This window comes from Neisseria subflava, from assembly GCF_003044645.1.
Lineage (GTDB): Bacteria > Pseudomonadota > Gammaproteobacteria > Burkholderiales > Neisseriaceae > Neisseria > Neisseria subflava_B.
Genome location: NZ_POXL01000003.1, coordinates 1 through 114,266 on the forward strand (window position 1 = coordinate 1; position 114,266 = coordinate 114,266).

At 49.3% G+C, this 114,266-nt stretch carries 104 protein-coding genes and 4 tRNA genes (1 of these 108 running past the window's edge); 57 read left to right on the forward strand and 51 right to left on the reverse strand.

All coding sequences use genetic code 11. From position 1 onward, the window contains the following. From DBY97_RS03675 to DBY97_RS03705, 7 genes are all read left to right on the forward strand, one after another. Positions 1-770 (forward strand): DUF2345 domain-containing protein (locus DBY97_RS03675; RefSeq protein WP_159069475.1); only part of this gene is annotated, 770 nt, incomplete at its 5' end. Between the two features lie 3 nt (positions 771-773). Next, positions 774-1,526 (forward strand): zinc protease, encoded by a 753-nt coding sequence (locus DBY97_RS03680; protein WP_107857476.1) that lies wholly within the window; start codon positions 774-776, stop codon positions 1,524-1,526. Between the two features lie 30 nt (positions 1,527-1,556). Continuing rightward, positions 1,557-2,093, forward strand: a complete 537-nt coding sequence (locus tag DBY97_RS03685; protein ID WP_107857477.1) for an NF045616 family extracytoplasmic (lipo)protein — start codon at positions 1,557-1,559, stop codon at positions 2,091-2,093. A 111-nt stretch (positions 2,094-2,204) separates the two neighbouring features. Then, complete coding sequence (locus DBY97_RS03690) at positions 2,205-2,648, forward strand: hypothetical protein (protein ID WP_107857478.1); 444 nt, start codon at positions 2,205-2,207, stop codon at positions 2,646-2,648. A gap of 10 nt (positions 2,649-2,658) precedes the next feature. Then, positions 2,659-3,231: a hypothetical protein gene (locus DBY97_RS03695; protein ID WP_107857479.1), complete on the forward strand. Its 573-nt coding sequence runs from the start codon at positions 2,659-2,661 to the stop codon at positions 3,229-3,231. A 473-nt stretch (positions 3,232-3,704) separates the two neighbouring features. Next, entirely contained in the window at positions 3,705-4,637 is a 933-nt protein-coding gene (locus tag DBY97_RS03700; protein ID WP_107857480.1) for an ABC transporter ATP-binding protein, read from the forward strand. Beyond that, complete coding sequence (locus tag DBY97_RS03705) at positions 4,634-5,764, forward strand: hypothetical protein (RefSeq protein WP_107857481.1); 1,131 nt, start codon at positions 4,634-4,636, stop codon at positions 5,762-5,764. The genes DBY97_RS03700 and DBY97_RS03705 overlap by 4 nt, the downstream gene beginning before the upstream one ends. Positions 5,765-5,896: 132 nt before the next feature. Here the strand turns inward: DBY97_RS03705 and pgmB are convergent, their stop codons facing one another. From pgmB to DBY97_RS03720, 3 genes are all read right to left on the reverse strand, one after another. Then, positions 5,897-6,562: a beta-phosphoglucomutase gene (pgmB, locus tag DBY97_RS03710; RefSeq protein WP_107857482.1), complete on the reverse strand. Its 666-nt coding sequence runs from the start codon at positions 6,560-6,562 to the stop codon at positions 5,897-5,899. Between the two features lie 12 nt (positions 6,563-6,574). Next, positions 6,575-8,833 carry a glycoside hydrolase family 65 protein gene (locus tag DBY97_RS03715; protein WP_107857483.1) on the reverse strand — a complete coding sequence of 753 codons (2,259 nt, stop codon included), beginning with the start codon at positions 8,831-8,833 and terminating at the stop codon, positions 6,575-6,577. Between the two features lie 74 nt (positions 8,834-8,907). Next, on the reverse strand, positions 8,908-10,260 hold the full coding sequence (locus tag DBY97_RS03720) for an SLC45 family MFS transporter (RefSeq protein ID WP_107857484.1): 1,353 nt from the start codon (positions 10,258-10,260) through the stop codon (positions 8,908-8,910). Positions 10,261-10,601: 341 nt separating this feature from the next. Between DBY97_RS03720 and ettA the strand changes: the two genes are divergently transcribed. Further along, positions 10,602-12,278, forward strand: a complete 1,677-nt coding sequence (gene ettA / locus DBY97_RS03725; protein ID WP_107857485.1) for an energy-dependent translational throttle protein EttA — start codon at positions 10,602-10,604, stop codon at positions 12,276-12,278. A 65-nt stretch (positions 12,279-12,343) separates the two neighbouring features. On the opposite strand, the gene DBY97_RS03730 is transcribed toward ettA, so the two are convergent. Next, positions 12,344-12,979 carry a TetR family transcriptional regulator gene (locus DBY97_RS03730; RefSeq protein WP_107857486.1) on the reverse strand — a complete coding sequence of 212 codons (636 nt, stop codon included), beginning with the start codon at positions 12,977-12,979 and terminating at the stop codon, positions 12,344-12,346. A gap of 226 nt (positions 12,980-13,205) precedes the next feature. Between DBY97_RS03730 and DBY97_RS03735 the strand changes: the two genes are divergently transcribed. Genes DBY97_RS03735 through DBY97_RS03745 form a run of 3 tightly spaced genes read left to right on the forward strand, consistent with a single transcriptional unit; the run spans position 13,206 to position 19,159 of the window. Beyond that, positions 13,206-14,474: an efflux RND transporter periplasmic adaptor subunit gene (locus DBY97_RS03735; protein ID WP_107857487.1), complete on the forward strand. Its 1,269-nt coding sequence runs from the start codon at positions 13,206-13,208 to the stop codon at positions 14,472-14,474. A gap of 11 nt (positions 14,475-14,485) precedes the next feature. Further along, a complete protein-coding gene (locus DBY97_RS03740; RefSeq protein ID WP_107857488.1) occupies positions 14,486-17,698 on the forward strand; it encodes an efflux RND transporter permease subunit in 3,213 nt (1,070 codons plus the stop codon). Between the two features lie 54 nt (positions 17,699-17,752). Next, complete coding sequence (locus DBY97_RS03745) at positions 17,753-19,159, forward strand: efflux transporter outer membrane subunit (protein ID WP_107857489.1); 1,407 nt, start codon at positions 17,753-17,755, stop codon at positions 19,157-19,159. 70 nt (positions 19,160-19,229) lie between these two features. On the opposite strand, the gene DBY97_RS03750 is transcribed toward DBY97_RS03745, so the two are convergent. Both DBY97_RS03750 and DBY97_RS03755 read right to left on the reverse strand, forming a co-directional pair. Beyond that, positions 19,230-20,567: a GTPase/DUF3482 domain-containing protein gene (locus tag DBY97_RS03750; protein ID WP_107857490.1), complete on the reverse strand. Its 1,338-nt coding sequence runs from the start codon at positions 20,565-20,567 to the stop codon at positions 19,230-19,232. A gap of 573 nt (positions 20,568-21,140) precedes the next feature. Continuing rightward, positions 21,141-21,602, reverse strand: a complete 462-nt coding sequence (locus tag DBY97_RS03755) for a winged helix-turn-helix transcriptional regulator (RefSeq protein WP_079453694.1) — start codon at positions 21,600-21,602, stop codon at positions 21,141-21,143. Between the two features lie 216 nt (positions 21,603-21,818). Between DBY97_RS03755 and alr the strand changes: the two genes are divergently transcribed. Further along, entirely contained in the window at positions 21,819-22,877 is a 1,059-nt protein-coding gene (alr, locus tag DBY97_RS03760) for an alanine racemase (RefSeq protein ID WP_107857491.1), read from the forward strand. 59 nt (positions 22,878-22,936) lie between these two features. Here the strand turns inward: alr and DBY97_RS03765 are convergent, their stop codons facing one another. Beyond that, a complete protein-coding gene (locus DBY97_RS03765) occupies positions 22,937-23,680 on the reverse strand; it encodes a pseudouridine synthase (protein WP_107857492.1) in 744 nt (247 codons plus the stop codon). A 330-nt stretch (positions 23,681-24,010) separates the two neighbouring features. On the opposite strand from DBY97_RS03765, the gene DBY97_RS03770 reads away from it, so the two are divergent. After that, positions 24,011-26,092, forward strand: a complete 2,082-nt coding sequence (locus DBY97_RS03770) for a carbon starvation CstA family protein (RefSeq protein ID WP_107857493.1) — start codon at positions 24,011-24,013, stop codon at positions 26,090-26,092. Continuing rightward, a complete protein-coding gene (locus DBY97_RS03775; RefSeq protein ID WP_049343946.1) occupies positions 26,082-26,276 on the forward strand; it encodes a YbdD/YjiX family protein in 195 nt (64 codons plus the stop codon). The genes DBY97_RS03770 and DBY97_RS03775 overlap by 11 nt, the downstream gene beginning before the upstream one ends. A gap of 117 nt (positions 26,277-26,393) precedes the next feature. Here the strand turns inward: DBY97_RS03775 and DBY97_RS03780 are convergent, their stop codons facing one another. From DBY97_RS03780 to ppsA, 5 genes are all read right to left on the reverse strand, one after another. Continuing rightward, positions 26,394-26,684: a chaperone modulator CbpM gene (locus DBY97_RS03780; RefSeq protein WP_003747441.1), complete on the reverse strand. Its 291-nt coding sequence runs from the start codon at positions 26,682-26,684 to the stop codon at positions 26,394-26,396. 15 nt (positions 26,685-26,699) lie between these two features. Continuing rightward, the gene (locus tag DBY97_RS03785) at positions 26,700-27,659 is read right to left on the reverse strand and encodes a DnaJ C-terminal domain-containing protein (RefSeq protein WP_107857494.1); all 960 of its coding nucleotides are present in this window, start codon (positions 27,657-27,659) and stop codon (positions 26,700-26,702) included. 205 nt (positions 27,660-27,864) lie between these two features. Continuing rightward, positions 27,865-28,347 (reverse strand): hypothetical protein, encoded by a 483-nt coding sequence (locus tag DBY97_RS03790; RefSeq protein ID WP_107857495.1) that lies wholly within the window; start codon positions 28,345-28,347, stop codon positions 27,865-27,867. 170 nt (positions 28,348-28,517) lie between these two features. Beyond that, positions 28,518-29,222, reverse strand: a complete 705-nt coding sequence (locus DBY97_RS03795) for a peptidoglycan DD-metalloendopeptidase family protein (protein WP_107857496.1) — start codon at positions 29,220-29,222, stop codon at positions 28,518-28,520. Between the two features lie 270 nt (positions 29,223-29,492). Beyond that, positions 29,493-31,877: a phosphoenolpyruvate synthase gene (ppsA, locus tag DBY97_RS03800; RefSeq protein WP_107857497.1), complete on the reverse strand. Its 2,385-nt coding sequence runs from the start codon at positions 31,875-31,877 to the stop codon at positions 29,493-29,495. A 417-nt stretch (positions 31,878-32,294) separates the two neighbouring features. On the opposite strand from ppsA, the gene ppsR reads away from it, so the two are divergent. Next, on the forward strand, positions 32,295-33,116 hold the full coding sequence (gene ppsR, locus DBY97_RS03805) for a posphoenolpyruvate synthetase regulatory kinase/phosphorylase PpsR (protein WP_004520520.1): 822 nt from the start codon (positions 32,295-32,297) through the stop codon (positions 33,114-33,116). 55 nt (positions 33,117-33,171) lie between these two features. On the opposite strand, the gene dcd is transcribed toward ppsR, so the two are convergent. The 4 genes from dcd to DBY97_RS03825 all read right to left on the reverse strand — a co-directional run bounded on the left by dcd (position 33,172) and on the right by DBY97_RS03825 (position 36,081). Further along, positions 33,172-33,738, reverse strand: a complete 567-nt coding sequence (gene dcd / locus DBY97_RS03810; RefSeq protein ID WP_003680541.1) for a dCTP deaminase — start codon at positions 33,736-33,738, stop codon at positions 33,172-33,174. Between the two features lie 126 nt (positions 33,739-33,864). After that, positions 33,865-34,296: a hypothetical protein gene (locus DBY97_RS03815; RefSeq protein WP_107857498.1), complete on the reverse strand. Its 432-nt coding sequence runs from the start codon at positions 34,294-34,296 to the stop codon at positions 33,865-33,867. Positions 34,297-34,320: 24 nt separating this feature from the next. Continuing rightward, complete coding sequence (locus DBY97_RS03820; RefSeq protein ID WP_107857499.1) at positions 34,321-35,103, reverse strand: ADP-ribosylglycohydrolase family protein; 783 nt, start codon at positions 35,101-35,103, stop codon at positions 34,321-34,323. 78 nt (positions 35,104-35,181) lie between these two features. Continuing rightward, positions 35,182-36,081, reverse strand: a complete 900-nt coding sequence (locus tag DBY97_RS03825; RefSeq protein ID WP_107857500.1) for a recombination-associated protein RdgC — start codon at positions 36,079-36,081, stop codon at positions 35,182-35,184. Positions 36,082-36,214: 133 nt separating this feature from the next. On the opposite strand from DBY97_RS03825, the gene DBY97_RS03830 reads away from it, so the two are divergent. Then, a tRNA-Glu gene (locus DBY97_RS03830) sits at positions 36,215-36,290 on the forward strand. Positions 36,291-36,415: 125 nt separating this feature from the next. Continuing rightward, entirely contained in the window at positions 36,416-37,711 is a 1,296-nt protein-coding gene (gene serS, locus DBY97_RS03835; RefSeq protein WP_107857501.1) for a serine--tRNA ligase, read from the forward strand. 65 nt (positions 37,712-37,776) lie between these two features. Here the strand turns inward: serS and DBY97_RS03840 are convergent, their stop codons facing one another. The 3 genes from DBY97_RS03840 to DBY97_RS03850 form a co-directional block, all read right to left on the reverse strand. Further along, positions 37,777-38,016: a putative hemolysin gene (locus DBY97_RS03840; RefSeq protein WP_107857502.1), complete on the reverse strand. Its 240-nt coding sequence runs from the start codon at positions 38,014-38,016 to the stop codon at positions 37,777-37,779. A gap of 130 nt (positions 38,017-38,146) precedes the next feature. Then, positions 38,147-38,950: a basic amino acid ABC transporter substrate-binding protein gene (locus DBY97_RS03845; protein WP_049347925.1), complete on the reverse strand. Its 804-nt coding sequence runs from the start codon at positions 38,948-38,950 to the stop codon at positions 38,147-38,149. Positions 38,951-39,026: 76 nt separating this feature from the next. Next, a complete protein-coding gene (locus DBY97_RS03850; RefSeq protein ID WP_070588139.1) occupies positions 39,027-39,278 on the reverse strand; it encodes an NGO1151 family protein in 252 nt (83 codons plus the stop codon). A 165-nt stretch (positions 39,279-39,443) separates the two neighbouring features. Between DBY97_RS03850 and DBY97_RS03855 the strand changes: the two genes are divergently transcribed. From DBY97_RS03855 to DBY97_RS03870, 4 genes are all read left to right on the forward strand, one after another. Then, a complete protein-coding gene (locus DBY97_RS03855) occupies positions 39,444-40,250 on the forward strand; it encodes a hypothetical protein (RefSeq protein ID WP_107857503.1) in 807 nt (268 codons plus the stop codon). A 121-nt stretch (positions 40,251-40,371) separates the two neighbouring features. After that, positions 40,372-40,932: a DUF3465 domain-containing protein gene (locus DBY97_RS03860; RefSeq protein ID WP_003747405.1), complete on the forward strand. Its 561-nt coding sequence runs from the start codon at positions 40,372-40,374 to the stop codon at positions 40,930-40,932. A gap of 144 nt (positions 40,933-41,076) precedes the next feature. Continuing rightward, a complete protein-coding gene (metZ, locus tag DBY97_RS03865; protein WP_107857504.1) occupies positions 41,077-42,246 on the forward strand; it encodes an O-succinylhomoserine sulfhydrylase in 1,170 nt (389 codons plus the stop codon). A gap of 89 nt (positions 42,247-42,335) precedes the next feature. Continuing rightward, positions 42,336-42,542: a DUF2788 domain-containing protein gene (locus tag DBY97_RS03870; protein ID WP_003680520.1), complete on the forward strand. Its 207-nt coding sequence runs from the start codon at positions 42,336-42,338 to the stop codon at positions 42,540-42,542. 67 nt (positions 42,543-42,609) lie between these two features. Here the strand turns inward: DBY97_RS03870 and DBY97_RS03875 are convergent, their stop codons facing one another. Beyond that, positions 42,610-43,401 carry a Cof-type HAD-IIB family hydrolase gene (locus DBY97_RS03875; RefSeq protein WP_107857505.1) on the reverse strand — a complete coding sequence of 264 codons (792 nt, stop codon included), beginning with the start codon at positions 43,399-43,401 and terminating at the stop codon, positions 42,610-42,612. A gap of 198 nt (positions 43,402-43,599) precedes the next feature. Next, on the reverse strand, positions 43,600-44,991 hold the full coding sequence (locus tag DBY97_RS03880) for a 3'-5' exonuclease family protein (protein ID WP_107857506.1): 1,392 nt from the start codon (positions 44,989-44,991) through the stop codon (positions 43,600-43,602). A gap of 115 nt (positions 44,992-45,106) precedes the next feature. On the opposite strand from DBY97_RS03880, the gene DBY97_RS03885 reads away from it, so the two are divergent. The 18 genes from DBY97_RS03885 to ylqF all read left to right on the forward strand — a co-directional run bounded on the left by DBY97_RS03885 (position 45,107) and on the right by ylqF (position 62,685). Beyond that, a tRNA-Arg gene (locus DBY97_RS03885) sits at positions 45,107-45,183 on the forward strand. A 12-nt stretch (positions 45,184-45,195) separates the two neighbouring features. Further along, positions 45,196-45,270: transfer RNA gene (locus DBY97_RS03890), tRNA-Glu, on the forward strand. Between the two features lie 169 nt (positions 45,271-45,439). After that, positions 45,440-47,668, forward strand: coding sequence for a DNA internalization-related competence protein ComEC/Rec2 (locus tag DBY97_RS03895; protein ID WP_107857507.1), 2,229 nt, complete (start codon positions 45,440-45,442; stop codon positions 47,666-47,668). Between the two features lie 315 nt (positions 47,669-47,983). Further along, entirely contained in the window at positions 47,984-51,103 is a 3,120-nt protein-coding gene (locus DBY97_RS11460) for an Mbeg1-like protein (protein WP_234394517.1), read from the forward strand. 102 nt (positions 51,104-51,205) lie between these two features. Continuing rightward, positions 51,206-51,826 carry a phosphoribosylanthranilate isomerase gene (locus DBY97_RS03915; RefSeq protein WP_107857508.1) on the forward strand — a complete coding sequence of 207 codons (621 nt, stop codon included), beginning with the start codon at positions 51,206-51,208 and terminating at the stop codon, positions 51,824-51,826. Positions 51,827-51,862: 36 nt separating this feature from the next. Continuing rightward, positions 51,863-52,459, forward strand: coding sequence for a uracil-DNA glycosylase family protein (locus tag DBY97_RS03920; RefSeq protein ID WP_049322927.1), 597 nt, complete (start codon positions 51,863-51,865; stop codon positions 52,457-52,459). Between the two features lie 10 nt (positions 52,460-52,469). Beyond that, on the forward strand, positions 52,470-52,883 hold the full coding sequence (locus DBY97_RS03925; protein WP_107857509.1) for a hypothetical protein: 414 nt from the start codon (positions 52,470-52,472) through the stop codon (positions 52,881-52,883). Between the two features lie 111 nt (positions 52,884-52,994). Further along, positions 52,995-54,197 carry a tryptophan synthase subunit beta gene (gene trpB, locus DBY97_RS03930; protein WP_107857510.1) on the forward strand — a complete coding sequence of 401 codons (1,203 nt, stop codon included), beginning with the start codon at positions 52,995-52,997 and terminating at the stop codon, positions 54,195-54,197. A 196-nt stretch (positions 54,198-54,393) separates the two neighbouring features. Beyond that, positions 54,394-55,299, forward strand: a complete 906-nt coding sequence (locus DBY97_RS03935; protein WP_107857511.1) for a DMT family transporter — start codon at positions 54,394-54,396, stop codon at positions 55,297-55,299. A gap of 52 nt (positions 55,300-55,351) precedes the next feature. Next, entirely contained in the window at positions 55,352-56,641 is a 1,290-nt protein-coding gene (gene bioA, locus DBY97_RS03940) for an adenosylmethionine--8-amino-7-oxononanoate transaminase (RefSeq protein ID WP_107857696.1), read from the forward strand. Further along, positions 56,638-57,294 carry a dethiobiotin synthase gene (bioD, locus tag DBY97_RS03945; protein WP_107857512.1) on the forward strand — a complete coding sequence of 219 codons (657 nt, stop codon included), beginning with the start codon at positions 56,638-56,640 and terminating at the stop codon, positions 57,292-57,294. Before bioA ends, bioD begins: the two co-directional genes overlap by 4 nt. Beyond that, positions 57,284-57,778 (forward strand): chorismate--pyruvate lyase family protein, encoded by a 495-nt coding sequence (locus tag DBY97_RS03950; protein WP_107857513.1) that lies wholly within the window; start codon positions 57,284-57,286, stop codon positions 57,776-57,778. Before bioD ends, DBY97_RS03950 begins: the two co-directional genes overlap by 11 nt. 173 nt (positions 57,779-57,951) lie before the next feature. Beyond that, positions 57,952-58,872 carry a 4-hydroxybenzoate octaprenyltransferase gene (gene ubiA / locus DBY97_RS03955; protein ID WP_107857514.1) on the forward strand — a complete coding sequence of 307 codons (921 nt, stop codon included), beginning with the start codon at positions 57,952-57,954 and terminating at the stop codon, positions 58,870-58,872. 269 nt (positions 58,873-59,141) lie between these two features. Then, positions 59,142-59,591: a PTS IIA-like nitrogen regulatory protein PtsN gene (gene ptsN, locus DBY97_RS03960; protein ID WP_003747374.1), complete on the forward strand. Its 450-nt coding sequence runs from the start codon at positions 59,142-59,144 to the stop codon at positions 59,589-59,591. A gap of 3 nt (positions 59,592-59,594) precedes the next feature. Further along, positions 59,595-60,557: an HPr(Ser) kinase/phosphatase gene (gene hprK / locus DBY97_RS03965; protein WP_003747372.1), complete on the forward strand. Its 963-nt coding sequence runs from the start codon at positions 59,595-59,597 to the stop codon at positions 60,555-60,557. Beyond that, positions 60,538-61,392: an RNase adapter RapZ gene (gene rapZ, locus DBY97_RS03970; protein WP_107857515.1), complete on the forward strand. Its 855-nt coding sequence runs from the start codon at positions 60,538-60,540 to the stop codon at positions 61,390-61,392. The genes hprK and rapZ overlap by 20 nt, the downstream gene beginning before the upstream one ends. A gap of 34 nt (positions 61,393-61,426) precedes the next feature. Continuing rightward, positions 61,427-61,651 carry a protocatechuate 3,4-dioxygenase gene (locus DBY97_RS03975; protein ID WP_039862229.1) on the forward strand — a complete coding sequence of 75 codons (225 nt, stop codon included), beginning with the start codon at positions 61,427-61,429 and terminating at the stop codon, positions 61,649-61,651. A gap of 92 nt (positions 61,652-61,743) precedes the next feature. Next, positions 61,744-62,685: a ribosome biogenesis GTPase YlqF gene (ylqF, locus tag DBY97_RS03980; protein WP_107857516.1), complete on the forward strand. Its 942-nt coding sequence runs from the start codon at positions 61,744-61,746 to the stop codon at positions 62,683-62,685. 55 nt (positions 62,686-62,740) lie between these two features. On the opposite strand, the gene DBY97_RS03985 is transcribed toward ylqF, so the two are convergent. The 8 genes from DBY97_RS03985 to DBY97_RS04020 form a co-directional block, all read right to left on the reverse strand. Beyond that, positions 62,741-63,334, reverse strand: a complete 594-nt coding sequence (locus DBY97_RS03985; RefSeq protein ID WP_003747363.1) for a LolA family protein — start codon at positions 63,332-63,334, stop codon at positions 62,741-62,743. Between the two features lie 58 nt (positions 63,335-63,392). Next, on the reverse strand, positions 63,393-65,615 hold the full coding sequence (locus DBY97_RS03990) for an NADP-dependent isocitrate dehydrogenase (protein WP_107857517.1): 2,223 nt from the start codon (positions 65,613-65,615) through the stop codon (positions 63,393-63,395). A 172-nt stretch (positions 65,616-65,787) separates the two neighbouring features. Beyond that, a complete protein-coding gene (locus DBY97_RS03995) occupies positions 65,788-66,990 on the reverse strand; it encodes a beta-ketoacyl-ACP synthase (protein ID WP_107857518.1) in 1,203 nt (400 codons plus the stop codon). 3 nt (positions 66,991-66,993) lie between these two features. Next, positions 66,994-67,512, reverse strand: a complete 519-nt coding sequence (locus tag DBY97_RS04000) for a hypothetical protein (RefSeq protein WP_107857519.1) — start codon at positions 67,510-67,512, stop codon at positions 66,994-66,996. A gap of 97 nt (positions 67,513-67,609) precedes the next feature. Further along, positions 67,610-68,848, reverse strand: coding sequence for an NAD(P)/FAD-dependent oxidoreductase (locus DBY97_RS04005; RefSeq protein ID WP_107857520.1), 1,239 nt, complete (start codon positions 68,846-68,848; stop codon positions 67,610-67,612). Between the two features lie 134 nt (positions 68,849-68,982). After that, the gene (locus tag DBY97_RS04010; RefSeq protein WP_107857521.1) at positions 68,983-71,301 is read right to left on the reverse strand and encodes an MMPL family transporter; all 2,319 of its coding nucleotides are present in this window, start codon (positions 71,299-71,301) and stop codon (positions 68,983-68,985) included. Between the two features lie 93 nt (positions 71,302-71,394). Next, positions 71,395-72,012 (reverse strand): 4'-phosphopantetheinyl transferase family protein, encoded by a 618-nt coding sequence (locus tag DBY97_RS04015; RefSeq protein ID WP_107857522.1) that lies wholly within the window; start codon positions 72,010-72,012, stop codon positions 71,395-71,397. 52 nt (positions 72,013-72,064) lie between these two features. Then, positions 72,065-72,577 (reverse strand): hypothetical protein, encoded by a 513-nt coding sequence (locus DBY97_RS04020; protein ID WP_223168965.1) that lies wholly within the window; start codon positions 72,575-72,577, stop codon positions 72,065-72,067. A 199-nt stretch (positions 72,578-72,776) separates the two neighbouring features. Here DBY97_RS04020 and DBY97_RS04025 point away from each other — a divergent pair. Further along, positions 72,777-72,869: transfer RNA gene (locus DBY97_RS04025), tRNA-Ser, on the forward strand. A gap of 80 nt (positions 72,870-72,949) precedes the next feature. Beyond that, a complete protein-coding gene (locus DBY97_RS04030; protein WP_107857523.1) occupies positions 72,950-73,510 on the forward strand; it encodes a pseudouridine synthase in 561 nt (186 codons plus the stop codon). A gap of 55 nt (positions 73,511-73,565) precedes the next feature. Here DBY97_RS04030 and DBY97_RS04035 read toward each other — a convergent pair whose 3' ends face one another. From DBY97_RS04035 to DBY97_RS04050, 4 genes are all read right to left on the reverse strand, one after another. After that, positions 73,566-74,372: a DUF4198 domain-containing protein gene (locus DBY97_RS04035; RefSeq protein WP_003685136.1), complete on the reverse strand. Its 807-nt coding sequence runs from the start codon at positions 74,370-74,372 to the stop codon at positions 73,566-73,568. A gap of 151 nt (positions 74,373-74,523) precedes the next feature. After that, on the reverse strand, positions 74,524-75,900 hold the full coding sequence (gene radA, locus DBY97_RS04040) for a DNA repair protein RadA (protein WP_049322871.1): 1,377 nt from the start codon (positions 75,898-75,900) through the stop codon (positions 74,524-74,526). Between the two features lie 95 nt (positions 75,901-75,995). Further along, positions 75,996-77,468 carry a S41 family peptidase gene (locus tag DBY97_RS04045; RefSeq protein WP_107857524.1) on the reverse strand — a complete coding sequence of 491 codons (1,473 nt, stop codon included), beginning with the start codon at positions 77,466-77,468 and terminating at the stop codon, positions 75,996-75,998. Between the two features lie 214 nt (positions 77,469-77,682). Then, positions 77,683-79,602, reverse strand: coding sequence for a murein hydrolase activator EnvC family protein (locus DBY97_RS04050; protein WP_107857525.1), 1,920 nt, complete (start codon positions 79,600-79,602; stop codon positions 77,683-77,685). A gap of 173 nt (positions 79,603-79,775) precedes the next feature. Here DBY97_RS04050 and DBY97_RS04055 point away from each other — a divergent pair, with 173 nt between their 5' ends. The 7 genes from DBY97_RS04055 to DBY97_RS04085 all read left to right on the forward strand — a co-directional run bounded on the left by DBY97_RS04055 (position 79,776) and on the right by DBY97_RS04085 (position 84,104). After that, complete coding sequence (locus DBY97_RS04055; RefSeq protein WP_070608127.1) at positions 79,776-80,321, forward strand: CreA family protein; 546 nt, start codon at positions 79,776-79,778, stop codon at positions 80,319-80,321. 30 nt (positions 80,322-80,351) lie between these two features. Next, positions 80,352-80,900, forward strand: coding sequence for a YqgE/AlgH family protein (locus DBY97_RS04060; RefSeq protein WP_107857526.1), 549 nt, complete (start codon positions 80,352-80,354; stop codon positions 80,898-80,900). Then, positions 80,893-81,348, forward strand: a complete 456-nt coding sequence (ruvX, locus tag DBY97_RS04065) for a Holliday junction resolvase RuvX (RefSeq protein WP_070850680.1) — start codon at positions 80,893-80,895, stop codon at positions 81,346-81,348. The genes DBY97_RS04060 and ruvX overlap by 8 nt, the downstream gene beginning before the upstream one ends. A 164-nt stretch (positions 81,349-81,512) precedes the next feature. Continuing rightward, positions 81,513-81,935, forward strand: coding sequence for a YidB family protein (locus DBY97_RS04070; RefSeq protein ID WP_004520088.1), 423 nt, complete (start codon positions 81,513-81,515; stop codon positions 81,933-81,935). 149 nt (positions 81,936-82,084) lie between these two features. Further along, positions 82,085-82,633: a carboxymuconolactone decarboxylase family protein gene (locus DBY97_RS04075; RefSeq protein WP_107857527.1), complete on the forward strand. Its 549-nt coding sequence runs from the start codon at positions 82,085-82,087 to the stop codon at positions 82,631-82,633. A 124-nt stretch (positions 82,634-82,757) separates the two neighbouring features. Further along, a complete protein-coding gene (locus tag DBY97_RS04080) occupies positions 82,758-83,849 on the forward strand; it encodes an acyl-CoA dehydrogenase family protein (protein ID WP_107857528.1) in 1,092 nt (363 codons plus the stop codon). Positions 83,850-83,933: 84 nt separating this feature from the next. After that, positions 83,934-84,104 carry a rubredoxin gene (locus DBY97_RS04085; RefSeq protein WP_003747315.1) on the forward strand — a complete coding sequence of 57 codons (171 nt, stop codon included), beginning with the start codon at positions 83,934-83,936 and terminating at the stop codon, positions 84,102-84,104. Between the two features lie 63 nt (positions 84,105-84,167). On the opposite strand, the gene dapC is transcribed toward DBY97_RS04085, so the two are convergent. The 4 genes from dapC to DBY97_RS04105 all read right to left on the reverse strand — a co-directional run bounded on the left by dapC (position 84,168) and on the right by DBY97_RS04105 (position 88,764). Beyond that, positions 84,168-85,355 (reverse strand): succinyldiaminopimelate transaminase, encoded by a 1,188-nt coding sequence (dapC, locus tag DBY97_RS04090; RefSeq protein ID WP_107857529.1) that lies wholly within the window; start codon positions 85,353-85,355, stop codon positions 84,168-84,170. A 122-nt stretch (positions 85,356-85,477) separates the two neighbouring features. Next, positions 85,478-86,650, reverse strand: a complete 1,173-nt coding sequence (locus DBY97_RS04095; protein ID WP_107857530.1) for an NAD(P)H-dependent flavin oxidoreductase — start codon at positions 86,648-86,650, stop codon at positions 85,478-85,480. A 340-nt stretch (positions 86,651-86,990) separates the two neighbouring features. Further along, on the reverse strand, positions 86,991-87,671 hold the full coding sequence (locus DBY97_RS04100) for an OmpA family protein (RefSeq protein ID WP_107857531.1): 681 nt from the start codon (positions 87,669-87,671) through the stop codon (positions 86,991-86,993). A gap of 217 nt (positions 87,672-87,888) precedes the next feature. Further along, positions 87,889-88,764: a YoaK family protein gene (locus tag DBY97_RS04105; protein ID WP_107857532.1), complete on the reverse strand. Its 876-nt coding sequence runs from the start codon at positions 88,762-88,764 to the stop codon at positions 87,889-87,891. Between the two features lie 160 nt (positions 88,765-88,924). Here DBY97_RS04105 and DBY97_RS04110 point away from each other — a divergent pair, with 160 nt between their 5' ends. From DBY97_RS04110 to DBY97_RS04125, 4 genes are all read left to right on the forward strand, one after another. Next, positions 88,925-89,314: a hypothetical protein gene (locus DBY97_RS04110; protein ID WP_049331430.1), complete on the forward strand. Its 390-nt coding sequence runs from the start codon at positions 88,925-88,927 to the stop codon at positions 89,312-89,314. 123 nt (positions 89,315-89,437) lie between these two features. Continuing rightward, the gene (gene ribF, locus DBY97_RS04115; protein WP_107857533.1) at positions 89,438-90,364 is read left to right on the forward strand and encodes a bifunctional riboflavin kinase/FAD synthetase; all 927 of its coding nucleotides are present in this window, start codon (positions 89,438-89,440) and stop codon (positions 90,362-90,364) included. 138 nt (positions 90,365-90,502) lie between these two features. After that, positions 90,503-93,295: an isoleucine--tRNA ligase gene (ileS, locus tag DBY97_RS04120; RefSeq protein WP_107857534.1), complete on the forward strand. Its 2,793-nt coding sequence runs from the start codon at positions 90,503-90,505 to the stop codon at positions 93,293-93,295. A 305-nt stretch (positions 93,296-93,600) separates the two neighbouring features. Next, on the forward strand, positions 93,601-93,975 hold the full coding sequence (locus tag DBY97_RS04125; protein WP_107857535.1) for a DUF5071 domain-containing protein: 375 nt from the start codon (positions 93,601-93,603) through the stop codon (positions 93,973-93,975). A gap of 217 nt (positions 93,976-94,192) precedes the next feature. Here the strand turns inward: DBY97_RS04125 and DBY97_RS04130 are convergent, their stop codons facing one another. The 3 genes from DBY97_RS04130 to DBY97_RS04140 form a co-directional block, all read right to left on the reverse strand. Further along, positions 94,193-94,600, reverse strand: a complete 408-nt coding sequence (locus tag DBY97_RS04130) for an MliC family protein (protein WP_107857536.1) — start codon at positions 94,598-94,600, stop codon at positions 94,193-94,195. 241 nt (positions 94,601-94,841) lie between these two features. Continuing rightward, on the reverse strand, positions 94,842-94,967 hold the full coding sequence (ykgO, locus tag DBY97_RS04135; RefSeq protein WP_003685279.1) for a type B 50S ribosomal protein L36: 126 nt from the start codon (positions 94,965-94,967) through the stop codon (positions 94,842-94,844). Further along, positions 94,967-95,242 carry a type B 50S ribosomal protein L31 gene (locus tag DBY97_RS04140; RefSeq protein WP_107857537.1) on the reverse strand — a complete coding sequence of 92 codons (276 nt, stop codon included), beginning with the start codon at positions 95,240-95,242 and terminating at the stop codon, positions 94,967-94,969. The genes ykgO and DBY97_RS04140 overlap by 1 nt, the downstream gene beginning before the upstream one ends. A 173-nt stretch (positions 95,243-95,415) precedes the next feature. On the opposite strand from DBY97_RS04140, the gene DBY97_RS04145 reads away from it, so the two are divergent. Further along, a complete protein-coding gene (locus DBY97_RS04145) occupies positions 95,416-96,912 on the forward strand; it encodes a TrkH family potassium uptake protein (protein WP_107857538.1) in 1,497 nt (498 codons plus the stop codon). A 54-nt stretch (positions 96,913-96,966) separates the two neighbouring features. On the opposite strand, the gene galU is transcribed toward DBY97_RS04145, so the two are convergent. From galU to ampD, 4 genes are all read right to left on the reverse strand, one after another. Beyond that, positions 96,967-97,830 carry a UTP--glucose-1-phosphate uridylyltransferase GalU gene (galU, locus tag DBY97_RS04150; RefSeq protein WP_107857539.1) on the reverse strand — a complete coding sequence of 288 codons (864 nt, stop codon included), beginning with the start codon at positions 97,828-97,830 and terminating at the stop codon, positions 96,967-96,969. A 127-nt stretch (positions 97,831-97,957) separates the two neighbouring features. Continuing rightward, positions 97,958-100,426 carry an NAD-dependent DNA ligase LigA gene (gene ligA / locus DBY97_RS04155; protein WP_107857540.1) on the reverse strand — a complete coding sequence of 823 codons (2,469 nt, stop codon included), beginning with the start codon at positions 100,424-100,426 and terminating at the stop codon, positions 97,958-97,960. Between the two features lie 139 nt (positions 100,427-100,565). After that, positions 100,566-101,834: a cell division protein ZipA C-terminal FtsZ-binding domain-containing protein gene (locus DBY97_RS04160; RefSeq protein ID WP_107857541.1), complete on the reverse strand. Its 1,269-nt coding sequence runs from the start codon at positions 101,832-101,834 to the stop codon at positions 100,566-100,568. Positions 101,835-102,011: 177 nt separating this feature from the next. Further along, a complete protein-coding gene (gene ampD / locus DBY97_RS04165) occupies positions 102,012-102,578 on the reverse strand; it encodes a 1,6-anhydro-N-acetylmuramyl-L-alanine amidase AmpD (RefSeq protein WP_107857542.1) in 567 nt (188 codons plus the stop codon). Positions 102,579-102,693: 115 nt separating this feature from the next. Between ampD and mltG the strand changes: the two genes are divergently transcribed. The 3 genes from mltG to DBY97_RS04180 all read left to right on the forward strand — a co-directional run bounded on the left by mltG (position 102,694) and on the right by DBY97_RS04180 (position 105,927). Next, positions 102,694-103,689, forward strand: a complete 996-nt coding sequence (gene mltG / locus DBY97_RS04170) for an endolytic transglycosylase MltG (RefSeq protein WP_107857543.1) — start codon at positions 102,694-102,696, stop codon at positions 103,687-103,689. A gap of 67 nt (positions 103,690-103,756) precedes the next feature. Continuing rightward, positions 103,757-104,383: a dTMP kinase gene (gene tmk / locus DBY97_RS04175; RefSeq protein ID WP_107857544.1), complete on the forward strand. Its 627-nt coding sequence runs from the start codon at positions 103,757-103,759 to the stop codon at positions 104,381-104,383. Positions 104,384-104,646: 263 nt separating this feature from the next. Beyond that, entirely contained in the window at positions 104,647-105,927 is a 1,281-nt protein-coding gene (locus DBY97_RS04180; RefSeq protein ID WP_083314053.1) for a malic enzyme-like NAD(P)-binding protein, read from the forward strand. A 299-nt stretch (positions 105,928-106,226) separates the two neighbouring features. Here DBY97_RS04180 and DBY97_RS04185 read toward each other — a convergent pair whose 3' ends face one another. From DBY97_RS04185 to DBY97_RS04215, 7 genes are all read right to left on the reverse strand, one after another. After that, positions 106,227-107,570: an aldehyde dehydrogenase family protein gene (locus DBY97_RS04185; RefSeq protein WP_107857545.1), complete on the reverse strand. Its 1,344-nt coding sequence runs from the start codon at positions 107,568-107,570 to the stop codon at positions 106,227-106,229. 79 nt (positions 107,571-107,649) lie between these two features. After that, the gene (locus DBY97_RS04190) at positions 107,650-108,309 is read right to left on the reverse strand and encodes a MarC family protein (protein WP_063068826.1); all 660 of its coding nucleotides are present in this window, start codon (positions 108,307-108,309) and stop codon (positions 107,650-107,652) included. 1 nt (position 108,310) lies between these two features. Beyond that, on the reverse strand, positions 108,311-109,462 hold the full coding sequence (gene rodA / locus DBY97_RS04195; protein ID WP_107857546.1) for a rod shape-determining protein RodA: 1,152 nt from the start codon (positions 109,460-109,462) through the stop codon (positions 108,311-108,313). Beyond that, positions 109,455-111,503, reverse strand: coding sequence for a penicillin-binding protein 2 (gene mrdA / locus DBY97_RS04200; protein ID WP_107857547.1), 2,049 nt, complete (start codon positions 111,501-111,503; stop codon positions 109,455-109,457). The genes rodA and mrdA overlap by 8 nt, the downstream gene beginning before the upstream one ends. A 4-nt stretch (positions 111,504-111,507) precedes the next feature. Continuing rightward, positions 111,508-112,008, reverse strand: coding sequence for a rod shape-determining protein MreD (mreD, locus tag DBY97_RS04205; protein WP_107857548.1), 501 nt, complete (start codon positions 112,006-112,008; stop codon positions 111,508-111,510). Positions 112,009-112,012: 4 nt separating this feature from the next. Next, entirely contained in the window at positions 112,013-112,855 is an 843-nt protein-coding gene (gene mreC / locus DBY97_RS04210) for a rod shape-determining protein MreC (protein WP_107857549.1), read from the reverse strand. 11 nt (positions 112,856-112,866) lie between these two features. Next, the gene (locus DBY97_RS04215) at positions 112,867-113,904 is read right to left on the reverse strand and encodes a rod shape-determining protein (protein WP_107857550.1); all 1,038 of its coding nucleotides are present in this window, start codon (positions 113,902-113,904) and stop codon (positions 112,867-112,869) included. 224 nt (positions 113,905-114,128) lie between these two features. Between DBY97_RS04215 and gatC the strand changes: the two genes are divergently transcribed. Continuing rightward, positions 114,129-114,266, forward strand: partial view of an Asp-tRNA(Asn)/Glu-tRNA(Gln) amidotransferase subunit GatC gene (gatC, locus tag DBY97_RS04220; RefSeq protein WP_107857551.1) — the 5' portion only. Its footprint extends 153 nt past the window's final position; the window shows 138 of its 291 coding nt (coding positions 1-138); it begins with the start codon at positions 114,129-114,131; the stop codon falls past the right edge of the window.

Below are 114,266 nucleotides of genomic sequence, written 5' to 3' on the forward strand. Positions count from 1 at the left end.
AACTCGAACAAGCACTCTCCCTGGCCAAAAGCCTGAACAAAGCCGCCCAAACGGCCAACAACCACCACACCGATGAAGAAACCCAAAGGGGCCGTCTGAAAGACGCCCTTAAAGACCTGAAAGAGGCAGGTTTGATCCAAACTGCCCCGGCCGGCATCGCTACCGCGACACAGCAAAGCCAACTTCACACCGCCAATGAAAACATCCACCTGGTCAGCGGGGCAAATACCGACATTACCGTAGGACAAAGCCTGACCGCCCATGCGGCAGAGAGCCTCAACCTGTTTGCGCAAAGCAGCGGTATTAAGATGCAGGCCAATCAAGGCGCAGTCACCGTACAGGCACAGAATGACGAGTTGCAGCTGAATGCTTTGAAGGATGCAACGTTAACCAGCAGCACAGGAAAAATCACCATAGCGGCGAAGGAAGAGATTCTGATTACCTGCAAAGGGGCATATATCAAACTGAGCAACGGGGAAGTTGAGATCGGGAGTCCGAAGGTGGTGCGGGTAAGGGCGCCGTTGGTGGTGAATGGGCCGAATAGCATATTAAATAAAGTGTTTCTTCCTGCTTCTCCTCTTCATAGATATGGCCGGCAATTTGTATTGCAAGATGAATTGACGGGGGAGGTTTTAACAAATGTATTATATAAAATTTATCAGGATGATAGACTTGTAATAAAAGGAAGGACAGACCAAAATGGGCTAACTCATTACGTAACCACAACAAATCCGGAAAATATCCGCATTGAAATTGATACAAAGGAGTAAATTATGGCTAACGTTAAACAGCAAAGTGCGACAACCGAGTTGTTAAACACTACCAATACAGGAAGCCCGATCATCGTTCCACTGGCTCCTGAATCCAGAAAGCTGACTGTGGGAGAAATTTCTTTGGCAAAATTGATTTTTAAGGACTCAATACCTTATCAAAAAGTAAGGATAGTGAGAGGGGAGTTGTTGGGTATGCCAGATCACTCTGATAATGCAATGACACCGTTTGGAGAAATACACTTGCCAAGTAAGAAATATGATGAGATCAAAGATTTCTCTAGTGGAATAGAAGAGGAAAAGCGTTGGTTTATCCATGAAATGGCTCATGTCTGGCAGTATTTTGCCATGGATATCTGCGTTGCTTGCAGAGGTGTAAGTATCTCTACAAAAGGCGGTTACTCGCAGAAGCATCCTTCAGGTAGATTGATGGCATATTTTTACGATTTGCTAGGGGTAGATGCAAAAAAGGAGTTTAAGGATTTCAATATAGAGCAGCAGGCTGATATTATTTGCCATTATTTTTTAGTTAAATATCATAAAAATTATGCAGTAAAACTAAGTAATCTTCCTACGTTGCTAGCTGAGCAATCAAGAAGAGAATATGTTTTAAGAGATTTTTTAAAAAATCCACTCGATAAAAAATTAAAATCTGTTGCATGGGGATGGGGAGAGAATAACAAGAACAAGAATATTTCAAGAAGAGCAATAAATAAGGGCTTTTATCGGAAAGGAAAAGATTTTTATTCTTTTTGAGTTTTATTAATTTTTTAAGAGGATGAAGATATGAGTAGAAACATATTTTATTTTATTATCTTAATGATAAGTATTAAAGTATATGGAATTTCACCATCTCCATATTCTGATAATGATGTAGATATAAACATAAAAAACAATATGTTGTGCATTTATACTAATAAGAAAAATCTTTCAGGTAATTATTTGCTAGGCGTAGGTTTTTTTGATTCAGACTTAGGAGAATATAGATCTTGGTATTATGAAAATTCATTTGATAAAAACTATCCAAATAAAGAAAATTGTATTGTTATAGATAATAATAATTTTGATGGTATAGTATTAAAAAGTAATGAAGTCTATGATATCACGCTTCAGCCAAATACGTATGGATATGCTGATTTCATTGGTATGAAAAATTATTATTGCATAATAGAGGAAGATGGAAAGGTTAAAGTAGGTTCTATTGACTCATCCTCTAGAAAATGTAGAAATAAAACTGATTTCCTTGAAAATAATACAATGATAGGAATACAAGAAAGTTGGTTTGATTCATTAATTAAATGGTTTAAAAATTTATGGAAATGATGAAAAAATGGACTGATTTCTACATGCTATTATGCTATGGAGAGATAATTAGTTTTCCCAGTTCCTATTTCTCAAAATCGTATGCCAGATAGCCAATATCACCATTATTATATGGATGATTTTACTCTACGAAGTAAAGGTGGAAAAATTCCGGCTAATCTATCACTTTTAGTGCATGAGGTAACCCATGCGTGGCAATATCAGTATGCAGGAATAATCTTTAGTGTAATAGCATTAGAATGTCAAGCATTAAAATTTGCATATAATCCGTATAATTATTCATTATCTGATAAGATGAAACCTAGACAACAAGTTTTAAGATCATTAAAGATCAAAGGAAAACTACCAGATGCGTTGTTCATGGATGTTACACCATACAATCCAGAAGCGTTGGCTTCTATAGTGGAAGATTATTATTATCGATTTTTAAGACACGATCAGAATGGAAATAAGATGCCAGATATGGGAACAAGGTTTACCCATAACAAACAGGGAAATGCAAATAAGAATATAAATGATTATATTATGGTATTGAGTGGGTATGTTATGGCATAAGGATTTATGAATGAGAGACGCTAAATTAGGGTTAGCAAAATTTATTTATATGCTAATCCCAAAAATTGTAATTGGTTTGATTGCTATTACCATTATATTCCCTTTTTATATTTATTTTTCAGCTCTTTATGAAAAACGAACAGTAAAGTTAGATGCTATTTTAGATTCACAAAAGAATGTAGTTGTTTTTTCACCTGAACTTGAGGAGGATGACTACATTTGGGAATTTATTCTAGGAATTTTTAAAAATGGGGAATATCTTCATGAATATGATGTTAATATTCATTGCCAATATCAAGAATGGGATAAATTTAAAGAAGAGTGCATAAAGAAATCTATAGAACAGCAACCTAAAAATAAAGAAAAGGTTATTCTTGCTGGACAAAATACAGTTATTATTCCTAGAGCACTATTAGATAAAGGAACATTTTCTGTGGCTGTTCGAACAGGAAAATATGAAAGAGAGTCTTCAGTATTATGGTTTTGCTTCACGAATGGAGAGTTAGTTGTAGAAAATAGCCTTACTGAAACAAACTCGAGGTTTACAGAACTTTGCAGATCTAACTTCGATAAATCTGAGTGATATTAAAATATGAAATTTATATAAATATGTTAAGCCAATAGTCACCTCAGATTGCTATGTAATCTTTTATTGGAAAAGTTTACTAAATAGAGTTTTTAAATACACTGTCTATAAAGAAAAACTCTATCTCAATGGTATCTTGGTACTGAAAATGATTAAATAGGAAGATAGTAAATACCTACCGGTAGTAGGAGTCCGCGCATTATAATGTAGTTTGGCGCTGACAAGAAAGACGGTACGAAACTCAGCGAAGATGAAGTACTGGCTATTTGGGATATCATACTGTCTTACTTTAAAACCAATTAAGTAAATTTGATAAGGAAGGCCGTCTGAAAAATACCATGTTTTTTCAGACGGCCTTTTTATAATTTTGATGTTATCTAGAAAATCTTTTTGGTGGTATTTAATGTTATGATGATGCATTATTGAATATGTCAGCGGCTATAAGGCCGTCTGAAATATAAGGACAACTGATGATAAATATTGAAAATCTGTATTTTCATTACGATGAACAGCAAGTGCTGCATGATATTTCGGTACAGCTTCCTCAAGGAAGCATTACAGGGCTGATTGGGCCGAATGGAGCAGGCAAATCGACGCTGATGCGATGTATGGCTGGTTTGGAGAATCCAAGTAGTGGGAAGGTTCTTTTAGATGGGCAGCCTGTTTTAGAAAACCCTCGCGAGAGTTATGCTAAATTAGGCTATTTGCCTGATATTTTTGGATTGCCGCAGAATCTTACTGTTTTGGAATGTTTGACTTATGCTGCCAGTTCGCGCGGGGTTTCAGAGAAAAATTTACCTGAAATTTTGAGTGAAACTGTTCAACTTTTGGGTTTAGAAGATAAACTTGGTAGTTTTATCAGTGAACTTTCGCGGGGCCAAAAGCAACGCGTAGGTATTGGACAGGTCATTATTCACAAGCCGAAATTTTTATTGTTGGATGAACCTGCTAGCGGCCTGGATCCTGAAGTACGGCATGAGTTGTCGTTGTTGCTGCTTAAATTGCAGAAGGAAGGTATGACGATATTGGTATCCAGTCACATTTTGTCTGAATTGGACGAATATTGCAGCCATATGCTTGTTATTAAGCAAGGGAGAATTCAGGCGTTCCAGGCGTTGCAGGATGAAAATACTGATCGTCAAACTGTGCGCTTGTGTTTTGCAACTGAGGAAATCAGTGTTGCGGCAGGTGTATTGCAAGGATTGGATTACGTTTATGATGTAAAAGTAGATGATTCTGCATTGTTGGTATTAATTGATTCAGGCGATGAGGCACGTGTACGGCTTATCCGTGATGTTGTGTTGAGGGATTTGGCGTTAAGTGGGGCAGATATTGTGAAAACTACTTTGCTGCAAAGTTATCAAAACAGTTTGCAGGTCAAAAAACAGGGAGAGGCTGCATGAATCGTATCAAACCGCCAAAAATTATGGTAAACGCGGAGTTTCAGCGATTGCTATGGTTGAATTTAAACTGGGGTATGGTTGCCGGTATATTTATTTTGTATGGGCTGTTTGCTATCACTAAACGGGAAGGTGCTGAATGGTCAGACCATTTGATTATGGTAGGTGGGTTTGGTTTGGCTCTGTCAGCTTTGGCAGGTTATATTTTAATAGAAAGGAGTTTTAAACAAGACATATCTTCCAATACATTTGACCAGTTACGAATGTCTTCTTTATCGCCGTGGCAGATGGCTTATTCACGAGTTTTGGCTGCGCCAGTTTTGGCATGGGTGGGGTTTGTTATAGGCTGGTTGGTATTGGGTTTGGGAGTGCTACTTGATAATGGAGAAACTCCTCAATTACTGTATTTCTTTGCAACTATCCCATTTACTGCATGGACGGTTGCCTGTTTGATCGTTGTCAACGCGTTACAGTTTGGGCGCGGTCCACGGCAATATACAGGCTCAATACTGCAGCTAATCCTACTGTATATCGTATGCATGGTTTTCTTCTCTAATTTTTCAAGCGCAGCATCAGAGGCTTTTTACTCTGAGGAGAATGGTAGTGCATTTCGCAGGACTCTTATTAATTATGATATTACAAACATGCCTTTGGAACTTTTAATTTCAGCAGGCATAGGTGCAGTTTTCTCAGCGATAGCAGTATATGCCGCTATGGCATGGAAACTTTACTTGCAATCTCCAAGGCGCGTGTTCTTGATTTTGACAGTATTATCGCCTATTTTATATTGGTGGGCTTTAGCAGATAAAAATGTATTTTGGTGGATGGCATCCGTCAATTATTCAGGTTTGGCTTTAGTTTCTTTGGTTGTACAGGATTTTCGGTTTCAATCGCTAAGTAAGAAAGCTCGATGGTATGACATCCCTGCCTGGTGGGTATTGTTGCCCCTGGCGATCATATCCTCGTTTATGTTGGCTGGTGGTGTACTGTTGATACCGTTTATACAAATCGGTTGTTTGGTTTGTATACTATTAATTTGCTGCAATATGAGAGCAACTCGCTTTAATAGTATTACACTGGGGTTATCTGTGTTTTTGTTGGCCCGTTCGCTGTGGGCACTTGCATTTTAGAAATACCGACAAGAGCTTTGCAAAATTCTCTAAGTATCTTGGTAGAAGTTTAGGGGATTTTTTAGAAAGATCTTAGGCCGTCTGAAAACCTAAAATTTGGTTTTCAGACGGCCTTTCTACTTCCTGAGTATTTTATCTGCCCGACTGTTCCCACACGTTTTGCAAGTAGGCGTAGGTCAGCTCGGCGGTGTCGGACACCAGCGCGATGTCGCTGCCTAAGTCTTCGGCTTTGCCCACGCCGATAGGCAAGGCGCCGGCGGCTTTGATGGCGGCGACGCCGGCAGCGGCGTCTTCAATGCCGATGCATTGGTGGATGTCTGCGCCCACGCCCTCGGCTGCGGCGAGGAAGATGTCGGGGGCGGGTTTGGAATGTGCGACGGCGGCAGGGTCGGCAATGGCGTCGAAGAAGTGGGTCAGCCCCATGCGTTCGAGCAGGAACGGGCCGTTTTTACTGGCGGACGCGAGGGCGATTTTTTTGCCGTTTGCCCTCAATGCTTCCAGCAGCGGCAAAATGCCGGGGTACACGTCTTCGGGTTTGACTGCCTGAATCATCTCGACGTAGTTGTCGTTTTTGCGGCGGGTCAGTTCGGCGAACTCGGCTTCGCCGACGGTTTTGCCGCCGTGCGCGAGGATGCGTTTGAGCGAATCGTCGCGCGATACGCCTTTGAGCTGCTCGTTAAACTTGCGGTCGATGCCGATGCCCAGTTCTTCGGCGAGCTTTTTCCACGCGCGGTAGTGGTATTCGGCGGTATCGGTAATCACGCCGTCGAGATCGAAGAGGACTGCGGTAAACGTCATTTTTCGCCCTCCTTATTTGTTTAACGCGGCGGTGTGGCTGCCGTCGAGCGTGATGTCTTTGCCGTACACCTGCAAATCAAGCGGTTCGCCTTTGAGCAGGGTGAAGACGACATTTTCTTTGCCGACGGCGACTTTAATCAGACGGCCTCGGTAGTTGATGTGGAAGGCGTAGCCTGTCCACGCGCCCGGCAGGAACGGTGCGAAGCTGAGTTTGCCGCCCCAGGTTTTCATTTGGGCGAAACCTTGGACGATGGCGAGCCACGAGCCGGTCATGGAGGTGATGTGCAGACCGTCTTCGGTGTCGTTGTTGTAGTTGTCCAAGTCCAGGCGGGCGGTGCGCCGGTACATTTCCACAGCTTTTTCTTCTTTGCCCAGTTCGGCGGCGAGGATGGCGTGGATACAAGGCGACAACGAGCTTTCGTGCACGGTCATCGGCTCGTAGAAGTCGAAGTTGCGGCGTTTTTCGTCGATATTGAAATGGTCGCCGAAGAAGTAGATGCCTTGCAATACGTCCGCCTGTTTGATGAAGGGCGAACGCAGGATTTTGTCCCACGACCATTTCTGGTTGAGCGGCAAATCGTCGGGCGAAAGCGCGGACACGGGGCGGATGTCTTTGTCGAGGAATCCGTCATGTTGGACGAATACGCCGAGTTCTTCGTCATACGGACGGTACATATTCTCGCTGATGTCCGCCCATTTTTCCAACTCGGCGGCACGCACGTTCAAATCCGGACGCGGGTATTTCGCCAAGGCTTCGCGGGTGTAGTCCAATACCCATGCGGCGAGGGTGTTGGTGTACCAGTTGTTGTTGATGTTGTTTTCGTATTCGTTCGGGCCGGTTACGCCGTGAATCATGTATTTGCCGTTGCGTTTGGAGAAGTGGACGCGGTCCGCCCAAAAGCGGGACACTTCGACCAAGACTTCCAAGCCTTCTTTGGCAAGATAGCCCTCGTCGCCGGTGTAGTTGGTGTAGTTGTAGATGGCGTAAGGAATCGCGCCGTTGCGGTGGATTTCCTCGAAGGTGATTTCCCATTCGTTGTGGCACTCGACGCCTGTAAACGTTACCATCGGATAGAGTGCACCCGCCAAACCCTGTTCGCGCGCGTTGTGTTGCGCCTGCGGCAGTTGGTTGCGGCGGTATTGCAGCAGGTTGCGGGTAACTTCGGGTTCAGCCAGTGCGAGATAGAGCGGCACGGCGTAGGCTTCGGTGTCCCAATAGGTCGCACCGCCGTATTTTTCGCCGGTAAAGCCTTTTGGACCGATGTTCAGGCGCGCGTCTTCGCCGTAGTAGGTGGAGAACAGTTGGAACAGGTTGAAGCGGATGCCTTGTTGCGCTTCGTCGCTGCCTTCAATGACCACGTCGGCGATTTCCCAACGGTGCAGCCAGCCTGCTTTGTGTGCGTCCAGCAAGGTTTCAAACGCAACGCCTGCGATTTTTTCCGATAAGGCGCGACCGGCGGCTTTCACTGCTTCCAAGCCCTGATAATCGCGGCTGGTGGTAACAATCACGCGTTTTTCAAAGGTTTCGGGCGTGCCGCCGACTTCGGCTTCAAAAGAATTGGAGACTTGCCAGTCAGTTTGGCTGCCGCCGAGAGCTTTGAAGCTGCCGGCGAAGGTTTGCTCTGCATTGACGATGAATTGTTCCACGCCGAAGGGGTTGGCGACGGTTTGGGTGGCAATGTAGGAGCGGTCGTCTGAAACGCCTTTGTCCAATACCTGCCAGAATTTTTCTTCGTAGTTGGAGTCTTCGTTTTTCACGTCGGCGTCGATGATGGAATCGATGCGGACTTGGTGGGTTTTGCCGTCGACGGATACGGCTTCCCAGCGGATGAGAGCCAGCTCTTTTTGCGCGACGGACAGGAATTTGCATACATCGAAACGCACGCCGAATACGGTGAACGAGCGGCGCAATACGCCGTGCTTCATATCGAGTTCGACGGAGAAGTCGGCAACGTCGTTTTTCGCCAAGTCCACTTCCTGCCCATCGACAAAGATTTTGACTTTGCTGAAATTAAGCGCGTTGATGGCTTTGCCGAAATATTTTGGATAGCCGTTTTTCCACCAGCCGACGCGGGTTTTGTCGGGAAACCAAACGCCGGCGATGTAGGTGCCTAAGTGGCTGTCGGCGGAGTAGGTTTCTTCAAAGTTGCCGCGCATACCCATATAGCCGTTGCCCAAGCTGGTCAGGCTCTCTTGCAGCCGTTTGTGTTCTTTTTCCAGTTTTGCCGAACGCAGCGTCCAAGGGCTGATTTCCATGATTCTTGTATACATTTATGAAGCTCCTGTTATTAAAATTGTAAGTTCGGCAAAGGTTTCAGACGGCCTTTGCCGATGGTATTGATGGATTATTCGCCGTGGGTCTCTTTAATCAGACATACTGAGAAGGCTCCCAGCAGCAAGACCGCGCCTGCAACCAAGAACATGGTTGCCTGATGGCTGCCCAGCATAGGGAAGAGAATAAAGCTCAGCAGAGAGGCGACGATTTGAGGCATACAGATAGAGCCGTTGAACAGACCCAAATAAGTACCCATGTGTTTGCCGGAGAGGGCATTGGTTACAATCGTCAAAGGATAGGTAATAATACCGGCCCACGCAATACCGATTAAGGTATAAGACAACACCAGCGCGTATTGATTGCTGATGAAGAAAACGGAGAAGAAACCGAGTGCACCCAAAGCCAAGCAACCGAAATAACCGGTTTTATGGTATTGATTCGGTACTTTTGCCAGAATAAATGAGCAGATAACGGCAGCAATGGATTGTACCGCCGCCAAAACGCCGTACCAGTTGCCCGCTTCTTGGTAGCCTACGGAAGAGGCATCGGTTGTCTGCCAAACGTTTTCTGCAATCGCGCCTGCTGAGTAAGTCCACATATATTGGAAGGCGAACCAGCAGAAGAATTGCACCAAAGTCACCGTCCAAAACGCTTTAGGTGCGGTTTTTAAGAGTTCGAACCAGTTGGCTTTTTCCTGATTCGCAGCCACGTCGATGCCGTGGTAGCGGGCGTAGGTTTCCGGATCATACTCTTTGACTTTGAAGATGGTGAACGCACTGGTAATAATCAGTAAGGCTGCGCCCACATAGAATGCTACGACCACGGTCTGCGGCACGACGCCTTTTTCGGCCGTGTTCGCCAAACCGATATACGCGAACACAAACGGCAGAATCGCCGCCACAACCGCGCCCGTATTCGCTAAGAAACTTTGAATCCCGTAGGCGTAGCTTTTCTGCTCCTCGTTGACCATGTCGCCGACCATCATCTTAAACGGCTGCATCGCCATATTCGACGACACGTCCAACAGCGCAATCATCAGCGCGCCGAACGACAAAGCCGCCAAAGAAGCGTAGCCAAAACCGAAGCTACCCGAGTTCGGCATCAGAATCATCACGATGACCGCAATCAGCGTGCCGTAAAGCAGATAGGGCAGGCGACGGCCTCCCAGGCGCGGCATCCAAGTGCGGTCTGAGTAGTAGCCCACAATCGGCTGAACCAGCATACCGGCCAGCGGCGGCAGGATGAAAAACCAGCCTAAATTGTGCGGGTCAGCGCCTAGCGTTTGAAAAATTCGGCTCATTTGCGAGCTTTGAAGGGTAAAGGCCGTCTGAACGCCGAGATAGCCGAAGCTCAGCATCCAAATCGTACTTTTTGCCAGTGACGGCAAACCTTGTTTTGCTGTTTTTTGCGTATTTTCCGACATGAGGTAAATCCTTTTTTTAAAAAGTATTTTTATTGAGAAATCTGAAAGGTTCCTTGGTGTGGTGTTCTCTGTCGTTATTGTTTGTGTGCGTACTTTCAAGGATATTAGGTGCATTTTATGAAGCGCGCCGGATATTGGCAATGCCAGTTCAAGGATAAACTGGCTTAAATCAAATTTTCTGCGGTTTGGCATTGATACCGTCGGGCAATGAGGGTATCGGTTCGGCTCGGTGTATATTTTGATGCTTATTTCTATTTTCAGACGGCATTTGAACAAGCAAGTATTGGGGCAATAGGTTAAAATGGGCCGTCTGAAATTTGTTTGACGGAAACGAGAAAACTATGTCCCAACAATACGTCTATTCTATGCTGCGCGTGAGCAAGGTTGTGCCGCCGCAGAAAACCATCATTAAAGATATTTCCCTTTCCTTCTTCCCCGGCGCGAAAATCGGCCTGCTCGGTTTGAACGGCGCGGGCAAGTCTACCGTGCTGCGGATTATGGCGGGCGTGGATAAAGAATTTGAGGGCGAAGCCGTGCCGATGGGCGGCATTAAAATCGGCTACCTGCCGCAAGAGCCTGAGCTTGATCCTGAGAAAACCGTGCGCGAGGAAGTGGAAAGCGGTTTGGGCGAAGTGGCTGCGGCGCAGAAACGTTTGGAAGAAGTGTATGCCGAGTACGCCAATCCTGATGCGGATTTTGATGCGCTGGCGGAAGAACAGGGCCGCTTGGAAGCAATTATCGCGGCGGGTTCGTCCACGGGCGGCGGTGCGGAACACGAATTGGAAATCGCCGCCGATGCGCTGCGCCTGCCGGAATGGGATGCCAAAATCGGCAATCTGTCCGGCGGTGAAAAACGCCGTGTGGCTTTGTGCAAACTCTTGTTGAGTAAACCTGATATGCTTTTGCTGGACGAGCCGACCAACCACTTGGACGCGGAATCGGTGGAATGGCTGGAGCAATTCTTGGTGCGCTTCCCCGGTACAGTCGTTGCGGTAACGCACGACCGCTACTTCTTGGACAACGCCGCCGAATGGATTTTGGAACTCGACCGCGGACACGGTATCCCGTGGAAAGGTAATTACTCGTCTTGGCTGGAGCAGAAAGAAAAACGCTTGGAAAACGAGGCGAAATCCGAAGCCGCGCGCGTGAAAGCGATGAAGCAGGAATTGGAATGGGTACGCCAGAATGCCAAAGGCCGCCAAGCCAAGTCCAAAGCGCGTTTGGCGCGTTTTGAAGAAATGAGCAACTACGAATACCAAAAACGCAATGAAACGCAGGAAATCTTCATTCCTGTCGCCGAGCGTTTGGGTAACGAAGTGATTGAATTTGTGAATGTTTCCAAATCGTTTGGCGACAAAGTGCTGATTGACGATTTGAGCTTCAAAGTGCCTGCGGGCGCGATTGTCGGCATCATCGGCCCGAACGGCGCAGGTAAATCGACGCTGTTCAAAATGATTGCGGGCAAAGAGCAGCCCGATTCCGGCGAAGTGAAAATCGGCCAAACCGTGAAAATGAGCCTGATCGATCAAAGCCGCGAAGGTTTGCAAAACGACAAAACCGTGTTCGACAACATTGCCGAAGGCCGCGACATTTTGCAGGTCGGACAGTTTGAAATTCCCGCCCGCCAATATTTGGGTCGTTTCAACTTCAAAGGCAGCGACCAAAGCAAAATCGCAGGTCAATTGTCAGGCGGCGAACGCGGACGTTTGCACTTGGCAAAAACCTTGTTGAGCGGCGGCAATATGTTGCTGTTGGACGAACCGTCCAACGACCTTGACGTGGAAACCCTGCGCGCGTTGGAAGATGCATTGCTGGAATTTGCCGGCAGCGTGATGGTGATTTCGCACGACCGCTGGTTCCTCGACCGCATCGCTACGCATATCTTGGCTTGCGAAGGCGATTCAAAATGGGTGTTCTTTGACGGCAACTATCAGGAATACGAAGCCGACAAGAAACGCCGTTTGGGCGAAGAGGGCGCGAAACCGAAACGTATCCGTTACAAACCGGTAACACGTTAATTAGATTTGAACCAAAAGGCCGTCTGAAACTTTTAATGTTTCAGACGGCCTTTTATTTTTGATGTTTATGATTGTTTTCTTAATTGCGGATGGTTTTCCAGTGTATTAATGATGATTTCAATCATGCGTGGAGCAGTTTGCGCCAAATCGAAGCCTTGACCTGAGGAAAGCCAGCGCCAAATCAAGCCGTCTAATGAAGACTTGATGAAGATGACCGCCATGTCGATGTCTAAGTTATCCGCCAGGGCTTTTTGTTGTACCGCATCGGTCAGTACCGCAACGAATTTTTCACGCCATAAGGATTGGTGTTTTTTAGCGATGGCAATGACTGCCTCGTTTTGCTCGGTGTGTTCGCATTTTAAGAACAAAATGCTGTGGAATTTATAATGAAGATCGTTGTGTTGCAGGCGCTCGAAAAAGCGGGTCAGGGTCAGTCGGAAGCTTGGCCAGGCCTGTTCGTTATTGTTGTTCGAGTCTTCTTTCATGCAGCTTTCGATGTCGTCGCAAATCCGTTGGAACAAGGCGTCAAACAAATCTTCTTTGTTTTTGAAATGCCAATACAGCGCGCCGCGCGTTACGCCTGCGGCTTGGGCGATTTCGTTGAGCGAGGTGCGGGCAATGCCTTTCTGATAAAACGTATCCAATGCGGCAAGCATGAGATATTCTTTGGTTTTTAAGGCTTCGGTTTTGGTTCTTCTCATAGTTGTTTTGTAGGAAATGTAAATTTATGGTTCGGATTATAAAAAATTACTTCTGAACATGCAAGAATGTATGTATAATTCAATTCAATACTTGATAGTGTTTCTCAACACTATATAATCAGCCTGTTTTTCACAAAAGCAGGCAATTTCTGTTTGCGAAATATGAGATTAAAGTAATCAATTTTTAATTAGTCAAACCCTTATTTATCATAGAGATAGGAAAATTATGGCTCTTTATGCTTCTAAAATGATGCGTGTCGCGGCAATTGCAGCAGCTACTGCGTTGGCGCTTTCCGCTTGCGGCAAAGGCGATGAAAAAGCAGCCGGCCAGCAGGCGCAAGGCAGTCAGCAACAGCAAAAACAACCTGCACCTGAAGTCCGTGTGGTTACTGTGCATCCAGAAACCGTTGCATTGACAACTGAATTGCCAGGCCGTCTGGAATCATTGCGTACTGCCGAAGTTCGCGCCCAAGTCGGCGGTATTCTGCAAAAACGTCTGTTTCAAGAGGGCAGCTATGTTAAAGCCGGTCAGCCTTTGTACCAAATCGACAGCTCGACTTATGAAGCAAACTTAGAAAGCGCACACGCCCAGTTGGCGAGTGCGCAAGCTACTTTGGCCAAAGCGAATGCCGACCTGGCCCGCTACAAACCGCTGGTTGCTGCCGATGCCATCAGCCAACAAGAATATGATGCGGCCGTAACGGCCAAGCGTTCAGCAGAGGCAGGCGTCAAATCCGCTCAAGCAGCCATCAAATCTGCCGGTATCAGTCTGAACCGTTCCCGCATTACTGCGCCGATTTCCGGCTTTATCGGTCAATCTAAAGTTTCTGAAGGTACGCTGCTGAATTCCGGCGATACCACCGTTTTAGCCACCATCCAACAAACCAATCCGATGTATGTCAACGTTACCCAGTCTGCGAGTGAGGTCATGAAACTGCGTCAACAGGTTGCCGAAGGCAAATTGTTGGCGGCAAACGGCGCGATTGCAGTGGATATCAAATTTGATGACGGTACGGTTTACCCTGAAAAAGGCCGTCTGCTGTTTGCAGATCCGACTGTTAACGAAACGACCGGTCAAATTACCTTGCGCGCTGCCATTCCTAATGACAGAAATATCTTGATGCCGGGCTTGTATGTGCGCGTGTTGATGGAACAAGTGGCAGTGGATAATGCATTTGTGGTGCCGCAACAAGCAGTTACCCGCGGTTCGCAAGATACGGTGATGGTGGTGAATGACAAGAGCGAAATGGAAGCGCGTGTCGTGACCGTAGCCCAACAGCAAGGTACCAATTGGGTTATTACAGACGGCCTGAAAGACGGCGACAAAGTGATTGTTGAAGGCATCAGCATTGCTGGTATTTCGGGTGCTAAAAAAGTAACGCCGAAAGAATGGACGCCGCCCGCAAACGCTGCGGCAGCAACACCGGCAGTTTCGGACGGCCAAGCTGCATCCGAGGCCAAGCCTGAAGCTAAAGCTGCATCTGAAGCCAAATAAGGAACGCGTGAATGTCTAAGTTTTTTATTGACCGCCCCATCTTTGCATGGGTTATTGCGATTTTTATCATCGCAGCGGGTATTTTCGGCATTCAAAAACTGCCGATTTCCCAATATCCGTCCGTTGCTGCACCGACCATTACTTTGCGCGCTACTTATCCGGGCGCTTCTGCTCAGGTAATGGAAGACAGCGTGCTGGCCGTTATCGAACGAAATATGAACGGTGTGGAAGGTTTGGACTATATGACCACCTCCGCCGATTCCAGCGGCAGCGGCAGCGTGAATTTGACGTTTACGCCTGAAACCAATGAAGATTTGGCGCAGGTAGAGGTGCAGAATAAACTTTCCGAAGTATTGAGCAACCTGCCTGCCACCGTGCAGCAATACGGCGTTACTGTATCCAAGGCGCGTGAAAACTTCCTGATGATTGTGATGCTCTCGTCAGACATACAATCCACCGAGGAAATGAACGACTACGCGCAGCGCAACGTCGTGCCTGAATTGCAGCGTGTCGACGGTGTAGGTAAGGTGCAGTTGTTTGGTGCGCAACGTGCCATGCGTGTTTGGGTTGACCCGAAAAAACTGCAAAACTACAACTTGTCTTTTGCTACGGTAACCAATGCGCTTGCGACACAAAACATTCAAATCTCAGCAGGCTCCATCGGTTCTCTCCCTGCTGTTGAAGGTCAGACCATTTCGGCGACCGTTACTGCGGAAGGACAATTAAGAACGGCTGAAGAGTTCGGCAACATCATTTTGGTATCCAATACCGACGGCTCTAATGTCTATCTGAAAGATGTGGCAAAAGTCGGCTTGGGTATGGAAGACTATTCCTCTTCCACCCGCTTGAACGGTGTGAACACTACTGGTATGGCAGTGATGCTGTCCAACAGCGGTAACGCTTTGGCAACCGCCACTGCAGTGAAGGAAAAATTGGCGACACTGCAAAAATATTTTCCGGAAGGAATGAGCTGGAAAACACCTTACGATACTTCCAAATTTGTGGAAATTTCGATTGAGAAAGTGATCCATACACTTTTGGAAGCCATCGTATTGGTATTCTTGGTGATGTATCTCTTCCTGCAAAACATCCGCTATACGTTGATTCCGACCATTGTTGTGCCGATTTCCCTGTTGGGCGGTTTTGCCTTTATCTCATACATGGGTATGTCGATTAACGTATTGACCATGTTTGCGATGGTATTGGTGATCGGTATTGTGGTCGATGACGCGATTGTGGTCGTTGAAAACGTTGAGCGTATTATGGCGAGCGAAGGTCTGTCGCCTAAGGCTGCAACCAAAAAAGCGATGGGTCAGATTTCCGGTGCGGTGATCGGTATTACTGCCGTGTTGATGTCCGTATTTGTGCCGCTGGCAATGTTTAGCGGTGCAACCGGTAACATTTACAAACAGTTTGCCTTGACCATGGCGGCATCGATCGGCTTCTCCGCATTCCTTGCTTTGACGCTGACTCCGGCATTGTGTGCCACCATGCTCAAACCGATTCAGAAGGGGCATCACGAAGAGAAAAAAGGTTTCTTCGGTTGGTTTAACAAGAAATTCGACAACTGGACGTACGGCTACGAAGGCTGGGTTGCCAAAGTCTTGCGCAAGACTTTGCGCATGATGGTTGTCTATATTGGTTTGACTGTTGTGGGCGTATTCTTGTTTATGCGCCTGCCGACTTCCTTCTTGCCGACCGAAGACCAAGGCTTCGTCATGGTCAGCGTGCAACTTCCAACGGGTGCGACCAAAGAGCGTACTGATGCGACGCTGGCTCAAGTTACCCAATTGGCAAAAAAAATTCCTGAAATTGAAAATATTCTTACTGTTTCCGGTTTCAGCTTTTCGGGTAGCGGTCAAAATATGGCTATGGGTTTTGCCGTGCTTAAAGACTGGAGCGAGCGTAAAGCGCCGGGCAGCGATGCGACTTCCGTTGCAGGCAAACTGACCGGCATGATGATGGGGACGCTGAAAGACGGTTTTGGCATCGCCATCGTTCCACCTCCGATTATGGAGTTGGGCAATGATTCCGGTTTGACCATCAACCTGCAAGACCGCAACAATACCGGTCATGCCGCATTGTTGGCCAAACGCAATGAGCTGATTGACAAAATGCGCAAAAGCGGTTTGTTTGACCCAAGTACCGTTCGTGCGAGCGGTTTGGAAGATGCGCCGCAGTTGAAAATCGATATCAATCGTTCCGCAGCAGCCGCACAAGGTATTTCGTTCTCTGATATCCGTACTGCTTTGGCTTCTGCTTTGGGTTCGTCTTATGTAAACGACTTCCCGAATCAAGGCCGTCTGCAACGCGTGATGGTACAAGCTGATGCGAGTGCCCGTATGCAGCCTGCCGATATTCTGAACCTGACTGTACCGAACAAATCCGGCGTGGCCGTACCGCTTTCTACCATTGCTACTGTTTCTTGGGAAAACGGTATGGAACAAAGCGTCCGCTTCAATGGTTATCCGGCAATGGAGCTTTCCGGCTCGCCTGTTAATGGCGTATCTTCCGGTCAGGCCATGGCTGCGGTGCAGCAAATGGTTGATGAAATGGGCGGCGGTTACAGTCTGGAATGGGGCGGTCAGTCTCGTGAAGAGGCTAAAGGCGGCTCACAAACTGTCGTGTTGTACGCATTGGCCGCTGCCGCTGTATTCTTGGTATTGGCTGCTTTGTACGAAAGCTGGTCTATCCCGTTGGCGGTTATCCTTGTGATTCCGTTGGGTTTGATTGGCGCGGCATTGGGCGTGACCGGCCGTAACATGTTTGAAGCGCTGCTGGGCAGCATTCCGGCATACGCTAACGATATCTACTTCCAAGTCGGTTTCGTTACGGTGATGGGTTTGAGTGCGAAAAACGCGATTTTGATTATCGAGTTCGCCAAGGACCTGCAAGCGCAAGGTAAGAGCGCGCTTGAAGCTGCGCTTGCCGCCGCACACCTGCGTTTCCGTCCGATTATCATGACTTCGTTCGCCTTCATCTTGGGCGTGGTACCACTCTATGTTGCCAGCGGTGCCAGCTCCGCCAGCCAACGTGCGATTGGTACGACCGTGTTCTGGGGTATGTTGATCGGTACGATTCTGTCCGTGTTCCTTGTGCCTTTGTTCTATGTGGTTGTGCGTAAATTCTTTAAAGAAACTGCACACGAGCATGAGATGGCCGCCAAACACGCCGCTGAAGCCGGCATGATTGAAGACGGTAAACACGATTCAGACAAGCACTAAAGCAAAGGCCGTCTGAAACTTTTCAGACGGCCTCAAATGCTAAAGGATTCTAAAATGAAGAAGATTACATTCAAATCTGTACTGACTGCCGTTGCCGCCGCTGTGGCTTTGTCGGCCTGTACCATGATGCCAAAATATGAGCAGCCCCAAGTTGCCGTGGCCGATACGTTTAAATACGACACTGTTGACGACGGTATCCGTGTCGCCGAATTGGGTTGGCAAGATTACTTTGCCGATCCGCGTCTTCACCGTCTAATCGACATCGCATTGGAACGTAATACCGATTTGCGTACAGCCGCACTGAATGCGGAAATCTACCGCAAGCAATATATGATTGCGCGTAATAATTTGTTGCCAACCGTCAATGCCAGCGGTACAGGTTCGCGTCAAGGCAGTTTGAGCGGCGGCAGCGTCAGCAGCCAATACAGCGTGGGTTTGGGCGCAGCCTCTTATGAACTCGACCTTTTCGGCCGTATCCGCAGTACTAGCGAAGCCGCGTTGCAAGGTTATTTCAATGTGGCCGCCAACCGTGATGCAGCGCATCTAACCCTGATTTCTACCGTTGCCAAAGCCTACTTTAACGAACGCTACGCCGAAGAAACCATGGCATTGGCACAACGCGTATTGCAAACCCGTGAAGCGACTTACAAGCTCTCGCAATTACGCCATAAGGCCGGTGTGATTTCCGCCGTTGATTTGCGCCAACAGGAAGCCCTGATTGAATCGGCCAAAGCCGATTACGCATCCGCGGTGAAAAATCGCGAGCAAGCGCGCAATTCCTTGGCTATGTTGATTAATCAACCTTTGCCCGAAGACCTGCCTGCCGGTTTGTCTTTGAGCAAACAGTTCAAAATGACCAAACTGCCTGCCGGTTTGAGTTCGGACGTGTTGCTCAACCGTCCGGATATCCGTGCGGCCGAACACGCGCTCAAACAAGCCAATGCCAATATCGGTGCGGCACGTGCGGCGTTTTTCCCACGCATCAGCCTGACCGGTTCGGTCGGTACAGCTTCCGGAGAGTTGAGCGGCCTGTTTAAGAGCGGCACGGGTATTTGGGCTTTTGCACCATCCATTACTCTGCCTATCTTTGACTGGGGCACAAACAAAGCCAATCTTGACGTAGCCAAACTGCGCCAACAGGCACAAATCGTTGCTTATGAAGCCGCTGTTCAATCCGCATTCAAAGACGTTTCCAATGCTTTGGTTGCACGCGAGCAGCTGGATAAAAGCTATGCCGCTTTGAGCAAACAAAGCCGTGCTTACAACGACAGCCTGCGCCTCATCAGCCTGCGCTACAAACATGGCGTATCCAGTGCATTGGATTTGCTGGATGCCGAGCGCAGCAGTTACGGCGCAGAAACTGCTCTTTTGGCTAATCAGCTGACCCGTTTGGAAAACCTTGCCGACTTGTATAAAGCACTTGGCGGCGGTTTGAAACGCGAAACCAAAGCTGCTGAATAAGTATTTGCTAAGATTAAAAGGCCGTCTGAAACATTTAGGTTTCAGACGGCCTTTTTGTTATGCGACAATTCTAAGCTTTCAATTTCTCGCTTAAAGTGGCGGCATAGGCTGCGCGTTCGTTGCGGCTGGCTTCGGGCTGGTGTGTGTTGAGCGAAGACCATTTGCGGTTGCTGCGCGCTTTGTTGAGTTCGCTTGGCAATTTGGCTGCATTCCATGGCGCTTTGCGTTCGTTTAACTCGATATGCGATTGGGCAGCGTGGCCGCGCGTTTGCAAGACGTGCAACAAATCCAGTGCGCGTGCGGCGAGCAGGGTAAGGGTTTCCGGATCGGTATGCAGGGTTTGTCGGCCGTTGATTTTGTCGGTGATGTCTTGGGCATTGGGCAAAATGCCGCCCAACAGTCCGCCGATGGCTGTGCCCAAACCAAGCGAGCCGCCAAGCGTGGCAATGTCCAAACCCAGGCCGATGAGAGCGCCTGCGGTTGCGCCGGTACCGGTACGGATGCCGTAATGTTTGAGCAACTCGCTGTCAAACGGATCTTGTTTGAAGGCTTTGGGCATCCATGTGCTGTCGCTGCCGACTTCGTCGTGATAGAAGCGGTAAAGTGTGAACAGGCGTTGTTGCATTTGCCGCTCAAGTTGGCGGATTTCCGATTGCATGACTTCCAAAGTCGGGGCAGGGTCGTCGTTTTCGGCAATTTCTTGGGTGAATGCGGCGGCATCCAGTAGAAAATCAGCAATTTCACGGCGCGCTTCCGTATCCAGCCGTTGCCACTCGCGACGGCGCATATTGATGAGGCGGTCTAGGATGTCGCGCTTAGGTAACATGGTGGCAAGGTTGTCCCACAATCGGATTTCGCCTTCAAAGTCGAAGGCAACGGTATCGAAACCGGCGTAAACATGCAGGTTTCTGCGGGCGAGCATATTGGTCCAAGCGGTCAGGTCTTGATTTTGGGTGAAGTTGAACACGGGCATGATGGGCTTGGCGCACCAAGACAAAATGGTCAGCTCGTCTTTGTATTTGTTAAGGACGGGCTCCCGCGCATCGATAACATACATGGCCATGTCGCTTTGCATGACTTGGCGCAGCACTTTGGCCTCTTGGTTGAATTCGTGATGCGCTTCATGGTTGTTGAGGAATTGCTGGATGCGCTCGATGCCGTCATCGCGTGCGGATGTGTGGGTTTCCAGCCAGTCCAACACGCCGCCGGCATCTTCGAGGCCCGGGGTGTCGTAGAGGTAAACCAAGCTGTCGTCGCCGTCGTTGATAAGGGCTTCTTCGACATGGCGCGTGGTAGATGGCGCGTTTTTCACTTCGCCGAAGGTACTGTCGCGCAAAAGCGTACGTAAGAGTGAGGTTTTGCCTGTGTTGGTATGACCGACGACGGTAAGGGAAAGTGGGGTGGTCATGGTCTTTGGGTCGGGTTGATATGGACTATGAATGTGTGAGTATGGAGCCGTTTATCTTTAGTGGCAATATATGTTTCAGACGGCCCTAAATTCTTTTTATATATGGGCGAAAATAGCAAGAAAAAGAGGGGAATAGCGGATTTGTTGTTTTTTAGCAAAATACTTGAAAATAGATAGGAAAACAGTTGACAGACGGGTAGAAAGCTAGGATAATTCGCGCCGTTGAGTTGCTTGATGCAGCTTGATTTTTCTCCTCTATTTCTCCTTTGTAGACTTGGCGCATATCAAAACGGTATGCGCATTTTTTTATCTGCATTGAAACATGATTACATTTAAGATCTGTAAATCGAATAATTAAGAAACTTTACAAGAAAAATACTTGCGCGGTTGAAGCTCTTGTCGCATAATTCGTTTCGTTAGCTGGTTCGAGTAGTCAGTTAATAGTTTCTCCTCTATTTCTCCTTTGTAGACTTGGCACACATTCTGTCGGATGTGTGCATTTTTTTGCCTATTTAAAATAAAGGCCGTCTGAATGTTGTAATCTTTCAGACGGCCTTTGTTTATCGAATAGAATTAGATGTCTAATACTACTTCTTCTTTGACTTCTTCCATGACAACATAGCTGCGGCTTTCGGAAGCAGCCGGCAGTTGCAGCAAGATATTGCCGAGCATATCGCGATAGGCGGACATATTGGGCAGGCGGACTTTGATAAGGTAGTCGTATTCGCCGGAGACTAAGTGGCATTCCAGAATTTGCGGAATCTTCAGCACTTCGCGTTTGAAGTCTTCAAAAATATTGCCGGATTTGGAACGCAGTTTTAGCTCGACAAAGACCAAGAGGCTTTGACCTAAAGCATGAGGATTCAGATGGGCGTGATAGCCGGTGATAAGGTTGTCGCGTTCCAAGCGGCGGACGCGTTCGGTTACCGGCGTGGTGGAGAGGCCGACTTTTTCAGCCAATTCGGTCATGGGGATACGTGCGTTTTGTTGTAGGAGCTTGAGAATTTTTAAGTCGGTTTTGTCGAGTTCTTTCATGGCCTTGATGTCTGTTGTTTTCATTTGGATTGAATCATAACCTTAAAACAGTCTGAGAAGAAGCATAAATGCCTAAAGGTGCGCATGAAGTCTAAATTATGAATAGATTATTCTTGTGGATTTCATGGAATCCTGTGTAGTTTTTGACCTATAATATTTACTTCAAAGTAATGGGGCAGGCCGTCTGAAACGGAATGCCGATAAGAGGAATACATTATGCGTCCGCTCAATGCGCAAATCCGTTTGGATAATTTACGTCAAAATTATCGTTTTCTCAAAGAGTTGCACGGCAATAAATTGTTAGCTGTGATTAAGGCCGATGCTTACGGGCATGGCGCGGTCAGATGTGCACACGCGTTGGCGGATATTGCCGACGGCTTTGCGGTAGCAACGGTAGATGAAGGCATGGAACTGCGTCAAAACGGCATTAAAAATCCGATTGTTTTGTTGGAAGGCGTATTTGAGGCTGCGGAGTATGCGGATGTTGACCGTTATGATTTGTGGCCGGCAATCGGCAGCCAATGGCAACTGGAGGCGTTTGTGCATCATGAGTGGCAACATCCGACAACTGTATGGCTGAAAATGGACTCGGGTATGCACCGTGCCGGTTTCTTTCCGCATAACTACGCTGCGGCCCATACTGCATTGAAACAATCCGAATCAGTTGAAAACATTGTGAAATTCAGTCATTTTGCCTGCGCGGACGAGCCGGAAAACGGCATGACCGAAATGCAGCTTGAAGCGTTTGATTTGGCGTGTGAGGGTTTAGAAGGCGAAGAGAGCTTGGCCAATTCCGCCGCGATTTTGAACGTGCCTGAAGCGCGCCGCGCTTGGGGACGTGCCGGTCTGGCCTTATATGGTATTTCGCCTTTCGGCGGCGTAGATGAGCGTTTGAAACCAGTTATGCGCTTGACTTCCCGTGTTTTTGGCGAGCGTGTGTTGCAGCCGCATTCTCCGATTGGTTACGGCGCAACGTTCTACACCAGCAAATCTACCCGTGTCGGTTTGATTGCCTGCGGCTATGCCGACGGTTATCCGCGTCGCGCTTCCACTAATTCCCCTGTGGCGGTGGATGGCAAACGCAGCCGTATTATCGGCAGGGTGTCTATGGATATGATTACGGTTGAGCTGGAAGCCTCGAAAGAGGGCTTGGGCGCGGAAGTCGAGCTTTGGGGCGATGTGATTAATATCAATGAAGTTTCTGAAGTTGCCGGTATGATTCCGTACGAAATTCTCTGCAATATCAAACGTGCGAAGTTCACTTATATCGAGTAAGCAGTAAAAGATCAGGCCGTCTGAAATGTGTTTTCAGACGGCCTTTTTATTAGCTGCAATTAAAACGATTCGTCAGCGCGTAAATAACGCCATTTTCCCGGCGGCAGTCTGCCGAGTTTGACTTTACCCATGCGGATGCGTTTCAAACCGACGACGCGCAGGCCGACCAGTTCGCACATGCGGCGGATTTGGCGTTTTTTGCCTTGTCGCAAAATAAAGCGCAACTGGTCTTCGTTTTGCCATTCGACTTTGGCGGGGCGCAATTTTTCTCCGTCCAAACTCAAGCCGTGGTTGAGCAGGGCGAGGCCTTTGTCGTCCAGTTTGCCACGGACGCGGACAAGGTATTCTTTTTCGCTACTGCTGTTTTCGCCAATCAGCTGTTTGGCAATGCGGCCGTCCTGAGTGAGTACCAACAATCCGACAGAATCAATATCCAGGCGGCCGGCAGGGGCTAAGCCGAATTTGTGCTTTTCGCTGAAAGGGATACGGCTGTCGTCGCCTTCCCAGTGGTTGTCGGCGGTAATGAGTTCAGTGGCGGATTTATAGCCTTTTTCTGCCTGCGCACTGACGTAGCCGACGGGTTTGTTCAGCAGGATGGTTACACGCGCTGCTTGTTTTTCATGAGCTTTTTTATTGAGGTCGATGCGGTCGCGCTCGGTAACTTTTTGACCGAGTACGGCGGTTTGGCCGTTGACTTTGACCCAGCCTTGCTCGATGTAGCTGTCTGCCTCGCGGCGCGAGCATAAGCCCAATTGCGCCATGCGTTTGGAGAGGCGCATGGTTTCGGAATCGTTGTTTTGCATGGTATGGCAATATAGAGAAATGGGAATGTCGGATTATAGCATTGACCGTTTGTCAGGCCGTCTGAAAACTGAATTTTTGGGTTTTCAGACGGCCTTTCGTTTGCTATATGTTAAGGAATATTTAGTTTTGAAGTAAAAAATGAAGGGTATATTGTCTGTTTGTGTTAACCTTACGGACGAACTAATCATTTTGTTTTCAGTCGAATTGGGGTTGAAATGACATTTCACTCATGAAATCATGAAGACTATAATGACTGGTCTTTCTGAAGCGCATTAAGGCAGTTTGTCGCTAAAGCAAGCCTTGGTGCATCACGTTTTAAGGATAAATCAATGAAATCGCTCAAATCATTTTTGATCTGGGGCATTGTGGTTTTGGTAGGCTTGGCCTCCTTTACTACTTTAGCTCTCAGCCGTGGCGAGCAAGTCAGTGCGATTTGGATGGTTACGGCCGCCATTTCGGTATACTGCATTGCCTACCGTTTCTACAGCCTTTACATTGCCAACCGTGTGATGCAGCTTGATCCTAACCGTCTGACTCCGGCAGAACGCCACAATGACGGCTTGGACTATGTTCCCACACATAAAGGCGTACTGTTCGGCCACCACTTTGCCGCTATTGCCGGCGCAGGCCCTCTGGTTGGCCCTGTATTGGCAGCGCAAATGGGTTATCTGCCCGGTACTTTGTGGATTATCTTCGGCGTGGTATTTGCCGGTGCCGTACAGGATATGATGGTACTGTTTGTTTCTATGCGCCGTGACGGTAAGTCTTTGGGCGATATCGTGAAACAAGAACTCGGTACCGTCCCGGGCGTGATTGCATCCATCGGTATTTTGATGATTATGGTCATCATTATGGCGGTGTTGGCGTTGATTGTTGTGAAAGCATTGGTTCACAGCCCTTGGGGTACGTTCACCATCGCAGCGACTATGCCGATTGCCCTGTTTATGGGTATCTACACTCGTTATATCCGTCCGGGCAAAATTGGCGAGATTTCCATCGTCGGCTTCATTTTGCTGATGTTGGCCGTGATTTACGGTGAAGATGTTGCCCACAGCTCCTTTGGTCACTGGTTTGACCTTGACGGCATTCAGCTGACTTGGGCGATTATGATTTACGGTTTCGTGGCTTCCGTATTGCCGGTTTGGCTCTTGCTGACTCCGCGCGACTATCTGTCTACCTTCCTGAAAATCGGTACGATTGCAGCTTTGGCTTTGGGTATCGTTATTGTTAACCCAACCCTGCAAATGCCTGCAGTTACCCACTTTATCGATGGTTCAGGTCCAGTATTCTCCGGCGCATTGTTCCCATTCTTGTTCATTACCATTGCTTGTGGTGCGGTTTCAGGCTTCCATGCGTTGATTTCTTCAGGTACCACGCCAAAAATGGTGGAAAACGAAACCCACGTCCGCATGATCGGTTACGGTGGCATGATTATGGAAAGCTTTGTGGCCATTATGGCGCTGGCTGCCGCCGCTTCGCTTGATCCAGGCGTGTACTTCGCGATGAACAGCCCGGCCGCGCTGATTGGTACAGATGCCAACACTGCAGCCGAAGTCATTACCACCAAACTGAACTTCTCTGTTGATGCCGCAACTCTGTTGCATACTGCTAAAGAAGTGGGCGAAAACACCATTCTGTCCCGTGCAGGCGGTGCGCCAACCCTTGCAGTCGGTATGGCACACATCATGAGCCGTCTGATTCCGGGTGAAGCCATGATGGCATTCTGGTATCACTTTGCCTTGCTGTTTGAAGCCTTGTTCATCCTGACCGCAGTTGACGCCGGTACACGCGTTGCCCGTTTCATGATTCAAGACTTGGGCAGTATCTTCTACAAACCATTCGGTAACACCGACTCTATCCCTGCCAACTTGGTTGCCACATTCTTTGCCGTGGCATTGTGGGGTTACTTCCTCTATACCGGCGTAACCGACCCTCTGGGCGGTATTAACTCGCTCTGGCCGTTGTTTGGTATCGCCAACCAAATGCTTGCAGGCGTAGCGTTGATTATGTGTACCGTTGTATTGGTAAAAATGAAACGCGACCGCTATGTTTGGGTAACCTTGGTTCCCGCTGTCGGCGTATTGTTCGTAACCTGCTATGCCGGTTTGCAAAAACTGTTCCACAGCGATCCGCGCGTCAGCTTCTTGGCTCACGCAGGCAAATACCGCGATGCCTTGGCTTCAGGCGAAGTCCTCGCTCCTGCTAAAGACATTGGCGAAATGTCACAAATCATCTTCAACGACCAAATCAATGCCGGTCTGACCGCTTTGTTCTTGGCAGTTGTCGTGATTGTCGCCGTGTACGGTTTGCGTACCGCCATGAAAGCCCGCAAAGTCGGCTGGCCAACTGCTAAAGAAATTCCAGCAGTGTACCGCGACGGTAAACAGCCGGAGGCTCAAAGTGAAGCATAAGCTTGCCTCTTGGTGGAAAACCATCAAGCTGACAGCAAACTTGATGGCCGGTGTTCCAGATTATGAAAACTACGTTGCCCGTCAGCGCAAACATAATCCCAATGCACCGGTCATGACCGAGCTGCAATTCCAAGACTACTGCCGCAAACGCCGTTGCGGCAGCAACGGCGGACGCTGTTGTTAATGAAGGCATAAAAAGGCCGTCTGAAAATACTTTCAGACGGCCTTTCATTATGGAATATCAATAAACATCAAAGATTTTGTCTTGTCATCAATATTTAATCGAACAACTTGCCAATATTTACTCTTCTTCGAGCAGTACCAGCGGACGCTGTATTTTTCTGAGCTCTTCCACCTCGTCCAACAGCCGCATAATCAGCCCCAATGCGGGAATGCCGGCCTCAAAATCACGGCTTAAGCGTTGTGCGCGACGGATGCGGGCAAGATGAAAACCACTGAAGGTGCTTTTTTCGGGCGCACCATCTATGCTGATGATGTCTTCTGCTATAAGTTCCAACAGCCAATCACGACGGCAGCGGCTGGCGGCAACGATTTCTTCAAAAGTAAGGGTAACATCGGAGGACTGAATCATAATTTATCCTTTCTCTTATGCTTGTTTCGCGGCAAAGTGTTCGGCCAATTTTTCCCATGCGGCACGGTCGGCTTCGCTCTCTACTGGCGGAACATTAATGCGGATATTGAGATAAAGGTCTCCGGCTTCTTTTGCAGGAATACCTTTGCCTTTGAGGCGGATGCTTTTACCGCTTTGGCTGTTGGCAGGCAGATTGACCTGTAAGCGGCCTGAAGCGGTAGGGACGATGATTTTGCCGCCCAATACGGCTTCCCAAGGTTTGACATCTATTGTTTGATATACGTCTTTCCTGTTTTTTACGTATAAATCAGGTTGGTCGTGGAACTTGATTTTTAAGTACAAGTCACCGTTTTCTCCACCGTTATATCCCGGCAAACCTTGGCCGGCCAAACGGATTTGTTGGCCTTCTGCAATGCCTTTGGGGATTTTGACGTTGAGGGTTTTATTTTGATAAACCGCACGTCCGTATTCGTCTAGAGTCGGCACATTCAAAGTCATGCTACGTTCTGCGCCAACATACGCTGCGTAAATATCAATACTCAATTCAGCATGTTGATCCTCGCCTTTTATTGGGCCGCGGGGTTGCTCGGAACGAGTGTGGGATTGGCGGAATGATGAAAACAGATCTTCAAAATTGAAGTCTCCCGCTCCGAATGGTTCGCCTTCATGACGTTCATAGTGGAAGCCGCCACCGTTAAATCCATTGCCAAACGGATTGCCGCCTTGACCGAACGGATTGCCTCCGGTGCTGCGTCCGTAAGGATTAGCCAACATTTCATCGTATTCGGCCCGCTTTTCTTTGTCGGAAAGCGTTTCGTAGGCACGGTTGATTTCTACCGTACGTTCGGCTGCGTCAGGTTCTTTGCTGACATCGGGGTGGTATTTGCGTACCAGTTTTCGGTAGGCTTTTTTGATTTCGGCCTCATCCGCATCTTTGGCAACGCCTAGTATTTCATAATAGTTTTTTTCTGCCATGTTATTCCTTTGACTGCTCATATACAAAATTCTTATAGTTTTAATAATTGAGGGTAGATATTCTAAAATCAAGGGCATTGGAAATAAAATTCTCTATTTCTGACAATGATTAATGGGTAATTTATTTCTTTGTTTTTAGAGAAATAGAAAATATAAAGGCCATCTGAAATACGGTTTTTCAGACGGCCTTTATCAAATTGGGGGTTTATTTGTCGTGAGCATTTTTTTGTTCGCGGACCACCCATTGGGCAATATCTGAACCCAATACTTTAGAAGTGCGGTTCAAGACGGCGCAAGAGCTCTTATAAGCACCAAACATGCCGCCGGAAGAGTTGCGGGTAAAGGTTTTTTTACTGACTTGTTTACCGTCAACATACAAAGTGGCAGAAACCGCCATCCCTTTGGCGTGGCCGATAAAGGCATTGCCTGCACTCATGGCGGAAGTGATGGCGATATCTGCGTATGTGCCTTGTTTTTTACCGTCACGGACAACCGTTACATCGCTTTTGGCTGCAGTTTCTTGCAAAGATTTGGACATGATGCCGCCCACTTCTAAACACTCGGAAACAATACGGGTATCGATTTCTTCTTTATCGCGGTAAGGAATGCTTTCATCAATATGGACATCTGCGCTGGCAAATGCAGATGCAAACAAGAATGCGGTTGCAAGGATACGGTTAGGAGACATAGTAGGGTACCTGAAATGGAATGTTAAAAAGAGTTGTTATTGTATAACGGCATTTACACTCAATCAACATAAGTTAAATAGGAAAAGATTTTGTTGAAATAGCTGTTATAGCAAGATAATCAAAAGGCCGTCTGAAATACTGCTATTCAGACGGCCTTTTGATTGGGGCATTAATTTGTTCTGGTCAAATAAGGCAGGGGATCGACTGCTTTGCCGTTTAGACGAACTTCAAAATGAAGCTTGACGCTGTCTGTATCGCTGCTGCCCATGGTGGCGATAACTTGACCTGCTTGGACTTTTTGATCTTTTTGTACCAAAAGCGTGTCGTTGTGGGCATAGGCGGTAATGGTGTAGTCGTTGTGGCTGATTAAAATCAGCTTGCCGTAGCCGCGGACTTCTTCGCCAACGTAGATGACGGTACCGGCTGCGGCGGAGCGGATTTGTTGGCCTTGTGTGCCTGCAATATCTATGCCTTTGCTGGTTGTGCCGTTATAGCGTTGGATAATGGAGGATGAGGCGTTATCGGTCGGCCATTGCAGGTTCAATCGGTTGATCGGGGTAACGGCAGTGGTTTGGCGTTGCTGTGGTGCAGTGCTGCGGGAGGCAACATGACGGCGGACGCGCAATACTTGGCCGACTTCGATTTGTGAGGCGTTGGGAAGGTTATTCCATGCAACCAGTGTATTGACGTTTTGTCCGTAGCGTTTGGCAATTTGGATCAGGGTATCGCCGGGGCGGACTTTGTAGTAGCCGTCGGGTACGGAGCGGTTGGAAGAGGTATTGTTGCCGGCGCAGGCTGCTAAGACGACAATGGTGCTGATGAGTGCCAGACGTTTCAAGGCCGTCTGAAAGGTGGAAATAAAGTTTGTATTCATGGGATATTTCAAAATGTATCGTTATGCTGTGTATGATAGATAGGAAGAGTGGAAAAAGGTTCACTCAAAAGGTATGGGGTAAAATACAGAAAGGCAGTATATTAACATTGAAAATTTGTGGATATAGTGGCATATTTTTTTATCATTTTGATGATAAAGAATTTTTTTGATAAGGTAAAAGAAAGTGAAAGTTTTTTCAGACGGTATTGAATAAGGCAATAAAAATCCCCTGCCGAGATAGACGGGCAGGGGATTTTTGTCTTATCGAATTTATTTGTTCAATTCGTTAGCCAGATACAGCCAGGTTTCAATGACGGTATCAGGGTTGAGCGATACGCTCTCGATACCTTCTTCAACCAGCCATTTGGCAAAGTCCGGATGATCTGATGGACCTTGACCGCAAATGCCGACGTATTTGTTTTGTTTGCGGCAAGCAGAGATTGCCAAGTGCAACATCACTTTAACGGCAGGGTTGCGCTCGTCGAAGGAGTCAGATACCAAGCCGCTGTCACGGTCGAGGCCGAGGGTCAGCTGGGTCATGTCGTTAGAGCCGATGGAGAAGCCGTCGAAGTATTGCAGGAATTGTTCTGCCAATACAGCGTTGCTTGGCAATTCGCACATCATGATCAGGCGCAGACCGTTTTTGCCGCGTTCCAAACCGTTTTCTTTCAGGGCTTTAACCACAGCTTCTGCTTCACCCAAAGTACGGACGAATGGAATCATGATTTCGACGTTGGTCAAACCCATTTCGTCACGGACGCGTTTCAAGGCTTTGCACTCGAGTGCGAAGCAGTCTTTGAAGCTTTCAGCGACATAACGCGCCGCGCCCCGGAAGCCCAACATTGGGTTTTCTTCGTGCGGTTCGTAGATGCTGCCGCCCACCAAGTTGGCGTATTCGTTGGATTTGAAGTCAGACATACGGACGATGGTTTTGCGTGGGTAAACCGAAGCAGCCAAAGTTGCCACGCCTTCTGCGATTTTATCGACATAGAAGTCGACAGGAGAAGCGTAGCCGGCGATGCGGCGGGTAATTTCCGCTTTCAATTCGTCGTCTTGTTTGTCAAATTCCAACAAAGCTTTAGGGTGGATACCGATTTGACGGTTGATGATGAATTCCATACGTGCCAAGCCGATGCCTTCGCTAGGCAGGTTGGCGAAGCTGAATGCCAATTCAGGGTTACCAACGTTCATCATCACTTTGACAGGGGCTTTAGGCATATTGTCCAAAGCAACATCGGTAATTTGTACGTCCAGCAGACCGGAGTAGATGAAGCCGGTATCGCCTTCGGCACAAGATACGGTAACTTCTTGGCCTTCGGACAGCAGATCGGTAGCGTCACCACAACCTACAACAGCCGGAATACCCAATTCACGCGCGATAATCGCTGCGTGGCAGGTACGGCCGCCGCGGTTGGTCACGATGGCAGAAGCACGTTTCATTACCGGCTCCCAATCCGGGTCGGTCATGTCGGTAACGAGTACATCGCCTGCTTCAACGGAATCCATCTCTGAAGCATCTTTCACCAAGCGAACTTTACCTTGGCCAACTTTTTGACCGATGGCACGGCCTTCGCACAAGACGACTTTTTCGCCGTTGATAGAGAAGCGACGCAGATTGCGGCTGCTGTCTTCTTGGGATTTCACGGTCTCAGGACGGGCTTGCAGGATGTAGAGTTTGCTGTCCAAACCGTCGCGACCCCATTCGATGTCCATTGGGCGGCCGTAGTGTTTTTCGATGGTCAGCGCGTAATGGGCCAACTCTGTAACTTCGGCGTCGGTAATGGAGAAGCGTTGACGGTCTTCTTCAGGTACATCGACGTTGGTCACAGATTTACCGGCTTCGGCTTTGTCGGTAAAGATCATTTTGATTTGTTTCGAACCCATGGTTTTGCGCAGGATAGCCGGTTTGCCTGCTTTCAAAGTAGGTTTGAATACATAGAATTCGTCAGGGTTGACCGCGCCTTGTACGACGTTTTCGCCCAGGCCGTAAGAAGAGGTAACGAAAACGACTTGGTCGTAACCGGATTCGGTATCGATGGTGAACATCACGCCGGAGGCGCCGCTGTCAGAGCGCACCATGCGTTGTACGCCGGCTGAAAGGGCAACGATGTCGTGTTCGAAGCCTTTGTGGACACGGTAAGAAATGGCACGGTCGTTGTACAGGGAAGCGAATACATGGTGCATGGCTTCTTTAACGTTTTCCAAGCCGTTGATGTTCAAGAAGGTTTCTTGTTGACCGGCAAAAGAAGCATCCGGCAAGTCTTCTGCTGTTGCGGAAGAACGTACGGCAACGGAAATGTCCGCACCGCCGGCATCAGCAACCATTTTGTTCCAAGCTGTTTCGATTTCAGCATCCAGCTGGTCAGGGAACGGAGTATCCAAAATCCATTGACGGATTTCTTTACCCACGCGCGCCAACTCGGCAACGTCTTCAACATCCAGTTGTTTCAGGGCTTCGGAAATACGCTCGCTCAGACCATTGTGAGCCAGGAAAGCACGATAAGCTTCGGCTGTGGTTGCAAAACCGCCGGGAACGCGCACGCCTTTTTCAGTCAGTTGGCTGATCATTTCGCCCAAAGAGGCATTTTTACCGCCCACTCGCTCAACGTCAGTCATACGCAGGTTTTCAAACCAAATAACGTAGTTTTCGGCCATTTGTGTGTCCAATCCAATCCAAAAAATGTTAAAAAAGAAACAAATCCGCCTGCTTATTGTAGCCATTCGTTTGATGGCTGTCATGTGTTTTATCTTTTTAAAAATCACAAATTCGTCTGTGATATTGTGCTTTTCAGGCGTGTAGCCTTCTGAAATGTGAATATCAGATTCATGTTTTTACGTGTTATCTTCTTGTTAAATATGGAAAACAAAATAAGTTAATAAATTTGATAAACAAGATTTATTTTGCAATTTTAGAATAAAATTCTACAAAATAGAAAAAAATAAAATTTTGTGCCAATTTAAAAATTGTTCAAATTTGTTGTAATCCTGTGTAATCTGTCGGGAATCGCTTTATTGCAAAGGCTGTAACTGCTATGATTGCCGTCTGAAACGTTACCCTCAAGAGGATTCATTATGACTGATCCACGCCAAGTCTTCTATATTTCCGACCGAACCGGCCTGACCGCTGAAAATATCGGTGAAGCCTTGCTGAACCAATTTGGCAATGTTGAGTTCAAACGCCATACCTATCCGTTTATCGATACGCCTGAAAAAGCACGTGCTGTTGTAGACAAAGTCAACCAGTCAGCTGAAAAATTCGGCGTGCGCCCGATTGCTTTTGTCAGTGTGGTCAATGACGAAATCCGTGAAATCATCAAGAAAGCCAATGCGTTCCATATTAATTTCTTTGAAACCTTTCTCGGTCTTTTGGAAAAGGAACTCAATACGGAGGCGGTTGCCGCCCAGCAGGGGCACCACAGTATCGGCAATACCCAACGCTATGATGCGCGTATGGAGGCGGTCAATTTTTCACTGAATCATGATGACGGTGTCAGCGATAAAAACCTGCAGGAAGCGGATGTGATTTTGATGGGCGTGTCCCGTTCGGGCAAAACGCCGACCTGTCTCTATCTGGCCCTGCAATACGGTATCCGCGCCGCAAACTATCCATTGATTCCCGATGATTTGGAATCGACCGATTTGCCGCGTATGGTCAAACCTTATAAAGACAAGCTGTTCGGCTTGACCATTCAGCCTGAGCGTCTGCAGGCTATCCGTCAGGAACGCCGTCCTAATTCGACTTATGCCAAAATCGATACTTGCCGCAGCGAGATTGCCGATGCGCAAAATATGTTCAAACGCCACGGTGTGCCGTTTACCAATACAACGGATAAATCTGTGGAAGAACTTGCCGTTCATATCTTGCAGGCTTGTAAGTTGAAACGCCGTTTCTAAATGAAATGATAAAAGGCCGTCTGAAATTTCAGACGGCCTTTTTTTATTTTGTGTATTAAGTCTTAGGCAGGGTAACACCGGTTTGTCCCATGTATTTGCCGTTGCGGTCTTTGTATGAAGTTTCGCAGACTTCATCGCTTTCAAAGAACAAGACTTGAGCCACGCCTTCGCCTGCGTAGATTTTTGCCGGTAGCGGCGTGGTGTTGGAAAACTCAAGCGTAACGTAGCCTTCCCACTCAGGCTCGAACGGGGTAACGTTGACGATGATGCCGCAGCGAGCATAGGTGGATTTACCTAAGCAGACGGTCAGGACGTTGCGCGGGATACGGAAATATTCGACTGTGCGTGCCAGTGCAAAGGAGTTGGGCGGAATGATGCAGCAGTCGTCTTCGACTGTAACGAAGTTTTTCGGGTCGAAATTTTTCGGGTCGACGATGGTGCTGTTGATATTGGTGAAGATTTTAAATTCATTGGCGCAACGGATGTCGTAGCCGTAGCTGGATGTGCCGTAGGAAATGATGCGCTGGCCGTTGGCCTCTTTGATTTGGTTGGGCTCAAACGGCTCAATCATGCCGTGTTCTTCGGCCATGCGGCGTATCCATTTGTCGGATTTAATGCTCATGGTGATTGTCCTGGGATAAGGGTTGTTTGGAAATTCTTTAAAATCAACACAACAGCCTTATAAGCAGGCTTGTTCATTGATGTTTCAGACGGCCTAAAAGCCGGATAAGGCCGTCTGAAAGGCTGTTTATTTGGTTTTGGAAGCGGATTTCTTAGGCAGTTTGACTTCTTTAATCATACCGTCTTCGCATTTCATGATGAAGACTGGTGTGCCGTTTTGGGAGGCGGTAAAGTTTCCGTGCGCCCTGCCTTTTTTGAACACGCCCTCCAGCGTCATATTGCGTAATTTAGCGCTGTTGGAGGAGAAAGGTTCAATAAAGGTTTCGCTGTTGCCGGAAACGGTATATACGCCTTTGCCGTCAAATTTGCCGTTTTTAAAGGCGCCGACATAGCTGCGGCCGTCTTGGCATTTCCATGCGCCTTTGCCGGATGGTTTGCCGTCTTTGCCGACATCGCCATCATAAGCGCAACCTTTTTCCTGATAAGGATTGATGGTTTCGGCAATGGCAGGCGTACCCAGCATGAAGGCGACGGGAAGTAGGGCAAGGTATTTCATCATGATTGTTCCTTTTTGCAGGCGGTTTCAGACGGCCTGATATTGGGATTCAAAAGTCAGCAGGGTTTCAGCAATGCGGCGTGGCAATATGGCTAAAGCGTGTTCGCGCATGGATGCAGGGATACCGTAGTAGGCTTCGGCAATACTGCCGGTAATGGCCGCCAAGGTATCGCTGTCTCCGCCCAGGGAAACCGCCAGTCGGATGGCGTGTTCAAAATCATCGCTTTCAAGAAAGGCGGTAACTGCTTGAGGTACGGTTTCCTGACAGCTTTCGTTGAAATGATAATGCGGACGGATTTGGTCGCAACTTTGGCTCAAATCGTAGCCGAATTGTCGCGTAATGTTTTCTTTGATTTGCGCTTTGCCCATACCGGTACGCGCCCAAAAGACGGCGGCGGCTACGGCTTGCGCGCCTTTAATGCCTTCCGGGTGGTTGTGCGTTACGGCGGCGGATTGTTCGGCAAAATGCAGGGTTTCTTCCAATGTGGCAAATGCCCAACCAACGGCAGAAACACGCATGGCCGAGCCGTTGCCCCAGCTATTATAGGGTTCTGGATCTTCCCATTCTATCCATTGTGAGAAGCGTCCGCCATATGCGCCTTTAGGGCAGGGATATGCCCTACACCAGCCTTGCAAAATAGAGGCCAAATTATTGTTGCAGCCTTGTAAAACCCAATCGGCAATGGCAACAGTGCAAATCGTGTCATCGGTAAAGTCGCTGTCGAGGCTGAAAATGTCAAAATCAGTGTGACGGTAGTTGTCAAACTCGAATCGTGATCCGGCAATATCGCCAATGACTGCGCCCAACATCATGACATCCTTTCTGATACTTCTATTTATCTTTCAGACGGCCTTTGATATTTCCCAATCAAAAGGCCGTCTGAAAAATTACTCTTGCCAGCCGCCCAAATAAGAAACCAGTTCTTCCAACATGGTGCTGATGGCTTCGGTCATCAGGATTTGCGAGGCAAAGGCGAGGCTGGCGGCATCGTCGCCGTTGCTTTCGGCTTCTTCTTGCAAAACGTCCAGATACTGGATGCGTTTGAGTGTAAAGTCTTGGGTAAGGATGAACGCGATTTGTTCGCGCCATACCAAGCCCAGCTGGGTAACGGTTTTGCCGTTTTTGACGTGTTGTACCACTTCGTCGGCGGTCAGGTCTTGTTTGGAAACTTTGACGACCGGAACAACATCGCCTACGCCTTTGAGTTCGCAATCGCTGTCCAATTCAAAACCGCCTTCGCAATGGCCTTGCAGCAGCCAGCTGGTCATCAGGGAAGAGGGCGATTGTTTGGTGTTGGGCAGCGAGGCTTCTAAACCGCCCAACGCTTCGCGCAGTTTGGTCAGGATGTTTTCCGCTTTGGCAGATGCGGCATTGTTGACCAAAAGATACCCGTGGCGCGTGTCGAAAATCGCTTGCGTGCGGCTGCTGCGCGTAAAGGCACGGGGCAGCAGGTCGTCGGTAATCTGCTCTTTCAGCTCTTGTTTTTCCTTGCGGCCGACATTGCGCGCTTCGTTGTTTTGGATTTCCAAAACCTTTTCATCCAAAATATCGCGGATCACGCCGGCGGGTAGGACTTTTTCTTCTTTTTTCAGGGCTACGCGCCAAGTGTAATCGGCAGGGAAAACCAACTCGGGTGAAAAGGAAACCGGCGTGGCAAAGCCTTCGCTAAACCAGTCCAAACCCTGACAATGGGCAAATTCGGATTGCGCCAATTTGTCGGTAAGGACTTCCAATTCGGGCAATTTGTCTTTGTTGAGCGGATAAAAACTGATTTGCTTAAACCACATGGCGAGTTTTCCTTTTTATTAAAACCGGCATTATACAGGGAAAATAACATACGGAAATCGGCAGCATCTTTAAAAATGCAGTAAAGGCGTTGACAGAAGAAAAGGCTTTCTGTATAGTTCGCGCTTCGGTTACGCGCCCATCGTCTAGAGGCCTAGGACACTGCCCTTTCACGGCGGCAACCGGGGTTCGAATCCCCGTGGGCGTGCCAGAATTCTTAAAAAACGCTCCTGCTTTTCGCAGGGGCGTTTTTTGTTTTCAGACGGCCTGTCGCTGTGAAAATATCTTTAAATTGGTTTACAATAATGCCATTCTGAATCTTAACGAGAGAAAACAATGTTAGACATCCAATTGCTCCGCAGCAATACCGCCGCAGTTGCCGAACGTTTGGCCGCCCGCGGTTACGAGTTTGATACCGCGCGTTTCAACGCTTTGGAAGAGCAACGCAAAGCCGTTCAAGTGAAAACAGAAGAGTTGCAGGCTTCGCGCAACAGTATTTCCAAACAAATCGGTGCGTTGAAAGGTCAAGGCAAACACGAAGAGGCTCAAGCTGCGATGGATCAGGTTGCCCAAATCAAGGCGGATTTGGAGCAGGCTGCCGCTGATTTGGATGCCGTTCAGAAAGAATTGGATGCTTGGCTGCTGAGCATTCCGAACCTGCCGCACGAAAGTGTTCCTGTCGGTAAAGACGAAACTGAAAACGTCGAAGTCCGCAAAGTCGGCACGCCGCGCGAATTTGACTTTGAAATCAAAGACCATGTTGATTTGGGCGAGCCTTTGGGTTTGGATTTTGAAGGCGGTGCGAAACTTTCCGGCGCGCGTTTTACCGTGATGAAAGGCCAAATCGCCCGTCTGCATCGCGCTTTGGCTCAGTTCATGCTGGACACGCACACGCTGAAACACGGCTATACCGAACATTACACGCCTTACATTGTGGACGATCTGACCCTGCAAGGTACGGGCCAACTGCCTAAATTTGCAGAAGATTTATTCCACGTTACCCGCGGCGGTGATGAGAGTAAGAAAACGCAATATCTGATTCCGACTGCAGAAGTGACGCTGACGAATACTGTTGCCGACAGCATCGTGGCCGGCAGTGATTTGCCGTTGAAATTGACTGCGCATTCCCCATGTTTCCGCTCCGAAGCGGGCGCATACGGCAAAGACGTGCGCGGTTTGATTCGCCAACATCAATTCGACAAAGTGGAAATGGTGCAAATCGTTCATCCGGAAAAATCATACGAAGCGCTGGAAGAAATGGTCGGACACGCTGAAAATATTTTGAAAGCGTTGGAACTGCCATACCGCGTGATCACTTTGTGTACCGGCGACATGGGCTTCGGCGCAACCAAAACCTACGACTTGGAAGTTTGGGTTCCTGCGCAAAATACTTATCGTGAGATTTCCAGCTGCTCCAACTGCGAAGATTTCCAAGCTCGCCGCATGAAAGCGCGTTTCAAAGATGAAAACGGTAAAAACCGTTTGGTACATACTTTGAACGGCTCAGGCTTGGCTGTCGGCCGTACTTTGGTGGCGGTATTGGAAAACCATCAAAATGCCGACGGCAGCATTAATGTTCCTGCTGCGTTGCAACCGTATATGGGTGGCGTGACCAAATTGGAAGTAAAATAATCGTTGTTTAAATAAAAAGGCCGTCTGAAACTTGGGTTCAGACGGCCTTTTCTATGATTGAACAATTATTTGTTGTGTTGACGGAAATATTCCCATTCTTCGACAACGGTACCGTCAGGCAAGTGGCACACGCCGTATTCGCCACCGTCTTTGTCTTTTTTGATTTCGGATTTGCCGCCTTGTTTGACACAGAATTCAGAAGCAGGATTGGCCACGCCGACGTTAGGAGATTCTTGTTTTTCAGAAGCGGAGCAGGCGGCCAAAGCGGTTGCGGCAGTGAGGCTAAGGATGATGGGTTTGATCATGGCGTGTCTTTCATTTGAAGGATAAAAACAAGCGGATTATAGGGGATGCTTGCGTTTAATTGAGTTAAACAGATTAAAGGCCGTCTGAAAAATTTTCAGACGGCCTTAAGAATTAAGAAGTCAAACCAGATTATTTGGCTGCTTCGGTTTTTTCGCCTTCTTTAGCAAAGTATTTGGCGTAAATTTTGTCGTATTCGCCACTTTCGCGTACTTTTTTCAGCGCATCGTTCAACATTTTGATGGTTGCTTCGTCGCCTTTGCGTGCAGCGATACCGTAGTTTTCGATGGTGAAGTCGGGCAGGGAGATGAAATCTAGGCCTTTGGTCGGGTTGTTTTTCACATAGTTGGCAATGACTGCGCTGTCGCTGACGACGGAATCCAAACCACCGTTTTCCAATTCTTTGATAATCAGGGGAACGCTTTCAAAGCGGGCGATTTTCGGATTATCGTTGCCCAAGAGTTTGGAAACGGAGAAGTCGCCGGTGTAGCCGGTTACCACGCCGACTTTAGCCATGTTTTTCAGGTCTTCGGAGGAAGCTACTTTTTTGCCTTTTGGAACGAGGACAACTTGGGTGATTTCAAAGTATGGATCGCTGAAGAGCATGCTTTGTTTGCGGTCGTCAGTGATGGTTACGCCGGACATAACGATGTCCACGTCGCCGTTGTTCAGAGAAGGGAAGAGGCTTTCCCATGGCTGGTGTTTGAATTCGACTTTGAAGTTGCCGGCTTTGGCCATGGCATTCATCAAGTCAACGTCAAAACCTTCCACTTTGCCGGCAGAATCCAAAGATTCAAATGGGGCAAACTCGGCATTGGAGCCGACGCGGTACACTTTATCGGCAGGAGCAGAGGCATTGTTGCTTTGACCGCCGCAGGCAGTCAGGGCAAGGGCGGAACAAGCGAGGGCAGTGGCCAGCCATTTTTTCATGTTCATGATATGTGCTTTCTTAATAAAATGTTAACGGATAAAATCTTAGTTTAGCATAATTTTGTGAACAAACTAGCCGAAATCAGTGGTCTTTTTCTCGGAAAAATGCGTAGGTTACGTCATGGAAAAGGTCGGTGTGCGGGCTGTCTTCGTAGCTCAATTCTGCCAACGCGTCTTCAAAGGCAAGCTGGATGGATTCTACGGCATCGTTGGCCATGTCGGAGGGCAGGGAACGGATGAGGCCTTTGAGGGCGGTGGCGAGGACGTGGTTTTGCATACGCAAAACGTCGTTGGCTTCTTCCAAGTATTCGAGGCGTTGTTCGATGCTGCTCATGATGTATCCTTGAGGGTGTATTAAATAAAATAGTGATTATATAGTGAATTAATATTAAAATGTGACGCTTGCGCCGGCTTGCCGGATATGTCCAACCATCGACCGCAGTTCAAGCGTTTTTTGTTTGAATGCGGTTCACAATAAAAATGAAAAAACGAGATTATTATGGAAAACAACCGTCTTGACCCCACAGCCCTCGAGGAAGAAGACCTGAATTGGGAAAAACGCTTGGAAAGATTGCGTCAGGCACGACAATTCAATACCGCGCCGACTCATGCACCATTGGTTAAAAAATCGGACGACGCTGTCGATGCTGCGCCCAAAACCGCGCCTAAAAAAGAATATAAACTGGATGCGGGCAATCGTGAAAAAGTATTGGAAGAATATTTGTATCGCTGGCAGTTGGAACACAATACTGCTCTTGCCGACGAGGGCGAAGCAGTAGAAACCGATGCAATGGTGGTTTTGCAGGACAACTGGTTGAGTGCGCAATCGGCGTTGCAGGCTGCAGCTTCAGAGCGTCATATCGAATCGACGCGCACTGTCAGACTGAATCCGAAATCAGGTGCCGTAGATTTTGATGCGCCTGAAGTGGAAGAAACTGAAAAACCGGAAAATGATAATGCGCAAGCGGCTGAAGGAGCGGTTTCAGACGGCCTTGAACCTGAAAAAGAACCGGCCGTCAATGTCCATATCAATGTATTGAACCCGCAAGCGATTGGCCGTCGGGAAGTATTCTGCGTTTCTGAAAAAGATTTGACCGAGCGTCTGATTAAGCGTTTACGCCCCCATGTGGCCGATGCAGTCAACGGCATGATTCGGATTGCCGTGCAAAAACAAATGGCCGTGTTCACTTACCAATTGCAGCAAATGCTCAACGAGCAGGCGCCGGGTTTGGTGGAAGATGTATTGGAACACAACGTCAAACGTATTCTGGACGATATGAAGGTTGAAATGAAATACCGCCGCTGAGTATCCGGGCCGTCTGAAAAGTTTCAGATGGCCTTTGGCATAAATTTCCCTTAAAATTTTGCGAAGCGTGTATAATGGCGGCTCACGTTTTCGTGATAAATATCCTTTCTAAATAGTTGATATGCCCGATGCAGAATCGGGCATTTTTTTTGAGATTGTTATGAATAAAAACAAAATCATTGTATTGCTGATTGCTCTGGTTGCCGTATTTGCCTATCAAAAAATGCAAAACAAGCAGCCGTTACAATCGCAGCATCAGCAGAAAATAGAAGCCGTTCAAAAACAAAACAATGCGGGCGGAGAAAACGCCGATACGGCTCAACAGCAAACCGGTTCGGGCAAACAATCGGCAGAAGCAGTTTTGAAACAGGCGTTTGAAAACGAACAAAGCGATATTCAGGTTGAGGGCGAGGGCACGGTATGGAAAACCCTGCCGGATGACAACAAAGGCACGCGCCACCAACGCTTTATCTTGAAGCTCTCCAGCGGCCAGACGCTTTTGGTGGCACACAATATCGACCTTGCCGATAAGATTAAAGGTTTGAAAAAAGGCGATAAAGTAGCGTTTTACGGAGAATACGAATGGTCGGAGCAGGGCGGCGTTATCCATTGGACGCACCATGACCCGTCAGGTCGGCATACTGACGGCTGGTTGAAACACGACGGCCGCCTTTATCAGTAAAAACGGTTTTCCTGTTTTTTCAGACGGCCTGAAACACGGCCTTCGGCTTGAAAGATGGTAGAAATCGGCGCAAAATGTTAACAAGTTAAACAGACGGAAAAATATTGTTCCGTCCATTGGAATACACAGTAGATTGGAGAATAAATGAACAAAAAACTTCATCCGCAAACGCTGGCCATCCGGGGCGGCAAAGAGCAGACCGAATATCGTGAACACAATCAGGCGCTGTTTTTGACCAGCAGCTTCATGTGGGAAAGCGCACAACATGCGGCAGATTTGTTTTCCAAAAAAATTAAAGGTTTTACCTATACCCGTACAGCCAATCCGACTACTGCCGCTTTTGAAAAACGCATTGCCGCATTGGAAGGCGCAGAGCGCGCGGTAGCCACTTCGACCGGTATGTCTGCAATTCAGGCGGCGTTTTTTACCTTCTTGCAAGCAGGCGACCACGTTGTTTCCAGCCGCAGCCTGTTCGGCACGACCGTCGGTTTCATCAATAACATCGTTACCAAGTTCGGCATCGAAGTCAGCCATGTATCGCCGGTTGATGTAGATGAATGGAAAGCTGCCATCAAGCCCAATACCAAACTGTTTTTCTTGGAAACTCCGTCCAATCCATTGGGCGAAGTTGCCGATTTGGAAGTGCTGGCTGAACTGGCGCACAGCATCGGCGCGCTTTTGGTGGTGGACAATAGCCTCTTGTCGCCCGTCGGTTCGCAGCCTTTGAAACACGGTGCGGATATTTCCGTGTCTTCTGCAACCAAAGCGATTGACGGACACGGCCGCGTGATGGGCGGCGTGTTGGCCGGTTCGGAAGAATTGATGACGCAAGTTGCCGTATATTGCAACTCTTGCGGTTTGGCGATGTCTCCGTTTAACGCATGGCAGCTGTTGAGCGGCGTGGAAACCCTGTCGCTGCGTATGGAAAAACAGTTTGATAATGCGTTAAAAATTGCCCAATGGCTGCAACAACAGCCGCAAGTCCAAGCCGTGTACTACACTGGTTTGCCCGACCATCCGCAAGCTGAACTGATCCGTAAACAGCAAAACGGCGGCGGCATCGTCATCGGCTTTGAAGTCGCCGACCAAGAAGCAGCATGGAAAGTCGTGGACGGCGTGGAGCTTTTCTCCCGTACTGCCAACCTCGGCGATGTGCGTTCAACCATCACCCATCCGTGGACAACCACGCACGGCCGGATGCAGCCTGAAGAAAAACTCGCCGCCAATATCCGCCCGGGCTTGATCCGCCTCTCTGTCGGTTTGGAATACATCGACGATTTGATTGATGATTTGCAACAAGCATTGAACAAATAATCTAAAAACAAATTTCAGACGGCCTTAAATTTTAATAGGCCGTCTGAAAGCAATTAAACACACATCTTAAGAATAAAAGGAAAAAAATAATGACTGAAGCAGAATTCGCCTCATGGGCAATGAAAATCCTACTGAGTGGCCTGATTATCTTTTTGGGCTTTATCGTTTGGAACTTGGGTAAAGAATCCAAAGCCGGCAAATTCGGCATTGCCATGCTCTTCTTGGTTTTGGGCTTGGGTGTGTTTGGGTTCGTATTTAAAGAATTGCTGATTAGTTTTTTGGTATTGCCGAAGTAGGCAGGAAGTTTATTGATAGAACAAGGCCGTCTGAAAAAATGTTCAGACGGCCTTTTGATTTGATGTTTTAAATTACGCCCAATTCTTGCAAGCCGCGCAAGACGCCGTCTTCATCAACACTTGGGCAGACGAATTGTGCGGCCGCTTTGGCTGCTTCTTCGCCATTGTCCATGGCAACGCCAAAGCCGACGGTTGACAGCATTTCCAAGTCGTTGAAGCTGTCGCCGAATGCCATTACTTTGCTCATATCAATGCCCAGTTTTTCCACTGCGTGGGCGATGCCCCGTGCTTTTGAACCTTCTTTGCGCAGCAGGTCCACAGCATATTCATGCCAGCGGACGGATTTGAAGCCTTGTTGCTGAGTTAGCGGTTGCAGGATTTTTTCTTCTTCCTTATCCACAAAGACCAACATTTGATAAACAGGTTGTTTGCGGAAATATTCTTTGTCCGCCAGGAAGTTGGGCAGGATATGCGATAAGCCTTCGGCAACGCGCGGCGAATGGGAGGAAACGGCAATTTCTTGGTTGTTGACGAATGCGTAGTCTATTTTATGTTGTTCAAGCAGGTTAATGGCGGTTTTGATGTCGGCAATATCCAAGGGGTAACTTTGCAGAGGTTCGCCTCGAAAGGAAATATATTGGCCGTTGATGGTAACGAGCATGTCGATACCGCATTCTTGAATCAAGGCTTTGACTTTGGCGGGAATGGCGGCTTCCGGACGGCCGGTGGCAATGGCAGTCAAAACGCCTTTGGCTTTCAATGCGCGCATGGCTTGGGCAACCGAAGGACGCAGGGTATCCGTGTATTTTCGATAGAGGGTGTCGTCGATGTCAAAGAAGATGATTTCAGGGTTGTGCATGGTTTACTCGTTGGACTGGGTATACACAGCTTTCATTGAAAATTGTGTGAACAGCTTGTGTATAAATTGGTTTAGTATTTGATTGCTATTATAAAAATAAGTTCTGATTAAAATTTAGGCAGATTTTTATTTTGAGAATAAAGCGGCAAGTTATTCACAATAGGCCGTCTGAAAATTTGGTTTTCAGACGGCCTTGTTTTAAGCAATCAGACGGATATTTTCTTTGTCTTGCCTGAATTTGTTTTTAATCACGATAGGCAGACTGCTGTCGAAATACCAGCTGCCGTCAGGCAATGCCAACGCGCCGCCGGCGCAGAGCAGGGTAATGCTGTTTCCGGTCAGGGGGTCGGTTTCGGTAATTTCGATTTCATGCGCTTTGCCCCAATCGGTTACGGGGAGTAGGTGGGCAAGCTCGGTAATGCGTTGGTTTTGATGTTTGATGCCGTCGGGTTGGCGGCAGTTGCCGTTGCATTTTCCGACGGCCTCAACTGGGCAGGGTTCGCCCTTTGCGTAGCTGGTCGGCAAAATGTTGAGCGAATCCGGGCAGAGCCTGTGTTCTTGCGACCATTGCGTCAAGGCGCGTTTGGCTGCTTTTTTGTGGGCAAACAAACCGTATGGACGCCAATTTCTTGTGCCGCTGTTTAACAAGACGATGCGTGCTTGAAGGCTGCCGTGTTCGTCAGCGATAAAGCGGACGGTAGAAAACGATGTGGGCTTTTCAGACGGCATCAGTTGGTATTCCTGCATGGTCTGGGCTTTGAGCCATAATGTGTGAAGCTGCCCGACTGCCGGAATAAAACGGATAGAGGCTGCGGCTTTGATGTGCGGCGGCAGTTTTTTGCTGTGCAGCAGGGTGGCGGTTTCACTGTATGCGCGTTCGTGTGCTTCAATGGCTTGGGCTTTGTCGAAATGGTCAAGCCAAACCAATACGCCGTAACTGTCGGGCAGGGCATAGAGCTGTTGTGCGAGCGAATCAGGCAGCCAAGTGGGCAACATTTTCGGATTCATCAATACACGGACGTGTTCGTCCCATTGTTGATGATTTTTTTCTGCCAGACTTAATTCTAGATAATCACATAATGCGACAACATCAGTCATAGCGTGGTGGCGGTTGGCCGTCTGAATGCCGGTGCGTTCGATAATGCTGTCGAGACTGTGTTTGTAAAACTCAGGATAGAGACGGCGCGACAGTTGAACCGTACAGAGCGAGGGTGCGGCAAAGTCAGTATGGATACGGGCAAACTCGTGGCGCAGGAAGGTGTAGTCAAAGCGGCTGTTGTGGGCAACAACCACTGCACCTTGCAATAGCGGCAACAAATCGGCTGCAATATCGGCAAAGACAGGCGCGTTTTTCACTGTTTCATCATGAATCCCGGTCAGTCTGGCAACAAATTCGGGAATGCTGCGGCAAGGATTGACCAATTGCTCGTAATGTGTGGCGCGTCCTTGCTCAAAACGAACAAGGGCGACTTCCGTTATCCTGTCTTGATAGAAATTTCCACCGGTCGTCTCCAAATCCACCACGACCACAGGCCGTCCCAAACGGGAAAATGCTTCGGATAAGAGCGGCCAGTGTGCGAAATCTGACATTTTATTCTCTGTAAATTCAATAGCAAATGCGCATTTTACACGCTGTCTGCAAGTTTTCCAAATAAAACGCTTGACAGTAAACAGCCCTCTCTTTATAATTCAAATCTTTCTTGATGCACCCGTAGCTCAGTTGGATAGAGTATCTGGCTACGAACCAGAGGGTCGGGCGTTCGAATCGCTCCGGGTGCGCCACAGAAAATCTCCGCGCCCATCGTCTAGCGGTTAGGACATCGCCCTTTCACGGCGGTAACCGGGGTTCGATTCCCCGTGGGCGTGCCAGTTTATAAAAAAGCGCAATCTGTTTCAGATTGCGCTTTTTTGCGTCTATTGGTTTTGAAATGATTTGAACCTCTCTTTTTATCTGCTAATACAGGTTGGCGTTTGTCATAATCTACTAAAAGCATTTATTATTACATATCTAATAATCATAATTTAAGGGAAAACGTTCATGGCGTGGCGGTTTGTGTTGCCTGCCTGGGTGGTGGGTGTAGTGCTTTCGTTTGCGCTGCCGTTTGTGCCACCATGGTGGGCTTGGTTGTCTGTAATCATTGGCGCGCTTGCGTTGTGTCGAAAATTTGCTGTGGCTTGGTTGGTGCTGGCCGTCTGTGTGGGCATGGTGTTTGGTGTGTGGCGGACCGGGCTGGTGTTGGCTGGTCAATGGCCTGTGGGGGAAGCGGCGGCTAAAGTTTTGACGGTTGAAGTGGCGGATATGCCGCGTGATGATGGTCGACGCGTGCAGTTTGCGGCAAGGGCTTGGGATAAACGTGGGCAGGCTTTTGATTTGATGTTGTCGGATTATCAGCGGCGTGATTGGGCGGTGGGCAGCAGGTGGTCTGTATCGGCGCGGGTAAGGCCGGTGATTGGTGAAGTGAATGTGCGCGGTTTGAACCGTGAAACATGGGCTTTGGCCAATGGTATCGATGGCATGGGTACTTTGGGGCGTGACAGAAAACTCGTGCGGCAAGGTGGCGGTTTGGGTTTGGCTAATATGCGTGATGCGGTAAGCCGGAGTTGGCAGAGAACAGGGGACAAATATCCTGAGTTTTCAGACGGCATAGGGCTGATGCGTGCTTTGAGTATTGGCGAGCAGTCGGCGTTGCGGCCGCCTTTGTGGCAGGCATTCCGTCCTTTGGGGCTGACACATTTGGTCAGTATTTCGGGCTTGCATGTGACAATGGTGGCGGTATTGTTTGCCTGGCTGATCAAGCGAATTTTCCGTTATTTGCCGTGGATTCCGGCAAAACCGCGTGTGTGGATATTGGCTGGTGGTGTTGCCGGTGCTTTGTTTTATGCGCTTTTGGCCGGTTTTTCCGTGCCGACGCAACGCAGTGTGTTGATGTTGGCTGCGTTTGCGTGGGCATGGTGGCGCGGCAGTGGCGGCTCGGGCTGGAAGGCGTGGTGGCAGGCTTTGGCCGTTGTTTTGTTGTTGGATCCGTTGGCCGTATTGGGTGTGGGAACGTGGTTGTCTTTCGGTTTGGTTGCTGCTTTGATTTGGGCTTCATCAGGCCGTCTGAAAGAATCGGGCTGGCGTTTGGCTGTACGGGGGCAATGGGCGGCGACGGTATTGTCGGTGGTATTGCTGGGCTATTTGTTTGCTTCGTTACCTTTGTTCAGTCCGTTGGTCAATGCGCTGGCTATTCCTTGGTTTTCTTGGGTGTTGACGCCGTTGGCTTTGCTGGGTTCTGTTTTCCCGTTCGAACTTGTCCAGTTGGTAGCGGCATTTTTGGCGGAATATACTTTACGCGGTTTGGTATGGCTGGCTACGGTATCGCCTGAATTTGCCGTCGCAGCGGTGCCCGTGCCTTTGCTGGTGTTGGCGATGATGGCGGCTTTGCTGTTATTGTTGCCTAAAGGCATGGGCTTGAAACCTTGGGCATGTCTGGTTTTATTGGGTTTTGTGTTTTACCGTCCTGCCAAGTTGGAGGAGGGGATGGCAAGAGTTACGGTGATGGATGCAGGACAAGGTTTGTCGGTGTTGATACAAACGCGTAACCGCAATCTTTTGTTTGATACGGGAACGGAGCAAGTGGCGCAAACAGGTATTGTACCGAGTTTGAATGCTATGGGTGTGCGCCGTTTGGACAGCCTGATTTTGTCGCACCATGATATTGACCATGACGGCGGTTTTCAAAGTGTGGCGGCTATCGGTGCTGATAAATTGCTTGTCGGACAACCTGAGTTTTATCCGAATGCAGAGTTTTGCCAAGAAGACAAATGGCAATGGGACGGCGTAGATTTTGAGTTACTCAGGCCGTCTGAAAATGCAGGCAAGGAAGATAATGACCAAAGTTGCGTATTGCGTGTTGTGGCAAACGGCAAAGCCTTGTTGATAACCGGCGATTTAGGCGTGAAGGGCGAGGCCGGTTTGATTGAGAAATACGGCAATGCGCTGTATAGCCAAGTGTTGGTATTGGGACAACATCACGGCAGTAGCACGGCTTCGTCGGGCAGCTTTCTGCATACGGTTTCGCCGCAATATGCCGTGGCATCCAGCGGCTATGCCAATGCCTACAAACATCCGACCGTTGCCGTACAAAATCGTGTCCGCGCGCACGGCATTACTTTGTTGAGAACGGATTTGTCAGGCGCGTTGGTGTTTGCTTTGGGACAGGGCGATATATTTCAAGGCCGTCTGAAAAAGGATAAGTTTTATTGGCAGAAGAAACCGTTTGAGTAAAAAGGATAAAAGGCCGTCTGATAGATTTTTCAGACGGCCTTAATATTTTTCATTGACGGGCATTATCCAAATTTTGTGTGAATCCAATTGTGGATAGTTTGGTTTGATATTTGATAATAAAGAATAAATTAATTGTGATGAAAAAATAGGCAGTTTAAAAATAGGGTAATAATAACAAAGTCATTTTATAACTGTTGTTAATTTGATAATCATTTTGAATCTGTTTGGCTGGATAAATTCACTTGTTTATAGCTTGCTTATATAATCTAAACGCATTATTGCACATTCAAATTAAATTTAACAAAGGGAAAAGAAATGACTGAAACTCAAAACCAACCTAATAACGAAGAGTCCGTAGTGATTATCGGCACACGTCGTGATGATGTGCTGTATGGCAGCTTGGGACACAATATTTTTTACGGCGGCTTAGGAAACGATACCTTTATTGTGAACAACAGGAATGACCAAATCGTTGAAAGGTACGGCGAGGGTACGGATACGGTTTATACCCATACGACTTATACGTTGCCGAATTATGTTGAAAACCTGACGATGACCGGCCACGATAATATTTTTGGTTTCGGCAACAATTCCGACAACGTCCTCATAGGCAACAGCGGCAACAACCGTTTGAGCGCCGGACGTGGTAATGATGTACTTTACGGTGGTGCGGGTAATGACTTGCTGTTGGCAGGCGATGATGACGACAAACTTTATGGTGGCGACGGCAACGATATTTTGCGTGGAGATCATGGTAACGATTATTTGGAAGGAAACGAAGGCGACGATGTTTTAGACGGCGGAATCGGTGCAGACGTAATGCGCGGCGGTAATGGCAACGATACCTATTATGTAGACAGTCAAAACGATGTCGTTATCGAAGAAGCCGATGGCGGCATTGATATAGTCTACACAAGTATGACTTACCGTTTGCCGACTCATGTTGAAAACCTGACCTTGACCGGCAGCGGCAATTATTTCGGCTTCGGCAACCATTCCGACAACGTCTTAATCGGCAACATCGGCAACAACCGTTTGATCGGAGGCCGCGGCAATGATGTGCTTCGCGGAGAGGCAGGCTATGACTTGCTGTTGGCGGGTGATGGCGACGACAAACTTTACGGCGGTACCGGCAACGATATTTTACGCGGCGATGCCGGTAATGATTATTTAGATGGCGGCGAAGGAAATGACACGCTTGAAGGCGGTAGCGGAGACGATACTTATGTGTTCCGCCGTGGTAGCGGTCATGATGTCATTTCAGACAATCTGGGCCATAACAGCATTCATTTTGAAGGTTTGAGTACGAAGGATATCAGTCTGATTGGCCGTCCCAGTGTCAGTAATCCGGCCCTCAAAGATTGGGTATTTACGATTCGTGAAACAGGCGAAACGTTGACTCTTAGAGAGCAACACAAGACCTATTCATCTGTATCCAATTATAAATTTTCGGATAGAGAGGTAGATTTTGCAAAAACCTTTAGATACCCCGAACATGATACCAGTCAAGACAGTGTGACCATGCGTGTGCTTTATAAAGATGGTCACGCCGTCACACATGCCGCCGAACAAGTGCAGCATCTTCAGACGGCCTCTTTGCAGTATTGGGAAAATATTGCCACTCAAAAAAGAGCTAATGATATTGTCCGACCCAGTGCTAAACAGGCGCAGCATTCTATCTTTACCAAAGACAGTGATGGCGACGGTTTGGTCGATGCTATTGACCGCAATCCGCAGGAGTGGAATGTTTCCGAGCGTGATTTGCGGATGTTCTCTTCATTGGCTTATGAATCTCCGTCTGCTTTGCATACTGTATTTAAAGGCAATTATTGGTGGAATACGCAATATGCTTCTATTGCTAAGAATATTAACGACAAATATTTTAGCAATCAGGCCAATGTATCTGAATTGGTTGGGAAATGGACATTGCTTAAGGCAGGTAGTCCGGGAGGCGGTTTGGATTATGCGATTTTCGGCAATTCGAACAAGAAGGGCGGTTGGGAAAATGTCGTGGTAGCGTTTAGAGGTACGCAGGCTACCAGCATTAAAGATGTTTTGGCTGATTTGAACATTATGACCGGTAATTTGCCGGCTCAAACCAAATATCTGAATGACATTGCCCGTTATATTGATACGCTTCATGCCAAAAATGTGTATTCGACCGGACATTCGTTGGGTGGCTATCTTGCAGAATACTTTGCCGCACATACCATGCAACAGCGTAATGATTGGGCAAGTGATTTCAAACGCAGCAGTCTGTTTAATCCGGCTGTTTTGAATGTGGACAAAGCCTCGCCTGAAGCCTTAAAACAAGCACGGGATATGGCCGATAAAATGGCGGAAACACAGATTGCAGACGACTCCGATACAACACAGGCACGCCATCTGTATGAAACCAATTCGTATGTAATCAAAGGCGAATGGGTTGGAGATGGTTTTTCTGGTAAAACAGGTGCGGGTATTGGTGCGTTAATCGGTGGGCTTTTGGGGGGACCATTTGGCGCTGCTCTAGGTGCAGCTGCTGGAGCTGCTGCGTCCCAAGTTCATAAAGGATTGGGCAGATATCCGAATGCCAAGGTTTTGGATTTTAAAAGCGATGATGTATGGGGCAAACACAATATGACCAGCTTTTATGAGTTTGATACCAAACTTGAACAATACTTCTCCCAAGGTAAACGTATCGACAAGCATTACGTCAATCCTTATTTGAGGGATTCTGACCAAGACGGTTTTTCAGACGGCATTGAAAAGAAATGGGGTAGCAGCAGTAATGATGCCCAAGAAACGCCATACGCAACCGGTACCTCTGCCATTTATACCGATGACCGGCCCATGCTTGCCGTGGTTCAGACAGAGGATGCAGCCGGTAACGTCTTGTCCCTCAAAGGCGTAGAAATGGCGGCGCACCAACAGGGCGATAAGATGGCGTATGCGGCAAACGGCAAGGAAATCGACTTAGGTAAAAATGGTTTTGATTGGTCTGTCAGCATCAGTGGAGACAACAAAGGCGTAGCGGCCTTGCATGGCAGCGCGGCTGACGATGTCTTGAAAGGCAGCGATGGCAATGATTATCTGGCAGGCGGACTTGGTGGCGATACCATTGTTACCGGCGAGGGTAGAGATACGGTGGCATTTACTGCATGGGATGTCCGCGAGGGCAAACTGGATCACTTGCTGGATTTCAATCCGGTCAAAGACAAGTTGGATTTGAGCGCTATGCGTCCGCTGCTCAATGAGAAAGAAAGCCAGGTTAGCTGGGCGGATTTGTTTGTCCGAGATGTGGATACATTCAGCCCCGACCGCTCGTATCTTGTGTTCAACAGCGCCCAAAAAACCTTGGCGTATCGGGGCGCAGGAGCTGAAAGCAGCACAGAGTTTGCACGTTTCTACAATGAAGATGCTGCGCAGCTGACAGCCGCCAATATTATTGGCTGATGGTTGTTTTAAAGTTTAAGGCCGTCTGAACCTGATATTTCATGTTCAGACGGCCTTAAACTTATATAATATCCGACCCATCTGTTTAAAAAGGCAATCCCCATGAATACCATACGCACCAAAATTTGCGGCATTACCCGACCTGAAGACGCGCTGGCCGCGGCCGAATTGGGCGCGGATGCCATCGGGCTGGTGTTTTACGCCAAGAGTAAACGGGCAGTGAGTATTGAGCAGGCGCAGGCGGTTGTGAAAGACCTGTCGCCGTTTGTATCGGTGGTGGCCTTGTTTGTGAATGAAAACGAGCAAACCATCCGCGAGATTTTGCGTCAGGTACCGATAGATGTGATTCAGTTTCACGGCGATGAAGACGATGATTTTTGCCGTCGGTTTGACCGCCCGTATTTGAAGGCCGTGCGTGTGCAGTCCGCTGCCGATATTCAGACGGCCTGTGCCAAATTCCTGAATGCCCGCGCTTTGCTGTTTGATGCTTATCATCCGACCGAATACGGCGGTACGGGACAAAGTTTCGATTGGACCATGTTGCACGGCAATATCGGCAAACCGTGGATACTTGCCGGTGGATTGACGGCGGAAAACGTTGCCGAAGCGGTAAAAATCAGTGGCGCGGCGGCGGTGGATGTGTCTGGCGGCGTGGAAATCTCCGGCGGGATTAAGAGCAGGGAGAAAATGGCGGCGTTTATTCAGGCAGTAAAGGCCGTCTGAAATTTTGTTTGAATGAAAAACAACCGGAATACAGATATGCAAGAGCCAATCGTTGAATCCCACCCCTTCGCAGCCTTGTTGCCGCCGCAGGCAACGGTCATGATGATGGGGACGTTTCCGCCTAAAGAAGAAAAACACGCGATGCAGTTTCATTATCCGAATTTCCAAAACGATATGTGGCGCGTGTATGGGCTGGTGTTTTTTGGCGATGCGGCGCATTTTCAAAAGCAGGGCGAAAAGGCGTTTGATGCCGATAAAATTAAAGCGTTTTTGAGTGAGAAGGGGATTGCATCCTGTCCGACCGTGTTGAAGGCCATACGCGAACATGGCAATGCTTCGGATAAGTTTTTAAAAGTGATAGAAACCGTCGATTTGGCGGCAGTATTGGCGCAAATGCCTGAGTGCCGCCATCTTTGTACCACCGGCGGTAAGGCAACCGAAGTTTTGTTGGAGATTCAAGGCAGCGGTATGAAAATGCCGAAGACAGGCGAAACAGTGCCGTTTCACTATGTTGGACGTGAGTTGACCCTGACGCGTCTGCCTTCGACTTCGCGTGCCTATCCTTTGAGTTTGGCGAAAAAAGCGGCGGCGTATCGGGCTTTTTTTGAAATGGCTGGATTGACTGTTTTTTAGGAGTAGGGTGATGGACCGTTATGAAATTTCTTTAATGACGTTTATGGCTTTGTGGTGGCTTTTTAATGTCGTCTCAGTGTGGCTGAAGGCCAAACAATGGCATATCAAGGTATTGCTGGGCGGAACGCTTTTGTATGTGATACAAATATCTGCAGTCATTATGTCTGTTAACGGCCTTAATTGGATATTTTTGAATGTAAGCACTATAAAAAATACCAATGAGTTGATTATTGCTTTGCTTGTGCTTAACTTTTTGGGTTGTTGGTTGCTGGCACTGTGGCTGGGAATGTTGGCATTGAAACTATGCCTGAGAAGCAAAAACGAAGAAAAATATATCGCGCCACCGTTGGGTACGGCATTGGTTGCAACATCGAGCTGTACGCTGTTGTTCCTATTTTGTCTGCTGATATTATTATTCAATTAGTTGCCGACAAGATGAATGGAAAACGGCTATAATTGCTGACAATTTTACTTTCAGACGGCCTTGTACTGAATCAGGCCGTCTGAAACCATAAAACAAACAAGGAAAAATCCCATGAAAAATTATCACGCTCCCGACGAGAACGGCTTTTTCGGCGAACACGGCGGCCTGTACGTTTCCGAAACCCTGATTCCTGCTTTGCAAGAATTGGCAGAAGCCTATAAAGCAGCGAAAGAAGATCCTTCATTTTGGGAAGAGTTCCGCCATGATTTGAAACACTATGTCGGCCGTCCCAGCCCTGTTTACCATGCCGCGCGATTATCCGAGCATTTGGGCGGCGCACAAATCTGGCTGAAGCGTGAAGATTTGAACCACACCGGCGCGCACAAGGTAAACAATACCATCGGTCAGGCATTGCTTGCCCGCCGCATGGGTAAAAAACGTGTCATCGCCGAAACCGGCGCGGGTCAGCACGGCGTGGCTTCTGCCACCGTTGCCGCACGCTTTGGCATGACTTGCGACGTGTATATGGGTGCGGACGATATCCAACGTCAAATGCCGAATGTGTTCCGTATGAAGCTGCTTGGCGCGAATGTCGTTAGCGTTGACAGCGGCAGCCGTACATTGAAAGATGCGATGAATGAAGCCATGCGCGAATGGGTTGCCCGCGTGGACGACACGTTCTATATCATCGGCACTGCCGCAGGCCCAGCGCCGTATCCTGAAATGGTACGCGATTTCCAGTGCGTGATCGGCAACGAAGCCAAAGAACAAATGTTGGAAGCCATCGGCCGCCAACCTGATGTTGCCGTTGCCTGCGTGGGCGGCGGCTCGAACGCCATCGGTTTGTTCCATCCCTATATCGAAGAAGAAAACGTACGTTTGGTCGGCGTAGAAGCCGGCGGTTTGGGCGTGGATACGCCTGATCACGCCGCGCCGATTACCAGTAAAGCCCCTATCGGCGTATTGCACGGTTTCCGCAGCTATTTGATGCAGGACGAAAACGGTCAAGTCTTGGGTACGCACTCTGTTTCCGCAGGATTGGACTACCCAGGCATCGGCCCGGAACACAGCCATTTGAACGACATCAACCGCGTGGAATACACCGTTGCCAAAGATGACGAAGCACTCAAAGCCTTTGACTTGCTCTGCCGTTTCGAGGGCATTATTCCTGCGCTGGAATCCAGCCATGCCGTTGCTTGGGCGGTGAAAAACGCGCCGAAAATGAGCAAAGATCAAGTGATTTTGGTCAACCTCTCCGGACGCGGCGACAAAGACATTAATACCGTGGCGAAACTCAAAGGCATTGAGTTGTAAGTCTTATTGATTGAGCAGAATAAAGGCCGTCTGAAAAAGCTGGATTTCAGTCTTTCAGACGGCCTTTGTTTCCGTAATGATTCAGCGTAGTATTTTATCCGCGCAAACTCTATCAAGTATCGGCGGCTAAGGAAATTTATCCTTCCAAACCGATCTTGTACGCTTTCTAAACCAATTATTCAATTTATCCATCACCATGAAACATTTAGCAATCCATCTAAAACTATTGGGCATGGCGGCGTTTTGGGGCGCATCTTGGCCGATGGGGCGAATGCTGGGACAGGCGCTGCCGCCTTTAACGGGCGGTATGCTGCGCTTTTTGACGGCGGCAATCTTGCTTTTGGGCTGGCTGTTTGCACGGTATCGATTGCGTACTTTGGCGGTTTTGTCGCATAAGCAATGGCTTGGATTGGCGCTGGCGGCAGCATTCGGCGTATTTGGTTTTACCGTATTGTCTATGCTGGGTTTGCAGCGGATTCCTGCTTCAAGGGCGACGGTGTTGGTCACGTTCAATCCTGTGCTAACGATGTTTTTTGCGGCTTTGTTGTTTGGCGAGAAACTCAACGGCAAAATTGTGTCAGGTATGTTGTTGGCAGTGGCAGGCTCGATATGGGCGGTCACGCATGGCGAGATTGCGGCATTTTTTTCGGGCGGCGGCGTAGGGTGGGGCGAAGTGCTGGTGTTTTGCAGCCTTTGCTGCTTGGTTACTTATACGATGATAGGCAGGGCGGTGTTGCGGGGGATTGATGCGCTGACGGTCACCGTGGCCACCGCTTGGCTGGGTGCAATGATGTTGCTGCCGCCTGCGCTGATTTCAGACGGCCTGCCGTTTGGTATGCTTGCCGAAATGGACGGCAGGGGTTGGTTTGCTTTGATTGGCCTGTCTGTCGGCGCAACGGTCTTGAGCTATGCGTGGTATTTTGAAGGCGTAAAGACTTTGGGTGCCGGCAGCGCGGCGGCGTACATTACTTTGGTGCCAGTATTCGGCATTTTGTGTTCCGCTTGGTTTTTGGGCGAGGCATTGCATGTTTCCTTGGTTGCTGGCTGTTTGGCAGCGGTGGGCGGATTGGCGTTGATGCAGTACGGAAGACGTGCCGTCTGAAATAGGAAATATGTTATATAATAATGAAACTGATCAAATCATTGTTTTTAACATGTCCGAACATTCCTCCCTGCTCGATTTCGACCGCGCCCATCTGCTCCATCCTTATACATCTATGACCGACCCGTTGCCTGTTTATCCGGTGAGCCGTGCGGAGGGTGTGCACATCGAATTGGCGGACGGTACGCGGCTGATTGACGGGATGTCGTCTTGGTGGTGTGCGATACATGGCTACAATCATCCCATTTTGAATCAGGCGGTTGAGGCGCAGATTAAGCAAATGTCGCATGTGATGTTCGGTGGTTTGACGCATGAGCCTGCGGTGGAGCTGGGCAAATTGTTGGTCGGGATTTTGCCTCAGGGGCTGGACCGTATTTTTTATGCGGATTCAGGTTCGGTTTCGGTGGAAGTCGCGCTGAAAATGGCTGTGCAATACCAGCAGGCGCGGGATTTGACCGCGAAGCAGAATATTGCGACGGTACGGCGCGGGTATCACGGCGATACTTGGAACGCGATGTCCGTCTGCGATCCGGAAACGGGGATGCACCATATTTTCGGCAGCGCTCTGCCGCAGCGTTATTTTGTCGATAATCCGAAAAGCCGTTTCGACGATGAGTGGGATAAGGCAGATTTGCAGCCTGTCCGCGCCTTGTTTGAAGCGCATCATGCGGACATTGCCGCCTTTATTTTGGAACCGGTCGTGCAGGGCGCGGGCGGCATGTATTTTTATCATCCGCAGTATCTTCGCGGTTTGCGCGATTTGTGCGATGAATTTGATATCGTGTTGATTTTTGACGAAATCGCCACCGGATTCGGGCGAACGGGCAAGATGTTTGCCTGCGAACACGCGGAGGTCGTGCCGGATATTATGTGTATCGGCAAGGGCTTGAGCGGCGGCTATATGACGCTGGCGGCTGCAATCACTTCGCAAAAAGTTACCGAAACGATTTCGCGCGGCGAAGCGGGCGTGTTTATGCACGGCCCGACATTTATGGCAAATCCGCTGGCGTGTGCCGTTGCCTGCGCTTCGGTCAAACTGCTTTTGTCCCAAGATTGGCAGGCAAATATCCGCCGCATCGAAAGCATCTTAAAAGGCCGTCTGAAAGCTGCGTGGGACATTCGCGGCGTGAAAGACGTGCGCGTTTTGGGTGCTATTGGCGTGATAGAGTTGGAAAAAGGCGTGGATATGGCGCGTTTTCAAGCGGACTGCGTGGCGCAGGGCATTTGGGTGCGCCCATTCGGCGGGCTGGTGTACCTTATGCCGCCTTATATTATTTCAGACGACCTCTTGACCGAACTTGCCGACAAAACCGTACAAATCTTGAAGGAACACAACAAATGAAAGGCGTTTACTTCGTCAGCGGCATAGACACGGACATCGGCAAAACCGTCGCCACCGGCATGTTGGCAAAACAATTGTTGCAGCAGGGCAAAAGTGTGATCACGCAAAAGCCCGTGCAAACCGGTTGCCAAAACATCGCCGACGACATCGCCGTCCACCGCAACATCATGGGCATACCCATGCAGGAGGCCGACAAACAGCGGTTGACCATGCCCGAAATCTTCAGCTATCCCGCCTCGCCCCATCTCGCCGCCCGTCTGGACGGCAGGGCTTTGGACTTGAACAAAATCCGCGCCGCCACGCAGCAGCTGGCGGCACAATACGAAATCGTATTGGTCGAAGGCGCGGGCGGATTGATGGTTCCTCTGATGGAAAACCTGTTAACCATTGATTATATTCAGCATCAGGCTTATCCCGTCATCCTCGTTACCAGCGGGCGGCTCGGCAGCATCAACCACACCCTGCTCAGCTTCGCCGCACTCAAGCAATACGGCATCAGCCTGCACAGCCTGATTTTCAACCATATTCACGACAGCAAAGATGAAACCGTTGCCGGCGATACCTTGGAATATCTTAAAGGCCGTCTGAAAGATGAGTTTCCCGAAGCCAAATGGCAGGAGTTGGCCAAAACAGAGGTGGTAAATGGCGTTTGATATACCGCGTGGCACACTTTGTTCATATGTCGAAGCTTCAAGTCTTCTGCCGTCTAAGGCTGGACATTTGCTGACCGTTTCTTCGCTAACCGCCACTCTGCGTGCTTCCGGCAAGGAATTTTCGGTTAAGCCTGTGTATTTGGGTTTGACGAAGGGTACGGACAATAGCGATGAAATTTTTGTGCGCGATGTTTTGCTCAAACTGGACGGCGAAACAGTGATACAAGCCAGAAGCGCGTGCCGGCCGGATAGCCGTCTATGGACAGAATTATTAGATTGCGGAACGCAGCCTTTGGGCGAGCGTCTGTTTGACGGTACATTGCCGTTGAAACGTTCGGATTTTGAGTTTCTTCGTTTTGAAGATGCCGACCATCCGTCTTTCAGACGGCCTGTTACCGCGCGCCGTTCGTATTTCGATTGGAACGGCGAAATATTGGAATTAACAGAATATTTCTTATTGGAATTAATGGATTTATACCGATAAGGCCGTCTGAAAAGAAAACCGATTGCTGATGTTTGTCATAATTCTGTTATAATACAACAAATTAAATCATTAAGATTCGTTTGATTTCAGACGGCAATAAATTATAATAAGAGCTAAGGCTCTAAAATGCCTTTCCTTCAGCATCAATACATATACAACGACACATTACACCAATGAACATACGGCGCTTTTTCCTACAATTTTTACCGCGTTACGCTGTCGGACGGATGGTGATATACGCCAAACTGATGCGCATCGACAAACCCATCGGCACCCTGCTTTTGCTGTGGCCGACTTATTGGGCATTGTGGATTGCGTCTAAAGGCGTTCCCGATGCGGATATTTTTATTGCCTTTACTGCAGGCACGTTTTTAATGCGCAGCGCAGGCTGCGTCGTGAACGACTTTGCCGATCGCAATTTTGACGGCGCAGTAGAGCGCACCAAAAACCGCCCGTTTGCCAAAGGTTTGGTTTCCAAAACCGAAGCGTTGCTTTTGACCGTCATGCTGTGTCTGATGGCGGCCTTGTGTCTGGTGCCGCTCAACCGATTTACTTGGCTGATGAGCCTTCCGGCTTTGTTTCTGGCCGTCACATATCCCTTTACCAAACGCTTTTTCCCGTTGCCGCAGTTTTATTTGGGACTGGCATTTTCGTTCGGTATTCCCATGGCCTTTGCCGCCGTGCAAGGCCGAGTGCCTCCCGAAGCGTGGCTGATGTTTACCGCCAATGCCTTATGGACGCTGGCTTACGACACGATTTATGCCATGGCGGACAAAGAAGACGATTTGAAAATCGGCATTAAAACTTCGGCAATCACATTTGGCCATCACGACATTAGCGCAACCATGCTTTGCCATTTTTGGTTTACCGTATTGATGGTAGTGTTGGGTATCAAAATCGGCGCAACTTGGCCGTATTGGCTGGTATTGCCGATAACCGCGTATTGGCAGTGCCAACAATATGCCGCCATCCGTACGCGCAACCGCCAGTTGTGCTTCCAAACGTTTTTGGCCAACAACCGCATCGGCTTGGCGTGGTTTTGCGGATTGGTCTGCCATTATTTCTGGTTGTTTTTGGTGTCCAAATTGTTTTAAAAAACGAGGCTGGGGCCGTCTGAAAAGAAAGGGAAAAGGAGTATGCCGGACATACTCCTTTTTATTTAAACCGTGATTTAGCCAATGATGGAATTTTTACTTTAAATCAATCATAATCAAATGGTTGGATTATTTTCGGCTCGTTAAAAAATATCAAAAACAACATGGAAAATGTTAGCGGGACGAGTGTAAATTACGCCTTCAGGATTGAGATTTGCACCGACAATCGGTACAATCCCATTGTTTTGCGACATTTAAAAGAGATACATATGAGCCTGATCGGCGAAATTTTACCTTTGTCCCATATCGTTTTGGATTTGGAAGTCAGCAGCAAAAAGCGTCTGTTTGAAGAGGCCGCACAGCTGCTGGAGAATGAAGCAGAATTACCGAATGCCAACGTGTTCGACTGCCTGTTTGCCCGTGAAAAACTCGGTTCGACTGGTTTGGGGCAGGGGGTGGCGATTCCTCACGGCCGTCACGCATGCGTGAAAAAAGCCACCGGTGCGTTTATCCGCACCAAAGAGCCGGTCGCCTTTGATGCGCCCGACGGCAAACCCGTTTCCCTGATTTTTATCCTGCTTGTGCCTGAAAACGCTACCGGCGAACATTTGGAAGTCTTGTCCAAACTGGCCGGCAGATTCTCTCAAAAAGCCGTCCGTGAAGCATTGATGGCCGCGACTTCTGCCGAAGAAGTACGCACACTCCTGACCGAAGAGTAATTCATGCCCAGCATATCCGTCCGCCGCCTGTTTTCCGACAATCAGCACAAACTCGAACTTGCTTGGGCTGCCGGCAATTCCGGCGCGGACAACCGTATCGGTGTCGAAGCCGATAAACCCGTCTTGGCCTTGGTCGGCCACTTAAACTTTATCCATCCCAACCAAATTCAAGTTGTCGGCGTAGCCGAAGCCGAATATTTACGCCGTCTGGAATCGGGCGAACTCAACTATGATTTCGGCGAGCTTTTCGACATTCCCATGTCTTTGGTCATCGTCGCCAACGGTTTGCCGGTTTCGCCCAAATTGCGCGATTATTGCCATACCAACAGTATCCCCCTGCTGACATCCAAACAGGAAAGCCCGCACTTGATGGACGTTTTGCGGATTTATCTGCAACGCACATTGGCGACTTCCACCATCAAGCACGGCGTATTTTTGGATGTATTTGAAGTGGGCGTACTCATTACCGGACAATCCGGCTTAGGTAAGAGCGAATTGGCATTGGAGCTGATTTCGCGCGGCCACAGCCTGATTGCCGATGATGCGGTCGAACTCTTCCGCACCGGTCCGGAAATGCTGGAAGGCCGTTGCCCGCCTATGCTGCGTGATTTCCTCGAAGTGCGCGGTTTGGGCATACTCAATATCCGCCATATTTTTGGCGAAACCTCCATCCGTCCGAAAAAAATCCTCCAGCTGATTATCAATTTGGTTCCGGCCGACGACGGATACATGAAACAACTCGATCGATTGAGCATCCGTACCGAAACAGAATCTATCCTCAACGTCAGTGTCCGTTCCGTTACCCTGCCTGTTGCAATCGGTCGAAACTTAGCAGTATTGGTTGAAGCTGCGGTGCGCAATTACATCCTTCAATTGCGCGGCAAAGACAGCACCAAAGAATTCCTCGAACGCCATCAAACACAACTCAAAGAAAACGAACAAAACCATGAAAATCGTCCTGATTAGCGGCTTATCCGGCTCAGGAAAATCCGTAGCCCTCAAACAACTTGAAGATTCAGGCTTTTATTGCGTTGATAATCTGCCTTTGGAAATGTTGCCTTCACTGGTGTTGTACCATATTGAACGCGGCGAAGAAACCCAGCTTGGTGTCAGCGTTGACATCCGTTCCGGTATCAATATTCAGGAAGCGCAAGAGCAAATCCAATATTTGCGTCATGAAGGGCATCAAGTCGAAGTCCTCTTTATTGAAGCGGAAGAGGGCGTGTTGGTACGCCGCTTCTCGGAAACCCGCCGCGGCCATCCTTTGTCAGACCATAATCTGACCTTGTTGGAAAGCCTGCAAAAAGAACGCGAATGGCTCTTTCCGCTCAAAGACATTGCATATTGCATCGATACGTCCAAAATGAACGCGCAGCAGCTGCGTTATGCCGTTCAACAATGGCTCAACATTGAACGCATCGGTTTGCTGGTTATTCTTGAATCCTTTGGTTTCAAATACGGCGTTCCCAATAATGCCGACTTTATGTTTGACATGCGCAGCCTGCCCAATCCGTATTACGATCCCGAATTGCGCCCCTTTACCGGCATGGACAAACCCATTCAAGATTATTTGGACCAGCAGCCTTTGGTTCAAGAAATGGTTGATGATATTGAGCATTTCTTAAACCGCTGGCTGCCGCGCCTGCAGCAAGAGAGCCGCAGTTATGTCACAATCGCCATCGGTTGTACCGGCGGTCAGCACCGCTCCGTTTATGTTGTAGAAAAACTGGCCGAACGCCTCAAAGGCCGTTATGAACTCCTTGTCCGCCACCGTCAGGCACAAAGCTTGGCAGGACGCTAATTTGCCGTTTCAGACGGCCTCAAAGGAAGAAACCATGAAAAAAATCAGTCTGACCGCATTATCCCTGCTTATCTTGACCGCCTGCGCGACAGAGCCTGTTACTGCTTACCGTTGGCACCGTACCGGCGCGAGTGAAGCTGAAGTTTCCCGCCAAATCAATACCTGCAAATCGCAAGTTCAAAATGGAAATACATCCAAAACGTTTGAGCAATGTATGGATGAAGCAGGCTATTACAGCTACGAGCATGGCAATCTCTAAATCCTGATTGACCGATTATCCCAATACCGAGGCCGTCTGAAAAAAATGATTGTTCAGACGGCCTCAGATACGAATAGAAAGAATAAAAAGACATGGCTATCCAATGGTTTCCCGGCCACATGAACAAGGCAAAAAAAGCCATTGCCGAACGCATTAAAAGCGTTGATATGGTGATTGAGATGTTGGACGCGCGTATGCCTGCTTCCAGCGAAAACCCTTTGCTTGCCCAGTTGTCCAAAGGCAAGCCCAAACTCAAAATCTTAAACAAGCAAGACCTTGCCGATCCCGAGCGTACCAAAGTTTGGCTCGAACACTACAACAGCCGCCAAGATACCCGCGCCATTGCGCTGGATTCTTCCGAAACCGGCACACATGGCAAAATCACCCAAGCCTGCCGCGCCATGATTCCGCATCGCCAAGGTATCGAGAAGCCGTTGCGTGTCCTGATTTGCGGTATTCCCAACGTCGGCAAATCCACCTTGATTAACGGCATGATCGGCAAAAAATCTGCCAAAACCGGTAACGAACCTGGTATTACCAAAGCCGAACAACGCCTTTTCCTTGCCGACGATTTCTGGCTTTACGATACCCCCGGTATGTTGTGGCCAAAAATTATCGTTGAAGAAGGCGGCTATAACCTTGCAGCCGGCGGTGCAGTCGGACGCAACGCGCTGGATGAAGAAGAAGTGGCGCTTGAGCTTTTGGATTACCTTCGCCGCCATTATCTGGCCCTGTTGCAAGAGCGCTATCAAGCCGACAAAGATCCAAGCAGTCATTGGGACGATACTTCTTGGTTGGAGTGGATTGCCAAAAAACGCGGTGCGGTTTTGAGCGGCGGACGGATCAACTATCAAAAGGCCGCTGAAAATATCCTGACCGATTTCCGCGAAGGCAAAATCGGCAGAATCACGCTGGAAACGCCAAACCAATGGGAGGCTTGGCTGAAAAAAGCCAGACAGAAAGAGGCCGAACTTAAAGCCATACGCGAAGCCAGAAAGGCGGAACGAAAAGGGCCGCAGCCTTCAGCCGATTAATACAAAAGGCCGTCTGAAATCTATTTTCAGACGGCCTTTTGTTGGGATAGACAATTTAGAGGGCGGTACGGCTGAAGCTGTCCAGAGCTTTATCGGTTTGGATTTGGTTGAACTGCATGGTGGTTTTGTCGCCTTGTTTTTCGTCCAATTCGATTTTACGCACCAGCGTATCGCCGTTGATTTCGATACGGTTGAAGATTTGGCGGGTAATGGCGGTTTTCGGAGTCAGGGTCAACGTCCATTTTTTCTCGTTGCCGTTTAATTTCAAATCAAATTGTTTTTCTAAGCCTTGGGTATTGCCGCCCAAAAGGTCGAGGAAGAGTTTGATTTGGCGGCTTTGGCCGTTGAGCTTGCTGGCGTTTGGGTTGACCCATTGGCTGCCGTTCCATTGCATGATGCCGTCTGAACGAACGCGCAGGGTGGTTTCAAATGGTTTTTGCATTTTCCAGAGCAGGCCTTTTTGTGGGACAAGGGTAAAGCTGCCGCTGGTGGTCATGGGTTTGCTGAGGGATTTGAGCTGGCGTTGTTGGACAAAATTGCCTTGCACGTTTTGCGGTTTTTGCAGGGTTTGTGCCAATTCAGCAGGGGAAAATGCCCACAAAGCCGGAGCGCTGATGAGGAGAGTAAGAGAAAGAATGGTTTTTTTCATTGTGTTTCCATAAGGTCTGAGGCCGTCTGAAAGTTCAGACGGCCTTTTATTGCTTTAATTATAAGGCTGACAAGGCCTGATTAAAGGTTGCGCTCGGACGCATCGCTTGCGCGGCTTTTTCAGGATTGGCTGCGTAGTAGCCGCCGATGTCGACCGCTTTGCCTTGTACGGCAGAGAGCTCTTCAACGATTTTGGCTTCGTCGGCAGTCAAAGCGGCTGCCAATGGAGCAAATGCGGCTTTCAGTTCGGCATCTTTGTCTTGCGCTGCCAATTCTTGCGCCCAGTAGAGGGTGAGGTAGAAATGGCTGCCGCGGTTGTCGAGTTCGCCAGCTTTGCGTTTGGGCGATTTGTCGTTCAACAGCAGTTTTTCGGTGGCGGCATCCAAAGTGTCGGCGAGGACTTGGGCTTTGGCGTTGCCGGTTTTTTGCGCCAGATGTTCAAACGATACGGCGAGCGCGAGGAATTCGCCCAAAGAGTCCCAACGCAAGTGGTTTTCTTCGAGGAATTGTTGGACGTGTTTCGGTGCGGAGCCGCCTGCGCCGGTTTCAAACATACCGCCGCCGTTCATCAATGGAACGATGGACAGCATTTTCGCACTGGTACCCAGTTCCAAAATCGGGAACAAGTCGGTCAGGTAGTCGCGCAGGACGTTACCGGTTACGGAGATGGTGTCTTCGCCGTTTTTCAGACGGCCCAAGCTGAATTTAGCGGCTTCTTCAGGCGCGAGGACGCGGATGTCGAGGCCGTCGGTATCCAGCTCGGCAAGGTAGGCTTTGACTTTGGCGAGCAGGCTCTTGTCGTGCGGACGGTTTTCGTCGAGCCAGAACACGGCGGGTGTGTTGCTCAGGCGGGCGCGGTTGACGGCGAGTTGTACCCAGTCTTTGACGGGGGCGTCTTTGGTTTGGCACATGCGCCAGATGTCGCCAGCTTCAACGTCGTGCTGCATCAGGACTTTGCCCGCCGCATTGATGACTTGAACTTGACCGTCGGCTTCGATTTCGAAGGTTTTATTGTGCGAGCCGTATTCTTCAGCTGCTTGCGCCATCAGACCGACGTTGGGCACGGTACCCATGGTTGTCGGATCGAACGCGCCGTGTTCGCGGCAGAAGTCGATGGTTGCTTGATAAACGCCTGCGTAGCTGCTGTCGGGAATCACGGCTTTGGTGTCTTGCGCTTTGCCGTCTTTGTCCCACATGCGGCCGGAGTTACGGATCATCGCGGGCATGGAAGCATCGACGATGACGTCGCTGGGAACGTGCAGGTTGGTGATGCCTTTGTCGGAATCGACCATCGCCAAATCGGGGTTGGCGGCGTAAACGGCAGCGATTTCGGCTTCGACGGCAGCGCGGGTGTCCGCATCCAGTTTGTCCAGATTGGCAAGCAGGTTGCCGAAGCCGTTGTTGACGTTGACGCCAGCGGCAGCCAGTTTGTCGCCGAATTTTTCAAAGACAGGCGCGAAGAACACTTTGACGGCGTGTCCGAAGATAATCGGGTCGGACACTTTCATCATGGTGGCTTTCATGTGCAGCGAGAACAAAACGCCTTTTGCTTTCGCGTCTTTCACTTGTTCGGCAAGGAAGGCGAGCAGGGCTTTTTTGCTCATTACGGTCGCGTCGATGATTTCGCCGGCTTTTAGGGCAACAGGCTCGCGCAGCTCTTTTTTGTTGCCTTGTTTGTCGGTAAACACGATGGATACGGAAGTCGCATCGGGTACGGTAACGGATTGTTCGTTATGGAAAAAGTCGCCGCTTTGCATGGTGGCAACGTGGGTTTTGGAGTCTTTCGTCCATGCGCCCATGCTGTGCGGATGTTTTTTCGCAAAGTTTTTCACTGCTTTAGGCGCGCGGCGGTCGGAGTTACCTTCGCGCAGGACAGGGTTGACCGCGCTGCCTTTGATGCGGTCGTAGCGTTCGCGTACGGCTTTTTCTTCATCGGTTTGCGGGTCGGCGGGATAGTCGGGAACGGCAAAGCCTTTAGACTGCAATTCTTTAATCGCGGCAGTCAGTTGCGGTACGGATGCGCTGATGTTCGGCAGTTTGATCACGTTTGCATCGGGCTGTTTCACCAGTTCGCCCAACTCGGCAAGCGCATCGGGTACGCGCTGCGCTTCGGTCAGGTATTCGGGAAACGCCGCCAAAATACGGCCGGAGAGAGAAATGTCGCTGGTTTTGACATCAATATCGGCGTGGCGGGTAAACGCCTGCACAATCGGCAGCAGGGATTGGGTGGCCAATGCAGGAGCTTCGTCGGTGTAGGTATAGATAATGGTGGATTTAGTCATGGGTTCATTCTCTATGTAGGTTAAGTTTTTCTTTTCAGGCACATCGCGAGAAGAAATGTGCTAAGCCTATTATGGCATATTTCGGCGGATTTGGTTGTTGTTTTGATGTTATTGTTTTTTAAGTTGCGGAAAAGAAAAAGGCCGTCTGAAAAGACAGCCTAAATATAAGGACTTATCCGATAATCAAAACGGCATTGCTGCCGCCGAAGGCAAAAGACGAGCTGGCGGCAATGCGTTTTTCAGACGGCCAGCGGCTGTCGCCGTCGGTCAAAGCGATGTTGGGCAGCTCGGAATCGGGTACATTGTCCCATTGTTGGGGTGGCAGTTTGCCTTCCGGATTGTATTGGCGGTTGACCATCAACCAGGCAAACGCTGCTTCGATCGCACCGGCTGCACCCAAAGTATGACCGGTGGACGGCTTGGTTGAGGTGCAAAGGGTGTGGCTGCCAAATACTTCGGCAACGGCCCGGCTTTCCATGCTGTCGTTGTGTTGCGTGCCGGTGCCGTGCAGATTGATCCAGCCGATGTCTTCCGCTTTCAAACCGGCTTTATCCAAAGCGGCCTGAAAAGATTGGGCTGCACCCAAACCGTCGGGGCGGGGCGAAGACATATGGTAGGCATCGCTGCTTGCGCCGTAGCCGAGCAACTGCATTTCGCCGTCAAAATCGGCATCGCGCGTCATCACGAAAAATGCGGCCGCTTCGCCGATATTGATGCCGTTGCGGTTGGCGGAAAAAGGCTTGGCAATGCCGTCTGAAAGCACTTCCAAAGAGGCAAAACCATTGATCGTCAGCGGAGAAAGCGTATCCGCGCCGCCGCAAATTACGGCATCACACAATCCGGCACGAAGCAATCGGGCTGCGCTGATGAGGGCGCGTGCGCCGGAAGTGCAGGCGGTGGAAACGGTATAGCGCAAGCCGTCCAAACCGTAAACTTGGGTGATAAATTCGGAGGGCGAAGCCATGGTGTGTTGCAGCTGCTTGAACGGAACATCCGTCCATTTACCACCTTGGACAACGTGTTGGAACAAGGGGATATTTTCGTCTGCGCCACTGGTGGACGTACCGGTAACGACAGCAACTCTTTCTTTGCCGTAACGGGTAATGGCCGTCTGAATCAGTCCGTCTATTTGCGAAAGCGCGTGCAGGATAAGTTGGTTATTGCGGCTGCGATGCGCTTCGGGAATGTTATCGGGCAGAGGCATCAGGGTTTCTTTGACTGCACCGAAAGCAAGCGTTTTGCCTTTTACCCATTGGTCTGAAAAAGTCAGGGGCGTGTTTTCAGACGGCGTGAGTAAGGCATCGGCATGAACTTGCAAGCCGCTACCCAATGCGCTGGTCAGTGCCGGACGGCTGAGATAAACAGGAGTATTCATGGATTAGTCTTCTGCAATCGGGCTGACCGTCCAGAAAGTTTGGTCGGGGAAGCCGATGAGGAATTGTTCGGAATGGTGGGCGACACACCACAAATCACGCTCGCGGTAGCTGAATACCGCGCCTTTGCCGTCAGGGCAGAAGCCTTGATGGGTGGTGTTTTGTTGGCGGGCTTCAGGGTAAAGCGTGGCGGCGTGTTCGGCGGCCAAAAGCGGCAACAGGGCGGCAAACAATCGGCGCGAACTGGCATTGGGCATCACAAAGCCGTCGTTTTTCCAGCCTTTGGTGCTGACCGATTGACGCGATACCGGCGCACCCAGTGCATCGGTTTGGACAAAGCGGATGCCGTCTGAATGAGGTTCGACTGCCAAGAGATTGGTTTGAACGGTTTGCCCCGCCGCATTGGTCTGCTCGAGTTTGAACCATTGGCCTTCTTTGGAAAGCGGCGGCAGCGTTTGCGGATGAGGGAGCGAAGTCGCGCATGCGGAAAGCAGCAGTGCGGCAAGCAAAGGGATAAATCGCATAAGGTTTTATCTATCGGTCAAAATATTTAATGGTATGGATGAAGTTTCAGACGGCCTGTTCCGTTTTCAGTCTAGGCCGTCTGAAAGGCATTCGTCCTTATTCTACCTTCAAATCACCCACCAATGCGGCAAGTGTGGACAAGCGTTGTTCGGATTTTTCCACGAATGGATTGTTCGTATCCCAAGCGTAGCCTGCCAAAATAGACGAAATCATGCGGCTGATTTCAGGACTGCGGTTGGGCGCGTAGATGGCGTTTTGGAAGCGGAAATCGTACCAACCGTTTACATAAGTGCGGAACGCGTTCACACCGATCATTAGTTGGTCGGCAAATTCGGTTTGCCAATCGACGGCTTCGCCTTTGAGTTGTTTGGCCAACAAGTCGGCAGCCAGTTTGGCAGAGTGCAGGGCAATGGTTACGCCGGAGGAGAAGACGGGGTCGAGGAATTCGGCGGCGTTGCCCAAAAGGGCGAAATGTTTGCCGTATAAGGTTTTCACGTTGGCGGAATAGCCTTGGATAGAGCGGAACGGAAAGTCGTTTTCCCAAATGGCTTTATCCAAAATTTCTGCCAGCATCGGGCATTCGTACACAAATTTTTTCAATACGGCTTCTGATTCGCCGGCCAGTTTGTCGGGCGTGCCGACAACGCCGATGGAGCAGCGGTTGTCGCCGAAAGGAATCAGCCAAATCCAGACATCGCGATGTTCCGGATGTGTGTTGATCAGGATTTTATTGCGATCGAATTTCGGGCTGGTGATGTTGTCGTCGATATGCGTGAAGTGGGCTTGGCGAGGAGGCAGCTCGGACGGGCTTTCCAAGTCCAAAAGGCGGGGCAGGACGCGGCCGTAACCGCTGGCATCCAAAACGAATTTGGCGGTCAATTCATAGTTTTCGCCTGTATCGGTTGCAACGCTCAAGCGTGCCACATCGCCGCTGTTGTCAAACGCGGTTACGCCATGTCCGAAGCGGACATCGACGCCTTGTTTTGCCGCTTCATCAATCAGGATTTTGTCGAAGATGCCGCGGCGCACTTGATAAATGGTGCCGGGGCCGTCTGAAAATTTTTCAGTAAAGTTGAAATCTGTGTAACGGCTGCCCCATGAAAACGCAGCGCCGTCTTTAAATTGAAAGCTGGGCTCGGCATGCACTGCATCGGCAAAACCGGCTTCTTCCAACATTTCCATGCAATGCGGCAACAGGCTTTCGCCGATGACAAAGCGCGGGAAATGTTGTTTTTCCAATACGCAAACTTTAAAGCCTTGTTTGTTCAGCAAAGCGGAAGCAACCGAACCTGAAGGGCCTGCGCCGATAACGGCAACGTCAAATTCTACGGACATTTTAAAATACCTTTGATTTTAATGATAAATAATGTTTAAACCAGCGTCTGAAGTTTTTCAGACGGCCTCCTACAACGTGACGATAGAAGTTGAAACAAAATATCGCCTTAATTTCAATCGTCTTTATTTTTTGTCTAATTTTTCAACAATGTGCCTGCCAGCCAAATATTGAATACCACGCCGATGGTAACCGTCATGCCGAACGCGGCAACGGCGGGTGTACTGCTGATGGCGAGCAGGGCAAAGGAAATGGCTGTCGTCGCGGCGGCAAGCAGCATACCGCCTAATTTTGCCGGGGCGCTATGGTGTGCGGTGGCGGCATAGACGGCATAGTCCACGCCGATGGCGGATACTAAAAGCAGGCCGAACATGGCAAACAGGCTGACGGGAATGCCGGCCAAACCGAGTACGGCAACGGTGCAGATGGCGGCGGCCAGCGGCACGGCAAGGATTTTGCTGCCGCGTTTGAAACCAAACATTTTCCACAAAAGCAGCCATGCCAACGCATAGGAAGCCAGTTTCAACCATGCGGCCTGATTGCGCGTGTGGTGGAAAAGCTCGTTTAAGTGGGCGCGTTTGTCTGCCCAATGTACGCCGGAGACGTGTTGCACTGCGGCGCGTACGGCAGCTTCATCGGTCATGCCGTTCAAACGCACGACGGCAGCAAAACGGCCTAGTTCAACTTCGCCCAAATACAAGGAACGCCAAGCTTCTGCCAAATCGGTATTCAGGCCGTCTGAAAGCGACAATGGTTGCGTATCGGCGGCTTGAAGCAGGGCATCGCGCACGGTTTTGCGCGGAATACCGATTTCAGTGAGCGGTTTCCAGCTATCAGGCAATTTGGTCAATTCGCGCAGGCGGTTTTGCAGTTTTTGCTGCTCTGTTGTCGGAAGGATGAATTGGTCGGGCGATTGGATGCCGGATAGTTTGCCTTGTGCGATTAAGGGCTGCAGGGCACGGCCGAGTTCGGCGGTTTTCTTCAATAGGGCGTCTTCGCTTTGTGCTTCGGCCACCAAATATTTGCCGCCAAAATCTGTGCCGCTCAACCGGCCGATTTGTTGTACTTCTGTCAACATCGCGGTCGGCATATTGACCCATTGACGGATGTCGTCACGCCAGTCGCTGCGCCACAATCCGACTGCCAGCAAAATTCCGCCCACGATTAACCAGCCGCGTTTGTGTAGGCGGTTTTTCAGACGGCCTGACAAGGAATAGAGCTTTTCGGTTAATGCGGCAAAAGGCACGGTTTTGGCACGATAGCGGCGAAACAGCGGCGGCAGCCATAAAACGGTGGCACCAAACGCGCCAAATAAGGCAAAGCCTGAAAATACGGCGGTTTGGCGCAGTACAGGCAAAGGGGTGAACCACAGCAGCGCGTAGCCCAAGACGGTAATCGTCAGGCTGACGGCAAAGCTCGGCAAGACATGTTTTATTGCCGATTCGGCCTGCCAAACGGTCTTTTCAGACGGCCCGAATACCGACGGCGCAAGCCAGTGCAACGGGAAATCCACCAACATGCCCACCAAGCTGGTGCCGATGACGATGGTCAGGATATGCACTTCGCCGAAGGTTAATAACGCAACCGCCAGTCCGGTTAACATACCGGCTGCCAGCGGCAAGGACAGCAAAAATACGCGGCCGCTGCGGAAGACCCACAACAGCAGCGCAAAGGTCAGCCCAAGTCCGACCATGCTCATCAGCCGGCTTTCTTTTTCTGCGGCTGCTTTGGATACAGCAGCGAACAATGCGCCACCTGCGCTTAAGGTTTCCGCGCCGTTTTCCGAAGCGATTTGACGGCTTTGCGCCATCAGCGGCAAGAGGGCATCGTTGCCGGAAAATTGATCGCCGCCGGCGAGCCGTCCGCGTAAAAATACCCAAGTTTTGCCTTGGTCTTCGGCAAACAGCATGCCGTTGTCCATGTCCCACTGCAAACGGCTTTGCGGATTGGCTTTGTCGGCAACAAAGCGTCCGAAGCCCAGCCAGTCTTGTTCTAAAGACAAAGGGGAGGGGGCGGCAAACGGATTGGCCGCGGCTTCTGCGCGCGCTTGAAAATAGGCTTGCGGCTGCTCAAACAGCAGGCGGATTTCGTCTTGCGGCAAAACCGCCAAGCCCAGTTTCTGCATATCTGCCCGCACCTTGTCCAAATTCGGCGTCATGCTGCTGTCGACTTGTTCAAATACGCCGCTTTTGCGCCATGTGTCGGCAATTTGTGAGGCCGTCTGAAAAGCGGTTTCGGCATCGGTACTGCCGGCAAGCAAAATAACTTGCGAATTGAGCTGCGCTTCTGCGGCTTTATCCGCAGCCGTCAGTAAGGCATCGGGTTGCTGCTCGCTTGGCAACAGTGCAGTCAAATCGGTTTGGATACGCGCTTGTGAAGCAAAGGCATAAACCAAAAACAGGGTAAGAAACAGGATAAGGGCAGTATAGAGGCGGTTTAGGAGGCGAAGATTCATCGTTCAGACGGCCTTTTGCAAATGCTGCTGTTGGTGTGTGGAATAAGTAAAAGTGCAGTAAATTAAATCAGATTATTATTATTTTGTCAGTTATTAGATGGTTTGCCGGTCGATTAAATCATTGGGTTGGAGCGAACCGAAAAACTGCCATTGCGGAGCGACGGCGTTGTCCTTCCAAACGCAGGCAAGTGCCATCGTATCTGCCAAAATCGCGCTTGTGCCGTGCCAATCGGTTTGCTTTCCAGCGCGTAAACCGACGGGTTGTCCTGAATCGAAAACATAGCCGACTGATTTCATGTCTGACGGGAAATCCAAATTCGCCGCTTTAATCAAGGCTTCTTTGAAACACCACAATCGGTAAAACGTTTCAGACGGCCAGTTTGCCGTTTCCAAAAAGTCTTGTTCTTCCTGCGTGCAGACCAAAGCCGACAGCGCTTTGAAATCACGCGGGCGGATAAATTCGATATCGACACCGGCTGTTAAGGGATGAGACGCACACAATAAAGCGGCAAAGCCTTGGCTGTGGCTCAGCGATACAGTCGGTAAATCGGTTTGCTGTTTTAATGCTCGGCTGACTTGCCAGTCCTGACGCTGCGCCAGTTGCGGCGTGGCAGCCAAACGTTGGGAATCGGCTGCGTTTAGAGAGGCATGGTCATAGCAGGCGGCAAAAGACGGATCGGCCAGCAGGCAGTGAAGGGGTGTTGTATCCATAAAATAGAAAAATGCCAAACTTCATCTTGAAGTCCGGCATTTTTGACATTGCTTAGTGGAAGCTGCCTTTCAAAACCACACGGCTGTTGAATGTAGCGATGTGGCATTCGTACTCGTTACCGCCTTTGGTTACTTTGTCAAAGTAGCTAACCAGATGAACGGATTTGGCTTTTTTGCGATGCGCAGTACTTTGGAAGCGTTTAACTGCGCTTAAGAATGCGCGTTGGCAGGTTTCATCAGGGGTTTTGCCGACTGAGTTGGAGATTTGACGGGAAGTCAAAGTCGCACCGGATGTGCTGCCGTAGTGAACGCGGATGCTGGGGTCCAAAGCGGATTTAGCTTCGGCAGAGTTCAAAGCCACATCGACTTTACACATATAAATATCGTTTTGACCTTTACCATTGACTTTATGGCCTTCACCCATGCTGCGGCAGGCAGAACCGGCGGCAGTTGTTTTTTGAGTAGAAGTTTGAGAGGAGGAAGTAGATGGTTGAGAATTGCCGGATTGTGAGCAAGCGGCAAGCATCAGGGCGGATACGGCAACCAAAGCAGAAAAACGTAACATACGAACTCCTTTGTAATAAGGGGTGTGAAAAAAGGTTTACAGAAAACAGAATCATTTTAACATATATGAAAGAAGTATAAAAATAGGATGATGTAAAAAATATTATATTTTTATTTAAATAATTTCATGGTGTTAAGAAAGTTTGGGGCGGTCATGCTTGACGAAGGAGGGCAGAAAGCGTATATTGCGGTCTTCCTTAGGAGTAATGGCTGAGAGGCTGAAGGCACTTCCCTGCTAAGGAAGCATGTGGGGTCAACCTGCATCGAGGGTTCGAATCCCTCTTACTCCGCCAAATATGAAAGACACCGTTTATACGGTGTCTTTTTTATTATCCGGAATTGCTTGAAATCTGAGGCCGTCTGAAAGTGTGAAATGAACGATTTGATTATCCTAAACAAGCCTTATGGCGTGATTTGCCAGTTTTCTGCACATGAAAAACATCAGTGCCTTAAGGATTTTGTCGAGAAACCGGGATTTTATCCGGCCGGCCGTTTGGATACGGACAGCGAGGGTTTGCTGCTGCTGACCAATAATGGCCGTTTGCAGGCGCAGATTGCCGACCCGAAATTTAAGCAGGTCAAAACTTATTGGGCGCAGGTGGAGGGTTCTCCTGATGAAGCCAAATTGGATTTGTTGCGCCGTGGCGTAGATTTGGGCGATTTTGTCACCCGTCCGGCCGAGGTCAGGGTATTGGAAGAGGGTGAAGCGGATGTTTTATGGCCGCGCGTGCCACCGATTCGCGTGCGCAAGTCCGTGCCTGATTTTTGGGTGGAAATCAAAATTTCGGAAGGGAAAAACCGCCAAGTGCGAAGGATGACGGCGAAAGCAGGCTTTCCGTGTTTACGCTTGGTCCGTGTGGCAATAGGCTGTCTGAATCTGTTTGATTTGAATTTGGAATTGGGACAATGGCAGTTTGCGCCGCATCGTCCTTAAATAGTATGAATAAAGGCCGTCTGAAACTATTCAGATGGCCTTTTGTTATGGAAAATCAATGATGTGAATGACCGATTTGGAAGGTCAAAGTGGTGTAGTTCGCCTGTTTTTGGCACACGCTTTGATCGGGGAAATCGGCTTTGTGTTCTACGCTGGCTTTCCAGAAACCTTGGCGCAGGGGAATGATGCTGACTTCGCCTTTGTCATCAGTGGTATCGGAGAAGGCTTGGGCTTCGGTTTTATGGGTTTTGCTGCGGTCGCTGGTGTCGAAGCCGTCAAATGTGGCGGTAACGGTAGCGTTGGGCAGCGGCTCGCCATTGAAGAGGACGCGGACTTTGAAGCGTTCTCCGACATGGACGTTGGCAGGGTTGTCCAAAGGTACGATTTCCAAATGTTGGCCGACTTGCTTGGTGATGATGGCGGTATCTGCGCTTTCGTGGCCGACATTGACGATGTTTTTGCCGAACATACGGGTTTGCTCGCAATAGCTTGCATCAGGCATTTCTTTGATGCTTGCCTGCTTCCAGCCCGCGCTGTTTTTTGACCAGAAAGTCGGTTGATATTCGGCGGTTACCAAGTAGCTGCCGTCTTTGACCGGCAGTTTGCTGCGGTATTGGTAATTGTATGTGCCTTTTTGAATCATGTTTTCTTTGCCTTTTTCAGTCACCAGTTGCATGGGTTTGCTGAAAATGTGCAGGCGGTCTTTGGCGATCGGCTCAAGCTCCGGGAATTCGCCATAGCCCAATTCGGCTTCAAGGTATTCGCCGCCATGTGTGTGGGCGGTTTCAACCCAAACGCGATGGGCGTGTGCGGCAGTGCTGAATAGGAAGGCAGATGCGATAAGCAAAGCGGTTTTTTTCATGATTTCTCTCCGATTTTCGATGTGTAGAAAAGATAGAATAAATTCGTTCGTTATAATATAACAAAATTATTTAAATTTAAAGAGAGGCCGTCTGAAAACTTTCAGACGGCCTTTTAGATGATTGTTTTTTGAGTCGGATTATTGAAACGGTTTAGTCCCCGTCACGACAAACATCAATTGCTTCCTGCAAACTGCTGACGCCGTAGATTTTCAGGTTCGGAAACTCTTTGGCATTGCGCGGCATATTGGCTTTGGGGACGATGGCGCGTTTGAAGCCGAGTTTTTCCGCTTCTTTGAGCCGCTCTTGCCCGCGTGCAACAGGGCGGACTTCGCCACTTAAGCCGATTTCGCCGAAAACCACGGTTTTTTCAGGCATGGGGCGGTTGCGGAAGCTGGAGAGCATGGCGAGGATGACGGCAAGGTCGGCGGCGGGTTCGCCGATTTTGACGCCTCCGACGGCGTTGAGGAACACGTCTTGGTCGAAGCAGGCAATGCCGCCGTGGCGGTTGAGGACGGCGAGCAGCATGGCGAGGCGGTTTTGTTCGAGACCGACGGTGAGGCGTTTGGGGGTGAAGCCGTGCGCATCATCGACTAAAGCCTGAATTTCGACCAAAAGCGGGCGGCTGCCTTCTTGCGTGACCAAAACGCATGAGCCGGGCGTGTCGTCACGGTAGCTGGCGAGGAAGATGGCGGACGGGTTGGATACGCCTTTCAAACCGTTTTCGGTCATGGCGAATACGCCCAATTCGTTTGCTGCGCCGAAACGGTTTTTGATGGCGCGTATCATGCGGTAGTTGGAATGTTGGTCGCCCTCGAAATACAGTACGGTATCGACCATATGCTCCAGCACGCGCGGGCCGGCAATCGCGCCGTCTTTGGTAACGTGTCCGACCAGTATCATGGCGATGCCCATCTGTTTCGCCATACGCGTCAGTTGAGCGGCACACTCGCGCACCTGCGACACGGAGCCGGGGGCGGAAGTGATTTGGTCGGAATACATGGTTTGGATGGAATCAATGACGACGACTTCGGGCTGATGCTGTTTCAAGGCCGTCTGAATCGCTTCCATGCGGATTTCGGCAAGCAGGTTCACGCCTTCGGTGGGCAATTCCAAACGCTGTGCACGCAGGGCGACTTGTTGGGCGGATTCCTCACCGGAAACGTACAGCACTTTGCGGCTTTGCGCCATTTTGGCGATGGTTTGCAACAGCAACGTAGATTTGCCGATGCCGGGGTCGCCGCCGAGCAGGATGACTGCGCCATCTACCAAACCGCCGCCCAATACGCGGTCGAGTTCGCCCATGCCGGTCGGATTGCGCGGCACTTCGGTGGCGGTGACGGCGGAGAGGGATTGGACGGTCGAAGTGTCCGCCGCCCAAGATTGGAAGCGGGCGTTTTTCGGTTCGGGCGCGGCAAGGCTTTCCTGAAGCGTGTTCCACTCGCCGCAATGCGGGCATTTACCCTGCCATTTCGGGGAAGTGCCGCCGCATTCGGAACATTGGTAGATGGTTTTGGGGGCTTTTGCCATGGTGTTTTCCCTGTGGAATATTTGATGTGTGAAAAGGTCGTCTGAAAACAATCATATCGTTTTCAGACGACCTTTTTTATTGAGAAATAACAGGTTTATTTTTTGCTGTCTTTATCTGCATCTTTTTTCGGTGCAGGTTTTTTCGCTGCCAAACCCAAAGATTTTTGCCATTCGGCTGGATTTTTCACCAAGTCCAAGGCTTTGCGGAGCTGATCGTCTTTGGCCGGATTTGGAATGCGGCGGCTGGAGATGTCTTCGTCTTTGTCTTTTTTGGACTTGTCTTTATCGACATTGGTTTCGGCATTGGCAGGCGTTTCAGTGCTGCTGTTGACGTCTTGGCCGCCCAACGGATTGCCGATATGGCCGACCAAATCAGCTTCGCGGCTTTCAAAGGCGCGGTCTTTATCTTTGACTTCAACGTCAGGAACAATGCCTTGTGCTTGAATCGAGCGGTCGTTTGGCGTGTAGTAAAGGGCGGTGGTCAGTTTGACTGCGCTGCCGCCGGAAAGCGGAATCAGGGTTTGCACTGAGCCTTTGCCGAAACTTTGTGTGCCGACGACGACGGCGCGTTTGTGGTCTTGCAATGCGCCGGCAACGATTTCGGAAGCGGAGGCCGAGCCTGCGTTAATCAGGACGGTCATTGGAATGGTTTTCAGCTCGGCAGGCAATCCGGCCAACGGGTCTTTGCCGCTGGTGGTGATGTAGTCTTCGGCAGTTGCTTTGAGCACCATGCCTTCTTTTTTGTTGCGGCCTTTGGTGCTGACAACGGTTACGTCAGGTTGCAGGAAGGCTGCGGATACGCCAACTGCACCGTTGAGCAGGCCGCCCGGGTCATCGCGTAAGTCGAGGATGATGCCTTTGAGCGGGCCTTTGTTTTCTTTGACAAGGGCTTGTGCGGCTTCGTTGAGCGCGGCAACGGTGCGCTCTTGGAATTGGGAGACGCGGATGTAGCCGTAGTCTTTTTCAAGCAGGTGATGGCGCACGCTTTTGACTTTGATGATGGCGCGAGTCAGGTTGACGACGATGGGTTTGTCGGCATTTTTGCGTGAAAGGGTCAGGGTGATTTTGGTACCCGGTTTGCCGCGCATTTTTTTGACGGCTTCGCTGACGGTCAGGCCGCGCGTAGAGGTATTGTCGATTTTGACGATGAAGTCGCCACTTTTTACGCCGGCGCGTTCTGCCGGAGTGTCTTCAATCGGGGCAACGACTTTGACGAAGCCGTCTTCTTGTCCGATTTCCATGCCCAAGCCGCCGAATTCGCCGCTGGTGGATTCTTTCATTTCAGCATAGCCTTTTTTGTCCATATACTCGGAATGCGGATCGAGATCGGACACCATGCCTTTCATTGCGCCTTCAAAAAGCTCGGCATCGGGTTTGTCTTGGTAATAGTTGGCTTTGATTTGGCCGTACACTTCTGCCATGGTGCGGATGGTCTGCACGGGCAGGGCCTCGTTGTCTTTTTTGTCTTTTTCGGCGGCAAAACTTTGTACACTCAGACTAAGGGCGATGCCGCTAAATGCGCCGAGAGTGTAGATTGCAACTTTTTTCAAAGTGGATTTTGTTGACATTCGTTTGACTTTCTTTTTGTGTACGGTAAGCAAAGTGGTTTTTGTTTTCTCTGAACCCGTTGACTTTATGTGATTTAAACGCTTGGAACAATAAGTTTAAGGTAAAAGTTTGTTGTTTAATGTGCTGAACAGGCGTGAAAATCGTGTTTTATTGTAGTTTATGATGAAATTCAGACGGCCTGAAGGGGAAAATTCACTCAGGCCGTCTGAAACATCAGTTAATCCATGAAAGCGGATTCATGACTTGTCCGTTGTAGCGGACTTCAAGGTAAAGGCCGGTTTCGCCCGACGGCAAAGTGCCGCTGGTACCAATCTTGCTGCCGGCATTGACGGCATAGTTTTGGGCGATGTCAATTTCGCTCAGGCCAGAGTAAATGCTGACATAGCCGTCGCCGTGGTCGAGGACGACTACTTTGCCGTAACCTTCAAGTTCGCCGGCAAAAGTAACTGTGCCTGAGGCAATGCTGCTGACCGGAGCCGGAACGGTATTGTAGAACACGCCTTTCCAAACTTCACCATCGCCGCGGTCTTGACCGAACAGGCCTGCCAGTGTGCCGTTAACCGGTTTTTTCAGACGGCCTTGCATGCGGCTGAAGCTGTTGGCGTTGCTGACGGTCAAGCCTTGGGTATTTGGGGCTTGCAGTTTCATGTCTTCGTCAGTCAGCGTGGACATGGCGGCGCGTTCGGCTTCGGCTTTTTGTTGGGCGGCAGCCTGCTCTTTGCGTGCTTTTTCAGCAGCGGCCAAACGGGCTTCGGCGGCTTTTTTACGCGCTTCGGCTTCGGCTTTGCGTTGCTCAGCTTTGTGTTTTTCCAAATCTTTCAAGAGATTGTTGAGGCGCTGCTCGTTTTCTCTGTGGTTGATTTTCTTTTGCGCTTCTTTGGCCATTTGCGCGTTTTGACGGCGGCTTTCGGCTTGTTCTGCGGTATTGGTCACGCCTTGTTGACGCAACGAAGCTTGAATATTGGCTTGCAGTTTTTTCAGGTAAGCCAATTCATTGTTGATTTTTTGCTCTTGCGCTGCCAGCTCTTTTTGTTGTTTTTCCAAGTCTCTCATGACTTGGTCGTTGGCGTTGTTGATATAACGCGTGTAACGCAGGAAGCGGGTTTTTTGACCGGCATCGGCGTTTTTCAGGAAGAGTGCGACCGCGTTGGGCTGGCTGTTTTTATAGTTGCCGGACACAAAGCGCGAAATTTGGGCGCGCGTGTTGGAAACTTCGGCTTTCAACTGGTTGGCATCGGCATTGAGTTTTTGGAATTTTTCCCAAGCGTCGCGTTGTTTGCGGTTGATGCCGGAGAGGTTGTTGCGTGTTTGTTGCAGCTGTTTGAGCGTGGCATTGACATGGATAATGAAACCCTCGTTGCGTTTGGCAAAGGATTTCTTGCTTTCCATTTCGTTGGCGGCGGCAGCCACGGCTGCTTTGAAATCGTTGTCGGCTGAAGAGACGGCTTTAGGCTCAGCTTTAGGCTCGTCTTTTTTGTTTTGCTCTTTAGCTTTTGTGTCTTTTTTAGCGTCTTTTTTATCTTCAACAGCTTTTTTGGCAGGCTCTTTGGCTTTGGTTTCTTTAGCGTCAGCCTTTTTGTCTTCGGCTGCTTTTTTTACTGGTTCTTTGGATTGACGGTCTTTTTTATCCTCAGCCGTTTTTTTAGCAGGCTCTTTGGTTTTGGTTTCTTTAGGTTCTGCTTTTTTTACAGGTTCTTTGGCTTTACTGTCTTTTTTATCTTCAACAGGTTTTTTGTCTTGTTCTTTGGCTTTGCCGGGTTTTGCGGCTGCGGCTTTTTTGTCTTTGGCTGTTTCTTTAGGCTCTTCGGCTTTGCGGTTGACCTTTTTATTGTCGGCAGCGGCTTCGGCGGCTTTAGCCGGTTTGTTTTTGGATGAAGCGCGTTCGTTTTTGTCGGCGGTTTCCTTCTCTTTGGAGGCTTTGACTTTAACCGCTTTTTTGTCTTCCTCTTTTTCTTTTACTGCTTGTTTTTTTGAGGTTTCTTTTTTTACATCTGTCTTAGTGGCTTCTTTCTCTTTTTTCACGGGCGCAGCTTTTTTGACGGTGGCCGCTTTTTCTTTCGGCGCGTCTTTGGCAGCATAGGTTGGCAGGGAGAAACTGAGCAACAGGGCGAGAATGAGGGGTTTGTAACGCATGGTTCGATCTTGCTATCAAAGTAGGAACAATAGGACGGATTATACTGTCTGTCAGGCCGTCTGAAAATAATATCGGGTTGCAATATGGACGAACGGTCTTATATAGTAACGATAGAGTAGGCGGACGGGGTTTAGTCTGCCTGGAAACTGACAGTCTGCATCGACGGGATATTATGAAAAAATATTTATTAGTAGTGTTGGGCGCCATGGTTTTGGCGGCTTGCGGTAACGATACCGATAAAATCGGACGCGCCAGTACGGTGTTTCATATGTTGGGTAAAAACGACCGTATTGAAGTGGAAGGTTTTGATGATCCTGATGTGCAGGGGGTTGCCTGCTATATTTCGTACGCGAAAAAAGGCGGTTTGAAAGAAACGGTCAATCTGGAAGAAGATGCCAGCGACGCATCGGTTTCCTGCGTGCAAAGTGCGGAAGTCATCCGTTATAACGAGGCTGCGGTTTTGAAACCGCGACAAGTGTTCAAACGCAGTGCCAGCATAGCATTTAAGAGCCAGCAGATTATCCGCTACTACGATCCGAAACGTAAGTCTTTCGCTTATTTGGTGTACAGCGATAAAATCGTTCAAGGTTCGCCGAAGAACTCTTTGAGCGCGGTATCGTGTTTTGCCCATGCAAAAACCGATGCGCCGGTACCGGCAGGCGGCGCGGTTTACGGTGCGTGCGTGGTGGATGCGCCGGTTGCCGACGGACAAAAATAATAAAATCAGCTTATAGATATTAAGAAGAATATGAATTTAGCCAACCATTTCCTGATTGCCATGCCTCATATGGACGATCCGTTTTTTACGGATACGGTCATTTATGTGTGCGAACACGATGAAGAAGGTGCGCTGGGCATCATCATCAACAAGCCTTCGCCGATTACCATGGACATGATTTTCGCCGCCGCCGACCGCAATATCCCGTTGCGCCTGCAACATGAAAACGTGATGATGGGCGGGCCGGTTCAGATTGAGCGCGGCTATGTCGTGCATACGCCGATCGGTCGCTGGCAAAACAGCATGGTGGTAACCGATAACGTCGCGCTGACTTCTTCGCGCGATGTGATTGAAAACTTGTCTAAAGAAGGTGCGGTGGACAAGGCTTTGATCAGCATTGGTTATTCAAAATGGGGCAAAGGGCAGTTGGAGCGTGAGCTGGCAGAAAATGTTTGGCTGACCGTCCCTGCGGACGAACATATTCTGTTTGATGTGCCTTACGAACTTCGTTATTCCGCCGCTTTTGAAAAATTGGGCGTCAATCCGAACGCTTTATTTTCAGGAGTCGGCCATGCCTGAAGCACCAAAAGGCACGGTTTTGGCCTTTGATTTCGGCGAGGCGCGCATCGGCGTGGCGCAGGGCGAGGCGGAGCTGGGTATGAGCCATCCGCTGGCGACGGTAACCGGCAACAGCAATGATGAGAAATTCGAGGCCATTGCCAAGCTGGTCAAAGAATGGCAACCCAAGTATTTTGTGGTCGGCCTGCCGACGCATACCGACGGGACGGAGCATGAGCTGACCCGTTTGAGCCGCAAGTTTGGCCGCCGTTTGCACGGACGTTTTAATTTGCCGGTTTATTGGGTGGACGAAAGGATGTCTTCCTTATACGCGGAAAGCCTGCTTGCAGAAGCACAAGTATTTGGCCGAAAACAAAAATCCGTACTTGACCAAGTAGCGGCGCAGGCGATTTTGCAAGGGTTTTTCGAAGGTGGCGCGGCAGAGTATTTCAATGGCCGCGAAGAATAGCATTATTCATTATAAAGGCCGTCTGAAACTGGGTTTCAGACGGCCTTTGTTTTGTTACGGCTTTGGGATAAAAGAAGTTTAGTTTGGTTAAGCCTGATTTTTTTCGGCATAAATTTTGCTACACTCCGCTTTCTTTTTTTAGACACAAATACAAGGAAAAAGTCATGGCACTCATGGACAATCTTTTGAATGCGGCTACTCAAATGTTGGGTGGCAACAACGAAAACGGCGCACAAGGTTCTCTGACCGATATGGCGATGGATTTGGTTAAGCAGCAAGGCGGCGTGGGCAACCTGATCAACCAACTGCAACAAGGCGGTTTGGGCGATGCTCTGAGCAGCTGGGTTTCCAACCAATCCAGCAACCTGCCTGTGTCCGGCAGCGATCTGCAAAATGCTTTGGGCAGCGATACCGTGAACCAAATCGCGCAAAAATTCGGCGTGGATGCCGGCCAAGCAGGCGATTTGTTGGCAAAAGTGTTGCCAGACTTGGTCGATAAAGCGACGCCTAACGGCACGGCTCAAGATGCGGATGGCTTCGGCTTGGACGACATCGCTTCTATGCTACTGAAAAACTTTATGAAATAATGAGTTGAATCATTTGATAAGGCCGTCTGAATCCGTTCAGACGGCCTTATAACTTTTGGTTTACGGTAAATAACCAATAAGTCTTTTTCTGATGGAGACGGATGGCTTATGATGTGCACTTCATTTCACCAGATAAGAAGGTTATACACATGTCCCGCTTGACCATACACACAGTCGAAACCGCTCCTGAAGCCGCCAAACCACGCATTGAAGCCGTATTGAAAAACAACGGCTTTATTCCTAACCTGATCGGCGTTTTGGCCAATGCGCCTGAAGCTTTGGCGTTTTATCAAGAAGTTGGCAAGCTGAATGCGGCCAACAGCCTGACTGACGGCGAAGTCGAAGTTGTCCAAATCATTGCAGCCCGTACCAACGAATGCGGTTTCTGCGTTGCCGGCCACACCAAACTGGCTACCCTGAAAAAACTGCTGTCCGAGCAATCTATCAAAGCCGCACGCGCATTGGCTGCAGGCGAGTTTGACGATGCCAAACTGAGTGCTTTGGCGACATTCACCCAAGCCGTTATGGCGAAAAAAGGCGCGGTATCCGACGATGAGCTGAAAGCATTCTTCGATGCAGGCTACAACCAACAGCAAGCCGTTGAAGTCGTCATGGGCGTTGCTTTGGCAACCTTGTGCAACTACGTCAACAACCTTGCCAAAACCGAAATCAACCCTGAATTGCAGGCATTTGTCTAACCTCATCAAAGGCCGTCTGAAAATTCAGACGGCCTTTTAGTAACAAGCAAGGATATCCTTGTTGTCAAGAATAATTCACGAGTAGAACCATCTACGCTTCAAACCTTATTCAGAGGAAAAAATCATGACACGCGAAGCTTTACTGAACAATGTTGCTGAACTCGTTAAAAGCAAATTAAAACCATTGGTAGACGACATCGACCGCAAAGGCCTGTACCCGAAAGGATTTATGCTGGAATTGGGCAAAATTGGCGGTTTTGCCGCGACAGGTACGGTTGAAGAAGGCGGCAACGGTTTGGGTTTGGCAACGCAAATCGCCGTATTGCGCGAAATCGGTAAAGAATGTGGCGCGACTTCGTTCAGCGCATGGTGTCAGGCGGCTTGCGCGTGGTATCTGCACCAATCGCCCAACCAAGCGGTTAGAGACAAATATTTGGCCGATATTCTGCAGGGCAAAGTTTTGGCCGGTACGGGCATGTCCAATACCGTCAAACACCTTGCCGGTATCGAAAAACACAATCTGCAAGCCGAACGTGTCGAAGGCGGCTACAAAATCAACGGTGCTTTGCCTTGGGTATCCAATATCGGCGAAGACCACATTTGGGCAAATACCGCCCAAATCGGCGACAGCTATGTGATGTTTATCACCGGCGGTCAATGGGAAGGCGTTACCCTGCAAAACTGCCCTGAGTTCTGCGGTTTGGAAGGCACGCGCACTTACAGCCTGAATTTTAAAGATGTGTTTATTCCCGATGAAGATGTGATTGCTACGCCTGAGCAGTTCCAGTCTTATATCCCGACCATTAAAGCCGGTTTCATTCTGTTGCAAATAGGTATCGGCGCCGGTGTGATTGACGGTGCGCTCGGCATTATCCGCATGGCCAATGTGGTGAACGCAGAAGTAAACTCATACCTTGACCACAGCTACGATGAATTGAAAGCCGCGTTGGACGGCGCATGGGCGGAAACCGAACGCCTTGCCGATGAAGCGTGGAATAACAAACCCGATACGCTGGCAACCTTGAAACTGCGTGAAGCGGCTGCTGTGTTGGCACTGAACGCCACTCAATCTGCCGCATTGCATGCAGGCGCGAAAGGTTATCTGATGCGCAGTCCGGCGCAACGCCGCGTCCGCGAGGCCATGTTCGTCGCCATCGTAACACCGGCCATCAAACACCTGCGCAAAGAAATTGCCGCTTTGGAAGCAGCGCAATAAATTCAAAATATCAACAATAAGACACACGAAAGGCCGTCTGAAAATACGGTTTCAGACGGCCTTTCAAAATGGAAGGAACACCAAATGGCTCAATATATGTGCGGCCCTTGCGGCTGGATTTACGATGAAGATGTCGGAGACCCCGAACACGGCCTGCCGGCAGGTACCAAGTTCGAAGACATCCCCGATGACTGGAAATGCCCTGAATGCGGCGTAGGTAAAGAAGATTTCTACCTTCTGGACTTCACCATATAAATTATCCGATTATTTAATAAAAAGGCCGTCTGAAGTTTCAGACGGCCTTTGTTTGCTTAATCGTCAGCGGTAGAGCGAAACAATGGTTTCAGCCGCTTTGACACAGCTTTCCACGTCGGCAACCAAAGCGATGCGGACGTAGCCTTCACCCGGATTGCCTTGCTCGGTATCGCGGGCAAGGAAGCGGCCGGGCAATACTTGGATGGCGGCTTTCTGCCACAGGTTGCGCGTGAATGCCAAGTCGTCACCGTCGGGAACTTTCAGCCAAATATAGAACGACGCGTCAGGCAGTTTGACATCGAATGCCTGTTGCAAGATCGGAATGACGCGGTCGAATTTTTCTTGGTAGAGGCGGCGGTTGGCAATGACGTGTTCTTCGTCGTTCCAAGCGGCAATGCTGGCGCGTTGGACAGGAATGCTCATTGCGCTGCCGTGGTAGGTGCGGTAGAGCAGGAAGTTTTTGAGCAACTCGGCATCGCCTGCGACAAAGCCGGAACGCAAACCGGGGACGTTGGAGCGTTTGGACAGGCTGGTAAACATAATAATGTTGTGCGTGCCGCGTCCTAATTGCGCCGCAGCCTGCAAGCCGCCGATCGGTTTGTTGTCGTCAAAATAAATTTCGGAATAGCATTCGTCAGAGGCAATAACGAAGCCGTATTTGTCTTGCAAATCAAAAATTTCTTTCCAGTCTTCTAATTGCAGGACGCTGCCGCTCGGATTGTTGGGCGAGCAGACAATCAGGACTTTGGTGCGCCGCCATACGTCTTCGGGCAGGCTGCTCCAATCGGGGTTGAAGCTGGGTGCAGGGCAGTTGGCAAAATGGATTTCGCCGCCGCCCAAAATAGTCGCGCCTTCGTAAATTTGATAGAAAGGATTGGGACTGATAACGACCGGTTTGGGGCCGTCTGAAGCCGGATTCAAAACGGTTTGGATAAAAGAGAACAATGCTTCCCGGCTGCCCAATACGGGCAGGATTTCATTGTCGGGATTGAGGCTCAAACCATCATAACGGCGGGCAACCCATTCGGCGCAGGCTTGGCGCAGTTCGGGCAGGCCTGCGGTCAGCGGATATTTTTCCAGTTCGTGCAGGGAGGCGGTCAGCGCATCGGTGATGACTTTGGGCGTCGGGTGTTTCGGCTCGCCGATTTGCAGATGAATGGGGGTTAGGCCTGCGGGTGCGTCAATGCCTTGCATGGCTTCACGCAAGCGGGCGAAAGGATAGGGTTTGAGGTGGTTCAATAATGGATTCATGATGTTTCTGCTGGATAAATTCAGGCGATAATCTTAGCATTTTTTAGATGGATTGGGACAAAAAGGCCGTCTGAAAACAGGGTTTAAATGTTTTTCAGACGGCCTTTTGAGTGTTGATGCGTTTATTTGGCAGGGACGGCAGGCAAGGAACCGTTTAAGAGATATTGAATGGTTTCTTGAACCGTACGGATGGCATTGCCAAAAGGCAGCGGGTCTTTACCACGGAAAAACAGGCCTTTATCGACTTCGCCACGGAATGCGGCGGAAAGTTGGATGTCGATACAGAATTGACCGGCTTTGGCCAAACCGTCGCGCAAACCGCAGCTGGTCAGGCAGTTCAGGCCTTGGGTGCAACGGCGCGGATCATTTTTGGCGTTGGCTTGCAATTTGGCTTCGCGTTTGATGTAGCTGTCGAGGAATTTGGTGCGTACGCCACGCGCAGGCAAACCGGCGACAGACATGAATTCAACCACTTTTTCGGTTTCTGCACCGGCGAGCGTTTTTTTGAAGTTGATGTGGGCATCGCCTTCCTCGGTTACGGCAAACGCGGTACCGATTTGGACGGCGGATGCGCCCCAGTTTTTCAAGGCTGTTTTGACTTTTTCAAAGTTTGCCATACCGCCGGCGAGTACCAACGGGATTTTTTCGCTTTCCAAACCTAAGTTTTTGAATACTTCAAATGTCTCTTCAATGACGCGTTTGAACTCGAATTTGGCATCGTTCACGCCGTCAACGGTTGCTGCACCCAAGTGGCCGGCCGCGTGGGCAGGGTGTTCAATAACGATGGCATCGGGCAAAACGCCTTTTTTCATCCAACGTTTCAAAACGATATTGATACCGCGTGATTCGGACAAAATAGGGAAAAGGGCGACATCTTTGTGGTAGCCCTCGGCCATTTCCGGCAAATCCAAAGGCAAACCTGCGCCCATCACAATCGCGTCTGCACCGGATTCGCAGGCCTGACGGACGTAGGCGGCATGGTCTTTGACGGCTTTCATGACGTTGACGGCAATCATGCCCTTGCCTTCTGAATCGGCTTTGGCTTTTTTGATTTCGCGGTCAAGCGCGATGCAGTTGAGGCGGGTGTATTTTTCTTCGCTGGAGTCAATTTTTGATTCGGCCAGCAAATCTTCGTGCAAGTGGCGCAAATCGACGCTGGCGATGGTACCTACGCCGTTTTCGCGCGCAACCGCGCTGGAGAGTTTTGATGCGGAAACGCCTACACCCATACCGCCTTGTACGACGGGAATCAGTGATTTGCCACGGATAATCAATGGGTCAAAGTTGTTTTGCATGGATGCTCCTTCATAGATTCTGGATGGTGCCGTCTGAAATCCTATGAAATGGATTGGATAACGGGCTGATGTGTATATAAATAAGTGTGTTTTTCGCCGCCGTTTTTCAGACGGCATGAGGCGTGTTTTTAAAATTTTAGGAATTATACTCTAAGTTAGTGTAAAAATTAGAGTATTAATACAGTTTTTTTAAAGAAAAAATTGAAAAGTCTTGTTAATAAAGGAATAAATTTTATAATGGGTTGGATTGGGGAGGAGAAATTGCAAACAAAATCTACAAAGAAAAAGGCCGTCTGAAATTTCAGACGGCCTTAAGTATAGGAATCGGACAGATGTCGGATTACATTTGTTTTTTAGCAGCATCAATGGCGCGTTGGTCAGGGTTGATCAAGATTTCAACGCGGCGGTTTTGTGCGCGGCCTTCAACAGTAGCATTGGAGGCGATTGGTTGACGGGAGCCGTAACCGAAAGTGCTCAAACGGGTGCTGCTTACGCCACGGGATTGCAGGAAGGTAGCAACAGATTCGGCGCGGTTGCGAGACAATGGCTCGTTGATGGCGTCGTTACCGGTGTTGTCGGTGTGGCCATTGATGGTCAAAGTCGTGTCAGGATATTGAACCAAAGTTTGCGCAGCGGTAGACAAGGCGCTTTGAGCATGGCCGCTCAGGGCAGCGCTGCCGGTAGCGAAGGTTACGTTTTCAGGCATAACCAGTTTGATTTGGTTGCCTTGACGTTCAACTTCGATGTTGGTGTTGGCCAAGCTTTGACGCAGTTTTTTCTCTTGGTAGTCCATGTAACCGCCGATACCGGCACCTACTGCACCACAAGCCAATGCGGAGTTACGTGCGCCTTTACCACCATGGGTCAGCGCACCAACGATGCCGCAAACAGCCGCACCACCTAAACCGTACATGGCGGTTTTGCTGGCGGATTGTTGGCCGGTAACAGGATCAGTTACACAGCCGGTGAGAGCCAAAGGAATCGCAGTGGCAATAACGGTCAGGGGTTTCAAGAATTTCATGTCGTATCCTCTTTTTAGATGACGGCCCGGGCCGTCTGAAAAAATGAATAAAAACCGCGTGGGTCATTACGGATTTATGATACCCAATATCCGAAACGCAAAAGAATGGGTTTAACCCGATATTACGAAAATATTTGCCAGTTAACATAATCCTGAAGCATTTCTGCATTTCTCCGACAGTTTGGTCATTTTGCCGCGAAATAACAAGCAAAGTTTTTTACAGTTTCTTCCGTTTTTTCTGCTTGCGGCGGTACCAGTTGACGAATGCCCATTTCAATCTGACCTTGACATCGTATCCCACTGAACCTGCACCCAGTATGAGCAAAACGGCGGAAACGGGCAGGGCGAAATGATGGCCGACCAGATGATAACCCCATGCGCCAACCACGCCACCCAGCAAAAACGACAGCATTAAGCCGCTTAAAAGCCACATTTTCGGTTTGTTGACGCGGACGTGCGGCAGGCGCGGATGATGCTGTTTTGAGTAATAAAGCGCGCGTGAAATTTCAATGCCCAAGTCGGTCGCCGTGCCGGTCATGTGGGTGGAGCGGATGGCGCCGCCGGAAAGAAGCGTGATAACCGTATTGTGCATACCCATAATAAAACACAATAAAAACAATGCCAAAGACGGCATAATAAAATCAGAGCCGCCAAAATCCCATTCCATCGCAGCAATACCGAACCAACCGAATATCAACAGATAAACTGCTTCCAGCCACATGGAAAATCCAAAGCTGCCACGGAAACGCATTTGCTGCGTCCACAAAATCACCCAGCCCGAATGCGCGGCTCCAGCAACAAAACATAACACGCTGATTGTGGCAATAATGGCCACACTCCACTCTTGAAGATACAAAACATCTGCCAACAGCGACATTGAGCCGGTAACGTGGGAGGTATAACGTGAGAACGCGAAGAAGCCGCCGGCATTAATCGCGCCGGCAAGAAAGGCCATGATGTAGCCCAGCCGTCTGAAACGGGCATCGGAAATATTGTGTTCGTGCAGATACGGGCGATCCGCCTGCCAAAACGGCGGCGTGTGTTGCCTGTGGTGACGCAATCGGTAGGAGTGGGGAGGTTTGTCAGTGTTCATTGAGTGGGTTTAAAGTTAAACATTCATACAGAGTGTATTTTATATGCAACTGTCTGCCGATAAGAACAAATAATATAAAGTGTCCCCAAGTTGCCACACTTGCCCATTGTAAGATGAAGGCGTACATTAATAGCCATACATGAGTATAAGGAAACATCCGATGAATCCTATCCGCCTGACCTTATTGATTGGTGCTGCCGCATTACTTGCCGCCTGCGCCACCACGCCTGAGCAAAAAGCCGCACGCGCCCAAGCGCAGAAACGCTATGAGCAGGATCTTCAAGTACATCTTGCCGCCCAATGCGATCAGGAAACTGCCGCGCTGATCCGCCGCAAATTTGACGAAGAAGGCAAACCTGGTGCTGCAACCGCGGAACAAAAAGCCTTCCGCCTCAAATATATCGACAAAGTTTCCGATCCGATGTTCCAGGCCTGCTACAAAATGGCATGGCAAAACTATATTTCCCAAGAACAGCTGCGCGAAGCCCGCTACTATCGCTATTACGATGATTGGGGCTATCCGTTTGGCCGTTATCCTTGGTGGTGGTAAGGTATTAACAAATTTTAGGGCCGTCTGAAAGCATATATTTATTGGTTTCAGACGGCCTAAGGTTTATTGAAACGGCAATAACGTTTACAATAGCCGCCTATTCAAACACAATACCCACCACCCATGAACATCTGGCTTGGACAGCGACACGCGCCCAAATTTCCGCAAGGAGCCGCCGTAACCATCGGCAACTTCGACGGCGTACACCTCGGGCACAAACACATTCTACAAAAACTCAAACGAGAGGCAGACCAGCGCGGTCTGCCTGTTGTCGTTGTTGTTTTTGAGCCTCAGCCCAAAGAATTTTTTGCGCGCAAAGCCGGGAAAAAGCTGCCTTACCGCATCAGCCCGCTGCGTACCAAATTGCGCCTTTTGCGTGAAACCGGCTGTGTGGATGCCGTTTGGGTCTTGCGTTTTAACCAAGCTTTCTCCGATATGAGCGCACAAGCGTTTATCGACCAACTTTTGCGCCAAACGCTCAACACGCGTTATCTGTTGATTGGCGACGATTTCCGTTTCGGTGCCGGTCGTGAAGGTTGTTTCGAGCTTTTGGCTCAACAGCCCGATATGCAAACCGAGCGCACGCCGTCCGTTATCGTTGAAGACATCCGTACCAGCAGTACCGCCGTCCGCCAAGCCCTTTCAGACGGCAAGTTGGAATACGCTAAAAGACTGTTGGGCCATGATTATGTGTTGAGCGGAAAGGTCAAGCACGGACAAAAACTCGGCCGCACCATCAACGCGCCTACCGCCAATGTACAGCTTCCTCCGTATCATTATGCGCTAAGCGGCGTATTTGTCGTTGAGGCAGACGGCACATTCGGTACGCGCCGAGGCGTTGCCAGCTTTGGTTTTAATCCCACTGTCAGCAACAACCGATCGCAGAAGCTGGAAGTCCATCTGTTCGATTTCAACGGCGATTTGTACGGCCAGCGTATCTTCGTCCGCTTCCTGCACAAACTGCGTGACGAGAAAAAATTTGAGAGTATCGAAGCATTGAAAACCCAAATTTTGCAAGATATGGAAGATGCGAAGGTTTGGAAAGTATAGAAACGCTTCTAGAAGCTTATAAAATCAAGACAATTGGGCTACAATAAGTCCTTTGAATTTTTTCAGACGGCCTGTCCTTTTCAAAATGAGCAATCAGGCCGTCTGAAACCGAAATACCGCAACAATAGAGATTAAAAAATGACCGATTACAGTAAAACCGTAAACCTGCTCGAGAGCCCGTTTCCAATGCGCGGCAATCTTGCCAAGCGCGAGCCTGCATGGCTGAAAAGCTGGTACGAGCAAAAACGCTACCAAAAACTGCGCGAAATCGCTAAAGGCCGTCCGAAATTCATTCTGCACGACGGTCCTCCGTATGCCAACGGCGACATCCACATCGGTCATGCCGTCAATAAAATTCTCAAAGACATCATTATCCGCAGCAAAACCCAAGCCGGTTTTGACGCGCCTTATGTACCGGGTTGGGACTGCCACGGTTTGCCTATCGAAGTGATGGTAGAAAAACTGCATGGTAAAGACATGCCTAAAGCCCGTTTCCGCGAATTGTGCCGCGAATACGCCGCCGAACAGATTGCCCGTCAGAAAAAAGATTTTATCCGCTTGGGTGTGTTGGGCGACTGGGACAATCCTTACCTGACCATGGATTTCAAAACCGAAGCCGATACCGTGCGTATGCTCGGCGAAATCTACAAATCCGGCTATCTCTACCGCGGCGCGAAACCGGTTCAATTCTGCTTGGACTGCGGCTCTTCCTTGGCTGAAGCCGAAGTGGAATATAAAGACAAAGTATCGCCTGCGATTGACGTTGCCTATCCGTTTAAAGACACTGCCGCGCTTGCCGCCGCATTCGGTTTGGCAAGTATTGAAGGCAAAGCGTTTGCCGTTATCTGGACAACCACGCCTTGGACTTTGCCTGCGAGCCAAGCTGTTTCAGCTGGTGCAGACGTGGTGTATCAACTGATTGATACACCTAAAGGCAAATTAGTGTTGGCCAAAGATTTGGCAGAAGATGCGCTCAAACGTTACGGCTTTGCTTCAGACAACCTGAAAGTATTGGCAGAAACCACAGGCGACAAGCTGGAAAACCTGCATATGAATCATCCGTTCCTCGAACGCGATATTCCCATGCTCAACGGCGACCACGTTACCACCGATGCCGGTACCGGCTTGGTGCATACTGCGCCTGCGCACGGTCTGGAAGACTACGCCGTCTGCAATAAATACGGCATCGAGCTTTACAACCCCGTCAACGTTGAAGGCAAGTACATCAGCGAAACGCCGCGCGTTGCCGGCATGAGCGTTTGGGATGCCAATCCTGTTATCCTGCAATGGTTGGAAGAAACCGGCAACCTCTTGGCAAGCAGCAAAATCGAACACAGCTACGCACACTGCTGGCGTCACAAAACGCCGTTGATTTACCGTGCGACCGGCCAATGGTTTGTCGGTATGGACAAAGCCGGTGCCGATGGTAAAACCTTGCGCGACAAAGCCATCAAAGCCGTTGATGACACCGAATTCTTCCCATCATGGGGTCGTGCGCGTTTAGAAGCCATGATTGAAGGCCGTCCTGACTGGGTGGTTTCACGCCAACGCTATTGGGGTACGCCGATGACTTTCTTTGTTCACAAAGAAACCGGTGAGCTGCATCCGAACTCTGCCGAGTTGTTGGAAGAAGTTGCCCAAAAAATCGAAGGAAAAGGCATCGAAGCATGGTTCTCTCTTGATAAGAGCGAACTCTTGAGCGCGGAAGATTGTGAAAATTACGACAAACTTTCCGACACGATGGACGTGTGGTTCGACTCAGGTTCGACCCATTATTCCGTCTTGAAACAACGCGAAGAATTGGAATGGCCGGCTGACTTGTACCTCGAAGGCAGCGACCAACACCGCGGCTGGTTCCAATCCTCCATGCTGACCGGTTGCGCCTCATCAATGGGTCGCGCGCCATACAAACAGCTGCTGACCCACGGTTTCGTGGTTGACCAAAACGGCCGCAAAATGTCGAAATCCATCGGCAACGTCGTCGCGCCGCAAGAAGTTTACAACGAATTCGGCGCGGACATCCTGCGTCTGTGGGCGGCATCCACTGATTACAGCGGCGAATTGGCGATTTCCAAAGAAATCCTCAAGCGCGTTACCGAAAGCTACCGCCGTATCCGCAATACCTTGAGCTTCCTGTTTGCCAACCTTAGCGACTTCAATCCTATTGAAGATGCCGTGCAACAGGCAGACATGGTGGAAATCGACCGCTACGCCGTGGTATTGGCGCGTCAGCTGCAAGAGCGTCTGGCAGGCGATTACTATCCGCGTTATGCCTTCCACTTTGCCGTAAAAGACATTGTTTCTTTCTGCTCGGAAGACTTGGGCGCGTTCTACCTCGATATCCTGAAAGACCGCCTATACACCACCAAAGCAGACAGCCATGCACGCCGCAGTGCGCAAACTGCCCTGTATCACATCACACGCAGTTTGGTTCTGTTGATTGCTCCGATTTTGTGCTTTACTGGAGAGGAAGCATGGGACATCATCGGTGGTGGAGAAGAAGACAGCGTCCTCTTCCACACATGGCATGAATTCCCATCTATCAATGAAAAAGCCGAAGCTGAATTGGTGAAAAAATGGACGGCAATCCGAGAAGCCCGCGAAGCAGTAACCGCCGCCATCGAGCCTCTGCGTACGGATAAAACCGTTGGTTCTTCATTGCAAGCCGAAACCGAAATTACGGCTCCGGAAGAAATTGCCGACTATTTGAACACTTTGGGCGAAGAGTTGCGTTTTGCTTTGCTGGTGTCTAAAGCCGAAGTGAAAGTAGGTGATGAACTTACCGTTACCGCCAAAGCCAGTGACGGCGAAAAATGCGAACGTTGCTGGCACTACACCCACGATGTGGGCGCAGTTGCAGGCCATGAAACCATCTGTAAACGTTGTGCCGACAACGTTGATGGCAAAGGCGAAGACAGACATTACGCTTAATTGTTTGGTCTAAGATAAAGGCCGTCTGAAAACTTTGAAAATAGGTTTTCAGACGGCCTTTGTTTATTGAATCTGTTTCGTATAGCGAATAGATTTTGAAGGGTAATTGGGATTTGTGATTTAGGTAAAATGCAGGATGGGGTTTCAAGTTATTGTGGGGTAGAAGTTTAATTGCAAAAAATGACTCTTACTTCAGAGAAAATTTGTTGAGGATATAGGAATTACGAATAATCATTTATCTAGAATTGAGATCAATTATTACAATTTTGGATTCGTAAGTCTTTAATAAAACAATGAGGTATTATATGCGCCCTAAAGATAAGTTTGACATCAATGCTTGCAAAAAAATTAAGGACTGCAACGATGAGGAATTAATTGAGATGGGGGAGTGGCTCTCAGGATGGTTGGGAGATGCGAACTTTCCTGTTTTTAGCGAAATTATTGAAATCTTTGTAGAAAGACAAGATACATTACTTCCATTCGTTTCAAATATTTTTTACTCAAATGATAGTATATGCATTTATTGGGTTTTACTTGAACTTTATCCAAAATTATCCTATCAAAACCAAGTAGCCTTAACCATTGATTTGAAGCATTGTTTTCATAATATTTCAGAAAAATTAACTTTGGATGAAGATGATGAAAACCTTAAAGAAATCTTGGAAAAAGTTTTAAATTAAGGTAGATGTATATTTAATGATTTTGGAATAATGTATTGTTGGAGAGTACCTTTCAAAGGATCTTACTTATTCGATGTGTTTTGAACCTTCAAATAGCCTTATATTTGCATTTTCTCATTAAACAGAAACTATATTCCTTATTCGTTTTATCCAAAATAAAAGGCCGTCTGAAACAAGTTTTCAAACGGCCTTTAGCTATTCTATCGCTAAGTAGAAATTAGCGGGCAGAGCAAGAGGTTTCTACTTTGTTGCCATATGGGTCAGTGAAGCCGAAGAATGCTTCGCTGCCTTTTTGATGCCATTCAGCGCCTTTGCCGAACAGGCCTTGGTTGGCAACATAGCGTTCGCCTGAACCTGCAACGGCAGAAGACAGGGTGGCAACTTTGTCGTCAAGGCGTAATTCAACTTGATCGGTGCTCAGGTTGCGGACTTGTACAGACAGGCCGTTTTCGCAGCTGAATGATTGAACACGGCCATGGTTGTGCATGACATGATGTTGGTGGCTATGTTCGTGTGCATGATTGTGCTCATGACGTTGACCATGGTCATGGCGATGGGCTTCAGGTGCGGCGCAGGCAGCGAGGCTCATGGCGGCGGCAATTGCAAGCAGGGCTTTTACTTTCATTTTTGACTCCTATGGTCAGTATTGAAGGAAGAATGTAGCGGCATGTTATAAATATCTTTATGGCTTCACAATAGGGATAACCATTATTTACTTTTTCTTCCTGTTTTTGGGAGTATGGCAGGATTTTTTGTAGTTTTGATATGAATGATTAATGCCGTTTGAAAAAAAGCCGCACTTGCGCTAGAGGTAAACGAAAGTGCGGAAAATTCAGAGAGTTACATTGAAATATGGGTTGGGCCGCTTAACGCTGGCGTGCTTTAAAACGGGGATTGCTCTTGCAAATAACGTACACTTTGCCTTTTCGGCGGACAATTTGGCAGTCGCGGTGTCGTTTTTTTGCAGTTTTTAGGGATGAGAGGACTTGCATCATTTATCCTTTCTGAAGGAAGACATCATGGATTGGTAACGTTGGTTGAACTTGCTGGCGCGGCCTTCGACATTAACGTTGCGTTGTTTACCTGTGTATACGGGGTGGGACGCGGAAGAAGTATCAAGCGAAAAGAGGGGATACTCTATGCCGTCTTTCCAAACCATGGTTTTTCCGTGGGTATTGGCACATGAACGGATGAGCCATCCTTGGTCTGCGCCGCTGTCGTAAAACAGGACGGTACGATAGTTGTCCGGGTGGATATCGGGTTTCATTTCTTTCTCCAGTGAGTGTTATGGTATAACATTATACTCCTAGAAAAAGAGCAGGCAAGTGTTTTTTGTTTTTCTTTATCACGGGATTGCGGCATTTTGATAAAATATGCGGTTTCAGACGGCCTTTTTTTCATGAGGCCGTCTGAAACATTTTGTTTTCTGATGATAGGAATATGATGTATCTGCATAAGGGTTTCAGATTGGGCGGTGCGGTAAGCAAGGTAATGCCGATTGTCCATGTATTGTCCAAGCTGGGGCTGTTGTTTTCATTGCTGTTGGCCGTGCCGACACTGATGTCGTATTTTTATCACGACAGCGCATTTTTCGTGTTTGCCTATACGGCTTTGACGGTATTGCTGGTATCGTGCGTTACTTGGGTGCTGACTTTGCGTTTCAACCGTGAGTTGCGGCCGCGTGACGGATTCACCCTGGTACTGATGCTGTGGCTGGCTTTTGCTGTCGTGGCGGCGATGCCGATTTATTTCTATATGCCGTCCATGAGTTTTACTGATGCATTTTTTGAAGCGATGTCGGGGCTGACGACGACAGGTGCGACAGTGATTTCCGGCTTGGATACGCTGGCGCCGTCTGTAAACTTTTGGCGGCACATGCTCAACTGGCTTGGCGGTATGGGTATTATCGTGCTGGCTGTGGCGATTTTGCCGATGTTGGGCGTGGGGGGCACGCAGCTCTTCAAAGCGGAAATTCCGGGTATGGATAAAGAAAGTAAGATGGCGCCCCGCATTTCGCAAGTGGCCAAACGGCTATGGTTTGCCTATGCGCTGACAACTGCTGCGGCTTTTTTATCCTTACATATTGCCGGTATGGGTTGGTTTGATGCCTTGTGCCATGCGATGTCGGCAGTGGCCTTGGGCGGTTTTTCGACACATGATGACAGCGTTGCCTATTTTGATTCTGTGGCAGTCGAATGGACGTTGATGTTTTTTACTGTCTGGGGCGGTATCAATTTTGCCAGTCACTTTACTGCGCTGGGCAACCGCTCTTGGTGGGTGTATTGGAAGGATGAAGAATGCCGCACCATGCTGCTGGTTTTGTTGGGCAGTATTTTGATTTCGGCATTGTATCTGTGGCAGCAGGACGTGTACCAGAGCCTTGGCGAAGCTTTGCGCTTTGTCAGTTTTAACTTTGTGTCCATCGGATTGGCCAGCGGTTTCTCCAATGCCGACTTTGCACAATGGCCGCTGATTGTGTCGTTATGGATGTTTTTCCTGTCGAACGTCTTGGCAAGCTCAGGCTCTATGGGCGGCGGTATTAAAAACGTGCGTGCGTTGGTATTGTTTAAATTCAGCTTGCGTGAAATGCTGATTTTGCTGCACCCGCGTGCGGTTCGTACGGTAAAGGTCAACAATCGCTCCATTCCGGATCGCATGGCGCTGACCGTCATGTCGTTCATCTTTATTTACTTTATGACGGTCATCGTATTCAGTTTTCTATTGATGGCGGCAGGCTTGGACTTTTTATCTGCCTTTACGGCAGTCATTGCCTGTATTACCAATGCAGGGCCGGGATTGGGTGCTGTCGGTCCGTCGCATAATTATGCCGCGCTGAGCGATGTGCAGAAGTGGCTGTGTACGGCGGTGATGTTGTTGGGACGTTTGGAGATTTTTACTGTTTTAATTTTGTTCACTCCGGCATATTGGAAGAAATAAGTGTAGAAAAAGGCCGTCTGAAATTTCAGACGGCCTTTTTATAAATAGCTGAATTTAAGCGTATTGTTTGAGCAATTCTTTAAATTGTTCACCGGTTTCAGAGTGTTTCAGACCGTAAGCCACAGTCGCTTCAAGGTAACCCAATTTGCTGCCGCAGTCATAGCGCTTGCCATCAAACGCATGAGCCAACACAAACTCATGGTCGAGCAGGCGGGCGATACCGTCTGTCAGTTGAATTTCGTTACCGGCACCGCGGGGCAGGTTGGTCAACAAGTCAAAAATACGCGGAGTCAGGATGTAGCGGCCGACAACGGCGAGGTTGGAAGGCGCTTCTTCCGGTTTGGGTTTTTCAACGATGTTGATAATACGTTGATAGTTTTTCAGCTGCTCGACTTCGACAATACCGTAAGAACCGGTTTGGGAAGGATCGATGGTTTCAACGCCTAAAACGCTGTTGCCACTTTGGTTATACACGTCAACCATTTGTTTTAGCGCGCCTTTAGGCGCATCAATCAAATCGTCTGCCAAAATAACGGCAAAAGGTTCATCGCCAACAGCAGCTTGAGCGCATAGCACGGCATGGCCTAAACCCAATGCTTCGGTTTGACGGATGTACAAACAGGTAATGTTGGAAGGCAGGATATCGCGAACGTGTGCCAACAGTTTGTCTTTTTGACGCAATTCCAATTCGGTTTCCAACTCGTATGCTTTGTCAAAGTGGTCTTCGATGCTGCGTTTGTTACGGCCGGTGATGAATACCATTTCGGTACAGCCGGCTTCAACCGCTTCTTCAACTGCATATTGAATCAGAGGCTTATCCACGATAGGCAGCATTTCTTTGGGGCTGGCTTTGGTTGCAGGCAAGAAACGGGTGCCCATACCGGCAACGGGGAAGACGCATTTTTTAATGGGTTTCATATTATTATCCTATTTTAACTGTGGGTTTATACCCCAAAAAGTGTAAAGATGTAGTCGTATGTAACAATAATACCACATGATAAAGTATCAGACGGTCTGAAAAGGAGGATTGGTCATAGATACTGTCTTATCCCAGCAACGACAGCAATTCCTCTTCGCTCAAGATGGCTACGCCCAAAGTTTGGGCTTTTTCCAATTTACTGCCTGCGGCTTCTCCGGCGACAACGTAGTCGGTTTTTTTGGATACGCTGCCGGAAACTTTACCACCGGCAGCCTCAATCATGGCTTGGGCTTGGTCGCGTTTGAGCGTGGGTAAAGTCCCTGTTAATACAAAGGTTTTTCCTGCTATGGTCTCATTGATGCCGTCTGAAATCGTTTCATCTTGAAGCTTAGACAGTGTTTGAGCAAAGAAAGTTTTCATATTTTCAAGCAGGGCTGCGTTTTGCGGTTTACTGCGCCATGTTTGCCAATCGGCAGGCAATGCTTTGTCGGTTTGCAAACCTTCTATGCTTTGTCCGGCAAGCTCCCACAAGTCCAGTGCTTTGGTTTCGCTGATTTTAAAATCGGGCAGGCGGGCAATCCAGCGTTGCGGCTCGGCATGGCGCAACGGCGGGATAGTGACAGCCTGGCTTTGTGGGGCAACACCTACAGCCAGCAGCTCGTCTATCATCGCCTGTTGCGCTTCTTGGGCAAAAAAGTGAGCGATGGAGTGGGCGACCACCGTGCCGATATCGGGCAGGCAGGCGAGGATGGGTTCGGGTGCATGGCGGACGTGTTCCAGTGTGCCAAATGCCTGTGCCAACGTTTTGGCCGTGCGTTCGCCAACGTGACGGATGCCGAGGGCAAAAAGGAAGCGCGCAAGTTCGGGCGTTTTGCTGGCTTCTATGCCTGCAAGGATGTTTTCCGCCCATTTGGTCGGCTGTTTTTTAATGTTTTTGGCAAGCAGGGTATTGCCGGTCTCGCTTTCAAAGTCTTCAATCTCACTGTTTGATGGTTCTTCCTCATTAGCTGACGCTTTATCCGCTGTTTCCTTCATTTTTTGTAGGGTTGGAATATCGAGGCGGTAGAGGTCGGCGAAATGACGAACCAAATCTTGTGCGACCAGCTGCTCGATTTGTTTTTGACCAAGTCCGTCGATATCCATGGCTTTGCGTGAGGCAAAGTGGATTAAACCTTGCGCACGTTGTGCTTGGCAAAGCATACCGCCGCTGCATCGGGCAACCGCTTCGCCTTCTTCACGTTCGATTTCGCTGCGGCAGATAGGGCAATGGGTGGGCAGGCGGTAAGGTTTGTGAAGCGGTTCGACTTGCGTTTTAGAAGATGTTTCGGCAAACAAATCGTCTTGCAGGCCGTCTGAAACAGCAATGTTGGTATCCTGCATTGGGCGGCGTTCAAAAATTACGCGCACCACCTCGGGAATCACGTCTCCGGCGCGGCGTACGACAACGGTATCGCCAACGCGTACGTCTTTGCGCGATACTTCGTCCTGATTGTGCAGGGTGGCATTGGTGACGGTAACGCCGCCGACGAATACAGGTTGCAGGCGTGCAACGGGGGTTACTGCGCCGGTGCGACCGATTTGTACATCAATGGCTTCGACAATGGTCAATGCTTCTTCGGCAGGGAATTTGTGGGCAATGGCCCAGCGCGGCGCACGGGAGATGAAGCCGAGTTCACGCTGTTGCGCCAAGCTGTTGACTTTGACCACCATGCCGTCGATTTCATAAGGTAAAGTAGGGCGTTTTTGCTGCATTTGCTCGTAAAACGCTAATACTTCATTGATATTTGGGAAACAGCCGAAATTGCCATCGGGCAGGCTGAAGCCAAGCTCTTTACAGTAGTTCAACTCTTGCAGGTGTTCTTCTGCGATAAAACCGCCTTGTTGTCGGGCGATGGCATAGGGGAAGAAATGCAGTTTGCGCTGTGCCGTAATGCGCGAATCGAGTTGGCGCAGACTGCCGGCGGCGGCATTGCGCGGATTGGCGAAAGGTTTTTGTCCGTTTTCAGCCTGTCGTTCGTTTAAGGCGGCAAAATCGGCTTTGAGCATCAGTATTTCGCCACGTATTTCGATAAGCTCGGGGATATTTTCTCCATGCAGGCGCAGGGGGATGTTGGATACGGTTTTGACGTTTTGGGTAACGTCTTCACCTGTTGTGCCGTCGCCACGGGTTGCCGCTTGAGTCAATACACCGTCGCGGTACAGCAGGCTGATGGCCAGACCGTCAAATTTAGGTTCGATAACGTATTCCGGTTTTTCTCCGTTTAATCCGCCACGAACGCGTTCATCAAAAGCATACATTTCGGCATGGTCGAACACGCCGTTTTCGTCTTGTGGAGAAAAGGCGTTGGTCAGCGACAGCATCGGTACTTCGTGGCGCACTTCGGCAAAGCCTGCCAAAGGCTCGCCACCGACGCGCTGTGTCGGGCTGTCGGGCAGTTTCGACTCAGGGTGATTCAGCTCCAATGCTTCAAGCTCGCGGAACAATTTGTCGTATTCGGCATCGGGTACGCTGGGCGCATCTAGGGTGTAGTATTCGTAGGCGTAGCGGTTGAGGAGGTCGGTCAGGTATTTGATACGTTGTGCGGTCGGATTCATGAGCAATCGAAATAGAGTTTTCAGACGGCCTGATGATAGAGAGGCCGTCTGAAAATCGATGAATATTGAAGATGAAGGGATTTTACCTGAAAAAAGCGGATATGCCGTTATTGCATATCCGCTTTTTGTTTGGAAAAGTTTAGGAGAACAGGCGCAGGGCTTGTTTGCTGCCGGGTTTAATGCCGACTTTGAGCATTTCTTCCTGACGTGCCAAAACGTAGTTGCGTACGTCTTTGAGCCATTGGGTGGAAACTTCTTCCATTTGGTCGTTAACCAAATCCAAGCTGAGTTGGCCGGAGAGTTTGACTGCCAAGTCCATAAATTTGTCGAAAGTTTTTTCGCCGGCAGGAACATGCGGAATATCCAAAAGCATGCTGAAGCCGAGGTAGGCTTGGTTGTCCAACAGAGGATTGGTAAACGGTTTGTTGTCCAAAGTATGGATGGAGAACAGTTGAGGGTTGTTGTTGTCACCGAAATGGAACGCGCCGTCTTCGCCCAATTTGAAACCGGTCTCTTCTACGGAGGCACGCAATTCTACGCCGCTGATATTGGAATGGGAAACTAAGTGAATAGCGATGGTTTGGTCAACACGCGCACAGAATTGGTCTAAGGCTTGCGCGACTTCGGTGAACGCATCCAAGTCGGTATGCAAAACTTTGCCGTCCATCAGTTGGGCAAAAGCATCAACCTGTTGGTCGAAGTGTTGCAACTCTTCACGCGCGGCCAAACCGTTACGGCTGACAGCTTGCAGGCCCATGACGAAGCCTTGGTAGTAAACGCCCGGAATCGGCTCTGCAACACGGAAATGGTCGTCCATGGTGCAACCGATGATTTGGAAGCGGTGGGTAGAGGAAAGGCGCGGCAGGGCGTGCAATTCTTGGGCTTGTTTCAGGGAGATGTAGGCCATGTAGTCGAAGCGCGGGTCAAACCACGGCAACTCGACTTGAGACAATTCGTCCAAGCTGATCAACGGTACTTGTGCTACAGGCTCGGCTACGGTTTCAACCGGAGCAGAAGTGGCTTCGGCAGGATTTATAGTAATTTCGTTGTTCAAACCGATAACGGTGTGTTCGACTTTTTCTTCAGCGGAGAAATCGTCTTCTACAGTCAGCTCGACATCGGTTTTAAGCTGGGCAGGGTGAGCCAGTTTGGCTTTTGCTGCGTAGATTTCATCTTGCTCTTGCAGGTTGCGCAATGCCTCTTCGGTTTTTTTGTTTTTCTTGATAAACAAACCTTGGCCGCCGGTTTCTTTGCTGTCGCGGACGTGCTTGGTTTTGCTGGTCAAAAGTGCATCCTTATCGGAATGGCCGAATTGTTCGCGCACTTGTTTGCGGTATTGGTTTTCCTGGTACATGTTGTAACCGATGACAGTCAAAAGAGCGGCGAGGGCTAAGACGATGAAAATCATGGAGTAATCACTTTTTAAAAAGGCAGCATTCCATCTTTTTCAGGGTGCGGAATCTTGCTGCGTGGGAAGTTCGTTGGAGCCGGACTTTATGCGTCCGAATGAATAGCTGAATTATAACGAAAATAAACGGTTGTGACAGCATTATGTCTGCCAATCAGTGTTCAGGCCGTCTGAAAGTTATCCGTGCCGGATGGGGAAACCTGCTTTTTGAAGGCGTGGCCAATCGAAGAAATGCCCAGGATCGGTTTTCCTGTCCGGAGCGATGTCCTGATGACCGGTAATGGCCTGAATCAGGTAATGTTCGGAAATGGCGGTCAGCAAGGCTTGCAGGCTGGTGTATTGTGCTTCGGTAAAAGGCTCGAAATCGCAGCCTTCCAATTCGATACCGATGGAAAAGGCATTGCATTTTTCTCTGCCTTGAAACGACGATACGCCGGCATGATAGGCCATGTCGTCGCAGGAAACGAATTGGACGGTTTCGCCCTCACGGCTGATGAAAAAATGGCTGGAGACGCGCAAGGTGTGGATGATGCTGAAGAAAGGATGCTCGTCAGGGTTGATTTGGTTGGTAAACAATTTTTCCACTGCTCCCGTGTTGTACTCAAAAGGAGGAAGGGAAATATTATGGAGGACAACCAATGAGATGTCTTCATCCGGTTCGCGCGGGCTGAAATTGGGCGAATGAGTTTGGCGTGCATTCAGCCAACGGCCGTTTTGCCAAGTGTTTTTGGAAGGGGAATTCATTGTTTCAGACGGCCTTTCGGGATAGGAAAACATAAGTTGGGGAAGGTGGCAGGCGTGGTGCGCTTGTTTTCGGTTATACTGTCGCCCGACACGTTCACAAACCAAGAATCCTACCATGCTGAAAAAATTGTTGAAATGGCTGGCCGTATTTTTGACGGCATTTGCCGCCGTGGTTGCCGCATTGTTGTTTGTTCCGAAAGACAACGGCAAACCATACCGTATTACCATTACCAAAAACCAAGGTATTTCTTCCGTCAGCCGCAAACTGGCTCAAGACGGTATCGTTTATAACCGTTATGTGCTGGTAGCCACCGCGTATGTGATGGGCGTACACAACCAACTCAATGCCGGCTCTTACCGCCTGTCTTCTAAAGTATCGGCTTGGGACATTTTAAAACGCATTAAAAAAGGCCGCCCTGACTCGGTCAGCGTGCAAATTTTGGAAGGCGCGCGTTTTGCCCAAATGCGCCGTATTATCGACAACACTGCCGACATTGCCCACGATACGCGCGGTTGGAGCGATGAAAAACTGATGGCCGAAGTGGCGCCCGATGCCTTGAGCAGCAATCCTGAAGGACAGTTTTTCCCGGATAGTTACGAAATTGATGCCGGTGGCAGCGATCTTCAAATTTACAAAATCGCCTACCGTAAGATGCGGGAAAACCTGCAAGAAGCATGGGACGACCGTCAAAGCGGCCTGCCTTATAAAAATCCGTACGAAATGCTGATTATGGCGAGTCTGATTGAAAAAGAAACCGCGCACGAAGACGACCGCGCCCATGTGGCCGCCGTATTCGTCAACCGCCTGAATATCGGCATGCGCCTGCAAACCGACCCGACTGTCATCTATGGCATGGGCGATGCGTATAAGGGCAGAATCCGCAAAGCCGACCTGCAACGCGATACGCCTTACAATACCTACACGCGCAGCGGTTTGACGCCAACGCCGATTGCGCTTCCCGGCAAGGCCGCGCTTGAAGCGGCGGGTCATCCGTCTGATGAAAAATATCTGTATTTCGTCTCAAAAATGGATGGTACGGGCTTGAGCGAGTTCAGCCACAATCTTTCTGAACATAACGCTGCCGTACGCAAATATATTTTGAAGAAATAAACCGAATAGGCCGTCTGAAACATTTATAATCCCTGTTTCAGACGTCCTTTAAATTGACGATATCCATATGAAACCTAGATTTATTACCCTTGACGGCATAGACGGTGCAGGCAAATCCACCAACCTCGCCGTAATGAAAGCATGGTTTGAAAAACACAAACTGCCTGTATTGTTTACGCGAGAACCGGGAGGCACTCCGGCCGGAGAAGCATTGCGTGAAATCCTGCTCAACCCTGCCACCCAAGTCAGCCTGCGTACCGAAACCCTGCTGATGTTTGCAGCCAGACAGCAACACTTGGAAACGGTCATTGTGCCCGCCCTGAAAAACGGCACGCATGTCGTTTCCGACCGCTTTACCGATGCAACGTTTGCCTATCAAGGCGGTGGACGAGGCGTTCCCTTACAAGATATTGCCACGCTTGAGCATTGGGTGCAGGGCGATTTCCGCCCAGATTTAACTTTGCTGTTGGATGTGCCTTTGGAAGTGTCAATGGCGCGCATCAACCAAACGCGTGAGAAAGACCGCTTTGAACAAGAAGAAGCCGAGTTTTTCAATCGGGTGCGCGAAGTATATCTGCAACGTGCTAACGAACAGCCGGAACGCTATGCCGTTATCGACAGCAGCCAAAGTCTGGACGCGGTAAAAGATCAGATTGAAACCGCGCTAGACAGTCATTTTGGATTGAATGTTTAAGTTTAAATAAAATGCCGTCTGAAAGAAGGGTAGTGTGGCGAAGAAATATTATTACAGAAGTTTTTAGACATAAAACTAAATAAAACGAAATATCAAAACAAATGTAATAAATATCGGTATGCGCCACCAAAAGAACATGATAAAATTACGGTCCCTTACAAAGCCGGTCTGTTAACAACCCGACTTTAGAAATTTTAAACGTCTGAAGCAGCCTGTTTCAGACTTGTTCGCTGTAAAATCTCTCTCGCAAACAGGATCGATAAATGGAAAATTCATTAAAAGAAGCCGCCCTGCAGTTCCACGAATTCCCCGTGCCGGGCAAAATCTCCGTTACCCCAACCAAATCTCTGGCCACTTCTAAAGATTTAGCGTTGGCGTACTCTCCGGGCGTAGCCGCTCCTTGTATGGAAATCCATGCCGATCCGCAAACTGCCTACAAATACACTGCCAAAGGCAATTTGGTTGCCGTGATTTCCAACGGTACAGCAGTGTTGGGTTTGGGCAACATCGGCGCATTGGCCGGTAAACCTGTAATGGAAGGCAAAGGCGTATTGTTCAAAAAATTCGCCGGTGTTGACGTATTCGATATCGAAATCGATGAAAAAGACCCGCAAAAATTGGTAGACATCATCGCTTCTTTGGAACCGACTTTCGGCGGCATCAACCTCGAAGACATCAAAGCGCCTGAGTGCTTCTATATCGAACGCGAATTGCGCAAACGTTGCAAAATCCCTGTATTCCACGACGACCAACACGGTACCGCCATCATTACCGCTGCCGCTGTACTGAACGCTTTGCGTTATACCGGCCGCAAAATTGAAGAAGCGACTTTGGTGTGCTCCGGTGCAGGTGCCGCAGCGATTGCCTGCTTGAACCAATTGCTGGATTTGGGTTTGAAACGCGAAAACGTGACCGTTTGCGACTCCAAAGGCGTGATTTACAAAACCCGCGAAGACAAAGACCGTATGGACGAGTCCAAACAGTTCTATGCCATTGAAGATAACGGCCAACGCGTATTGGCTGATGCCGTTAAAGATAAAGACATCTTCTTGGGTCTGTCCGGTGCCAACCTGCTGACTCCTGAAATGCTGAAAACCATGAACGAAAAACCAATCGTGTTCGCTATGGCAAACCCAAATCCGGAAATTCTGCCTCCTTTGGCAAAAGAAACCCGTCCGGATGTGGTGATCGGTACCGGCCGCTCAGACTTCCCGAACCAAGTAAACAACGTATTGTGCTTCCCATTTATCTTCCGTGGAGCATTGGATGTCGGCGCGACCACCATCAATGAAGAAATGAAACGCGCTTGCGTATACGCTTTGGCTGATTTGGCGATGGAAGAGGTAACTGAAGAAGTGGTTGCCGCTTACGGTAAGAAATTTGAATTCGGTGCGGAATACCTGATTCCTACCCCATTCGATTCCCGCCTGTTGCCTCGCGTTGCTACGGCTACTGCTAAAGCAGCAATGGAAAGCGGCGTGGCTACCCGTCCAATCGCTGATTTGGATGCGTATGCTGCTAAACTGGCCGGTTTGAAATTGTAATCCGGTAAGTAGTATTTGATTGAAAATGCCGTCTGAAAGTTGTATTTCAGACGGCATTTTTGTTTATTGGGTATTTTAGAAATGGCTTAATGCAGCAATCGGAATGAAGAACATGATAATCTGCTGCTTCAAAATGGACTGGGGAATATGGATTGCTTTTTAAGATAGGTTTCTATTTTTGAGCGGCTTTGATTTTGCAGGGTTTATACGGGATTAAATACAATATTTTTGCCAGTTTTTTAAACAACATCAGGCCGTCTGAAATTGGGTTTTCAGACGGCCTGAGTTAATGAAACGGTTTATTTTTGCCAATAGGTTTTGACGTTGACGAACTCGTACAGCCCGAATTCTGATAGCTCACGTCCATAACCTGAAGCTTTGACGCCGCCAAAGGGGAGGCGCAGGTCGCTGCTGGTGTGGCGGTTGATAAAGACAGAGCCTGCTTGGATTTTTTCGGCATATTGCCATGCGTTTGCCGTGTCGGCTGTGTAGATACAGGCGCCGAGGCCGAAAGGTGTGTCATTGGCAAGCGCAACGGCGTGATCCGGATTGTCGGCGCGTAAGATCATGGCAACCGGGCCGAAGACTTCTTCGTGCCAAACGCGGCAGTTGGGGTTGACTTGATCCAATACCGTGGCAGGGTAAAACCAGCTTTCTCCCTCAGGGATATAGCCGCCGCTCAAGCATTGCGCACCGTGTGCAACCGCATCTTGAACCTGCTCGTGAACGGTTTGACGCAGGTCTTGGCGGTGAAGTGGGGCAAGGGTGGTGTTCGAGTCTTTGGGATTGCCGGTTTGCAGTTTGGCACACTCGGCAAGGAAGAGCGGGATAAATTGTTCGGCAATATCTTGGGTAACAACAATGCGTTTGGCGGCATTGCAGGATTGTCCGGCATCGCGAAAGCGCGAATAGCAGGCATCGATGGCTGCGCGTTGCAGATCGGCGTCGGGCAGGATGATAAACGGATTGCTGCCGCCCAGTTCAAGGACGGTTTTTTTCAGATGTCTGCCTGCATGTGCGGCCAGCAGGCGGCCGGTATGGGTTGAACCGGTAAATGCCATGGCATCGGTATCTTCAATAGCTTTAAGCGTGTCTTCATGACTTAACCATGCGCCGATAAGTGGTAAACCTTTGGGGACAAGACTGAATAGGGTTTCGCTGACGCGAGCGACACTGGGCGCAGGTTTGACCGCGCAGGCATTGCCGGCGCACAGGGCAGGGATGGCAAATCGTAAAATCTGCCAAACAGGATAGTTCCACGGCATGACTGCCAAAACAACGCCCAAAGGCTCGAAGCGGACTTGGCTGAGGCTGGCTTGGGTGGCGATGGTTTTATGGGCAAGTAGTTCAGGGGCAAGGCGGACGTAGTAGCGGATAAGCTCGATGGATTTGCTGATTTCGGCACGGCATTCGTGCAGGCAACGGCCGACTTCTTCGCAAACCATTTCGGCAAGGCGTTCCTGGTTTTGGGTGAGGCTGTCGGCAAATTGCTGTAAGAGGGTGGTGCGCTCGATAATGCTTGATTGTGCGAAGGTTTGCTGAAGGGTTTGGAGGCGGTTTAATTCGTCGGTAAATTCAGTGTAGCTTTGTGCTGGTCGGCGGCAAATGGTTTCACCGGTAAAGACATGGGTGCTGTGAAACATGGTTGGCTCCTTTGTTTTTATGTTTTTATGAGGCCGTCTGAAAATGTTTCAGACGGCCTTTCATTGTGATGATTGTACTTTAAGCGACCAGTTGGGGGAAAATGGATTTTAAGCCGGCAACAATAATCTCTACGGAAATGGCGGCAAGCATCATGCCCATGATGCGGTTGAGGATGGTCAGGCCGGTCGTGCCCAAGCGTTTGCTGATGCGTCCGGCAACGATCAGGATGAGATAGCAAATCAGGCTGACCAGAAAGCCGGAGATGATAATTAGGGCAATATCGCTGTAATTTTTGGCGGCAGAGGAGTAAATGATGACGGTAGAGATACCGCCGGGGCCGATGGTAATCGGAATGGCAATGGGTACGACGGCAATGGCTTTTTCATTGCGGCGGACTTGTTGCGCACTTTGATGTTCTTCTGAATGGGGATCAATTTGGGGTTTGGCAGGATTATCGTTGCCGTTCATTAAGGATATGGCAATCAGCAAAACCAGAATACCGCCGCCGACTTGGAAAGAGCCCACGCTGATACCGAGTACTTTCAACAAGATACCGCCGCCCAGCGCAAAGACGACAATCACGATGAAAACGGCTAGTGCGGCAGTACGCGCAATTCTGCGTTTTTCTTTGGTGCTGTGGTCTTGCGTCAGGTCAAGATAAATCGAGAGCGCGCTGAAAGGATTAATCAGCACGAGAAATGCTACAAGCAGCTTGCCGATTTCTACACCCAGTTCCATATCATTTCTCGCTTTCAGTTAGTTCATCATTATCCATATTACGACGGCGGAGGTTTTTGTGTTCGTTGGCAATACCCATCAACAGGGCGAGCACCACCATGATGGAAAGCGTAGCCGTACCGCCGTAGCTGACCAAGGGGAGAGGGACGCCGACAACGGGCAAAATACCGCTGACCATGCCCATGTTTACAAAGGCATAGCAGAAAAAGGTCATGGTCAACGCGCCTGCCAGAGTACGGCTGTAAAGGGATTGAGCTTGCGCGGCAATCCACAATCCGCGTGCCAAAATGATAAGGTAAACCAGCAGTAAAAGGATATTGCCAATCAGGCCGAATTCTTCGCCGAATACTGCGAAAATAAAGTCAGTCGTTGATTCGGGAATATAGTCCAAATGGGTTTGCGTACCGTTGAGCCAGCCTTTACCCCATACGCCGCCCGAACCGATGGCAATCATGGATTGGATGATGTGGTAGCCTGCGCCTAACGGGTCTTTGGTTGGATCGAGCAGAGTGAGGACGCGGGTTTTCTGGTAGTCGTGCATGCCGTAATTCCACAAGAGCGGCAAAGCGGCCACAAAGGCAATAATGGCGGCAAAAATAGCCTTCCAAGGCAATCCGGCAAAGAAGATGACAAAAATACCCGAAGCCATAATCAGCGCGGCTGTACCGAGGTCGGGCTGTTTCAAAATCAGGGCGACAGGAACAAGAATCAGAACGAGGGCGACAATATAATGTATCCATTTCAGACGGCCTTCATAGCGTTGGAAATACCACGCGACAGTCATGGGAATACCGATTTTCATGATTTCGGAAGGTTGGATACGGGTAAAGCCGAGGCTCAGCCAACGGGTCGAACCGTTGACGGTAACGCCGGCAACTTCGACGCCAATCAGCAGTAATACGCCGACAATATAAACAGGCAGGGCAACTTTGGCAGCCGTTTGCGGCTTGAATACGGCGATAATCCATAACAGGGCAAAGCCCAAAACGGTATGGATGGTTTTGTTTTCCAATTGGCCGAACTCTTGCCCGTCTGCAGAATAGAGCAGGAATAGGCTCATGATGTAGATAGCGAGCATGGCAAAAAACAGCCAAGGGTCAATCGGGGCTGTAATGGTGGATTTGAACGTTTTCCACGCTGATGTGTTATTCATGATGAACCTCCGGCTGTGAGGCAGGGCTTGTCGGAGTCAGTCCGTAGGCAGATTGGAAAATGCTGGTAATAGGCTGATGCTTGTCCATTGTTTCAGTTTTGGCCAAATCTGCCTCAAGGCCGTCTGAAAACTGTTGCGGCTTGACATTAAGCATATAAAAATCAGTCATTTCACGGGCCAATGGCGCGGCATACGCACCCCAGCCGCCATTTTCCAAAATAACGGCAATGGCAATTTCAGGTTTTTCCAATGGCGCAAACGAGATAAACCATGCGTGGTCGCGGTGTTGTTCGCGCAAGGCTGCGGCATTGTAGCGGCCGCCCTGTTTGATTTGTACGACCTGGGCCGTACCGGTTTTACCGCCCATCGTATAGGAGAGTCCACCACCGATACGGTGCGCCGTACCGCCCGGTTTCAATACCTTTTCCATTGCGCGTTTGACGTATTCGAAGTTGTCGGCTTTGAACGGAATTTGACGCTCGGGATTAGGGTTGATGCGGGTAATTTTGCGCGCGCCGAAATCCAATATTTCTTTGACCAAATGCGGCTGATGGACAACACCGTTGTTGGCCAGAGATGCTGTCGCATGTGCCATTTGCAAAGGCGTGTAGGCATTGTAGCCTTGGCCGATACTGACGGAAACCATCTCGCCGGCGCGCCATTCTTTGGCAGTCGGGTCGGAAGATTTGGCAAAGCGTTTGGCTTTCCATTCGCGGCTGGGCAAAACGCCTGTGTATTCGCTGGGCAGGTCAATGCCGGTTTTTTGGCCGAAACCGAATTGCGCCAGATACGGAGAGGCTTTATCAATACCCATCTCGTAACCCAAGCGGTAGAAGAAGGTATCTGAGGATACTTGAATGGCTTTACTCAAGTTGGCCGAGCCGTGACCGCTGCGGACAGAGTCGCGGAAAATATGGCGGCTACCGGGTATGCTCCATGCGCCGGGGGAGGGGACAATGGTGTTCTGAGTGATTTTGCCGCTTTCCAACAAGGCCATGCCCATAAAGGGTTTGAATGTAGAACCCGGCGGATAAAGGCCTTGGGTAACGCGGTTGATCAAAGGCTTTTTCCAATCGTCATTCAGCATTTTCCAAGTGTCGCTGTCGATGCCGTCAATAAAGAGATTGGGATCGAAGGAAGGCTTGGAAACAAAAGCCAAAACCGTACCGTCTTGCGGATTGATGGCCACCAATGCGCCACGGCGGTCGCCTAAAATGCGGTCAGCTTCCTGCTGCATACGGATATCCATACCTAGGCGCAAGGTTTGCCCCATTTTGGACGGAACATTTTTCAATACGCGGACGATATTGCCGTAAGCGTCTTTTTCGACTTCCTGATAGCCTGGAATGCCATGAAGCTGGTGTTCGTAATATTTTTCCAAGCCGGATTTACCGATGTGCGTACTGCCGCGGTAGAGGGCGGTCAGGCCTTCTTCTTCCAGCATTTCTTTGTCTTTGTCGCTAATACGGCCGATATAGCCTAAGAAATGGGAAGTCAGCTTGCCGTAAGGATATTCACGGAATGTGCGTGAGTTGACCTCTACGCCTTTAAATTCGCGCAGATGTACGGACAAACGGGCTGCTTCTTCATCGGTCAGTCTGAGTTTGAGCGGGATATTTTCAAATTTTCGATAGCTTTCGCGGTATTTTTTGAAGCGTTTTAAATCTGTCGGCGTAATATCGACGTATTTTTTCAATGCTTCGATGACATCTTCCATTTTGCCTTCAATGCGGCTGGGAATAACTTCAAGCGAAAAGACAGGATAGTTTTTGGCCAAAGGAAAGCCGTTGATATCGACGATTTCGCCGCGTACGGGCGGCGTTGGAATCAGGGTGATACGGTTGCTTGATGCTTGACCGGAAAACTCATTGTGTTGAGTTACTTGCAGGTAGAAGAACCGCGCCAGTAAGATGGAAAAGAAGATGACAATCAGGATAAAGGCAACGAGCAGGCGCAACAAAGCATCGGCTTGTGCTGCCTGAGCGGAAGGTTTTTTGGTATGTTGACCACCGGAAAGACGGCGTGGAAGAATCGGTTTCATCTTTTCAGCGGGAGCGGTAAATACGGGTCACAATCAGCATCAGCTGGCTGAGTATCGGCCAAAGTAATGCGCCGACAAATGGGGCAACAAAGCCTTGCAAAGTGATGACCTGATGATTGAGGAACAAACGGGCAACAGTTAAGACGGCCTGATTGAGAAGCAGCGCAGCCAATACAGCGGCCAATTGCATAATGTGGCCGTAAAGCATGATTTGGCGGCGGCGGTTTAAGATGAAATAAGTCATCGCGACGTAAGATAGGGCGTGTAATCCTAAAGTCGAGGCGGTTGCGGCATCGACAATCAGACCGATGGCAAAAGCCAGTCCCATGCCTGCACGTTGCGGCTGGTGCAATGTCCAATACAGCAACATCAGTGCCGTCATTTCAGGCAGCCAGAAGAACCCGTCAAAGGAAAACGGCATAAAGTCCAGTATCATCATCACGATGAGACTGGCCGCCATGATGTGCAGCGGTACTGCACGGTAAGAATCGTCAAAATCGTTCATGAAATCAGCGTGGGGAAGAAGGGCCGGAAGAAAGTACCAAGACAAAACGGCTGCTGCGTAAAGCGGCCAAAGGCGTCAGTTGCGTATCGTAATAAGGCGTTCCCGATGCGCGGACAACCTTGCTGACGGTTGCAACGGGAATCCCCGCCGGATAAGTACCGTCCAAGCCGGAAGTCAGCAGAATATCGCCGGGTTTCAAGTCTGAACCGGTTGGGAAATAGCGCAAATCCAAACCGTTGCCATTGCCGTATGTCAAGTTGCGTTCGCCGGTGCGACTGACGGCTACGGGGACAATGCTTTGTCCGCTTGAGATCAGTTCAATTTCCGCGCTTTGTGTGTGAACTTGTGTCAACAGGCCAATCAAACCGCTTTGATCGATGACTGCATCGCCAACTTTCAAACCGTCTTGGCTGCCCTTGCCGATAATCAGTCTTTCGGAAAGCGGATCTTTGCCATTGGAAATGACTTCCGCACCGATAACGTTGTGAATGCCTTTTTGTTGTAAACCGTACAGTTTTTTCAATTCGCGCAATTCATCGGTATTGACTTTATCCCGCTGCAAATCGATTTTCAGACGGCCATTTTCTTCTAAAAGCTGGCGGTTCTGTTCCAAGAGCTCGGATTTGGACTGGGAGAGGTCAGCAAAATATTGATAAAGTTGAACAGGTTGATTCGCCAGCCATTGAATAGGGTAGAGCATGGGCATTACTGCCGCACGCACCGGCTGCATCAATGAAAAGCGGTAATCGGCCACCATCAGGCCGGCAGCCAGAGCGATATAAACGACAAAACGAGGCAACAGCTTAGAGCCTTTTGCCTCGTCAAAGCGCAAAGAAGAGCGATCCATAACCATCTACCTTATGGGTTTTCCGTAAACACGGTATCCCATTTGCCGATATAGTCCAAAGCCTTACCAGCACCATAGGTAACGCAGTTCAGAGGCTGGTCGGCAATACCAACGGGCAGGCCGGTTGCGTCGGCCAAGACGGTATCGATACCGTGCAGAAGCGCGCCACCACCGGTCAGCATAATACCGCGGTCGGCGATGTCGCCGGCCAGTTCGGGCGGAGCCTGTTCCAAAGCCAGACGGACGGCACGGATGATTTGATTTACTGTTTCACTTAATGCTTCACGGATTTCATCTGAAGTAACCGCCAAGGATTTAGGCGTACCTTCGGCCAGGTCGCGGCCTTTAATGCGCATGGCTGTTTCGGTTTCAAAACCAGAGACCGAGCCGATTTGTTTCTTCAATTCCTCTGCCGTCGCTTCACCGATTAAGACACCGCGATGGCGGCGTAGGTAATGGATGATGCTTTTGTCGAACTCGTCGCCGGCTGCGCGGACAGAAGCGGAATAGGCCATACCGCCCAGTGAAAGAATACCGATTTCAGTCGTACCGCCACCAATATCGACAATCATCGAACCTGCCGCATCTTCAATCGGCAAACCTGCGCCCAAAGCGGCGGCCATCGGTTCTTCAATCAAATGCACGCTTGCCGCGCCGGCGGCAAACGCTGAATCCAAAATCGCTTTACGTTCCACTTGGGTAGAGCCGCCCGGAACACAGATAACCACACGGGGCGGAACCAAAGACCGTCCTTCGGTGGCTTTTTTAATCAACATACCCAGCATACGCTCGGTAATCACAAAATCGGCAATCACGCCGTCTTTCATCGGACGGACGATTTCGATATTGCGCGGTGCACGGCCCTGCATTTTTTTGGCTTCCGTACCAACCGCCATGATTTTACTTTTATTGCCCGCGCCGGATTGAATCGCAACCATGGACGGCTCATCCAAAACAATTCCTTTGCCGCGTACAAAAATCAGCGTGTTGGCCGTGCCCAAGTCGATGGCAATATCATTAGAGAGGAAACGAGATAAAAGACGAAACATAGGATACCTGAAATTCCGGCCCAGCCCGGATGTGTTTAGCGTTATTTAAAATAAGAAAAACAGGTACACGGTTTAAGACGGATAAATGCACCCTGAAAAGGCCGTCTGAATCAAAACACCATGCCAACCTGTTTGGTTTTCGGTTATAATTCTTCGCTTCATAGAAGACGAAATGCAATGATACCCCAAACCCAAGGTGCATTGCTATCAGACAAGGATTTTTTATGGCTTTAAGCTTAAATGATGTGGAAAAAATCGCAAAACTCTCGCGCCTCACTTTAACGGACGAAGAAAAAAACAAAACGCTTGCCGAGTTGAACGACATTTTCGCCATGGTTGAAAACATGCAAAGCGTCAATACC

What these genes read in the sequence shown, in the direction of transcription:
- DBY97_RS04075 (WP_107857527.1), top strand. Translation starts at nt 82,085, where the DNA reads ATGTCCCGCTTGACCATACACACAGTCGAAACCGCTCCTGAAGCCGCC.
- DBY97_RS03755 (WP_079453694.1), bottom strand. Translation starts at nt 21,602, where the DNA reads ATGAAAGAACTCGACAAAACCGACTTAAAAATTCTCAAGCTCCTACAA.
- DBY97_RS04000 (WP_107857519.1), bottom strand. Translation starts at nt 67,512, where the DNA reads ATGCGATTTATCCCTTTGCTTGCCGCACTGCTGCTTTCCGCATGCGCG.
- DBY97_RS03995 (WP_107857518.1), bottom strand. Translation starts at nt 66,990, where the DNA reads ATGAATACTCCTGTTTATCTCAGCCGTCCGGCACTGACCAGCGCATTG.
- DBY97_RS03825 (WP_107857500.1), bottom strand. Translation starts at nt 36,081, where the DNA reads ATGTGGTTTAAGCAAATCAGTTTTTATCCGCTCAACAAAGACAAATTG.
- mreC (WP_107857549.1), bottom strand. Translation starts at nt 112,855, where the DNA reads ATGGATCGCTCTTCTTTGCGCTTTGACGAGGCAAAAGGCTCTAAGCTG.
- ileS (WP_107857534.1), top strand. Translation starts at nt 90,503, where the DNA reads ATGACCGATTACAGTAAAACCGTAAACCTGCTCGAGAGCCCGTTTCCA.
- DBY97_RS03770 (WP_107857493.1), top strand. Translation starts at nt 24,011, where the DNA reads ATGAAATCGCTCAAATCATTTTTGATCTGGGGCATTGTGGTTTTGGTA.
- galU (WP_107857539.1), bottom strand. Translation starts at nt 97,830, where the DNA reads ATGAAACCCATTAAAAAATGCGTCTTCCCCGTTGCCGGTATGGGCACC.
- DBY97_RS03815 (WP_107857498.1), bottom strand. Translation starts at nt 34,296, where the DNA reads ATGATGAAATACCTTGCCCTACTTCCCGTCGCCTTCATGCTGGGTACG.
- tmk (WP_107857544.1), top strand. Translation starts at nt 103,757, where the DNA reads ATGAAACCTAGATTTATTACCCTTGACGGCATAGACGGTGCAGGCAAA.
- ppsR (WP_004520520.1), top strand. Translation starts at nt 32,295, where the DNA reads ATGACTGATCCACGCCAAGTCTTCTATATTTCCGACCGAACCGGCCTG.
- DBY97_RS03695 (WP_107857479.1), top strand. Translation starts at nt 2,659, where the DNA reads ATGAGAGACGCTAAATTAGGGTTAGCAAAATTTATTTATATGCTAATC.
- DBY97_RS03840 (WP_107857502.1), bottom strand. Translation starts at nt 38,016, where the DNA reads ATGATCAAACCCATCATCCTTAGCCTCACTGCCGCAACCGCTTTGGCC.
- rodA (WP_107857546.1), bottom strand. Translation starts at nt 109,462, where the DNA reads ATGAATAACACATCAGCGTGGAAAACGTTCAAATCCACCATTACAGCC.
- DBY97_RS03740 (WP_107857488.1), top strand. Translation starts at nt 14,486, where the DNA reads ATGTCTAAGTTTTTTATTGACCGCCCCATCTTTGCATGGGTTATTGCG.
- DBY97_RS03790 (WP_107857495.1), bottom strand. Translation starts at nt 28,347, where the DNA reads ATGTCTCCTAACCGTATCCTTGCAACCGCATTCTTGTTTGCATCTGCA.
- DBY97_RS03935 (WP_107857511.1), top strand. Translation starts at nt 54,394, where the DNA reads ATGAAACATTTAGCAATCCATCTAAAACTATTGGGCATGGCGGCGTTT.
- DBY97_RS04050 (WP_107857525.1), bottom strand. Translation starts at nt 79,602, where the DNA reads ATGCGTTACAAACCCCTCATTCTCGCCCTGTTGCTCAGTTTCTCCCTG.
- ppsA (WP_107857497.1), bottom strand. Translation starts at nt 31,877, where the DNA reads ATGGCCGAAAACTACGTTATTTGGTTTGAAAACCTGCGTATGACTGAC.
- pgmB (WP_107857482.1), bottom strand. Translation starts at nt 6,562, where the DNA reads ATGACGTTTACCGCAGTCCTCTTCGATCTCGACGGCGTGATTACCGAT.
- DBY97_RS03990 (WP_107857517.1), bottom strand. Translation starts at nt 65,615, where the DNA reads ATGACTAAATCCACCATTATCTATACCTACACCGACGAAGCTCCTGCA.
- DBY97_RS04190 (WP_063068826.1), bottom strand. Translation starts at nt 108,309, where the DNA reads ATGGAACTGGGTGTAGAAATCGGCAAGCTGCTTGTAGCATTTCTCGTG.
- DBY97_RS03915 (WP_107857508.1), top strand. Translation starts at nt 51,206, where the DNA reads ATGAATACCATACGCACCAAAATTTGCGGCATTACCCGACCTGAAGAC.
- DBY97_RS04005 (WP_107857520.1), bottom strand. Translation starts at nt 68,848, where the DNA reads ATGTCCGTAGAATTTGACGTTGCCGTTATCGGCGCAGGCCCTTCAGGT.
- DBY97_RS04105 (WP_107857532.1), bottom strand. Translation starts at nt 88,764, where the DNA reads ATGAACACTGACAAACCTCCCCACTCCTACCGATTGCGTCACCACAGG.
- alr (WP_107857491.1), top strand. Translation starts at nt 21,819, where the DNA reads ATGCGTCCGCTCAATGCGCAAATCCGTTTGGATAATTTACGTCAAAAT.
- DBY97_RS04080 (WP_107857528.1), top strand. Translation starts at nt 82,758, where the DNA reads ATGACACGCGAAGCTTTACTGAACAATGTTGCTGAACTCGTTAAAAGC.
- DBY97_RS03855 (WP_107857503.1), top strand. Translation starts at nt 39,444, where the DNA reads ATGGAAAACAACCGTCTTGACCCCACAGCCCTCGAGGAAGAAGACCTG.
- metZ (WP_107857504.1), top strand. Translation starts at nt 41,077, where the DNA reads ATGAACAAAAAACTTCATCCGCAAACGCTGGCCATCCGGGGCGGCAAA.
- DBY97_RS04030 (WP_107857523.1), top strand. Translation starts at nt 72,950, where the DNA reads ATGAACGATTTGATTATCCTAAACAAGCCTTATGGCGTGATTTGCCAG.
- DBY97_RS03950 (WP_107857513.1), top strand. Translation starts at nt 57,284, where the DNA reads ATGGCGTTTGATATACCGCGTGGCACACTTTGTTCATATGTCGAAGCT.
- DBY97_RS03820 (WP_107857499.1), bottom strand. Translation starts at nt 35,103, where the DNA reads ATGTTGGGCGCAGTCATTGGCGATATTGCCGGATCACGATTCGAGTTT.
- ribF (WP_107857533.1), top strand. Translation starts at nt 89,438, where the DNA reads ATGAACATCTGGCTTGGACAGCGACACGCGCCCAAATTTCCGCAAGGA.
- DBY97_RS03750 (WP_107857490.1), bottom strand. Translation starts at nt 20,567, where the DNA reads ATGACCACCCCACTTTCCCTTACCGTCGTCGGTCATACCAACACAGGC.
- ettA (WP_107857485.1), top strand. Translation starts at nt 10,602, where the DNA reads ATGTCCCAACAATACGTCTATTCTATGCTGCGCGTGAGCAAGGTTGTG.
- DBY97_RS03685 (WP_107857477.1), top strand. Translation starts at nt 1,557, where the DNA reads ATGAGTAGAAACATATTTTATTTTATTATCTTAATGATAAGTATTAAA.
- serS (WP_107857501.1), top strand. Translation starts at nt 36,416, where the DNA reads ATGTTAGACATCCAATTGCTCCGCAGCAATACCGCCGCAGTTGCCGAA.
- hprK (WP_003747372.1), top strand. Translation starts at nt 59,595, where the DNA reads ATGCCCAGCATATCCGTCCGCCGCCTGTTTTCCGACAATCAGCACAAA.
- DBY97_RS04085 (WP_003747315.1), top strand. Translation starts at nt 83,934, where the DNA reads ATGGCTCAATATATGTGCGGCCCTTGCGGCTGGATTTACGATGAAGAT.
- DBY97_RS04055 (WP_070608127.1), top strand. Translation starts at nt 79,776, where the DNA reads ATGAAAAAATATTTATTAGTAGTGTTGGGCGCCATGGTTTTGGCGGCT.
- mrdA (WP_107857547.1), bottom strand. Translation starts at nt 111,503, where the DNA reads ATGAAACCGATTCTTCCACGCCGTCTTTCCGGTGGTCAACATACCAAA.
- DBY97_RS04095 (WP_107857530.1), bottom strand. Translation starts at nt 86,650, where the DNA reads ATGCAAAACAACTTTGACCCATTGATTATCCGTGGCAAATCACTGATT.
- DBY97_RS04110 (WP_049331430.1), top strand. Translation starts at nt 88,925, where the DNA reads ATGAATCCTATCCGCCTGACCTTATTGATTGGTGCTGCCGCATTACTT.
- DBY97_RS03875 (WP_107857505.1), bottom strand. Translation starts at nt 43,401, where the DNA reads ATGCACAACCCTGAAATCATCTTCTTTGACATCGACGACACCCTCTAT.
- DBY97_RS04045 (WP_107857524.1), bottom strand. Translation starts at nt 77,468, where the DNA reads ATGTCAACAAAATCCACTTTGAAAAAAGTTGCAATCTACACTCTCGGC.
- DBY97_RS03780 (WP_003747441.1), bottom strand. Translation starts at nt 26,684, where the DNA reads ATGATTCAGTCCTCCGATGTTACCCTTACTTTTGAAGAAATCGTTGCC.
- DBY97_RS03880 (WP_107857506.1), bottom strand. Translation starts at nt 44,991, where the DNA reads ATGTCAGATTTCGCACACTGGCCGCTCTTATCCGAAGCATTTTCCCGT.
- ptsN (WP_003747374.1), top strand. Translation starts at nt 59,142, where the DNA reads ATGAGCCTGATCGGCGAAATTTTACCTTTGTCCCATATCGTTTTGGAT.
- DBY97_RS03690 (WP_107857478.1), top strand. Translation starts at nt 2,205, where the DNA reads ATGGATGATTTTACTCTACGAAGTAAAGGTGGAAAAATTCCGGCTAAT.
- DBY97_RS03715 (WP_107857483.1), bottom strand. Translation starts at nt 8,833, where the DNA reads ATGTATACAAGAATCATGGAAATCAGCCCTTGGACGCTGCGTTCGGCA.
- DBY97_RS03845 (WP_049347925.1), bottom strand. Translation starts at nt 38,950, where the DNA reads ATGAACATGAAAAAATGGCTGGCCACTGCCCTCGCTTGTTCCGCCCTT.
- DBY97_RS04060 (WP_107857526.1), top strand. Translation starts at nt 80,352, where the DNA reads ATGAATTTAGCCAACCATTTCCTGATTGCCATGCCTCATATGGACGAT.
- DBY97_RS03860 (WP_003747405.1), top strand. Translation starts at nt 40,372, where the DNA reads ATGCCCGATGCAGAATCGGGCATTTTTTTTGAGATTGTTATGAATAAA.
- DBY97_RS03785 (WP_107857494.1), bottom strand. Translation starts at nt 27,659, where the DNA reads ATGGCAGAAAAAAACTATTATGAAATACTAGGCGTTGCCAAAGATGCG.
- mreD (WP_107857548.1), bottom strand. Translation starts at nt 112,008, where the DNA reads ATGAACGATTTTGACGATTCTTACCGTGCAGTACCGCTGCACATCATG.
- DBY97_RS03720 (WP_107857484.1), bottom strand. Translation starts at nt 10,260, where the DNA reads ATGTCGGAAAATACGCAAAAAACAGCAAAACAAGGTTTGCCGTCACTG.
- DBY97_RS04070 (WP_004520088.1), top strand. Translation starts at nt 81,513, where the DNA reads ATGGCACTCATGGACAATCTTTTGAATGCGGCTACTCAAATGTTGGGT.
- DBY97_RS03730 (WP_107857486.1), bottom strand. Translation starts at nt 12,979, where the DNA reads ATGAGAAGAACCAAAACCGAAGCCTTAAAAACCAAAGAATATCTCATG.
- DBY97_RS03680 (WP_107857476.1), top strand. Translation starts at nt 774, where the DNA reads ATGGCTAACGTTAAACAGCAAAGTGCGACAACCGAGTTGTTAAACACT.
- DBY97_RS03735 (WP_107857487.1), top strand. Translation starts at nt 13,206, where the DNA reads ATGGCTCTTTATGCTTCTAAAATGATGCGTGTCGCGGCAATTGCAGCA.
- dcd (WP_003680541.1), bottom strand. Translation starts at nt 33,738, where the DNA reads ATGAGCATTAAATCCGACAAATGGATACGCCGCATGGCCGAAGAACAC.
- DBY97_RS04140 (WP_107857537.1), bottom strand. Translation starts at nt 95,242, where the DNA reads ATGAAACCCGATATCCACCCGGACAACTATCGTACCGTCCTGTTTTAC.
- DBY97_RS03705 (WP_107857481.1), top strand. Translation starts at nt 4,634, where the DNA reads ATGAATCGTATCAAACCGCCAAAAATTATGGTAAACGCGGAGTTTCAG.
- DBY97_RS11460 (WP_234394517.1), top strand. Translation starts at nt 47,984, where the DNA reads ATGACTGAAACTCAAAACCAACCTAATAACGAAGAGTCCGTAGTGATT.
- dapC (WP_107857529.1), bottom strand. Translation starts at nt 85,355, where the DNA reads ATGAATCCATTATTGAACCACCTCAAACCCTATCCTTTCGCCCGCTTG.
- ubiA (WP_107857514.1), top strand. Translation starts at nt 57,952, where the DNA reads ATGAACATACGGCGCTTTTTCCTACAATTTTTACCGCGTTACGCTGTC.
- DBY97_RS04015 (WP_107857522.1), bottom strand. Translation starts at nt 72,012, where the DNA reads ATGGATACAACACCCCTTCACTGCCTGCTGGCCGATCCGTCTTTTGCC.
- bioD (WP_107857512.1), top strand. Translation starts at nt 56,638, where the DNA reads ATGAAAGGCGTTTACTTCGTCAGCGGCATAGACACGGACATCGGCAAA.
- DBY97_RS04100 (WP_107857531.1), bottom strand. Translation starts at nt 87,671, where the DNA reads ATGAAATTCTTGAAACCCCTGACCGTTATTGCCACTGCGATTCCTTTG.
- ligA (WP_107857540.1), bottom strand. Translation starts at nt 100,426, where the DNA reads ATGAATCCGACCGCACAACGTATCAAATACCTGACCGACCTCCTCAAC.
- DBY97_RS03795 (WP_107857496.1), bottom strand. Translation starts at nt 29,222, where the DNA reads ATGAATACAAACTTTATTTCCACCTTTCAGACGGCCTTGAAACGTCTG.
- ruvX (WP_070850680.1), top strand. Translation starts at nt 80,893, where the DNA reads ATGCCTGAAGCACCAAAAGGCACGGTTTTGGCCTTTGATTTCGGCGAG.
- DBY97_RS04215 (WP_107857550.1), bottom strand. Translation starts at nt 113,904, where the DNA reads ATGTTTCGTCTTTTATCTCGTTTCCTCTCTAATGATATTGCCATCGAC.
- DBY97_RS04185 (WP_107857545.1), bottom strand. Translation starts at nt 107,570, where the DNA reads ATGTTTCACAGCACCCATGTCTTTACCGGTGAAACCATTTGCCGCCGA.
- DBY97_RS03700 (WP_107857480.1), top strand. Translation starts at nt 3,705, where the DNA reads ATGATAAATATTGAAAATCTGTATTTTCATTACGATGAACAGCAAGTG.
- trpB (WP_107857510.1), top strand. Translation starts at nt 52,995, where the DNA reads ATGAAAAATTATCACGCTCCCGACGAGAACGGCTTTTTCGGCGAACAC.
- rapZ (WP_107857515.1), top strand. Translation starts at nt 60,538, where the DNA reads ATGAAAATCGTCCTGATTAGCGGCTTATCCGGCTCAGGAAAATCCGTA.
- DBY97_RS03975 (WP_039862229.1), top strand. Translation starts at nt 61,427, where the DNA reads ATGAAAAAAATCAGTCTGACCGCATTATCCCTGCTTATCTTGACCGCC.
- DBY97_RS04010 (WP_107857521.1), bottom strand. Translation starts at nt 71,301, where the DNA reads ATGAATCTTCGCCTCCTAAACCGCCTCTATACTGCCCTTATCCTGTTT.
- DBY97_RS04160 (WP_107857541.1), bottom strand. Translation starts at nt 101,834, where the DNA reads ATGATTTTCATCGTCTTAGCCCTCGCCGCTCTTTTGACTGTCATCGGT.
- DBY97_RS04180 (WP_083314053.1), top strand. Translation starts at nt 104,647, where the DNA reads ATGGAAAATTCATTAAAAGAAGCCGCCCTGCAGTTCCACGAATTCCCC.
- DBY97_RS03985 (WP_003747363.1), bottom strand. Translation starts at nt 63,334, where the DNA reads ATGAAAAAAACCATTCTTTCTCTTACTCTCCTCATCAGCGCTCCGGCT.
- DBY97_RS03925 (WP_107857509.1), top strand. Translation starts at nt 52,470, where the DNA reads ATGGACCGTTATGAAATTTCTTTAATGACGTTTATGGCTTTGTGGTGG.
- DBY97_RS04145 (WP_107857538.1), top strand. Translation starts at nt 95,416, where the DNA reads ATGATGTATCTGCATAAGGGTTTCAGATTGGGCGGTGCGGTAAGCAAG.
- DBY97_RS03745 (WP_107857489.1), top strand. Translation starts at nt 17,753, where the DNA reads ATGAAGAAGATTACATTCAAATCTGTACTGACTGCCGTTGCCGCCGCT.
- DBY97_RS03920 (WP_049322927.1), top strand. Translation starts at nt 51,863, where the DNA reads ATGCAAGAGCCAATCGTTGAATCCCACCCCTTCGCAGCCTTGTTGCCG.
- DBY97_RS04035 (WP_003685136.1), bottom strand. Translation starts at nt 74,372, where the DNA reads ATGAAAAAAACCGCTTTGCTTATCGCATCTGCCTTCCTATTCAGCACT.
- ylqF (WP_107857516.1), top strand. Translation starts at nt 61,744, where the DNA reads ATGGCTATCCAATGGTTTCCCGGCCACATGAACAAGGCAAAAAAAGCC.
- DBY97_RS04125 (WP_107857535.1), top strand. Translation starts at nt 93,601, where the DNA reads ATGCGCCCTAAAGATAAGTTTGACATCAATGCTTGCAAAAAAATTAAG.
- mltG (WP_107857543.1), top strand. Translation starts at nt 102,694, where the DNA reads ATGCTGAAAAAATTGTTGAAATGGCTGGCCGTATTTTTGACGGCATTT.
- DBY97_RS04020 (WP_223168965.1), bottom strand. Translation starts at nt 72,577, where the DNA reads ATGTTACGTTTTTCTGCTTTGGTTGCCGTATCCGCCCTGATGCTTGCC.
- DBY97_RS03895 (WP_107857507.1), top strand. Translation starts at nt 45,440, where the DNA reads ATGGCGTGGCGGTTTGTGTTGCCTGCCTGGGTGGTGGGTGTAGTGCTT.
- radA (WP_049322871.1), bottom strand. Translation starts at nt 75,900, where the DNA reads ATGGCAAAAGCCCCCAAAACCATCTACCAATGTTCCGAATGCGGCGGC.
- DBY97_RS03765 (WP_107857492.1), bottom strand. Translation starts at nt 23,680, where the DNA reads ATGCAAAACAACGATTCCGAAACCATGCGCCTCTCCAAACGCATGGCG.
- ykgO (WP_003685279.1), bottom strand. Translation starts at nt 94,967, where the DNA reads ATGCAAGTCCTCTCATCCCTAAAAACTGCAAAAAAACGACACCGCGAC.
- DBY97_RS03870 (WP_003680520.1), top strand. Translation starts at nt 42,336, where the DNA reads ATGACTGAAGCAGAATTCGCCTCATGGGCAATGAAAATCCTACTGAGT.
- DBY97_RS04130 (WP_107857536.1), bottom strand. Translation starts at nt 94,600, where the DNA reads ATGAAAGTAAAAGCCCTGCTTGCAATTGCCGCCGCCATGAGCCTCGCT.
- DBY97_RS03850 (WP_070588139.1), bottom strand. Translation starts at nt 39,278, where the DNA reads ATGAGCAGCATCGAACAACGCCTCGAATACTTGGAAGAAGCCAACGAC.
- bioA (WP_107857696.1), top strand. Translation starts at nt 55,352, where the DNA reads ATGTCCGAACATTCCTCCCTGCTCGATTTCGACCGCGCCCATCTGCTC.
- ampD (WP_107857542.1), bottom strand. Translation starts at nt 102,578, where the DNA reads ATGAATTCCCCTTCCAAAAACACTTGGCAAAACGGCCGTTGGCTGAAT.